The 114127-nt window shown below is 72.5% G+C and carries 100 protein-coding genes and 1 tRNA gene; 46 read left to right on the top strand and 55 right to left on the bottom strand.

Annotated features, from left to right (window positions below):
* Positions 1–47: 47 nt before the first annotated feature.
* The 4 genes from ABEB06_RS20575 (at position 48) to ABEB06_RS20560 (ending at position 4093) form a co-directional block, all read left to right on the top strand.
* Positions 48–1028, top strand: coding sequence for an NADPH:quinone reductase (locus ABEB06_RS20575; protein WP_345698335.1), 981 nt, complete (start codon positions 48–50; stop codon positions 1026–1028).
* Between the two features lie 38 nt (positions 1029–1066).
* Positions 1067–2539: an MFS transporter gene (locus ABEB06_RS20570; RefSeq protein ID WP_345698334.1), complete on the top strand. Its 1473-nt coding sequence runs from the start codon at positions 1067–1069 to the stop codon at positions 2537–2539.
* 62 nt (positions 2540–2601) lie between these two features.
* Positions 2602–3372 (top strand): alpha/beta fold hydrolase, encoded by a 771-nt coding sequence (locus ABEB06_RS20565; RefSeq protein WP_345698333.1) that lies wholly within the window; start codon positions 2602–2604, stop codon positions 3370–3372.
* Positions 3373–3487: 115 nt separating this feature from the next.
* A complete protein-coding gene (locus ABEB06_RS20560) occupies positions 3488–4093 on the top strand; it encodes a hypothetical protein (RefSeq protein WP_345698332.1) in 606 nt (201 codons plus the stop codon).
* A gap of 38 nt (positions 4094–4131) precedes the next feature.
* Here the strand turns inward: ABEB06_RS20560 and ABEB06_RS20555 are convergent, their stop codons facing one another.
* Both ABEB06_RS20555 and ABEB06_RS20550 read right to left on the bottom strand, forming a co-directional pair.
* Positions 4132–5274 carry an NlpC/P60 family protein gene (locus tag ABEB06_RS20555; protein ID WP_345698331.1) on the bottom strand — a complete coding sequence of 381 codons (1143 nt, stop codon included), beginning with the start codon at positions 5272–5274 and terminating at the stop codon, positions 4132–4134.
* Positions 5275–5305: 31 nt separating this feature from the next.
* Complete coding sequence (locus ABEB06_RS20550; RefSeq protein WP_345698330.1) at positions 5306–5650, bottom strand: WXG100 family type VII secretion target; 345 nt, start codon at positions 5648–5650, stop codon at positions 5306–5308.
* Between the two features lie 137 nt (positions 5651–5787).
* On the opposite strand from ABEB06_RS20550, the gene hrpA reads away from it, so the two are divergent.
* Both hrpA and ABEB06_RS20540 read left to right on the top strand, forming a co-directional pair.
* Positions 5788–9762 carry an ATP-dependent RNA helicase HrpA gene (hrpA, locus tag ABEB06_RS20545; protein ID WP_345698329.1) on the top strand — a complete coding sequence of 1325 codons (3975 nt, stop codon included), beginning with the start codon at positions 5788–5790 and terminating at the stop codon, positions 9760–9762.
* Between the two features lie 118 nt (positions 9763–9880).
* A tRNA-Asp gene (locus ABEB06_RS20540) sits at positions 9881–9954 on the top strand.
* 335 nt (positions 9955–10289) lie between these two features.
* Here ABEB06_RS20540 and bldC read toward each other — a convergent pair.
* Both bldC and ABEB06_RS20530 read right to left on the bottom strand, forming a co-directional pair.
* Positions 10290–10496 (bottom strand): developmental transcriptional regulator BldC, encoded by a 207-nt coding sequence (bldC, locus tag ABEB06_RS20535; RefSeq protein WP_030459248.1) that lies wholly within the window; start codon positions 10494–10496, stop codon positions 10290–10292.
* A 498-nt stretch (positions 10497–10994) separates the two neighbouring features.
* A complete protein-coding gene (locus ABEB06_RS20530) occupies positions 10995–11882 on the bottom strand; it encodes a DUF8083 family protein (protein ID WP_345698328.1) in 888 nt (295 codons plus the stop codon).
* A 164-nt stretch (positions 11883–12046) separates the two neighbouring features.
* Here ABEB06_RS20530 and ABEB06_RS20525 point away from each other — a divergent pair, with 164 nt between their 5' ends.
* Together ABEB06_RS20525 and ABEB06_RS20520 are read left to right on the top strand one after the other, a co-directional pair.
* The gene (locus ABEB06_RS20525) at positions 12047–13207 is read left to right on the top strand and encodes a Glu/Leu/Phe/Val dehydrogenase dimerization domain-containing protein (protein WP_345698327.1); all 1161 of its coding nucleotides are present in this window, start codon (positions 12047–12049) and stop codon (positions 13205–13207) included.
* Between the two features lie 365 nt (positions 13208–13572).
* The gene (locus ABEB06_RS20520) at positions 13573–13818 is read left to right on the top strand and encodes a DUF3073 domain-containing protein (RefSeq protein ID WP_345698326.1); all 246 of its coding nucleotides are present in this window, start codon (positions 13573–13575) and stop codon (positions 13816–13818) included.
* Positions 13819–13963: 145 nt separating this feature from the next.
* On the opposite strand, the gene purM is transcribed toward ABEB06_RS20520, so the two are convergent.
* The 3 genes from purM to ABEB06_RS20505 all read right to left on the bottom strand — a co-directional run bounded on the left by purM (position 13964) and on the right by ABEB06_RS20505 (position 17710).
* Positions 13964–15046: a phosphoribosylformylglycinamidine cyclo-ligase gene (gene purM, locus ABEB06_RS20515; protein WP_345698325.1), complete on the bottom strand. Its 1083-nt coding sequence runs from the start codon at positions 15044–15046 to the stop codon at positions 13964–13966.
* A gap of 108 nt (positions 15047–15154) precedes the next feature.
* Positions 15155–16735 carry an amidophosphoribosyltransferase gene (purF, locus tag ABEB06_RS20510; RefSeq protein ID WP_345698324.1) on the bottom strand — a complete coding sequence of 527 codons (1581 nt, stop codon included), beginning with the start codon at positions 16733–16735 and terminating at the stop codon, positions 15155–15157.
* A 162-nt stretch (positions 16736–16897) separates the two neighbouring features.
* Complete coding sequence (locus ABEB06_RS20505; protein WP_345698323.1) at positions 16898–17710, bottom strand: diacylglycerol kinase; 813 nt, start codon at positions 17708–17710, stop codon at positions 16898–16900.
* 126 nt (positions 17711–17836) lie between these two features.
* Here ABEB06_RS20505 and ABEB06_RS20500 point away from each other — a divergent pair, with 126 nt between their 5' ends.
* Positions 17837–19120 carry an adenylosuccinate synthase gene (locus tag ABEB06_RS20500; RefSeq protein WP_345698322.1) on the top strand — a complete coding sequence of 428 codons (1284 nt, stop codon included), beginning with the start codon at positions 17837–17839 and terminating at the stop codon, positions 19118–19120.
* Between the two features lie 114 nt (positions 19121–19234).
* Positions 19235–19828, top strand: coding sequence for a GNAT family N-acetyltransferase (locus ABEB06_RS20495; protein WP_345698321.1), 594 nt, complete (start codon positions 19235–19237; stop codon positions 19826–19828).
* A 19-nt stretch (positions 19829–19847) separates the two neighbouring features.
* Here the strand turns inward: ABEB06_RS20495 and ABEB06_RS20490 are convergent, their stop codons facing one another.
* Positions 19848–20270 carry a DUF350 domain-containing protein gene (locus tag ABEB06_RS20490; RefSeq protein WP_345698320.1) on the bottom strand — a complete coding sequence of 141 codons (423 nt, stop codon included), beginning with the start codon at positions 20268–20270 and terminating at the stop codon, positions 19848–19850.
* 44 nt (positions 20271–20314) lie between these two features.
* Positions 20315–20806, bottom strand: coding sequence for an LURP-one-related/scramblase family protein (locus ABEB06_RS20485; protein WP_345698319.1), 492 nt, complete (start codon positions 20804–20806; stop codon positions 20315–20317).
* A gap of 65 nt (positions 20807–20871) precedes the next feature.
* Here ABEB06_RS20485 and ABEB06_RS20480 point away from each other — a divergent pair, with 65 nt between their 5' ends.
* Positions 20872–21528, top strand: a complete 657-nt coding sequence (locus tag ABEB06_RS20480) for a phosphotransferase (RefSeq protein ID WP_425559662.1) — start codon at positions 20872–20874, stop codon at positions 21526–21528.
* A 10-nt stretch (positions 21529–21538) separates the two neighbouring features.
* Here ABEB06_RS20480 and ABEB06_RS20475 read toward each other — a convergent pair whose 3' ends face one another.
* Entirely contained in the window at positions 21539–22345 is an 807-nt protein-coding gene (locus ABEB06_RS20475) for an aminoglycoside 3'-phosphotransferase (RefSeq protein WP_345698318.1), read from the bottom strand.
* Between the two features lie 87 nt (positions 22346–22432).
* On the opposite strand from ABEB06_RS20475, the gene ABEB06_RS20470 reads away from it, so the two are divergent.
* The 4 genes from ABEB06_RS20470 (at position 22433) to ABEB06_RS20455 (ending at position 26668) form a co-directional block, all read left to right on the top strand.
* Complete coding sequence (locus ABEB06_RS20470; RefSeq protein ID WP_345702124.1) at positions 22433–22573, top strand: thioredoxin domain-containing protein; 141 nt, start codon at positions 22433–22435, stop codon at positions 22571–22573.
* A 21-nt stretch (positions 22574–22594) separates the two neighbouring features.
* Positions 22595–24130: a recombinase family protein gene (locus ABEB06_RS20465; RefSeq protein ID WP_345698317.1), complete on the top strand. Its 1536-nt coding sequence runs from the start codon at positions 22595–22597 to the stop codon at positions 24128–24130.
* Between the two features lie 515 nt (positions 24131–24645).
* Positions 24646–25218: a recombinase family protein gene (locus ABEB06_RS20460; RefSeq protein WP_345698316.1), complete on the top strand. Its 573-nt coding sequence runs from the start codon at positions 24646–24648 to the stop codon at positions 25216–25218.
* 850 nt (positions 25219–26068) lie between these two features.
* The gene (locus tag ABEB06_RS20455) at positions 26069–26668 is read left to right on the top strand and encodes an XRE family transcriptional regulator (RefSeq protein ID WP_345698315.1); all 600 of its coding nucleotides are present in this window, start codon (positions 26069–26071) and stop codon (positions 26666–26668) included.
* Positions 26669–27772: 1104 nt separating this feature from the next.
* Here ABEB06_RS20455 and ABEB06_RS20450 read toward each other — a convergent pair.
* Positions 27773–28342 carry a hypothetical protein gene (locus ABEB06_RS20450; RefSeq protein WP_345698314.1) on the bottom strand — a complete coding sequence of 190 codons (570 nt, stop codon included), beginning with the start codon at positions 28340–28342 and terminating at the stop codon, positions 27773–27775.
* Between the two features lie 220 nt (positions 28343–28562).
* On the opposite strand from ABEB06_RS20450, the gene ABEB06_RS20445 reads away from it, so the two are divergent.
* Positions 28563–30383 (top strand): NHL domain-containing thioredoxin family protein, encoded by a 1821-nt coding sequence (locus tag ABEB06_RS20445; protein WP_345698313.1) that lies wholly within the window; start codon positions 28563–28565, stop codon positions 30381–30383.
* A gap of 45 nt (positions 30384–30428) precedes the next feature.
* Here the strand turns inward: ABEB06_RS20445 and ABEB06_RS20440 are convergent, their stop codons facing one another.
* Together ABEB06_RS20440 and ABEB06_RS20435 are read right to left on the bottom strand one after the other, a co-directional pair.
* Positions 30429–31724, bottom strand: coding sequence for a M18 family aminopeptidase (locus tag ABEB06_RS20440; RefSeq protein ID WP_345698312.1), 1296 nt, complete (start codon positions 31722–31724; stop codon positions 30429–30431).
* A gap of 191 nt (positions 31725–31915) precedes the next feature.
* On the bottom strand, positions 31916–33745 hold the full coding sequence (locus ABEB06_RS20435; protein ID WP_345698311.1) for an acyl-CoA dehydrogenase: 1830 nt from the start codon (positions 33743–33745) through the stop codon (positions 31916–31918).
* A gap of 216 nt (positions 33746–33961) precedes the next feature.
* Here ABEB06_RS20435 and ABEB06_RS20430 point away from each other — a divergent pair, with 216 nt between their 5' ends.
* Positions 33962–34468, top strand: coding sequence for an SseB family protein (locus tag ABEB06_RS20430; protein WP_425559661.1), 507 nt, complete (start codon positions 33962–33964; stop codon positions 34466–34468).
* A 65-nt stretch (positions 34469–34533) separates the two neighbouring features.
* Here ABEB06_RS20430 and ABEB06_RS20425 read toward each other — a convergent pair whose 3' ends face one another.
* Positions 34534–34959 carry a MarR family transcriptional regulator gene (locus tag ABEB06_RS20425; protein WP_345698310.1) on the bottom strand — a complete coding sequence of 142 codons (426 nt, stop codon included), beginning with the start codon at positions 34957–34959 and terminating at the stop codon, positions 34534–34536.
* Between the two features lie 28 nt (positions 34960–34987).
* Positions 34988–35842, bottom strand: coding sequence for an NAD(P)H-binding protein (locus ABEB06_RS20420; RefSeq protein WP_345698309.1), 855 nt, complete (start codon positions 35840–35842; stop codon positions 34988–34990).
* 106 nt (positions 35843–35948) lie between these two features.
* Here ABEB06_RS20420 and ABEB06_RS20415 point away from each other — a divergent pair, with 106 nt between their 5' ends.
* From ABEB06_RS20415 to ABEB06_RS20400, 4 genes are all read left to right on the top strand, one after another.
* Positions 35949–36446 carry a MarR family winged helix-turn-helix transcriptional regulator gene (locus tag ABEB06_RS20415; protein ID WP_345698308.1) on the top strand — a complete coding sequence of 166 codons (498 nt, stop codon included), beginning with the start codon at positions 35949–35951 and terminating at the stop codon, positions 36444–36446.
* A 119-nt stretch (positions 36447–36565) separates the two neighbouring features.
* The gene (locus tag ABEB06_RS20410) at positions 36566–37525 is read left to right on the top strand and encodes a pirin family protein (RefSeq protein ID WP_345698307.1); all 960 of its coding nucleotides are present in this window, start codon (positions 36566–36568) and stop codon (positions 37523–37525) included.
* A 206-nt stretch (positions 37526–37731) separates the two neighbouring features.
* Positions 37732–38289 (top strand): GNAT family N-acetyltransferase, encoded by a 558-nt coding sequence (locus ABEB06_RS20405; RefSeq protein WP_345698306.1) that lies wholly within the window; start codon positions 37732–37734, stop codon positions 38287–38289.
* Between the two features lie 121 nt (positions 38290–38410).
* The gene (locus ABEB06_RS20400; RefSeq protein ID WP_345696298.1) at positions 38411–39295 is read left to right on the top strand and encodes an IS5 family transposase; all 885 of its coding nucleotides are present in this window, start codon (positions 38411–38413) and stop codon (positions 39293–39295) included.
* Positions 39296–39318: 23 nt separating this feature from the next.
* On the opposite strand, the gene ABEB06_RS20395 is transcribed toward ABEB06_RS20400, so the two are convergent.
* Positions 39319–40140, bottom strand: a complete 822-nt coding sequence (locus ABEB06_RS20395) for a protein phosphatase 2C domain-containing protein (protein WP_345698305.1) — start codon at positions 40138–40140, stop codon at positions 39319–39321.
* Positions 40141–40473: 333 nt separating this feature from the next.
* Between ABEB06_RS20395 and ABEB06_RS20390 the strand changes: the two genes are divergently transcribed.
* Positions 40474–40701, top strand: a complete 228-nt coding sequence (locus ABEB06_RS20390; protein ID WP_345698304.1) for a DUF5302 domain-containing protein — start codon at positions 40474–40476, stop codon at positions 40699–40701.
* 90 nt (positions 40702–40791) lie between these two features.
* Here ABEB06_RS20390 and ABEB06_RS20385 read toward each other — a convergent pair whose 3' ends face one another.
* From ABEB06_RS20385 to ABEB06_RS20365, 5 genes are all read right to left on the bottom strand, one after another.
* Positions 40792–41682 (bottom strand): alpha/beta hydrolase, encoded by an 891-nt coding sequence (locus ABEB06_RS20385; protein WP_345698303.1) that lies wholly within the window; start codon positions 41680–41682, stop codon positions 40792–40794.
* A gap of 112 nt (positions 41683–41794) precedes the next feature.
* A complete protein-coding gene (locus tag ABEB06_RS20380; RefSeq protein ID WP_345698302.1) occupies positions 41795–42403 on the bottom strand; it encodes a TetR/AcrR family transcriptional regulator in 609 nt (202 codons plus the stop codon).
* Between the two features lie 143 nt (positions 42404–42546).
* Entirely contained in the window at positions 42547–43839 is a 1293-nt protein-coding gene (locus tag ABEB06_RS20375) for an amidase (RefSeq protein ID WP_345698301.1), read from the bottom strand.
* 25 nt (positions 43840–43864) lie between these two features.
* Positions 43865–44095: a hypothetical protein gene (locus ABEB06_RS20370; RefSeq protein ID WP_345698300.1), complete on the bottom strand. Its 231-nt coding sequence runs from the start codon at positions 44093–44095 to the stop codon at positions 43865–43867.
* A 114-nt stretch (positions 44096–44209) separates the two neighbouring features.
* Positions 44210–44674, bottom strand: coding sequence for a LysR family transcriptional regulator (locus tag ABEB06_RS20365; RefSeq protein ID WP_425559660.1), 465 nt, complete (start codon positions 44672–44674; stop codon positions 44210–44212).
* Positions 44675–44843: 169 nt separating this feature from the next.
* Between ABEB06_RS20365 and ABEB06_RS20360 the strand changes: the two genes are divergently transcribed.
* The gene (locus ABEB06_RS20360; RefSeq protein WP_345698299.1) at positions 44844–45269 is read left to right on the top strand and encodes an LppU/SCO3897 family protein; all 426 of its coding nucleotides are present in this window, start codon (positions 44844–44846) and stop codon (positions 45267–45269) included.
* On the opposite strand, the gene ABEB06_RS20355 is transcribed toward ABEB06_RS20360, so the two are convergent.
* The 3 genes from ABEB06_RS20355 to ABEB06_RS20345 all read right to left on the bottom strand — a co-directional run bounded on the left by ABEB06_RS20355 (position 45270) and on the right by ABEB06_RS20345 (position 47695).
* Positions 45270–46511, bottom strand: a complete 1242-nt coding sequence (locus ABEB06_RS20355) for an RNA polymerase sigma factor (RefSeq protein ID WP_345698298.1) — start codon at positions 46509–46511, stop codon at positions 45270–45272. It lies immediately after the preceding gene.
* Complete coding sequence (locus ABEB06_RS20350; protein WP_345698297.1) at positions 46508–46912, bottom strand: YciI family protein; 405 nt, start codon at positions 46910–46912, stop codon at positions 46508–46510. Before ABEB06_RS20350 ends, ABEB06_RS20355 begins: the two co-directional genes overlap by 4 nt.
* Before the next feature lie 129 nt (positions 46913–47041).
* Positions 47042–47695 carry an ATP-binding protein gene (locus ABEB06_RS20345; protein WP_345698296.1) on the bottom strand — a complete coding sequence of 218 codons (654 nt, stop codon included), beginning with the start codon at positions 47693–47695 and terminating at the stop codon, positions 47042–47044.
* 287 nt (positions 47696–47982) lie between these two features.
* Between ABEB06_RS20345 and ABEB06_RS20340 the strand changes: the two genes are divergently transcribed.
* The 9 genes from ABEB06_RS20340 to ABEB06_RS20300 all read left to right on the top strand — a co-directional run bounded on the left by ABEB06_RS20340 (position 47983) and on the right by ABEB06_RS20300 (position 57991).
* The gene (locus tag ABEB06_RS20340) at positions 47983–48801 is read left to right on the top strand and encodes a hypothetical protein (RefSeq protein WP_345698295.1); all 819 of its coding nucleotides are present in this window, start codon (positions 47983–47985) and stop codon (positions 48799–48801) included.
* Between the two features lie 137 nt (positions 48802–48938).
* Positions 48939–49661, top strand: coding sequence for a YcnI family copper-binding membrane protein (locus ABEB06_RS20335; protein ID WP_345698294.1), 723 nt, complete (start codon positions 48939–48941; stop codon positions 49659–49661).
* 77 nt (positions 49662–49738) lie between these two features.
* The gene (locus ABEB06_RS20330) at positions 49739–50410 is read left to right on the top strand and encodes an SCO family protein (RefSeq protein ID WP_345698293.1); all 672 of its coding nucleotides are present in this window, start codon (positions 49739–49741) and stop codon (positions 50408–50410) included.
* A complete protein-coding gene (locus tag ABEB06_RS20325) occupies positions 50407–50886 on the top strand; it encodes a copper chaperone PCu(A)C (protein ID WP_345698292.1) in 480 nt (159 codons plus the stop codon). The genes ABEB06_RS20330 and ABEB06_RS20325 overlap by 4 nt, the downstream gene beginning before the upstream one ends.
* Before the next feature lie 29 nt (positions 50887–50915).
* Positions 50916–52928, top strand: a complete 2013-nt coding sequence (locus tag ABEB06_RS20320; protein WP_345698291.1) for a copper resistance CopC/CopD family protein — start codon at positions 50916–50918, stop codon at positions 52926–52928.
* 18 nt (positions 52929–52946) lie between these two features.
* Positions 52947–54167: an iron uptake transporter deferrochelatase/peroxidase subunit gene (gene efeB / locus ABEB06_RS20315; protein ID WP_345698290.1), complete on the top strand. Its 1221-nt coding sequence runs from the start codon at positions 52947–52949 to the stop codon at positions 54165–54167.
* A gap of 94 nt (positions 54168–54261) precedes the next feature.
* Positions 54262–55197 carry a prephenate dehydratase gene (pheA, locus tag ABEB06_RS20310; protein ID WP_345698289.1) on the top strand — a complete coding sequence of 312 codons (936 nt, stop codon included), beginning with the start codon at positions 54262–54264 and terminating at the stop codon, positions 55195–55197.
* A gap of 632 nt (positions 55198–55829) precedes the next feature.
* The gene (gene serS, locus ABEB06_RS20305; protein ID WP_345698288.1) at positions 55830–57107 is read left to right on the top strand and encodes a serine--tRNA ligase; all 1278 of its coding nucleotides are present in this window, start codon (positions 55830–55832) and stop codon (positions 57105–57107) included.
* 44 nt (positions 57108–57151) lie between these two features.
* Positions 57152–57991 carry an HAD family hydrolase gene (locus ABEB06_RS20300; RefSeq protein WP_345698287.1) on the top strand — a complete coding sequence of 280 codons (840 nt, stop codon included), beginning with the start codon at positions 57152–57154 and terminating at the stop codon, positions 57989–57991.
* A gap of 61 nt (positions 57992–58052) precedes the next feature.
* Here the strand turns inward: ABEB06_RS20300 and ABEB06_RS20295 are convergent, their stop codons facing one another.
* Positions 58053–59864, bottom strand: a complete 1812-nt coding sequence (locus ABEB06_RS20295) for an LCP family protein (protein ID WP_345698286.1) — start codon at positions 59862–59864, stop codon at positions 58053–58055.
* A gap of 171 nt (positions 59865–60035) precedes the next feature.
* Positions 60036–60932, bottom strand: coding sequence for a sporulation protein (locus tag ABEB06_RS20290; protein WP_345698285.1), 897 nt, complete (start codon positions 60930–60932; stop codon positions 60036–60038).
* A 167-nt stretch (positions 60933–61099) separates the two neighbouring features.
* Between ABEB06_RS20290 and ABEB06_RS20285 the strand changes: the two genes are divergently transcribed.
* The gene (locus ABEB06_RS20285) at positions 61100–61822 is read left to right on the top strand and encodes a FadR/GntR family transcriptional regulator (RefSeq protein ID WP_345698284.1); all 723 of its coding nucleotides are present in this window, start codon (positions 61100–61102) and stop codon (positions 61820–61822) included.
* Positions 61823–61883: 61 nt separating this feature from the next.
* Positions 61884–63122 carry a CynX/NimT family MFS transporter gene (locus tag ABEB06_RS20280; protein WP_345698283.1) on the top strand — a complete coding sequence of 413 codons (1239 nt, stop codon included), beginning with the start codon at positions 61884–61886 and terminating at the stop codon, positions 63120–63122.
* Positions 63123–63247: 125 nt separating this feature from the next.
* Here ABEB06_RS20280 and ABEB06_RS20275 read toward each other — a convergent pair whose 3' ends face one another.
* From ABEB06_RS20275 to ABEB06_RS20230, 10 genes are all read right to left on the bottom strand, one after another.
* Positions 63248–63964 (bottom strand): ABC transporter permease, encoded by a 717-nt coding sequence (locus ABEB06_RS20275; RefSeq protein ID WP_345698282.1) that lies wholly within the window; start codon positions 63962–63964, stop codon positions 63248–63250.
* 13 nt (positions 63965–63977) lie between these two features.
* On the bottom strand, positions 63978–64895 hold the full coding sequence (locus ABEB06_RS20270; protein ID WP_345698281.1) for an ABC transporter ATP-binding protein: 918 nt from the start codon (positions 64893–64895) through the stop codon (positions 63978–63980).
* A 9-nt stretch (positions 64896–64904) separates the two neighbouring features.
* Positions 64905–65795, bottom strand: coding sequence for an ABC transporter permease (locus ABEB06_RS20265; RefSeq protein WP_345698280.1), 891 nt, complete (start codon positions 65793–65795; stop codon positions 64905–64907).
* The gene (locus ABEB06_RS20260) at positions 65779–66717 is read right to left on the bottom strand and encodes an ABC transporter ATP-binding protein (RefSeq protein ID WP_345698279.1); all 939 of its coding nucleotides are present in this window, start codon (positions 66715–66717) and stop codon (positions 65779–65781) included. Before ABEB06_RS20260 ends, ABEB06_RS20265 begins: the two co-directional genes overlap by 17 nt.
* A 121-nt stretch (positions 66718–66838) precedes the next feature.
* Positions 66839–67933 (bottom strand): hypothetical protein, encoded by a 1095-nt coding sequence (locus tag ABEB06_RS20255; RefSeq protein WP_345698278.1) that lies wholly within the window; start codon positions 67931–67933, stop codon positions 66839–66841.
* The gene (locus ABEB06_RS20250) at positions 67930–68853 is read right to left on the bottom strand and encodes a hypothetical protein (protein ID WP_345698277.1); all 924 of its coding nucleotides are present in this window, start codon (positions 68851–68853) and stop codon (positions 67930–67932) included. Before ABEB06_RS20250 ends, ABEB06_RS20255 begins: the two co-directional genes overlap by 4 nt.
* Positions 68850–69776: a hypothetical protein gene (locus tag ABEB06_RS20245; RefSeq protein WP_345698276.1), complete on the bottom strand. Its 927-nt coding sequence runs from the start codon at positions 69774–69776 to the stop codon at positions 68850–68852. The genes ABEB06_RS20250 and ABEB06_RS20245 overlap by 4 nt, the downstream gene beginning before the upstream one ends.
* 35 nt (positions 69777–69811) lie before the next feature.
* Positions 69812–70771, bottom strand: coding sequence for a hypothetical protein (locus tag ABEB06_RS20240; protein ID WP_345698275.1), 960 nt, complete (start codon positions 70769–70771; stop codon positions 69812–69814).
* A gap of 238 nt (positions 70772–71009) precedes the next feature.
* Positions 71010–72698: a flavin monoamine oxidase family protein gene (locus ABEB06_RS20235; RefSeq protein ID WP_345698274.1), complete on the bottom strand. Its 1689-nt coding sequence runs from the start codon at positions 72696–72698 to the stop codon at positions 71010–71012.
* Between the two features lie 36 nt (positions 72699–72734).
* A complete protein-coding gene (locus ABEB06_RS20230; RefSeq protein WP_345701919.1) occupies positions 72735–74168 on the bottom strand; it encodes an APC family permease in 1434 nt (477 codons plus the stop codon).
* A gap of 373 nt (positions 74169–74541) precedes the next feature.
* Here ABEB06_RS20230 and ABEB06_RS20225 point away from each other — a divergent pair, with 373 nt between their 5' ends.
* On the top strand, positions 74542–75642 hold the full coding sequence (locus tag ABEB06_RS20225; protein ID WP_345698273.1) for a glycoside hydrolase family 18 protein: 1101 nt from the start codon (positions 74542–74544) through the stop codon (positions 75640–75642).
* A gap of 45 nt (positions 75643–75687) precedes the next feature.
* On the opposite strand, the gene ABEB06_RS20220 is transcribed toward ABEB06_RS20225, so the two are convergent.
* The 5 genes from ABEB06_RS20220 to ABEB06_RS20200 form a co-directional block, all read right to left on the bottom strand.
* Positions 75688–76776: a hypothetical protein gene (locus ABEB06_RS20220; protein WP_345698272.1), complete on the bottom strand. Its 1089-nt coding sequence runs from the start codon at positions 76774–76776 to the stop codon at positions 75688–75690.
* Between the two features lie 36 nt (positions 76777–76812).
* Positions 76813–77568: a DUF6585 family protein gene (locus ABEB06_RS20215; protein ID WP_345698271.1), complete on the bottom strand. Its 756-nt coding sequence runs from the start codon at positions 77566–77568 to the stop codon at positions 76813–76815.
* A gap of 162 nt (positions 77569–77730) precedes the next feature.
* A complete protein-coding gene (locus tag ABEB06_RS20210) occupies positions 77731–78789 on the bottom strand; it encodes a ParB-like protein (protein ID WP_345698270.1) in 1059 nt (352 codons plus the stop codon).
* A gap of 130 nt (positions 78790–78919) precedes the next feature.
* Entirely contained in the window at positions 78920–79807 is an 888-nt protein-coding gene (locus ABEB06_RS20205; RefSeq protein WP_345698269.1) for an LLM class flavin-dependent oxidoreductase, read from the bottom strand.
* Between the two features lie 111 nt (positions 79808–79918).
* A complete protein-coding gene (locus tag ABEB06_RS20200) occupies positions 79919–80824 on the bottom strand; it encodes a DUF72 domain-containing protein (protein WP_345698268.1) in 906 nt (301 codons plus the stop codon).
* 130 nt (positions 80825–80954) lie between these two features.
* Between ABEB06_RS20200 and ABEB06_RS20195 the strand changes: the two genes are divergently transcribed.
* Positions 80955–81770: an HAD family hydrolase gene (locus ABEB06_RS20195; protein ID WP_345698267.1), complete on the top strand. Its 816-nt coding sequence runs from the start codon at positions 80955–80957 to the stop codon at positions 81768–81770.
* Positions 81771–81914: 144 nt separating this feature from the next.
* Here the strand turns inward: ABEB06_RS20195 and ABEB06_RS20190 are convergent, their stop codons facing one another.
* The 10 genes from ABEB06_RS20190 to ABEB06_RS20145 form a co-directional block, all read right to left on the bottom strand.
* Positions 81915–83567 carry a sensor histidine kinase gene (locus ABEB06_RS20190; RefSeq protein WP_425559787.1) on the bottom strand — a complete coding sequence of 551 codons (1653 nt, stop codon included), beginning with the start codon at positions 83565–83567 and terminating at the stop codon, positions 81915–81917.
* Positions 83568–83774: 207 nt separating this feature from the next.
* Positions 83775–87308 (bottom strand): thiol reductant ABC exporter subunit CydD, encoded by a 3534-nt coding sequence (gene cydD, locus ABEB06_RS20185; RefSeq protein WP_345701918.1) that lies wholly within the window; start codon positions 87306–87308, stop codon positions 83775–83777.
* A 49-nt stretch (positions 87309–87357) separates the two neighbouring features.
* The gene (cydB, locus tag ABEB06_RS20180) at positions 87358–88359 is read right to left on the bottom strand and encodes a cytochrome d ubiquinol oxidase subunit II (protein WP_345698265.1); all 1002 of its coding nucleotides are present in this window, start codon (positions 88357–88359) and stop codon (positions 87358–87360) included.
* A gap of 9 nt (positions 88360–88368) precedes the next feature.
* Positions 88369–89910: a cytochrome ubiquinol oxidase subunit I gene (locus ABEB06_RS20175; protein ID WP_345698264.1), complete on the bottom strand. Its 1542-nt coding sequence runs from the start codon at positions 89908–89910 to the stop codon at positions 88369–88371.
* Positions 89911–90158: 248 nt separating this feature from the next.
* Positions 90159–91616, bottom strand: coding sequence for an ATP-binding protein (locus ABEB06_RS20170; RefSeq protein WP_345698263.1), 1458 nt, complete (start codon positions 91614–91616; stop codon positions 90159–90161).
* A complete protein-coding gene (locus ABEB06_RS20165) occupies positions 91616–92362 on the bottom strand; it encodes a response regulator transcription factor (protein WP_345698262.1) in 747 nt (248 codons plus the stop codon). The genes ABEB06_RS20170 and ABEB06_RS20165 overlap by 1 nt, the downstream gene beginning before the upstream one ends.
* Before the next feature lie 80 nt (positions 92363–92442).
* Positions 92443–93012, bottom strand: coding sequence for a hypothetical protein (locus tag ABEB06_RS20160; protein WP_345698261.1), 570 nt, complete (start codon positions 93010–93012; stop codon positions 92443–92445).
* Positions 93013–93031: 19 nt separating this feature from the next.
* Positions 93032–94234 (bottom strand): ABC transporter permease, encoded by a 1203-nt coding sequence (locus ABEB06_RS20155; protein ID WP_345698260.1) that lies wholly within the window; start codon positions 94232–94234, stop codon positions 93032–93034.
* On the bottom strand, positions 94231–95004 hold the full coding sequence (locus tag ABEB06_RS20150) for an ABC transporter ATP-binding protein (protein WP_345698259.1): 774 nt from the start codon (positions 95002–95004) through the stop codon (positions 94231–94233). Before ABEB06_RS20150 ends, ABEB06_RS20155 begins: the two co-directional genes overlap by 4 nt.
* A complete protein-coding gene (locus ABEB06_RS20145) occupies positions 95004–96344 on the bottom strand; it encodes an efflux RND transporter periplasmic adaptor subunit (protein ID WP_345698258.1) in 1341 nt (446 codons plus the stop codon). Before ABEB06_RS20145 ends, ABEB06_RS20150 begins: the two co-directional genes overlap by 1 nt.
* A gap of 553 nt (positions 96345–96897) precedes the next feature.
* Here ABEB06_RS20145 and ABEB06_RS20140 point away from each other — a divergent pair.
* The 4 genes from ABEB06_RS20140 to ABEB06_RS20125 all read left to right on the top strand — a co-directional run bounded on the left by ABEB06_RS20140 (position 96898) and on the right by ABEB06_RS20125 (position 102604).
* Positions 96898–98115 carry an MFS transporter gene (locus tag ABEB06_RS20140; protein WP_345698257.1) on the top strand — a complete coding sequence of 406 codons (1218 nt, stop codon included), beginning with the start codon at positions 96898–96900 and terminating at the stop codon, positions 98113–98115.
* Positions 98116–98210: 95 nt separating this feature from the next.
* Positions 98211–100043, top strand: coding sequence for a non-ribosomal peptide synthetase (locus ABEB06_RS20135; RefSeq protein WP_345698256.1), 1833 nt, complete (start codon positions 98211–98213; stop codon positions 100041–100043).
* A complete protein-coding gene (locus tag ABEB06_RS20130) occupies positions 100040–101188 on the top strand; it encodes an acyl-CoA dehydrogenase family protein (protein ID WP_345698255.1) in 1149 nt (382 codons plus the stop codon). The genes ABEB06_RS20135 and ABEB06_RS20130 overlap by 4 nt, the downstream gene beginning before the upstream one ends.
* 30 nt (positions 101189–101218) lie before the next feature.
* Positions 101219–102604, top strand: a complete 1386-nt coding sequence (locus tag ABEB06_RS20125; protein WP_345698254.1) for a condensation domain-containing protein — start codon at positions 101219–101221, stop codon at positions 102602–102604.
* 32 nt (positions 102605–102636) lie between these two features.
* Here the strand turns inward: ABEB06_RS20125 and hisC are convergent, their stop codons facing one another.
* Positions 102637–103707: a histidinol-phosphate transaminase gene (gene hisC / locus ABEB06_RS20120; protein WP_345698253.1), complete on the bottom strand. Its 1071-nt coding sequence runs from the start codon at positions 103705–103707 to the stop codon at positions 102637–102639.
* 284 nt (positions 103708–103991) lie between these two features.
* On the opposite strand from hisC, the gene ABEB06_RS20115 reads away from it, so the two are divergent.
* From ABEB06_RS20115 to ABEB06_RS20105, 3 genes are all read left to right on the top strand, one after another.
* Positions 103992–105179 (top strand): LacI family DNA-binding transcriptional regulator, encoded by a 1188-nt coding sequence (locus tag ABEB06_RS20115; RefSeq protein ID WP_345698252.1) that lies wholly within the window; start codon positions 103992–103994, stop codon positions 105177–105179.
* 170 nt (positions 105180–105349) lie between these two features.
* Entirely contained in the window at positions 105350–106534 is a 1185-nt protein-coding gene (locus ABEB06_RS20110; protein ID WP_345698251.1) for a metallophosphoesterase, read from the top strand.
* Between the two features lie 148 nt (positions 106535–106682).
* Positions 106683–107513, top strand: coding sequence for a hypothetical protein (locus ABEB06_RS20105; RefSeq protein ID WP_345698250.1), 831 nt, complete (start codon positions 106683–106685; stop codon positions 107511–107513).
* Positions 107514–107746: 233 nt separating this feature from the next.
* Here the strand turns inward: ABEB06_RS20105 and ABEB06_RS20100 are convergent, their stop codons facing one another.
* Positions 107747–108166 (bottom strand): hypothetical protein, encoded by a 420-nt coding sequence (locus tag ABEB06_RS20100; RefSeq protein ID WP_345698249.1) that lies wholly within the window; start codon positions 108164–108166, stop codon positions 107747–107749.
* 154 nt (positions 108167–108320) lie between these two features.
* Here ABEB06_RS20100 and ABEB06_RS20095 point away from each other — a divergent pair, with 154 nt between their 5' ends.
* Positions 108321–108878 (top strand): MarR family winged helix-turn-helix transcriptional regulator, encoded by a 558-nt coding sequence (locus tag ABEB06_RS20095; protein ID WP_345698248.1) that lies wholly within the window; start codon positions 108321–108323, stop codon positions 108876–108878.
* Between the two features lie 131 nt (positions 108879–109009).
* Here ABEB06_RS20095 and ABEB06_RS20090 read toward each other — a convergent pair whose 3' ends face one another.
* Together ABEB06_RS20090 and thiC are read right to left on the bottom strand one after the other, a co-directional pair.
* The gene (locus ABEB06_RS20090; RefSeq protein WP_345698247.1) at positions 109010–110302 is read right to left on the bottom strand and encodes a hypothetical protein; all 1293 of its coding nucleotides are present in this window, start codon (positions 110300–110302) and stop codon (positions 109010–109012) included.
* A gap of 446 nt (positions 110303–110748) precedes the next feature.
* A complete protein-coding gene (thiC, locus tag ABEB06_RS20085) occupies positions 110749–112554 on the bottom strand; it encodes a phosphomethylpyrimidine synthase ThiC (RefSeq protein WP_345698246.1) in 1806 nt (601 codons plus the stop codon).
* Between the two features lie 291 nt (positions 112555–112845).
* Here thiC and ABEB06_RS20080 point away from each other — a divergent pair, with 291 nt between their 5' ends.
* Positions 112846–113775, top strand: a complete 930-nt coding sequence (locus ABEB06_RS20080; RefSeq protein ID WP_345698245.1) for a hypothetical protein — start codon at positions 112846–112848, stop codon at positions 113773–113775.
* 87 nt (positions 113776–113862) lie between these two features.
* On the top strand, positions 113863–114063 hold the full coding sequence (locus ABEB06_RS20075; protein WP_345698244.1) for a hypothetical protein: 201 nt from the start codon (positions 113863–113865) through the stop codon (positions 114061–114063).
* Positions 114064–114127: the final 64 nt, after the last annotated feature.

Below are 114127 nucleotides of genomic sequence, written 5' to 3'. Positions count from 1 at the left end.
GCGGCGTTTTCGGCGCGCCCGCCCGGCGGTACCGCAGGATCGGGAGCATGCGCGCAGCCTTCATCGAGCAGCTCGGCCCTCCGCAGAACATCCGCTTCGGCGAGGTGCCCTCCCCCGTCCCCGGACCGACCGACGTCCTGGTGGACGTCACCGCGGTGTCGGCCAACCCGGTGGACACCTTCGTCCGCTCCGGTGTGTTCCGGACACCGGTGGAGTTCCCCTTCGTGGTGGGCCGGGACCTGGTCGGTACCGTCGCCGCCGCGGGCCCCGGCGCACCGGGCTTCGCGGTCGGCGACCGGGTCTGGTGCAACAGCCTGGGCCACGGCGGCCGGCAGGGCGCCGCCGCCGAGCAGGCCGTGGTCGCCGCCGACCGGCTCTACCACCTGCCCGAGGGCGTGGACGCGGACGAGGCGGTGGCCACCGTGCACCCGGCGGCCACCGCGTACCTGGGCCTGTTCACCCACGGCGCCCTGCGCGCCGGGGAGACCGTGCTGGTGGCCGGCGCCGCCGGGAACGTCGGCTCGGCGCTGGTGGTGCTGGCCGCCGCGGCGGGCGCCCGGGTGGTCGCCACCGCCCGCGCCGAGGACGCCGGGTACTGCCGGGCCCTGGGCGCGGCCGAGGTGCTCGACTACCGCGACCCCGAGCTGCCCGCGCGGCTCGCCGCCGCCTGCCCGGGCGGGGTCGACCTCCACCTGGACACCTCCGGCTCCAACGACCTGGCCGCCGCGGTCGAGCTGCTCGCCCCGCGCGGGCGGATCGTGCTGCTGGCCGGTGCCCGCTCCGCCCCGGTGCTGCCGGCCGGCCGGCTGTACATGAAGGACGGCTCGGTCCGCGGCTTCGTCATCTCGCACGCCACCACCGCCGAGCTCGCCGAGGCCGCCGCCGCGATCAACCGCGCGCTGCCCACCGGGAAGCTCCGCCCGCGCGCGCTGACCCGCCTCCCGCTCTCCGCCACCGCCGACGTCCACCGGGCGCTGGAGAACGGCGAGCTGAACGGCAGGCGGGTCGTCCTGCGCCCCGATCTGTAGGAACACCCCCGACCCTCACCACGGAAAGGCATCCTCCGATGACCACGACCGCCGACGCCGACCAGGCGTCCGGACGGCGCCGCGCGGGCCTCACCCTGGCCCTGCTGGCGTTCGCCCAGCTGATCGTCTCGATCGACTACAACATCGTCTACGTCGCTCTGCCCGAGATCGGCAGCGGCCTCGGCTTCTCCGCGCAGAACCTGCAGTGGGTGGTCAGCGCCTACGCGGTCGCCTTCGGCGGCTTCCTGCTGTTCGGCGGCCGCGCCTCGGACCTGTTCGGCCGCCGCCGGATGTTCGTCCTGGGCCTGTCCCTGTACGCCGTCTCCTCGCTGGTCGGCGGCCTGGCCACCGGCCCCGGCCTGCTGATCGCCGCCCGCGCGGTGCAGGGCCTGGGCGGCGCCTTCCTCTTCCCGGCCACCCTCGCCCTGGTGGTGACCGGCTTCGCCGAGGGCCGCGAGCGCAACCGCGCGCTGTCGGTCTGGGCCGCCGCCGGCGCGTCCGGCATGATCATCGGCTCGCTGCTCGGCGGCGTGCTCACCGAGGCCTTCGGCTGGCAGGCGGTGTTCTACGTCAACGTGCCGCTGGCCGGCGGCGCCGCGCTGCTCGCCTTCACCCTGATCACCGCGGACGGCCCGCGCGAGCAGGGCCGCGCCTTCGACCTGCCGGGCGCGCTGACCGCCACCGCCGGCGCCACCCTGGTGGTCTTCACCCTGGTGCAGGCCCCGACCTCCGGCTGGACCTCCCCGCTGATCCTCACCACCGCGGCCGTCGGCCTCGCCCTGGTCGCCGCCTTCCTGGCGATCGAGGCCCGCACCGCCGACCCGCTGATGCCGCTGCGGCTGTTCCGCAACCGCAACCTCTCCACCGGCGTGGTGGTCACCTTCCTCTTCATGGCCACCTTCGGCACCCTGCTGTACTTCCTCACCGTCTACTTCCAGAACGTGCACGGGTACTCCGCGATGGAGACCGGCACCGCGTTCCTGATCCCGATGGTCTGCGGCTTCCTCGGCTCGATGCTGGGCGGCCGGATCGCCACCCGCTTCGGCGTCCGCACCACCCTGATCGGCTCCTTCGTGCTCGGCGGCGCCGGCACCGCCGCGATGGCGCTCACCATGACCACCGACGGCAGCTACGCCGCGCTGCTGCCCGGCCTGGTGGTGCTGAGCCTGTGCCAGGGCGTCATCTTCACCACGATGTTCGCCGCCGCCTCCACCGGCGTCCACCCGTACGAGCAGGGCATCGCCTCGGGCATCGTCTCCACCGGCCAGCAGGTCGGCAGCGCGGTGGGCCTGGCGGTGCTGGTCGCCGTCGCCAACGCCGGCACCGCCGGGCTGAGCGGCGAGGAGCTGCGCTCGGCCACCACCGACGGGCTGCGCACCGCCGTCCTGGTCGCGACCGCCGGGATCGCCGTCCTGGTGCTGGTCGCGCTGAACTTCGAGCGCACCCCGAAGCAGCGGCCCGCCGAGGCGTCCGCCGACTCCGCGGCCGACCTGACACTCTCCGCGTCCTGAGCCTGCGTCCGGACGGCGCCGCCGTTTTGATGGAACCGACACCACAGAAGGAGCGAAACCCCATGCCTACCGTTTCCGCAGGCACCGCCACCGTGTCCTACCAGGTGGCCGGATCGGGCCCGGGCCTGGTCTTCGTCCACGGCACCGGCTTCGGTGCCCAGGGCACCTTCGGCCACCTGGTCGAGCAGTTCACGGCCGACCGCACCGTCGTGCTGCCCGACTTCGCCGGCTGCGGCGAGACCGTCGACGACGGCGGCGAGCTGACCGTCGAGATCCTCGCCGAGCAGATCATCGCGGTGATCGAGGCCCAGGGCGGCCCGGTCGACCTGGTCGGCTTCTCGCTCGGCGCGGTGGTCTCCGCGACCGTCGCGGCGCTGCGCCCGGACCTGGTCCGCCGCCTGGTCCTGACCGCCGGCTGGGCCCGCCCGGACGACGCGTACCTCTCCACCCACATGACCACCTGGGCCGCGCTCAAGGACGACCCGGAGAGCTTCGGCCGCTTCGGCACGCTCACCGCGTTCAGCCGCGACTTCATGAACGCCATCGGCCCCGAGGTGCTGGCCGGCATCATGGCCGGCAACCAGCCGACCGAGGGCGCGCTGCGTCACATCGCGGTCAACCTGCGCACCGACATCCGCGAGCTGCTGCCGAAGATCACCGCCGAGACCCTGGTGATCGGCTGCACCAAGGACGGCACCGTGCCGTTCGGCCTCACCCGCGAGCTCGCCGACGGCATCGCCGGCGCCCGCTTCGAGGAGCTCGAGAGCGGCCACGTGGTCGTCTTCGAGAAGACCGACGAGTTCGTCGCGCTGGTCCGGAAGTTCACCGCCTGACCTGCCAGGACGCCCCGGGCCGTCCGCGGCCCGGGGCTCCGGTCGTCCCGGTCACGCAGCGGGTTGGTAGGTTCTCCAACCGTCACTGCTGTCTCGATCGGGGGGATCCCTCAGCATGAACATCCGTCACGTCGCCGTCGCCGCGACCCTGCTGACGGTGGCACTGGCCACCACGGGCTGCGGACCGGACGACACCCCGGGCACCGGCGCCACCACCACCCAGGCCGCCCCGCCGCCCGCCGCCGCCTCCTCCGCGGCCCCGGCCGCCCCCGCCGCCGGGCAGGCGGTCAGCGCCTCCGAGGAGGCCGCCTTCGAGAAGGCGTTCCACGACTCCAAGAACTGCGCGACCTTCTTCAAGGCGCACAAGGTACTGCTGGCCAACTCCGCGGGCCCCGGCCAGCTCAAGGCGGTCAAGGTCAGGACCGACTGCACCCAGTACGGCCTGACGCTGGACACCTCCGCCGACGGCTCGGTGCTCAAGGTCGCCGCCAACGCCACGGTCGTCGTCCTCACCAAGCCGACCAGCGGCAAGGACTTCCCGAAGTACGAGGCGAAGAAGGTCTCCTTCGAGGAGTTCACCCGGGCGAACAAGCCGTGCTTCGACATCCCGGACCCGGACCGCCGGCCGGCCGGCCTGATCTGCGAGCCGTTCTTCGAGTACACCGTCGACGCCGGCGGCGCCGTCACCTCGATGCACCAGACCTGGGAGGACCAGGGCTGACCGGCCGGCGGGGCCCCGGGCGGGCCCCGCCGCACCGGCTACATCCCGTTCTTGCGGATCGCCGTGTACTCGGAGAACGCCGACAGGGACACCTCGCGGGACACGCAGCCCCGGCTGCCGCTGTCCTCCAGGATGATCATCTTGGTGTGGTCCTTGTCGGCCCAGCCGCCGAACAGCACCACGTGCTGGTTGTGGTCGCCGCTGGTGTGGTGCACCACCAGCGCGTCGCCCGGCTCCATCGAGCCCTTCGAGATGTGGTGCGCGATGCCCGCCGACTCGCTGATCAGCGGGCCGGTCGAGGTGCCGCCGCCCGCCGGGTTCAGCCCCCACGCGGCGGAGACGAACCCGGAGCAGTCCACCCGGTACCCGTTGGTGATCGCGCCCTGGCTGTAGCCGAGCTTCCGCTCGACCCGCTCCATCGCCCGGTCGACCATCGCCCGGCGCTCGTCGGAGACGCCGTCCAGGTTCGGCTTGGCGAGGACGCCGGCGCCGTGGCCGTTGGTCGGGTGCGGGTGGCTGTGCGAGTTGGCGGGCCAGTCCTCCCAGTTCCGCCCGTTGATGTGGGTGTTCCACTCGCCGGTGGAGCGGTCCTTGATCTTCGGGCCGTCGTGCCGGCCGCCGGGCCGGAGGGTGACGCCCGAGCCGTCGTTGCCGCTGGTGTCGTGGCCGCCGTGGTTGGGCGACTGCGGGGTCTGGTGCTGGCCCCCGCCTCCGTGGTTGCCGCCGCCTCCGCCGTCCCCGCCGCCGTGGCTGCCGCCGCCGTGGTTGCCGCCGGCGGAGTCGATGCCGGTCTGCGGGGGCTTGGGCTTCTCCTGCCCCTGGTGCTGACCGCCCACCTCCTCGGCGATCCTCTTCTCGGCGGCCTGGTACTCGGCGATCACCCGCTGGATCTTCTCCAGGTCCTGGGCGAGGCCCTTGGTCAGCTCCTCCTTGGTGGCCTGGAGGTGGTCCGCCTTGGACTCGACCGCCTTGACGCTCTGCACCACGTCGGTGACGACCGAGGCGAAGCCCAGGATGCCGGAGAACTGGCTGGACCAGACGTCCGCCGCCGCCGCGGTGGCCACCACCTGCTTGATGTGGCCGACCTGCTCGGTCATCTTCGCCATCCGCTCGGCGAGCGTCCGGAAGTCCCGCTGGATCTTCTGCAACTCGGCTGTCTGGTAGCCGAACTGATCTGCCATCTGATGTTCCCTCCCCCGTGGACCGGCCGGCTCAGAGCACGTCGGCCAGGCGCTTGACCGCCTGGCTCAGCTCCGACAGCTCGTCGGCCACCCCGTTCAGCTGCTTGATCCGGCCCTGGGCGTGCGCGGTGAACGCGTCCGACGCCGGACCGTGCCAGGTCAGCGAGGAGAGCGTCTGGCCGACCTCCTTGCCCAGCCCCTCGACCTGCTTGCCCAGCTCGGCCAGCTCCCCGGCGATCTTGTTCAGCTCCGCGTCCGGATCGCCGAACATCTTGCCCAGCGCCCAGTGCGCGATCTCCGACGGCGCCATGACGATGTCCTCGCCGAGCTGCACCACATCCCCGGCCAGGTTCTTGAGGTCGCCCAGGATCCCCATGATCACTCCCCCGACTGATCCGAACAGACAATCAAACAGGCTATCCCACCGCCGTGGGTAGGACTCCTGTTCTGTGACACTGGAAGGGCTCGAAAACCGAGGTGCGCCCGGGGCACACCTCCTTGCAACCTAGAGGGATGCCCGCAGTGAGTTCTCCCGTCGACCAGCAGCCCGTGCCCACCCTCGCGGAGCTGGCCGCCCGGCTGCCCGAACTGATGCTGCGCGACCAGCAGCGGATCGGCCGCCGGCTGGACGGCAGCCGCCGGGTCCGCAACCCCGAGGCCCGTACGAAGATCGCCACCGAGCTGGCCGCCGAGGTCGCCCGGGCCGAGCTCCGGGTCGAGCAGCGCCGCGCCGCCGTCCCGGAGATCCGCTACCCGGCCGAGCTCCCGGTCAGCCAGAAGAAGGACGAGATCCTCGCTGCGATCCGCGACCACCAGGTGGTGATCGTGGCCGGTGAGACCGGCTCCGGCAAGACCACCCAGATCCCGAAGATCTGCCTGGAGCTGGGCCGCGGCGTCCGCGGCCTGGTCGGGCACACCCAGCCCCGCCGGATCGCGGCCCGCACGGTCGCCGACCGGGTCGCCGAGGAGCTGGACACCCCGCTCGGCGAGGCGGTCGGCTGGAAGGTCCGCTTCACCGACCAGGTCGGCCCGGACACCCTGGTCAAGCTGATGACCGACGGCATCCTGCTCGCCGAGATCCAGACCGACCGCGAGCTGCGCCAGTACGACACCCTGATCATCGACGAGGCGCACGAGCGCAGCCTCAACATCGACTTCCTGCTCGGCTACCTCAAGCAGCTGCTGCCCCGGCGGCCCGACCTCAAGGTCGTGATCACCTCCGCGACCATCGACCCGGAGCGCTTCGCCGAGCACTTCGGCGACGCCCCGATCGTCGAGGTCTCGGGCCGCACCTATCCGGTCGAGGTCCGCTACCGGCCGCTGCTGGACGACAGTGCCGACGAGGCCCCCGAGGACGCGGAGGCGGACCGCGACCGCGACCAGATCCAGGGCATCTGCGACGCGGTCGAGGAGCTCCAGGCCGAGGGCCCCGGCGACATCCTGGTCTTCCTCTCCGGCGAGCGCGAGATCCGCGACACCGCCGACGCGCTGAACAAGATGAAACTGAAGTTCACCGAGGTGCTGCCGCTCTACGCCCGGCTCTCCTCGGCCGAGCAGCACCGGGTCTTCCAGCGCTCCAACTCCCGCCGGATCGTCCTGGCGACCAACGTCGCCGAGACCTCGCTGACCGTGCCGGGCATCAAGTACGTGATCGATCCGGGCACCGCCCGGATCTCGCGCTACAGCCACCGCACCAAGGTCCAGCGCCTGCCGATCGAGGCGGTCAGCCAGGCCAGCGCCAACCAGCGCAAGGGCCGCTGCGGCCGGACCAGCGACGGCATCTGCATCCGGCTGTACTCGGAGGAGGACTTCCTCTCCCGTCCCGAGTTCACCGACGCGGAGATCCTGCGCACCAACCTGGCGTCCGTCATCCTCCAGATGACCGCCGCCGGCCTCGGCGACATCGCGGCCTTCCCGTTCCTGGACCCGCCGGACGCGCGGAACATCCGCGACGGCGTGCACCTGCTGCACGAGCTCGGCGCCCTCGACCCGGAGGAGAAGGACCACCGCAAGCGGCTCACCCCGCTCGGCCGCCGGCTCGCCCAGCTCCCGGTCGACCCCCGGATGGCCCGGATGGTGCTGGAGGCGGACCGGCTCGGCTGCGTCCGGGACGTGATGGTGATCGCCGCCGCGCTCTCCATCCAGGACCCGCGCGAGCGCCCGGCGGAGAAGCGCCAGGCCGCCGACGACCGGCACCGCCGGTTCAACAGCGAGACCTCGGACTTCCTCTCCTACCTCGCGATGTGGCGGTACGTCCGCGAGCAGCAGAAGGAGCTCTCCTCCTCGGCCTTCCGCCGGATGTGCAAGTCGGAGTTCCTGAACTACCTGCGGATACGGGAGTGGCAGGACGTCTACACCCAGCTGCGCACGGTCGCCAAGCAGCTCGGCGTGACCATCGACGAGCCGCGCGACGACGCCGAGCCGGACGCCGACCGGATCCACCAGGCGCTGCTCTCCGGCCTGCTCTCCCACCTCGGCCTGTTCGACGTGGAGAAGCGGGAGTACGCCGGCGCCCGCGGCGCCCGGTTCGCGATCTTCCCGGGTTCGGGCCTGTTCAAGAAGCCGCCGCGCTGGGTGATGTCCGCCGAGCTGGTGGAGACCTCCCGGCTGTGGGCCCGGATCAACGCCAAGATCGAACCGGAGTGGGTGGAGCCGCTGGCCGGCCACCTGATCAAGCGCACCTACAGCGAGCCGCACTGGGAGAAGAAGGCCGGCGCCGTGATGGCGTTCGAGAAGGTCACCCTGTACGGGATGCCGGTGGTGGCCCAGCGCAAGGTGAACTACGGCCGGATCGACCCGGAGCTGTGCCGGGAGCTGTTCATCCGCAACGCCCTGGTGGAGGGCGACTGGGAGACCCACCACAAGTTCTTCGGCGAGAACCGCCGACTGCTCTCCGAGGTCGAGGAGCTGGAGAACCGGGCCCGGCGCCGGGACATCCTGGTGGACGACCAGACCCTGTTCGACTTCTACGACTCCCGCCTGCCGGAGACGGTCGTCTCCACCCGGCACTTCGACTCCTGGTGGAAGAAGGCCCGGCACGACCAGCCGGACCTGCTGAACTTCGAGAAGTCGATGCTGATCAACGAGTCGGCCGACGGGGTCACCGAGGCGGACTACCCGGACCACTGGCAGCAGGGCAAGCTGCGCTTCCGGCTGACGTACCAGTTCGAGCCGGGCAGCGACGCGGACGGCGTGACCGTCCACATCCCGCTGCCGGTGCTCAACCAGGTCACCTCGGAGGGCTTCGACTGGCAGATCCCGGGCCTGCGCGAGGAGCTGGTGACCGCCTACATCCGGGCGCTGCCCAAGGCGGTCCGCCGCAACTTCGTCCCGGCCCCGGACCACGCCCGGGCCGCGCTGCGCGAGATGAAGGACCGCCAGGAGCCGCTGCTGCCGACCCTGGAGCGGGTGCTGCACCGGATGTCGGGCATCCCGATCCCGCCGGAGGCGTGGGACGACGAGCGCGTCCCGGAGCACCTCAAGGTGACCTTCCGGGTGGTGGACGGCAAGAAGAGGCTGGCCGAGTCCAAGGACCTGGAGGAGCTGCGCCGCAGGCTCCAGCCCCAGCTCTCCGAGACGCTCTCCTCGGCCGCTTCCGGCCGGGGCATCGAGCGGACCGGGCTGAGCGCCTGGCCTGCCGACCTGCCGCTGCTGCAGCGCACCTTCGAACAGCGCTCCCGGGGCCACTCGCTGCGCGCCTACCCGGCGCTGGTGGACCAGCGGGACGCGGTGGCGATCAAGCTGTTCGACACCCCGGAGGCCCAGCAGGAGGCGATGTGGGCGGGCACCCGCCGACTGCTGATGCTCCAGGTCAACTCGCCCGCCAAGTCGATCCAGGGCCGCCTGGGCAACCAGGCGAAGCTGGCCCTCTCGTACAACCCGCACGGCTCGATCCCGGCCCTCTTCGAGGACATCGTGTCGGCGGCCACCGACCGGCTGATGACGCTGCACGGCGGCCCGGCCTGGGACCAGGACGGCTTCACCAAGCTGTACGACCTGGTCCGCGCCGACCTGTACGAGCTGTCGGCGGACACCACGCTGAAGACCGCGACCGCGCTGATCGCCTTCCACAAGGCGTCCACCCGGTTGAAGTCGGTCTCCAGCCCGGTGCTGCTGACCGCGGTGAACGACGTCAAGCTGCACCTCACCTCGCTGGTGCACGCCGGCTTCGTCACCGGGACGGGCTGGCAGCGGCTGCCCGACCTCAAGCGCTACCTGCTGGCGGTGGACCGGCGCCTGGAGGCGCTGCCCAACCACCCGCAGCGCGACCTGCAGCACCTGCAGAAGGTCCAGGCGGTGCAGCAGGCGTACGGCGAGCTGCTCGCCCGGGTGCCGGCCGGCCGGGAGCCCTCCCCGGAGGTCCGGGCGATCCGCTGGATGATCGAGGAGCTGCGGGTGAGCTTCTTCGCCCAGGGGCTGGGCACGCCGAGCCCGGTCTCGGAGAAGCGGATCCTCAAGGCGATGGACGCGGCCGCGGCCACCCTCTGACCGCCCGCCCGACCCTCCGGGCCGGACCCCCGGCACCCGGTTTTACCTGGGGGGTCGGGATGCAGTACGATCTGTCTTGTTCGCGAGCGAGAGCAAAGCGGACAAGGATCAGATCACTGGTCCCGTGGAGCAGTTGGTTAGCTCGCCACCCTGTCAAGGTGGAGGTCGCGGGTTCAAGTCCCGTCGGGATCGCAGTACAGGGGAAGGCCCGGAGCCGAAAGGTTCCGGGCCTTCTTCGTTGTCGCTTTCGCTGTCGCTGACGGCCGGTCAGCTCCTACCCGTGCGCGCACCGGATCACAAGATCACGAATGTGTGACGGTCGTCACTTTTCTTTCCCCGGGACGGGTCATCACAAGGCATCCCCGGAAGACCCACAATTTAATATATAAAATTGTACCGCTATTCACTGTAATTCCCCCCACCCCCACGCGCCCTCCTGGAATCCCGGATTCCGGCACGCCGAAGGGGCCGCATCCCCGACCCGGCGGAGTCGGGGATGCGGCCCCTTCGAAGAAAAGCCTTGAGCGTCAGACCTCGGTGCGCTGGGCCGGAATCCCGGCCAGCAGGGCGCGCACCTCCGCCTCGCGGTAGCGGCGGTGGCCGCCGAGGGTCCGGATGGACGTGAGCTTGCCTGCCTTGGCCCAGCGGGTCACCGTCTTGGGGTCCACGCGGAACATGGTGGCGACCTCTGCCGGCGTCAGCAGGGGCTCAGCGTCAGGGGTACGAGCGGTCATGAGCGGCCTCCTCGGGAGAACCGAACCAGGGCGGTTCTATCCTTCAAATTCTGCACCTTGACCCGTGATGCCCGAAATGGCACAGACGGGCCGAGTCGGTTATAGGACGAACGGCTTGTCCTGGTGTCTACAACTACACCATCCGTCCAGAGCCAACGACCAAACCGTCAAAATTGACCCCTCACGGGCTCAAGAGCGACGGATGGACATGGACCATCCCATAACGGACAGTCACGCGGTGATGACATCCGGTTACGGATCCCGAACTCGCTCCACCTGAGTGAACTTGGGCTGGTTGTCCCATTTTGGCACATAGGGGTGACTTCGCGTCAACGGTGAGTAGTGTCACGTTCGGGAGCTATTGACCCGAACCGGGACCATGGTCCCGAACATCGCGGGGAAGGTACAGACCATCCTCACCCCTCGCACTGACATTCGGCCAGCACATCTTTCTGACCCCGCATCAGGCCAGCTCAGGGGCACCGCCCGGCGGGTCGCTCAGCTCGCCTGGCGCAGTGCCAGCAGCTTCCGCCACCGCCCGGTCAGCGACTCGTACGCCCGCAGCGCCGCCGCGCCGTCACCGGCCCGCAGCGCGCCCAGGCCGTCCGCCAGCTCGGCCACCGACCGCTCGCCCGCCAGCCGGTCGCCCAGCAGGTGCACCAGGCCGCCGTAGTCCAGCTCGACCAGCGAGCGGGGGTGGAACTCCTCCAGCCAGCGCCCGACCCGCTCGGCACCCCGCACCAGCGGGCCGCGCGGCACCTGCTCCTTGAGCACCCGGTAGCCGCGCGCCACCCGGCGGCGCGCCTGCACCATGGGCGTCAGGTAGAACAGCGCCGGCGCGGTGGGCGGCTCCCCCTCCCCCTGCGGCACGTACTGGCGGTCCTCCTCGCCGAAGGGCAGGAACCAGCCCACCGGGACCTCCCAGCGGCTGGAGAGGATCCAAGGCCGGGCGTCCGGGTGGTCGGCCCACCACGCCTGCCGGTCGGCCTCCGCGGCGGCCCGCACGGCCGGCGGCAGCACGGTGTCCAGCAGGTGCGCGGGAAGCTCCCGGTGCAGCTCCTCCAGCGCCTGCCAGCTGCGCAGCCGGGTGGTCCGCGGGCAGACGTACAGGGTGCCCTCCAGCAGCCGCACGAAGGCCTGCCCGCTCTCCTGCTCGGGCAGGGCCCGCGGGGTGCGGGCCAGCAGCTCGGCGAGGGCCTCCCGCTGCTCGGCCAGCGCGGCCCCGGCGACCGGCTCCCGGTCCTCGGCGTCCGGGCCCCGCTCGGCGGCGTAGGCCCGCCAGTGCGAGCGCTCCGGCTCCGGCCAGGCGCTCAGCGGCTCGTAGACGCGCAGGTGGGCGGAGTAGGGCGGCTGCACCGACGTACGCACAACGGTCACGTTCGGCATCGTCGCACGCACGGCGGGCGAGCGGGGAGGGGTACCGCCGCGGCGATCCGGTCGTTATGTCTCAGGGACCGTCAGGGGGCAGCGAGGCTCGAGGTCCCCGGACTAGGCTTCGAGGCAGACGCCCGCACCACAGCCGCGGGCCATTCATTACTGGAGTCACCACCGTGACCGACGTACACACCGCTTCTGCCACCGTGCCCGCACCCGGGGTGCTCGGCAGGATCTTCGGTACCGACCCGCAGGGCACGCCCGGCGACGGCCACGAGCAGGTCGTCCTCTGCCACGACCGTGCCAGCGGCCTGAAGGCGATCATCGCCATCCACTCGACCGCCCTCGGCCCGGCCCTCGGCGGCACCCGCTTCTTCCCGTACGCGACCGAGGAGGAGGCGCTCCAGGACGCGCTGAACCTCTCGCGCGGCATGAGCTACAAGAACGCCCTCGCCGGCCTGGACCTCGGCGGCGGCAAGGCCGTGATCATCGGCGCCCCCGACAAGGACAAGAACGAGGCGATGCTCCGCGCGTACGGCCGCTTCGTCGAGTCGCTGCGCGGCCGCTACATCACCGCCTGCGACGTGGGCACCTACGTGCAGGACATGGACGTGGTGGCCCGCGAGACCCAGTTCGTGACCGGTCGCTCGCCGGAGCACGGCGGCGCCGGCGACTCCTCGATCCTGACCGCCTTCGGCGTCTTCCAGGGCATGCGCGCCTCCGCGCAGGCCCGTTGGGGCCAGCCCACCCTGCGCGGCAGGCGGGTCGGCGTGGCGGGCGTCGGCAAGGTCGGCCACTACCTGGTCGGCCACCTGGTCGCCGACGGCGCCACCGTGGTGATCACCGACGTCTCCGAGGCGGCGATCAACCGGGTCAAGGCCGCCCACCCCGAGGTCGAGGTCGCGGCCGACACCGCCGCCCTGCTGCACGCCTCGCTGGACGTCTACGCCCCCTGCGCCCTCGGCGGCGCGCTGGACGACCACACCGTCGGGGCGCTAGGCGCGGCCGGCACCTCGATCGTCTGCGGCGCGGCCAACAACCAGCTGGCGCACACCGGCGTGGAGAAGGACCTGGCGGACCGCGGCATCCTCTACGCGCCCGACTACCTGGTGAACTCCGGCGGCGTCATCCAGGTCGCCGACGAGATCGAGGGCTTCAACTTCGAGCGCGCCAAGAACAAGGCGACGAAGATCTTCGACACCACGCTGGAGATCTTCACCCGGGCCGCCGCCGACGGCGTGCCGCCGGCGGTGGCCGCCGACCGGCTCGCCGAGAAGCGGATGCGCGAGATCAGCGCGCTCCGTTCGGTGCTGCTGCCGACCGCCCGCCGGGCCTGACCCTCCGCGAGGGGGCGGACACCCTCCGCCCCCTCGCATCACGATGTGGAACCGGATTCTCAGTTCGTCGCCCGATCGGGCGATCCGACGCCCTCCTTCGGGGGATAATCTCTGCAGGAACGACGGGCCCGGCGAAGCTCCGGGCAGCCTGCGAAAGCCCCATATTCCCCTTGTGACCAGGGCAGACCTGGCTCGGGGGGGCGACTGTGCGCGCCACGTCACACGCGCGACGTACCGTCCGGCGGCGGAAACAGGTACCGTTAATGCTCCAAGGGACGGTTCTCCCACTTCGGGCAGGGCCGGACCTGATCATCACCACGTGTCAGACTCGGGGCCGTGAGCCCCATCGTTGAGGGGGTCGACCCATGGGGCGCGGCCGGGCCAAGGCCAAGCAGACGAAGGTCGCCCGCGAGCTGAAGTACAACAGCGGCGGGTTCGACGCCAATCGTCTGTCGCATGAGCTGGGCGTATCTCCGTCCACCGCGATCGAGCCGGAGCCGATCGAGGACGAGGACGAGGACGACCCCTACGCGGCGTACGCGGATCTCTACAACGACGACGAGGACGACGACGAGGACGCGGGCAGCAGCTCCTCTCGCCGCCGCGCCTGACAGCTCGGTCGAAGACCGGTCCTGCACCCCCGGGTGCCGGACCGGTCTTCGACGTGTCCGCCGGCGGGCCGGCCCCCGTCGTCCCCGGCGGCACCGGTCCGGACAGCCGACGGGCCCCGCCGCAGCGGGGCCCGTCGGGCCGGGATCAGAGCGCGAAGCCCTCGTACGCGTTGTAGAGCGCCGAGCCGCCGTCGTGCTCGTCCGTGCGGTCCACGACGTCGCCGAGCAGCCACGCCTCGACGCCGCGGTCCTCCAGGACCGACAGCACCACGTCGACCGACTCCGGCGGAACCACGGCGACCATGCCGACGCCCATGTTCAGCGTCTTCTCGATCTCCAGGGTCTGCATCGCGCCGACCTTGGCCACGGTCTGGAAGACCGGCAGCGGGGTCCAGGTGCCGCGGTCCAGGCGGGCGTGCAGGCCGGCCGGGATCACCCGGGCCAGGTTGGCCGCCAGGCCGCCGCCGGTGACGTGCGAGAAGGCGTGGATCTCGGTGGCCCGGGTGAGGGCCAGGCAGTCCAGCGAGTAGATCCGGGTCGGCTCGAGCAGCTCCTCGCCGAGGGTGCGGCCGAACTCCTCCACCTCGCGGTCCAGCGACCAGCCGGCCTGGTTCAGCAGCACGTGCCGGACCAGCGAGTAGCCGTTGGAGTGCAGGCCGCTGGCGGCCATCGCGATCACCACGTCGCCGGCCCGGACGCGGTCGGCGCCCAGCAGCGCGTCCGCCTCCACCACACCGGTGCCCGCGCCCGCGACGTCGTACTCGTCCGGGCCCAGCAGGCCCGGGTGCTCCGCCGTCTCGCCGCCGACCAGCGCGCAGCCGGCCAGCGTGCAGCCCTCGGCGATGCCCTTGACGATCGCCGCGACCCGCTCCGGCACGACCTTGCCGACGCAGATGTAGTCGGTCATGAACAGCGGCTCGGCGCCGCACACCACCAGGTCGTCGACGACCATGCCGACCAGGTCGTGGCCGATGGTGTCGTGCTTGTCCATCGCCTGGGCGATGGCCACCTTGGTGCCCACGCCGTCGGTGGCGGTGGCCAGCAGCGGACGCTCGTAGCGCTTGAACGCCGAGGCGTCGAAGAGCCCGGCGAACCCGCCGAGACCGCCGACCACCTCGGGGCGGTCCGCCTTCTTCACCCACTGCTTCATGAGCTCGACGGCCCGGTCGCCCGCCTCGATGTCGACACCCGCGGCGGCGTAGGTCGCCCCGCTCTCGTTGCTGGTCACTTCCGTGAGCCCTTTCAGAAATGGGTTAGAGCAGGCGGGGGGCGCGAGGCTCTGTCCATCGGCGGCTCCGCCGGTGTCATCGCCTCGCGCCCCCCACGAGTTGCATGGTTACGGTCGTCGCAGCGCGTCCGCCGCGCCCGCGCCGCCCAGCAGGGACTGGACGCCGTCCAGGTCGCTGGTGGGCTTGCCGCCGCGGACGGAGGGCTTGGCCTGGCCGCCGGCGATCTCGGCCTCCAGCAGCAGCTTGCCGAGCAGGGCCGGGTCGGGCAGCTCCATCGGGTACTCCCCGTCGAAGCAGGCCCGGCACAGCTTGTCCTTGGGCTGCGCGGTGGCCTCGATCATGCCGTCGATCGAGATGTACGCCAGCGAGTCGGCGCCGAGCGTGCGGCCGATCTCCTCGATGGTCATGCCGTTGGCGATCAGCTCCGCGCGGGTGGCGAAGTCGATGCCGAAGAAGCAGGGCCACTTCACCGGCGGCGAGGAGATCCGGATGTGGACCTCGGCGGCACCGGCCTCGCGGAGCATCTTGACCAGCGCGCGCTGGGTGTTGCCGCGGACGATCGAGTCGTCCACGACGACCAGCCGCTTGCCCGCGATGACTTCCTTGAGCGGGTTGAGCTTGAGCCGGATGCCGAGCTGCCGGATGGTCTGGCTGGGCTGGATGAAGGTGCGGCCGACGTAGGCGTTCTTCACCAGGCCGGAGCCGTACGGGATGCCGCTGGCCTCGGCGTAGCCGATCGCGGCGGGGGTGCCGGACTCCGGGGTCGCTATCACCAGGTCGGCCTCGACGGGCGCCTCCTTGGCGAGGCGGCGGCCCATCTCGACGCGCGAGAGGTGCACGTTGCGGCCGGCGATGCTGGTGTCCGGGCGGGCGAGGTAGACGTACTCGAAGACGCAGCCCTTGGGCTTGGCCTCGGCGAAGCGCGAGGTGCGCAGGCCGTTCTCGTCGATGGCGATGAGCTCGCCGGGTTCGACCTCGCGGATGAAGGAGGCGCCGCAGATGTCGAGCGCCGCCGTCTCGGAGGCGACCACCCAGCCGCGCTCCAGGCGGCCCAGGACCAGCGGGCGGATGCCCTGCGGGTCGCGGGCGGCGTACAGGGTGTGCTCGTCCATGAAGACGAGCGAGAAGGCGCCGCGGACCCTGGGCAGGATCTGTCGGGCGGTCTCCTCGATGGACAGGTCCGGGTGGCCGGCGAGCAGCGCGGTCACCAGGTCGGTGTCGTTGGTCGCCGCGGTCCGGCCGGAGCGGGAGATGTGCTCCTCACCGGGCAGCTCGGCGACCATCGCCGCCAGTTCGGCGGTGTTGACCAGGTTTCCGTTGTGGCCGAGGGCCAGCGAACCGTGTGCGGTCGCCCGGAAGGTCGGCTGGGCGTTCTCCCAGACCGAGGAACCTGTTGTCGAGTAGCGGGCATGTCCGACGGCGATATGCCCGTGCAGCGACCCCAGGGAGGTCTCGTCGAAGACCTGGGAGACGAGTCCCATGTCCTTGAAGACGAGAATCTGGGAGCCGTTGCTCACTGCGATACCCGCGGATTCCTGTCCGCGGTGCTGCAGGGCATAGAGGCCGAAGTACGTGAGCTTCGCGACCTCCTCGCCGGGGGCCCAGACCCCGAAGACGCCGCAAGCGTCCTGGGGGCCCTTCTCGCCGGGAAGAAGATCGTGATTGAGTCGTCCGTCACCACGTGGCACGTCTTCGAGTCTAGGGCAGGTCGCTCCGCCACCCCGAAAGCGCGGTCGACGGACGCGCGTAGACTCGGCCCCTTACCGCACTTTCCGCCAACTGGCCACCGACTTCGCACCCTTGTCGCAAGCGGTTCGCACAGTTGACGGGCGGCAGAAACGTGAGCCTGCTCACCCGACCGGCAGCACCAGCGCCCAGGCGTCGGCGTGCACCGTCCAGGTGCGCTGCCGGACCGGGCCGACCGGCACGCCGTCCGCTTCGTACCCGAAGCCCCGGCCCACCACGGTCAGCGCGGTCGCCCGGTGCAGCTGCTGGCGGCCGTCGAGGCGCAGCGAGAGCTCCATCAGCCCGCCGGCCAGGCCCAGGCGCAGCCGGGCGACCTCCTGGTGGACGTCGGCCAGCAGCCGTCCGTCCGCCTCGATCCGCAGCTCCTCGACCGGGGAACCCTTCGCCTGCTCGGGCGCAGCCAATTTCGCCCATAGCGAACGCCAACCACCCGCACGGCCCAGCCGCGGGCCGGTGAAGCGGACCTCGACGAGCACCACCCCGCCGCCGTCGTCCACCAGCAGGTCGAGCTTGCGCGGGCTGCCGCCGAGCGCCGCGCGGGCCGCCGCGACCGGTTCGGCGGGCACCCCGAGCCCCCGCGCGGCGGCGGTGGCGGCGGGCCGTCCGACCGGGACCACACCGATCGGGTCGGCGCCCAACTCGCGCTGCCGGTGCAACGCCTGGAGCACCCGCTGGAGCGCCTGGTCGGATCCGATCACCACCGGGCGCCGCCGGCCGCGGTGCTCCAGCACCCGGTCGAGTTCGGACGGCGACTCGGGCAGCGCCACCTTGCAGTCCGCGCCGCCGCAGAGCACGTCCTTGGCGATCCGCACGGACTCGCCGTCGGCCTGCTTGGCCGCCGGGTCGAGGAGGACCAGCAGCGGGCCGGGCGCGTCGAGGTCCGGGGGCTGGGATGCGGGCGTGGACAGGGACGACACGACCGGTCCTTCCTCAGGTAATCTCTCGGTGCAAGAGCCCCTTGCGCTATTGCGCCAGGGGCTTCGTCTATCTCGGGTCAGACTGCGGCCTACGCAGGATGCCCCAACCGGAAGGGGTGTACGCCTGTGCCGGCACTCGTGCTCGTTGGTGCCCAGTGGGGAGACGAGGGCAAGGGGAAGGCCACCGACCTGCTCGGCGGCTCCGTCGACTACGTCGTCCGCTACCAGGGCGGCAACAACGCCGGTCACACGGTGGTCATCGGCGACCAGAAGTATGCCCTGCACCTGCTGCCCTCCGGCATCCTGAGCCCGAACGTCGTGCCGGTGATCGGCAACGGCGTCGTGATCGACCCGGGCGTGCTGCTCTCCGAGCTGAACGGCCTGAACGAGCGCGGCATCGACACCTCGAAGCTGCTGATCTCGGGCAACGCCCACCTGATCACCCCGTACCACCGGACGCTGGACAAGGTCACCGAGCGCTTCCTCGGCAAGCGCCGGATCGGCACCACCGGCCGCGGCATCGGCCCGACCTACGCGGACAAGATCAACCGCGTGGGCATCCGGGTCCAGGACCTGTTCGACGAGTCGATCCTGCGCCAGAAGATCGAGGCGGCGCTGCACGACAAGAACCAGATCCTGGTCAAGCTCTACAACCGCCGCGCCATCCCGGCCGACCTGGTGCTCGAGGAGTACCTGGGCTACGCGGACAAGATCAAGCCGTTCCTGGCCGACACCACCCTGGTGCTGGACGAGGCGCTGAAGGCGAACAAGGTCGTCCTGCTGGAGGGCGGCCAGGGCACCCTGCTGGACGTCGACCACGGCACGTACCCGTTCGTCACCTCGTCGAACCCGACCTCCGGCGGCGCCTGCACCGGCTCCGGCATCGGCCCGACCAAGATCGACCGGGTCATCGGCATCCTGAAGGCGTACACCACCCGCGTCGGCTCGGGCCCGTTCCCGACCGAGCTGCTGGACGCCGACGGCGACGCGCTGCGCCGGATCGGCGGCGAGCGCGGTGTCACCACCGGCCGCGACCGCCGCTGCGGCTGGTTCGACGCGGTGATCGCCCGCTACGCGACCCGGGTCAACGGCCTGACCGACTTCTTCCTCACCAAGCTGGACGTGCTGACCGGCTGGGAGCAGATCCCGGTCTGCGTGGCGTACGAGGTCGACGGCCGCCGGGTCGAGGAGCTCCCGTACAACCAGTCGGACTTCCACCACGCGAAGCCGATCTACGAGACCCTCCCCGGCTGGAGCGAGGACATCTCGAAGGCGCAGACCTTCGCCGACCTGCCGAAGAACGCGCAGGCCTACGTGAAGGCGCTGGAGGAGATGTCGGGCGCGCCGATCTCGGCCATCGGCGTCGGTCCGGGCCGGACCGAGACGATCCAGATCAACTCCTTCATCTAGCCGTCGGCGGCGGCCCCGCCCGGCGGCCCGCGCCGCAGCACGCACCGTGGCCCCACTTTGCACTAGTGCAGATATTGATTGCACCTAATGCAAAGTGGGGCTACGTTGGCATGCATGACCGCGAAGCTCCCCGCACCCGTGTACCTGACCGGCCGGCACGTCCGGCTGGAACCGCTCACCCGCGCCCACGTCCCCGACCTGCACCTGGCCGGCGGCGGGGACGAGGAGATCTGGCGCTGGGTGCCGGTGCCGCTGCCGCGCACCCCGGAGCAGATGGCGGAGTACGCCGACGCCCGGCTCGCCGACCCGGCCTGCCTGCCGTTCGCGGTGGTCGACCTCGCCACCGAGCGGGCGATCGGCGTCACCTGCTACTTCGACGCCAGCGCGGCCGAGGAGCAGGTGGAGATCGGCGGCACCTGGTACGCCCGCTCCGCGTGGCGGACGGCGGTCAACACCGAGTCCAAGCTGCTGCTGCTCACCCACGCCTTCGAGGACCTCGGCATGGGCCGGATCTCCTGGAGGACCGACCACCTCAACGAGCGCTCGCAGAACGCGATCCAGCGGCTCGGGGCAAGCTACGAGGGCACCTTCCGGCGCGCCAAGCGGCGCCCCGACGGCAGCTGGCGGGACACCGTGTACTTCTCGATGCTCGCGGACGAGTGGCCCGCCGCGAAGGCCCGGCTGACCGAGCGCCTCGCGGCGGGCTGAGCCCCACGGTGGGCGACCGTCAGTAGATCGCGGCCGAGACGATCGCCGCGACGGCCAGGTTGGTGCTGGCGGTCACCCACACCGCCGGGTGCGGCTCCGGGTCCACCAGGACCGCACCCAGCTTGCCCGGGGTGAACAGGTCGATCGCCCAGAACGACACCGCCAGCAGCACCAGGCCGAGCAGGCCGAACACGCCCGCCGCCGCCAGGCCCTTGCCGAACTCCTGGTAGGTGGAAATGATCGCGGTGAAGACGATCCCGCCGATCGCCAGCAGTGCCGAGCTCAGCACCACGGCCGCGTTGCGGTTGCGCTCCACCCAGATCTGCCGGCCCAGCTTGCCGGGGGTCAGCACGTCGACCAGGCCGACGCCGAGCAGCAGCAGCACCAGGCCGACACCGCCGTAGGCGGCCGCCTCACCGAGCTGGTGGATGATGTCGTTCACTGCGGGCCCCTCCGTCACTCGCCAGGATCGGCACAAGATACCGGTCAGTCGTTGTGCTCGACCATCCGGTCCAGGCAGACCGCGATCGCCAGCATCAGCGGAGCGTCGGCGCCCTCCTCCACCTCCACCCCGTAGGTGTCGCGGATCCGGAACCACTTCCGGGAGACCTCGGCGACCCGGTCGCCGTCCGACTCGATCCGGTACTCCTTGTCGAGCAGGTCGCCGTGCACCTCCAGCTCGCCGCCCGCCTCCAGCTCCACGTGGTACTTGTCGCGGAACGGCGTGAACAGCTTCTTGCGGACGGTCGCGACCACGTCCCCCCCGGCGTTCTCGATCTTCATCGCGTCACGGACCGTCAGCACCTTCTCCTTGATGACGGCCACCACCTCGTCGTTGACGTCCTTCAGCTCGAAGGTGTCGCGCAGCCGCAGCACCTTGCCGTCGACCAGGTAGGCCTTCTCGCCGTCGCCGTCCTCGATCCAGTAGTCGTCACCGATCGAGAGCAGCTTCTCCTTGACCACGTACTTCACTGCCACTGCCGCCTCCTGGGGTCCGCGCCTGATAGCTGCGCCCATCGTGCCGGACCGCTAGGTTGTCCGGCGTGATGATCGGCGAGTTGTTGGGGATCGGCCGGACGGCCGACGTGTACGCACTGGACGACGGGCGGGTGCTGCGGCGCTACCGGGACGGCTCCGACACCGCCGGCGAACTCGCCGTGATGACCCACCTCGCCCGCCACGACTACCCGGTGGCCGCCGCGTGGCCCGGCACCGCGCCGGGCGAGCTGGTCATGGAGCGGCTGGCCGGCCCCACCCTGCGCGAGGCGCTCGCCTCCGGCACGACCGGCCCGGAGGAGGCCGGCGAGCTCCTCGCCGACCTGCTGCGGCGGCTGCACGCGGTACCCGCGCGGCACTCCGCCGACCCGGCGCACCGGATCCTGCACCTGGACTTCCACCCCGAGAACGTGATGCTCGCCCCGCGCGGCCCGGTGGTGATCGACTGGGCCACCGCCGACGAGGGCGAACCGGGCCTGGACGTGGCGATGTCCGCACTGATCCTCGCCCAGGCCGCCGTCACCATGCCGGCCGTCGCCGAGCTCGCCCGCGCCCTGCTCGTCCCGTTCCTGCGCCGGCTGGAGCCGCCGACCGCCGGGCAACTGGAACGGGTCCGTGCGATCCGGGCGGCCAACCCGACCCTGACGGAGGCGGAGACCGCCGGCCTCGGGCAGGCCCTGGAGCTGATCCGGGCCGCGCTCTGAGCCCCTGGCGCTACGTCAGCTCCCAGAGCAGGCGGTAGTAGCGGATCCGCTCCGGGTCCGGGTCGACGCCGTACCCGTCGAGCAGCGCCCGCTCCCAGCCCGGACCGTAGTTCCACCGCGTGTTCCAGGTCGCCACCGCCAGGTCCGCCCAGCGGTCGGCGACCCCCAGCGAGCCGAGGTCCACGTGGCCCGCGAGGGAGCCGTCGTCGGCCAGCAGCGTGTTCGGCGCACAGGCGTCGCCGTGGCAGACCACCGGGTGCTCGACCGGCGGCACCGCGGCGAGCAGCTCCAGCGCGCGCTCCACGCCGCCGACCTCGCCGACGGCCTCCTCGACCCGGGACGCGGGGTCGTCCACCCCGGCGGACACCCGCGCGTGCGCCCGCGCGACCCGCGCCTCGGCCGACCAGTCGAACGGGCAGTCCGCGACCGGCAGCGCGTCGTGCAGCACCCGCAGGCCCTCACCGATCACCCGGACCGCGGTCGCCGGATCGGCCAGCCAGCGCCCGTCCACCGCCGACCGGCCCGGCAGCCCGTCGGTGGCGATCCACGAGCCGGAGGCGTCCGCCCCCTCGGCCACCACCGCCGGCACCACCGCGTACCGGGCAGCCCAGCGCAGCCGCGCGAGCTCCGCCGACAGCTCCACCCCGCTGCCGGCCGGCGCCCACTTCACGAACTGCCGGCCCGCCCCCGCGCCGACCTCGAAGGTCAACCCGCCGGTCCCGTTCAGCCACACCGGCCGCACCGGCCGGCCCCCCGCGAACCCGACGACGCACGCCGGCACCTCGACCCGTCCCTGCGGCACCCCGGAGTAGATCACCCCGGCATCCCACCCCGCCCCGGCCGCCCGGTCAACCGGGTTACCGGCGGTGGAATGGCGACGCCGCATGTGGGGTTTGATTGGGGCATGGCTTCTCGTGCACGTGTACGCGCCCCCGAGCTGGTGGGCAAGGGCGGATGGTTGAACACCGGCGGCAAGGACCTGTCGCTGGCCGACTTCCGCGGCAAGATCACGATCCTCGACTTCTGGATGTCCTACACAATGTAGGGATCTCCAGAGGGGGCGTACGTGCACCATCACACGCTGTGTGACCTGTACCTTCGGCTGTCCTTGGACCGGGACGGCAAAACGGCGATCGAACGGCAGGAAGTCGACTGCCGCGCATGGGCCGAGCGCAACGGCCTGACGGTCCGCAAGGTCCACATCGACCGGGGGCGCTCCGGCTTCAAGGACGTCGAGCGCAAGGGGTTCGACTCCGCCCTTGCCGCCGTCACGGCGGGCGTCGTCGGGACGCTGATCGTGTGGAAGCTGGACCGGCTGTCCCGCAAGGGCATCGGCCAGGTCGGCAAGGTCCTGGACAACATCGAGAAGGCGGGCGGCCGTCTGGTGTCCGTCGTGGACGGCCTCGACACCTCGAACGACTCGGCCCGCATGGTCGTCGGCATGCTCGCCGAACTCGCCCGGTCCGAGTCGAAGAACCTCGGTACCCGGGTGGCCCACGCGAAGCGGCATCTGCGCCGACAGGGCCAGTGGATTGGCGGACAGCCCCCGTACGGGCTGCTGGTGGATCCCACCACGAAGAAGCTGGTGCACGACCCCGAGACGGCCGTCTACGCCCGGCTGATCGCGGATGACGCGCTGGCGGGCAAGTCCCTCGTGCAGATCGCGCGGCTGCTCAACGAGTACGACATCCCCTCAGCTCGGGGTGGCCAGTGGAACGCCGCGAGCATCATGAATCTGCTCAAGTCCCCGGCCTTCGCCGGTCTGATGCCGGAGACCGAATCCGTCGAAGCCGAGGACGGCAGCCGCAAGTTCACGAGCCGGGTGTTCCCCTATCGAGATCCCGAGACGCTGGACACCGTCAGCATCGGCGAAGGGATCATCACGGTCGGCGAGCGGGAGCGGATCATCCGGCAGCTCGAAGCCCGGACCCGCATGCAGGCGGGCAAGCGGATGCCGAAGCCGAACGGCACGGCGCTGCTCACTGGAATGGTGTTCTGCGATGTGCCGGGCTGCGGGCGCCGGATGCACAAGGTCGGCGGCAGCTATCAGTGCATGGCTCGCCGGGCAGGCAATCAGTGCCCCGGCGCGAACGCGGTAGCCGACCGCGTGGATCAGTACGTCTCGGAGTGGTTCCTCTCGCTGCTCCCGACGCTCGAACCGGACGATCCGCTCCTGGTTGCCATCGCCGACCGCTGGGTGAAGAAGGCAGACCCCGAGACATTCGCCAAGCGCGACGCCATCACCGACGAAATCGCCGACCAGGAAGCCCGGCTGGCGGACCTGGAAGACGCTCGATACCTGCGCGGGGAGTTCGACCGTCCGGGAGCGCTTGAGCGCTACCAGCGGCTTGCGGACCGCCTCCAGAGCCGCATCGACGGCCTTCGCGCCGACCTTGCCTCGCTGCCGCTCCCTGCGGTCGACATCTCGCCGCTGCTGGACGGCGAACTACTGCGCCCTGCCTGGGAAGCATCGACGCATGATCAGAAGCGAGACCGCCTGTCCCTTGCCATTGACGGCGTGTTCATCAGCAAGGGTGAGCGAGGGAAGCGATTCGTGCCCGAGCAGCGAGTCCGGGTCAAATGGGCGGAGATCAAGGAGTAGCCACCGACCCGCGCCAGACAGCTCCGTACAGCCCCGTTCGGCCCCGAGCCGGGCGGGGCTTCTTCGCGCCCGTAGGCGGCCGTGCAGGACTCCTACGGCGAACTGCCGGAACCTCCTTGGCGCGGGCGCGCTGACCTGCGGGCATGGCGATATGGCGCTTTGGTGCTCACTCTCAATACCCCTCGGAAAGTCACGAGAGAACCTGGGCGAGCCGTCAAACCGCCAAACTGTCATCGATGCCGAACCGGCGCCGGTGCCCGCTGGCCGGCTCGCTGGGCGGGCACCCCTTCTCGCTGTGGCTCAGTGCGGCAGGGAGGGGAAGCTATCGCACCGCTGATCGGAGCGTTTGCGCGGCCCGATGACACAGGGTTACGCCTGCAGGGCGTCTCAGAAACGATGGTTTGCGAGACGACTGTCGAACGGCCCCGCGAAGAGGTGGCTAGGCGTTCAAAACCCGTCTCAAAACCTGTCGAAAACCCTTGCAGTTGTGAGACGAGTTATGAGACGGTTGGGTCATGACGAAGAACACCGGCCACCTGATCGGCTATGCCCGAGTCTCGACCGACGACCAGGAAGCGCAGCTCCAGCACGACGCACTCACCGAGGCGGGCTGCTCCAGGATCTTCACGGACAAGGCCAGCGGGAAGAACATGGACCGTCCAGAGCTTGCCGCCGTGCTGGACTACCTCCGCCCCGGCGACACCCTGTGCGTGTGGAAGCTGGACCGCTTCGCCCGCTCGCTGATCGACCTGGTGACCATAGTGGACGCGCTGTCGACGCAAGGCATCGGTTTCAAGGTGCTGACGGGGGCGCTGGCGAGCATCGACCCGAACACGCCGGACGGCCGTCTCATGCTTCAGGTGGTTGGTGCCATGGCGGAGTTTGAGCGGAGTCTGATCAAGGACCGCACCCGCGCCGGCCTGGAGGCTGCCAGGGCACAGGGACGGACGGGCGGTCGGCCGAACGTGCTGGATGCTGACAAGCTCGCTGCGGCCCGGGCTCGCCGGGCGAACGGTGAGAGCGTGACGGCGATTGCCAAGGCGCTCGGGGTGAGCCGCGCGACGCTGTACCGGAATCTCGGGGAGTAGTCGCGGAGGCTAACTAGCAAGAGCTGTCTACCTGTTACGGATAGGCGGCTCTTTGCTCTGTCTCGGCTGGAGGCGGTATGCGCTGCGAAAGTTCGACGCTCGGCCCACCAGCGACCCCGGCCCAAGCTCGGCGCACGCACGCTAGGTGTGACCGCGTTTTTAGCCCCTGCTCGCCGACCAGTCGTTAAATCCTCCGGGAGCGTCGTCCGGCGGGATCAGGTCGCGTAGTTTCGTGATGCTCTCCCGCCCGCCCTTGAGCGGTCGGACGAACACGCCGAAGGTGTGTACGGCCATGATCCGCACAAGCCTGCCGGAGCGCCGGTCATGCACCGTCTGTCCAACCTGCGGTTCCGACTGCTCACTCATGATCGGCCGCCCATCGTGCGGCATCGGCGAAGCTGTAGAAAATCACCGGCTTACCGTCCGGCTGCTGCACGGGGTGGCTGCCGTTGTGTCGGTCGGCTACGCCCCATAGGTCGAGCAAGGGGGTCCCGTGCTGGGGTGGCATCGGGACGACTCCGTAGCGACGTTCAGTTCGTGCGGCTGCTGGCATGTCGGCTCCACTCGGGAAGGTGCTGGTCCGTACTGATGTAGCGGCCCGTTCGGGCGAGATCAGCGGCCAAAGCGGGGACAGACTGACCGGCTCGGCGGTAGCGTCATAGAACGCCCAAATGTCCCGGGGGACCTCTTGAACACTGCTCTTCGCCGCGCTATGGGCGATGCTCGGTTGAGCGCCCGTCAGCTGGCGACCCGCGTCGGGGTGGCACCTAAGACGGTGGAACGATGGCTGACAGATGAGGCCCTGGTCCCTCACCCACGGAACCGGGCGGACGTGAGCGAAGTGCTAGGGGTGAGTGAAGCGATGCTGTGGCCGAACGTGGTTCGGTCGGCGATCAAGACCGGCCCCGATCGAGAGATCGTCTCTGTCTATCCCTACCGCTCTGCCTGCCCGTCGTCCGCGTGGGGCCAGCTGATCGGTGATGCCAAGGGTGACCTGTTCTTCGCCGGCTACACCAACTACTTCCTGTGGCTGGAGCAGCCGAACTTTCTCGGCACGCTGCGCGCCAAGGCCGAAGCCGGGTGCCGGGTGCGCTTCCTGCTGGGTGACCCCGACGGTGAGACCACGGCGCAGCGTGAGCGGATCGAGGACGTCGCGCTCACCGTCTCCACGCGCATCCGGATCACCCTGGAGAACCTGGCCAAGCTGCGCGGCGTAGAGGGCGTCGAGGCCCGTTACAGCGCCGCTGACGACGCCACCAACCATGTGAGCCTGTCGGTGTTCCGCTTCGACTCTCAGGCCCTCGTGACGCCTCACCTGGCCAGGTTGGTCGGACACGACTCCCCAATGATGCATCTCCGCCGACAGCAACAAGGTGGGATGTTCGACCGGTTCGCAGCACACGCCGAAGAGCTGTGGGAGCGCGCTACGCCCGCGCCTACGGCCTGGTGAATCAGTGCGGCGCGTATCCGCAGGCACTCACCGCCGTCGCGAGCCCCCATGTCGCGCAGCGCCGCCGCTCCAGGTCATTCCCGCCGCAGACTAACGAATGGCCGAACATGTTCAAGGATTGCTCGGCAAACTCAATCGAAGCTTTGCTTGAAGTCATAGGCTATCGCCTGCATGCAAACTCCAAAGAGCCTATCACTTTTCGGCTACTTGGAGAAGATATTAACAGTCCAGACGAAGATCATAGCGCCAAGATTAACACAGACTCCAAACTTCGAGACGAACGAATAGCCACCGCTTGCCTCTCCGCCATATTGCATCGGCCCTTTCTTAAGAGTCTTTGCTTCAGCGAAGATTCCGAGACTTGTGAGGATTAGGACAGGAGCGGCCGCCGACGTGGACCAGCCATCCGGCAGCGAGAGGACAACTCCTACGCCCGCGAGAAACATTATCGGTATTATCTGGGCCACATCGGCCGCAAATCGCAGGTAACTCCGAATAAAGTCATCGCTATAGTGTGGCGAAATCAGTGGCGGCGATTTCAACGATGCATTGCTTCGAGAAATCGATGCAATCACACGGTCAGCCGCTCGTTCGACTAGAATTGGACTCATCAGGCTAGCTATTATCGCGGCCACGAATGGCAGGTAGCGATCCATTTCGATCGCAGCTCATTCGTCACTTGATGCGTCGACAACCAGCGTCACCGGGCCCGCACTCTCGTATAGCCCAATCAGGGATTCGTACCCAGATGCCTGCGCCCGAACTATATCAACGACAACTCGCTGCTGTGGCTCCTTGACTCTCGCCTTGAGCGCGCGAGTACACCAACCCTGGTGGCTCCCAGGAATCCAACCACTTGTGCACCACTTTATGCGAATTGACCGCCCCTGAATGTACCGCACTCCCTTACCATCACAATGACACTCGATGGACATCTCGAAAGGCAGCGGTGATGAATTATCGATTAATACTACGTGCTCCCCGGACGGTTCGATTGAGCAGCCATTCGATGACACATAAGTTTCGGCAGTCTGGAAGCAGTCAGGGAGACCGGGAATTTCTCCAATGCATTTGCCACTTCGCTTCGGCCTCGGCGGTGGATCATTACTCGATAGCTGGGGCTTGCTCATATTGACCAACCGTCCGTGAAACTGGAGGCAGGTGGTCACCCCAGTCCATGCTGTCCTGCGGAATCTCGTTCTCAATGATGTGGTGCATCATGTCGACCGTATGTTTTCCACCTGTAGCCGTTACGGCCTCAATGAGGCAGTTGTAGCCAATCCTGCGCCCAAAAGCAGTTATCAGCTGTATCGAGTCAGTGGAACCTGCAGACGGGAGCACATGGAAAGCGAGCCCAATCTTTGCGAGATCAAATCGCGCAAAGCGGCATTCCCTATCGAGCCGCTCCACCGGAATGGCGTCCAGCGCTTTGATGATTTCCTTCGAGTCGCCGCCCAGCATTTTCCCATTCAGCGAGATCGTGACGCGTCTCTTCCCGCGCCGAGGCGGCAGACGCTGACACAAGCTGATGAAGTCGCTCGCGTGGCACGCGCCGGTCCAGCTGAACAGTAGGTCGGGCCCACGAAGATCGATGATGACAGACTCGTCCTCAGGCAGCTCCAAGTGCCGAAGTTCGCCGTGTGGTGTGGCGACATCTCGAACCGAATAACCCATCGGGGGTCCTCCTGAGGCGGGACTCTCCTCCAACGTAGCTCGATCAGAGCCGCTGTACATTCGGACGCCCCGGAGGGAGCGTGTGCGGTCCCGCCGAGCGAGCCTACGGCTACTGCCCCGAGGTTGCCCAGACTCCGACGGGGCACACCTCGACGTCTTGACCATCTCCCTGTGCCAGCGCCTCGGAATCGGCCAGGGACTGATGGGGTTGGATGAGGACATGGCTTCTCGTGCACGTGTCCGCGCCCCCGAGCTGGTCGGCGCCGGTGGATGGCTCAACACAGGCGGCAAGGAACTCAAGCTTGCCGACCTGCGAGGTAAGTGTGTCGTACTAGACTTCTGGACGTTCTGCTGCATCAACTGCCTCCACGTCCTGGACGAACTCCGGGAGCTGGAGGAGAAGCACCGCGACACCGTGGTGATCGTCGGCGTGCACTCGCCGAAGTTCGTGCACGAGGCCGACCACCGGGCCGTGGTCGACGCGGTGGACCGCTACGAGGTGCACCACCCGGTGCTGGACGACCCGGAGCTGGCCACCTGGAAGCAGTACGCGGTGCGCGCCTGGCCGACCCTGGTGGTGATCGACCCCGAGGGCTACGTGGTGGCGCAGCACGCCGGTGAGGGCCACGCGCACGCGATCGCCCGGCTGGTGGAGGAGTTGGAGGCGGAGCACGCCGCGAAGGGCACGCTGCGCCGCGGCGAGGGCCCGTACGTGCCGCCGGAGCCGACCGCCGGGGACCTGAAGTTCCCGGGGAAGGCGGTGCGCCTGCCGGACGGGCACTTCCTGGTCGCGGACTCCGGCCACCACGCGCTGGTGGAGCTGGCGGAGGACGGCGAGAGCGTGGTGCGGCGGATCGGCGACGGCGAGCGGGGGCTGCGGGACGGCGCCGAGCCCCGGTTCAGCGAGCCGCAGGGGCTGGCGCTGGTCCCGGCCGGGCTGGAGCTGGGCTACGACGTGGTGGTGGCGGACACCGTGAACCACGCGCTGCGCGGTGTGCGGCTGGCGGACGGCTCGGTGACCACGCTGGCCGGGACCGGTCGGCAGTGGTGGCAGGGTTCGCCGACCGGGGGGCCGGCCCTGGAGGTGGACCTGTCCTCGCCGTGGGACGTGGCGTTCTTCGACGGCCGGGTGTGGATCGCGATGGCGGGCGTGCACCAGCTGTGGGCGTTCGACCCGGTGGCGGGCACGGTCGAAGTGGCGGCCGGCACCACCAACGAGGGCCTGGTGGACGGCCCGGCCGCGGAGGCGTGGTTCGCGCAGCCGTCGGGCCTGGCGGTCTCGGCGGACGGTGAGCGGCTGTGGGTCGCGGACTCGGAGACCTCGGCGGTGCGCTGGGTTTCACGTGAAACGAAGGAGGTGCACACGGCGGTCGGCACCGGCCTGTTCGACTTCGGGCACCGGGACGGCGCGGCCGGTCAGGCCCTGCTCCAGCACCCGCTGGGGGTGACCGTCCTGCCGGACGGCTCGGTGGCGGTCTCCGACACCTACAACCACGCGCTGCGCCGTTTCGACCCGGTGTCGGGCGAGGTGACGACGCTGGCGACGGACCTGCGGGAGCCGTCGGGCGCGGTGCTGGTGGACGGGGACATCGTGGTGGTGGAGTCGGCCCGGCACCGGCTGACCCGGCTGCGGCTGCCCGAGGAGGCCGTGCGGGTGGAGGCGGTGGCGCACCGGACCCAGCGGGCGGCGACCGAGGTGGCGCCGGGCGCGCTGCGTCTGGACGTGGTGTTCCGGGCGCCGTCCGGGCAGAAGCTGGACGAGCGCTACGGTCCGTCGACCCGGCTGCTGGTCTCCTCGACGCCTCCGGAGCTGCTGCTGGCGGGGTCGGGTGCGGACACCGACCTGTCGCGGGAGCTGGTGCTGAACGGGGAGGTCGCCGAGGGCGTGCTGCACGTGTCGGCGATGGCGGCGTCCTGCGACGACGACCCGGAGATCGAGTACCCGGCGTGCCACGTGCACCAGCAGGACTGGGGCGTGCCGGTGCGGCTGGCCGGGGGCGGGGCGACCCGCCTGCCGCTGGTGCTGGCCGGCCTGGAGTAGTCCGCTGCGGCAGGGAGCCCCGCCCCGGGGCTCCCCGAGCCGTTCTCAGCCCTCCAGGAAGGCCTTGATCGCGGCGGCCAGCAGGAACGGGTCGTCGGCGCCGCACAGCTCGCGGGCGGAGTGCATGGACAGCGCCGCGATGCCGCAGTCGACGGTGGTGATGCCGAGGCGGGCGGCGGTGATCGGGCCGATCGTGGTGCCGCAGGGCATGGCGTTGTTGGAGACGAAGGTCTGCCAGGGCACGCCGGCCTTCTCGCAGGCGGCGGCGAACACGGCCCGGCCGAGCGCGTCGGTGGCGTACCGGTTGTTGACGTTGACCTTGAGGATCGGGCCGCCGTTGGGCATCGGGTGGTGGCCGGGCTCGTGGCGCTCGCTGTAGTTCGGGTGGACGGCGTGGCCCATGTCGGAGGAGAGGCAGACGGTGCCGGCCAGGGCGCGGGCGCGGTCCTCGGCGTTGCCGCCGCGGGAGTGGACGCTGCGCTCCAGGACGTTGCCGAGCAGCGGGCTCTGCGCGCCGGTGTCGGACTCGCTGCCGGTCTCCTCGTGGTCGAAGGCGGCGAGCACCGGGATGTGGGGCAGGTCGGCGCCGGCGACGGCGGCGACCGCCGCGGTGGCGGCGTGCACGGACAGCAGGTTGTCCAGGCGCGGGCCGGCCAGCAGCTCGCGGTCGCGGCCCAGGTAGCAGGGCGGCTGGACGTCGTGGGTCATCAGGTCCCAGCCGGCGATGTCGGCGGCCGCCACGCCCGCCCGCTCCGCGACGTACTCGACCAGCGCGCCCTCGGTGACCTTGCCGATTCCCCAGATCGGCGTGAGGTGGCGCTGCTTGTCGAGCTTGAGGCCCTCGTTGACCTGGCGGTCGAGGTGGATGGCGAGCTGCGGGACGCGCAGCAGCGGCTCGTCGATCTTGACCAGCCGGGTGGTGCCGTCGCGCAGCGCGAGCCGGCCGGAGAGGCCGAGGTCGCGGTCGAGCCAGGTGTTGAGCGGGACGCCGCCGTAGATCTCGACCGCGATCTGCCGCCAGCCGGCCGACCCGGTGTCGGGGACGGGCTTGACCCTCAGGTTGGGCGAGTCGGTGTGGGTGCCCACCACCCGGAACGGCGTCGCCGGGGTCGCGCCCTCGGGCACGTACCAGGCGATCAGCGCGCCGCCGCGGATGAGGTACCGGCCGCCCGTGGCCCCGTCCCAGGCGTCGGTCTCCTGCACGCGGCGGAAGCCGGCCTTCTCCAGCCGCTCGGCGGCGCTCGCCACGGCGTGGTACGGCGACGGAGAGTCGCGCAGGAACGCGATCAGGTCGTCGGTGTGCGTCCGGTCGAAGGAGGCCGTTCGGGCGGCGGTCGACATGTTGCTCCTGAGTTGAGGGAGATCGGCAACCGGATGGGGGACCGGCTCCGCCCCGAGCATATGCCCGTACACGGACAGGACAGCGCTATCCCGCCAAGAGTGACAGAACAGTGAAGGACCGTCACACACAGCAGGGCCCGGCGGGTGCCGGGCCCTGCGTGTTGAGGGTGTGTCAGGTGGTTCGGGCGGGCCTAGAAGGCCTCCTCCGCGAGGTCCATGATCTCGTTGTCCACGCCCTCGGCGATCTTCCGCTGCGAGGTGGTGGTCGGGAGGACGTTGCGGGCGAAGAAGCGGGCCGCGGCGACCTTGCCCCGGTAGAAGGGGACGTCCTTCTCCGAGGCGCCGGCCTCCAGCTTGGCCAGCGCGACGGCGGCCTGGCGGAGCAGCAGCCAGCCGATCACGACGTCGCCGGAGACCATCAGCAGGCGGGTGGTGTTCTGGCCCACCTTGTACATGTTCTTGACGTCCTGCTCGACCGAGGACAGGTCGGCGAGCAGCTTGCCGACGATGGCCTCCAGGTCGCCGGCGGCCTTGGCGAGCGCGGCGCGCTCGTCGGCCAGGGCGTCGCCGCCCTCGCCGGCGCCGAGGAACTTCTGGATCTGCTCGGAGACCGCGGTCAGCGCCTGGCCGCCGTCCTTCACGATCTTGCGGAAGAAGAAGTCCAGGCCCTGGATCGCCGTGGTGCCCTCGTACAGGGTGTCGATCTTGGCGTCGCGGATGTACTGCTCGATCGGGTACTCCTGCAGGTAGCCGGAGCCACCGAAGATCTGCAGGGACTGGGCGAGCTGCTCGTAGGACTTCTCCGAGCCGTAGCCCTTGACGATCGGCAGCAGCAGGTCGTTCAGGCGCTCGGCGGCCTCGTCGTTCTCGCCGCGCAGGCGGGCGGCCAGCAGGTCGTCCTGGACCGAGGCGGTGTAGAGGACCAGGGCGCGCATGCCCTCGGCGTACGCCTTCTGCTGCAGCAGCGAGCGGCGGACGTCCGGGTGGTTGGTGATGGTGACGCGCGGCGCGGTCTTGTCCATGAACTGCGAGATGTCGGCGCCCTGCACGCGCTCCTTGGCGTACTCCAGCGCGTTCAGGTAGCCGGTGGACAGGGTGGCGATCGCCTTCGTGCCGACCATCATGCGGGCGAACTCGATGATCTTGAACATCTGGCGGATGCCGTCGATCTTCTCGCCGAGCAGCCAGCCCTTGGCCGGGTGCTTGGCACCGAAGGTCATCTCGCAGGTGTTGGAGGCCTTGAGGCCCATCTTGTGCTCGACGTTGGTGGCGTAGACGCCGTTGCGCTCGCCGAGCTCGCCGGTCTCCCAGTCGAAGTCGTACTTCGGCACGATGTAGAGGCCGAGGCCCTTGGTGCCGGGGGCGCCGCCCTCGGGGCGGGCCAGCACCAGGTGGATGATGTTGTCGGACATGTCGTGCTCACCGGAGGTGATGAAGCGCTTCACGCCCTCGATGTGCCAGGAGCCGTCCTCCTGCTTGACCGCCTTGGTGCGGCCGGCGCCCACGTCCGAGCCGGCGTCCGGCTCGGTCAGCACCATGGTGGCGCCCCAGAGGCCGTCGACCATGCGCTGGGCGACCTTCTGCTGCTCCTCGGTGCCCTCGTCGAAGACGACGCCGGCGAAGGCCGGGCCGGAGGAGTACATCCAGATGGCCGGGTTGGAGCCCAGGACCTGCTCGGCGTACGCCCAGACCAGCGAGGACGGGGTGACCTGGCCGCCGATGCCCTCCGGGATGCCCAGGCGCCACCACTCGGCGTCCATGAACGCCTGGTAGCTGCGCTTGAAGGTCTCCGGGATCGGAGCGGTGTTGGTCTCCGGGTCGAAGACCGGCGGGGTGCGGTCGGCGTCGACGAAGGACGCGGCCAGCTCGTTCTCGGCCAGGCGCGAGATCTCGCTCAGGATGTTCTTCGCGGTCTCGACGTCCATGTCGGCGAACGGACCGGTGCCGTACACCTGGTCGCGGCCGAACACCTCGAAGAGGTTGAACTCCACGTCCCGCAGGTTGGACTTGTAGTGACCCATGACCGTTTCTCCGGTTCGTCTGCTTCCGCGGGCCCGCCGGCTCGGCGCGTCCCACTTACCCACCAGTAGGGACCATGATGCTACCCGTTGGTAACTTGTTCAAGCCCTTCGGGACGAAAGGCCTATGAACGTGGTCACGTCCCACAATGCCGCCCCGGGCCGCATTGTGCGGATCACCGCCCCACGAAAGACCGTCCGCCCGATAGCCTTGTTCCCGTGTACGGCTACGAGCAGACCGCCTACCAGGGCGACCCCTACCAGCAGCAGCAGATGCAGCAGGGGATGAACGGCATGCCCGGCGCCGGCCCGTACGGGGACCCGCACCAGCAGGGCGCCCAGCAGCAGTCCCTGTACCCGGAGCCGTCTCCGCCGTCCCTCGCCGACGCGGTGCGCGCCTTCACCACCGGCTCGATGGCGGTCGAGGACTTCCAGGCCATCTTCATCACCTCCAAGGTCTACTGCCCGCGCGGCGACCGCCCCGGCTTCCTCGCGCTGCACAACACCCCGACCCCGGTGATCCCGATGTTCAGCTCGCTCAAGGAGCTGAAGCGCTACGCCGGCAAGGAGTCCAAGCACTTCAGCGTCACCGGCGCCGAGATCCTCGACCTGCTCCCCACCGGCTACGGCTTCGCCCTCGACATGGAGGGCGAGCACCGGATGGTCTTCGACGCCAAGGCCGTCGAGCAGATGGTCGACTTCACCATGCGCCGGATGTACGGCTAGTCCGTACCGCCGTCGGGGCCACCCCGCCGGCCGCGGCGGCGTGCCGTCCGAAGGTCCACCCGGGCCTACCGGCGGTCCGCGCCCTCCCCCATGGCCTCGACGTTGCGGGCGATGCGTTCGAGGACGGCGATCGCGGTGCGGTAGTCCTCGTCGGGGACGCCTTCGGCGGCCAGCCGGCGGAAGGCCCGGACCTTGGCGCCCACCTCGGTGAGGCAGTCGCGGCCGGCGGCGGTCAGGGCGAGCGCGCCCGGGGCGGGGCGGGTGAGCCGGCCGTCGGCGAGCAGCGCCTCGACGGCGCCGGCCAGGGCGGCGGGTGTCGCGTTGGCGGCGAGCAGGCCGGCCACGGCGGCGTCGCCGGCCCGCGGGTCGTCGTGGACCGCGTTCAGCACCTGCCAGCCGAGCCGGGTGAGGCCGTCCTCGGCGAGCATCGCGTCCATCCGGGTGGTGAGGGCGCGGTCGGTGCGGTTGAGCCAGTACCCGATCGGGCGCATGGCGGGCTCCTCTCGAAGGTGTCGCCGGTCAGACGGCGGTCCGCCCGGGGGCGAAGGCGTCGGCGTGCTCGGCCGCCCACTGGCGGAAGCTGCGGGCGGGGCGTCCGAGCAGGGTGGCGGTGGTGTCGGCCACCGCGACCGGCTCCGCGTCGGCCCGCTGCCAGAAGTCGAGCAGCGAGCCGACCAGCGGCGCGGGCATGAAGGCGGAGAGCTGCCGCTCGGCCTCGTCGCGGGTGATCCGTTCGACCGGGATCTCGCGGCCGAGCACGTCGGCGAGGACGGCGAGCTGCTCGCGGAAGGTGAGCGGCTCGGCCCCGGTGAGGGTCAGCGCGCGGCCGGCGAGGCGGCCGCCGGTGAGCGCCTCGACGGCGATGTCGGCGATGTCCTCGGGGTGGACGGGCACCACGCCGGCGTCCGGGTAGGGCAGCTGGACCGGCTGGGCCCGGGAGACCGGGTGCGCCCAGCCGAGCGCGTTGCTGGCGAAGGCGTCCGGCCGCAGGAAGGTGGCGGTCAGGGCGGAGCCGGCGAGGGCCCGCTCGACCCGCAGGTGGTGGTCGGCGAGCGGGTCCTCCTCGGGGTCGGGGCCGAGGACCGCGGAGGAGGAGAGCAGGACGACGTGCTCGACGCCGGCCGCCCCGGCCTCCTCGATCAGTGCCCCGATGCCGGCCGGCTCGGGGTAGAGGAAGACCTGCCGGACGCCGCGGAGGGCGGTGGCGAAGGTCTCCGGCCGACCGAGGGCCAGTTCGACGGTCTCGACTCCGGTCGGGGCGGCCAGCTCGGCGGGCCTGCTGCCGGCCACGCGGACCGGGAGGCCGGCGGCGTGCAGACGGGTGGTGACGGCTCGGGCGATCCGGCCGCGGCCGCCGGTGACGAGGATGGTCACGGTGGACTCCGATCAATTCATTGCTGATGACATATGCATGATGTCCTGCACACGTTTTCATGTCAACACATGCCTTCACCCCGTCACGCACCCGTAGACTGACGGCATGACGAACCGCGAGCCCGCCACTGACGAGGACCTGCTGAACGCCGTCGGTCCGGCGTTCGGGCGACTGCGCCGCTCCTCGCTGCTGGACGTCGAGGACCCGATCAGCCAGAAGGACCTCAGCCGCACCCTGGTGCTGCGGATCGTCCAGGAGGCGGACCGCCCGGAGGAGGGCCGGGGGCCCGGCGGCGCCCGCGAGGTGACGGTCGGCGCGGTCGCCGACCACCTGGGCGTGGACCCCTCGGTGGCCAGCCGGATGGTGTCCGACTGCATCGCCTCGGGCTACCTGGTGCGCGCCGCCTCGCAGCAGGACGGCCGGCGCACCGTGCTGCACCTGGCCCCGGGCGGCGAGGAGCTGATGGACCGCTTCCTGCGCCACCAGCGCGCGGCCTTCGACCAGATCACCGCGGACTGGAGCGATCGCGAGCGGCTGGACTTCGCCCGCCTGATGCTGAAGTACGTCGAGGCCCAGGACGCGCTGCGCGGCAAGGGGCGGTAGGGCGGGCGGCGGCGCGGGCACGGCCGGGAATGGCCAGAGGTAGTTCAATGTTCAACCTTGCGAGTGGTTGAGAGTTGAACTACTCTGGACCCAGGCCAGTAACCCCGAAGGAGGCCGACATGCCCGCCGTGACCGTCGAGAACCCGCTGACCCTCCCGCGCGTCGCCACCCCCGACCCGGTCGGTGCGGTCGCCCGCCCGGCGATGACGGTGGTCACCGCCCCGGAGGGCTTCGAGGGCGAGGGATTCCCGGTGCGCCGGGCCTTCGCGAAGGTCAACACCAAGTACCTCGACCCGTTCATCATGATGGACCAGATGGGCGAGGTGGACTACGCGGCCGGTGAGCCCAAGGGCACCCCCTGGCACCCGCACCGCGGCTTCGAGACCGTCACCTACATCATCGACGGCACCTTCGTGCACCAGGACTCGCACGGCGGCGGCGGCGTGATCACCGACGGCGACACCCAGTGGATGACGGCCGGCTCCGGCCTGCTGCACATCGAGACCCCGCCGGAGTCGCTGGTGATGTCGGGCGGCCTGTTCCACGGCCTCCAGCTGTGGGTCAACCTGCCCGCCTCGGACAAGATGATCACCCCGAAGTACCAGGACATCCGCGGCGGCAGCGTCAAGCTGCTGACCACCGAGGACGGCGGCGCGCTGATCCGCCTGATCGCCGGCGACATCGCCGGCCACCAGGGCCCCGGCGCCACCCACACCCCGATCACCATGATCCACGTCTCGGTGAACCCGGGCGCCGAGGTCACCCTCCCCTGGCGGTCCGACTTCAACGCCCTCGCGTACGGCCTGGCCGGAAGCGGCACGGCCGGCACCGAGCGCCGCCCGTTCCGGATGGGCCAGGCGGTCGTCTTCGGCGACGGCGACTCGCTGACCGTCCGGGCCGACGAGAAGCAGGACTCGCGCAGCTCCACCTTCGAGGTGGTCCTGCTCGGCGGCCTGCCGATCCGCGAGCCGGTCGCCTGGTACGGGCCGTTCGTGATGAACAGCCACCGCGAGCTCCAGCAGGCCATGGAGGACTTCCAGGCCGGCCGTCTCGGCACCGTCCCGGCCGACCGGAACTGACCGGCCCGGCCGTCCGCAGGCCCCGGCCGCCCGTGACGGGCGGCCGGGGCCTGCGGCTTTCCCGACGGCACCGAGGACCTGGGTCCGCATCGGGCGTCGGGAAGGACACAACCTGACATCACCGGCCGCCGGACACCGGCCCGGGTCCTACGGTGAGGCCGAACCGAGCGAACCTCCGCACCACCGAACCCCCGAGGGGCACCACCATGGCGATCAACGGCGATCCGCTGACCGGCAAGCTCGTCCGACTGCGCGAGCTGCGCGAGAGCGACCTCCCCCGGCTCGCCGACTGGTGGCGGGATCCCGCCCTCGCCGTCCAGCAGGTGACCGGGCCGGTCCACCCCCAGCCGGACGGCGCGCTCGCCGAGATGTTCCGCGCCTGGAGCCGCAACACCGGCGGCGACCTGGGGCTGAGCGTCGAGACCGTGGAGACCCGCGAACTCGCCGGCCACATCACCCTCTACGGCGCCAACCCGAAGGACCGCGCCGCGACCCTGGCCATCGTCATGGGCCCGCCCTTCCAGGACCGGGGACTCGGAACCGACGCCCTGCGCACCACCATCGGCTACGCGTTCGACGAACTCGGACTCAACCGGGTGGAGCTGACCGTCAACAGCTACAACGCCCGGGCGATCGCCGCCTACGCGCGGGCCGGGTTCGTGGAGGAGGGCCGCCGCCGGGAGGCCGTGTACCGCTCCGGCGGCTGGCACGACCAGGTGCTGATGTCGGTGCTGCGCCGCGAGTGGCCGCCGGCCGGCGCCTAGCACCTCCGCGACGACGCCTCCGCCGGGTGCGCCTCAGAAAGTGTTGGGTAATTGATCAACTGCTTGGTGTGATGCCCTGGCGGTGATCTTTGCGGCCACGGTGTCCGTGAAGATCACCGCCATGTGTGTCTGTGCGTGCAAGCCTTCCTATTCCTCGTCGTTGACGGATGCCCAGTGGGCGGTGATCGAGCCGCTGCTGCCGGTGCGGGATCCGCGCAGGGCGGGTCGGCCGCTGAAGTTCCCGCGCCGGCTGGTCGTGGACACGGTGCTGTATGTGCTGGTCAGCGGTTGCGCCTGGCGGTTGGTGCCGCACGATCTGGCCCCGTGGGACGCGGCCTACCGGTGGTTCCGGGCCTGGACTGCGGACGGCACCTGGAACCGGGTCCACGACACGCTGCGCGAGCGGGTGCGGGTGGCGGACGGGCGGGATCCGCAGCCCTCGGCGGCGGTGCTGGACTCGCAGTCCGCCCGCAGCCACCAGGGCGGGCAGGCGGTCGGCTACGACGCCGGCAAACGGGTGCGGGGCCGCAAGCGGCACCTGCTGGTGGACACCTGCGGACTGGTGCTGCGGGCGGTGGTGCACTCGGCCTCGGTGCAGGACCGGGCGGGCGCGAAGTTGGTTCTCGCCGGGATCCGGAGCTCGTTTCCGCAGGTCGGGCTGGTCTGGGTGGACGGCGGATACGTGAACGTGGTCGACGCGGGACTGGTCGGCTGGGCGGCCGAGCACGAAGGGCTGGAGATCGTTGCGGTGCCGCGCAACGCCGATGTGAAAGGGTTCCAGGTACTGCCCCGCAGGTGGGTGGTCGAGCGGACATTCTCCTGGCTGGGACGGTGCAGACGGTTGGCACGGGACTACGAGCGCAAGACCGCGCACGCCGAAGCGATGATCAAGGTCGCGATGATCCGGCTCATGGCCGCCCGCCTCGCCGGCGAGGAGATCGAACCGCACGGTCCCATCGAGACCGAAGCGGCCCGCCGCCTCGCCGACGACCTCAAGAACGAGTAATCATCCGATTACCCAACACTTTCTCAGACGCGGGCGTAGAGGGCGGAGGCGTCGTCGTGCGCCTTGCCGCGCGGCCAGCGCAGGCAGTCGGCGTCGGAGCGCTCCGCCGCGCGGACCCGGGAGATCAGCTCGGCGGGCCCGGATTCGGCCAGCAGACGGACCGCGTCCGCCCAACTGCCCAGGTCGAAGCGGTCGGTGAAGCGGGCGGCACCGTCACTGAGGGCGGCGACGCCGTGCAGGTCGCCCAGCTCCACGAAGCCGGTCTCGGCGTGCTCGGCGGCCCTCGGCGAGGCGGCGGCGATCCACGGCCCGTGGCCGGTGTTGCGGACCGCCCGCACCGCGAGCGCGTACCGCATGTGCAGCGCGGCCCGCTCGGCGGAGCCGGGCACGGTGGTCCAGATCTGCCGGCGCAGCGTCTCCCCGGCGGGGAAGCGCTGGTTGTCGCCGAGCACCCGCGGCGGACCGTCCTTGAGGTGCAGGACCAGCAGCGAGTCGCCGAGCACCAGGTACTCCAGCGAGCCGCCGTGCAGCCGGGCCGCGACCACCATGGCGGCCGGGGTGTTGGGGTGCGCCAGGTCGCAGCGGCCGCCGTGCAGGGCGGCCGTCTCCGCGATGGCGTCGGAGAGGCACTCGGCGATCGACCGGTCCGAGCGGTCGGTCATCCGGGCCAGCAGGTGCACGCCGAGCCGGCGGACGTACCAGGCGATGCCGTGCCGGCAGCCCGACTCCAGGCCGGCCGGCGAACTGGAGCCGTCCAGCAGCACCAGGGCCTCGGAGGAGGCGGCGGCGAAGTCCTCGTTGACGCGGTCCGGGCGGCGGGGCTCTCCTGCGAGGTCTACCTGCATGCCACTCAGTCTGCGCACCGGGGCGCGCCCGGGGCCAGGGGTCGGACCGTGATCCCTCGAAAGATGAGCCTCCGATGGCGGAAAGGGATGATACGGACATATCGTCCAGAAGACGACTGCAGTGTCCTGGGAGGAGTTTTCCGATGGTGTGGCAGTTCTTCGTCCTGGTGATCGCCTCGATCGGCTTCCCGACCCTGGCGCTGCTCTACATGATCGGCGGCCTGGAGTACCACGACCGGCGGCAGCCCTGAGAAACGATGGTCCGTCAGCGCGGCGGACGTGGCAGGGTGTGCAGTGCACATCAGCACCGGCTCGCGTCCAGGAGGTCCCCGAATGAGCAGTGAAGCAGCCGAACCGGCGGAGGCGACGACCGAGGCCGACACCGCCGCTGCGGCCGAGACCGCCGAGCCGGACGACGTGAAGGCGAAGTTCCTCGCCGCGCTGGAGCGCAAGGGCGGCGGACACGGCGGCGCGGCCGGCACGGGCGGCGGGTCGAAGATCCACGGCGCCCACGCGGCGGCCGGCGGCAAGCGCACCTTCCGCCGCAAGAGCGGCGGCTGACCGACCACCTCCCGAGCGCCGGCCGAGCGGCCGGCGCTCCGTGCCGTCCGCACCGGCGGGGCGGGTCCTTCGGGGCCCGCCCCGTCGGCGTCAGCGGGCGGGGGCGGGGGCAGGGGCGGGGACCCCGGCCGGAGCCGGCTCGGCCAGGAAACCGACCGCGTTGTCGACCACGGTCGGCTCCGCGACGATCCGGCGGTGGCCCAGGCCCCGGGTGGTGAGCAGCCGCAGGCGCTCCCCGTACGCGGCCTGCAGCCGACGGGCCTGGCCGTGCGGGACGACGTCGTCCTGCTCGTCGTGGACCACCAGGATCGGCAGCGGGACCTCCCCCGGCGCCCGGCCGGCGTCGAACACCCGCAGCGGGTCGGGGGTGCCGGGGAACAGCTCGCGCTCGATGCGGCGTACCAGTTCGCGCCGGATCCGGTCGTTGACGCCGAGGCCCGCGCAGAAGCCGTCCACGACGAAGGTGAAGTCCGAGACCCCGGAGAGGGCGACCAGGCGCTCGGCGGTGACGCCCGTGCGCAGCGCGTGAAAGGCGCACAGGACGCCGAAGGAGTGCGCGACCACCCCCTCGAAGTGCCCGTACCGGTCCTGGAGCCGGCCGATCAGTTCGCGGTACTCCAGGATCGTGGTGCCGCGGCCCTCCGAGTCGCCGTGGCCCGGCGCGTCGAAGCCGACCGGGCTGTAGCCGAGGTCCAGCAGGCGGGGGATCCAGTCGGCGAAGCGCGAGGCCCGCGACCGCCAGCCGTGCAGCAGCAGGACCGGGCGGGTGCCGTCGCCCCAGCGGTACGCGACCACCCGCTTGCCGTTGACGGCGAGCTCCTCGGTGGCGGCGCGGGCGTGCACGTCGAGTTCGGCGCTGCGGACGCGGCTGCGGCGCAGCGGGCGGCAGAAGAGCGCGAACGCCGCGCGGCCCGCGAGCGAGGGGGACAGCAGGGAGGTGGCGTTCAGGGCGGTGCGGACGGCGGCGTCGATCGGGGCCATGGTCTCTCCACGGAGCTGCGGCGAAGGGCGGACCTTGCTGCGACGAGATATTAGCACGACCGTTCGTGCAGTTTTTAGGGTGCGGCAGCAGGCCCGGGAGCCGGCGGCGGGGTCAGGCGGCGAGCAGACGGCGGACGGTGCGGGCGGCCCGGTCGTAGCGGGACGGGTCGTCGTGCAGCAGGCTCTGCGCGTTGGCCGTCTCCAGCGCCGCGATCAGCAGGAACGCGGTGTCCACCGGGTCGGTGCCGGCCGGCAGCTCGCCCGCCGCGGCGGCGGCGCGCAGCAGGTCCTCCAGGTTGCGCTCCCAGGCGAGCGCGGCCGCGGCCAGCGCGTCCCGCACCGGGCCCGGCCGGGCGTCGAACTCCGCGCCCACCGCGTAGAAGAAGCACCCGCCGTCGAAGACCCGGTCCCGCGAGTAGGCCAGCCATTGCTCGCAGAGCGCCAGCGCCTTGGCCCGTCCGTCCGGGAGGGCCTCGACCGGGGCGACCACGGCGTCGTAGAACATCCGGCCGGCGGCCCGGACGGTGGCCAGCTGGAGCTCCTCCTTGGAGCCGAAGCCGGCGAACACACCGCTCTTGCTCAGCTTCAGGTCCGAGGCGAGCCGGCCGATGGAGAGGGCGCCGAGGCCCTCGACCGAGGCGATCTGCACCGACCGCGCCAGCACCGCGCGACGGGTCTCGTTGCCCCGCTGCACCCGGCCGTCCGTCGAGGCGTCGACCACCGCGCTCCACCTCCGCCCACCACCCAGCCGCCCGGCCCACCCGTCGGCAGACGCCCAGCCTACGCCGCCGCCGTCCGCCCCGACCCGGCCCCGCACGGCGCACCGCGGGCCGGGTCCACGCCGCGTGTGAAGGACGCGGGGCGTCAGGGGGTGAGGCGGGGGGCGAGGGTGGCGGCGGCGGTGAGGAGGTGTTCGTCGGTGTGGGGGCGGGCGGCGAGCTGGAGGCCGAGGGGGAGGCCGTCCAGGTGGCCGGCGGGGAGGGTGAGGGCGGGGAGGCCCGCGTAGCTCCAGGGGGCGGACATGGCGGGGTCGCCGGTGGAGTCGAGGCCGTGCGGGGCGGGCCCGGTCGCGGCGGGGCTCGCCCAGAGGTCGATCGAGTCGGCGGCGGCGCGGTCGGCGAGGCGGCGGCGGAAGCGGGCCCGGGCGGCGAGTGCGGCCTGGTAGTCGGCCCGGTCGATCTCCTGTCCGCGGCGGATCGCGGCGGCGGTCTCGGCCCGGTACAGCCCCGCGAAGCGGGCGAACAACTCCTGGTGGACGCGCGCGAGTTCGTAGCGGCTGATGACCATCAGGTGTCGGCGCAGGTCGTCCAGGTCGGGCAGCGCGTCGACCCGCCGGACGGGTACGCCGAGCCGGTCCAGGGCCTGCTCGAACGCCTTCCGGGCGGCGGGTGCGACCTGGTCGAGGTAGCCGCCGGTGGGGACGCCGAGGACCGGCTCGCAAGTGGCGGGCCCGCCGGGCGTCCAGCCGTCGCACAGGACGGACGCGGCGAGCTCGGCGCCGGCGAGGTCGGCGGTGAACAGGCCGACGGTGTCCAGGCCGGGCGCGTGCGCGATCACGCCGTCGAGCGGGATCCGCCCGGCGGTGGGGCGGAAGCCGACCACGCCGCAGTACGCGGCGGGCCGGATCACCGAGCCGAGGGTCTGGGTGCCGAGGGCGAGCGGGACGAGGCCGGTGGCGACGGCGGCCGCGGAGCCGCTGCTGGAGCCGCCGGGGGTGTGGGCGGGCCGGTGCGGGTTGCGGGTGGGGCCGGGGGCGGTGACCGCGAACTCGGCGGTCGCCGTCTTGCCCGCGATCAGCGCCCCGGCGGCGCGCAGCCGGGTGACGGCGACGGCCTCGGGCCCGGCGAGGACGCCGGGGGGCAGCACGGATCCGGCGTGCGTGGGCAGCCCGTCGACGTGCAGGACGTCCTTGACCCCGACGGCGACCGCGAAGAGCGGTGGTCGGCCGTCGGGGTCGGGGTGGCGGGCGGCGAGCTGCCGGGCCTGCCCGGCGAGCCGGTCGTAGCGTCCGGGTTCGGGGACGAAGGCCCGGACGGCGGGGTCGATCCGGTCGATCCGGGTGCACAGCTCCTCGACGTGCGCGGCCGGGTCCGGGTGGCCGGCGCGCAGGTCGGCGGCCTCGCGGAGCAGCGGGACGGGCCGGATCAGCGGTTCCATGGCGGCGGGCCGGAGTGCGTCCGGCTCAGCCGTGCTCGTCGGGGAGGTATGGGCTCTCGCGGAGGTAGAGCGCCCCGCAGGTGTGGCAGTTGCGGTCGGGGTCGGCGGTCCAGTGGGCGGCGTCCTGGAGGGGGGCGGCGGCGTCGAGTTCGCGTCCGCACATGGCGACCAGGTCGTCGTTGCGGACGATGTGCCAGTTGGCGACGGGGCCGGAGCTGCCGGCCGGGCCGTACTCGGCCCGCATCTGATGCATCATGATCACCATGGTCCGCCGGGCCCGCGGGGGCGGCAATTCGTACGGGCGGGACGGGCGATGCCCGAGGGGGTCGGGAACGCCGTCCGCGGGGATCCGCGCAGCTCGGGGATCAGGTCAGGGTGCCGTGCAGGCGCAGGCGGGCGATCCCGCCGTCGGGTACTGGCGGATCCGCAGGTGGGTGGCGCGGCGGGGGTCGGTGACGGTGATCCGCAGGGCCGGGGCGTCGAGGGCCAGTCGGCGGACGGCGGGGACGACCAGGGCCCCGATCGCGGTGGCGAAGGCGCCGATCCGGACCTCTCCGGCGGCGCCGTGCAGGTATCCGGCGAGGTCGGCCTCGGCCTGCTCCAGCTGGCCGAAGACCCGTTCGGCGTGGCCGAGCAGCAGTCGGGCGGCGCTGGTCAGGCGGACCCGGCGGCCGTCCGGCTCGACCATGGGCGCCCCCAACTGCTTTCCGAGGGCGGCCAGTTGCTGGGAGACCGCAGAGGGGGTGAGGTGCAGCCGCCCGGCGGCGGCGGTGACCGTACCGCACTCGTCGAGTGCCTGGAGCACTCGTAGCCTGCGCAGATCCCAGTCCGTCATCGGGCCAGCGTACGGTGCGGGGATTCGGTGTCGTCGGTCGCCCGCTTTGCCCCGCTAGGCAGCGATTTCAAGCCAACTTCAGGCAAAATTCACTCACATAAGCTTTCTGTAAGGTAAAAGGCCCCTCTAGTCTTCGGCAGCCGATCCGAGCAGCTGACCGAGGAAACACGTGACCACTCCCCCGAGCCAGTCCCCCGCCCCCGCCGAGGGCCAGGCCGCTTCCCCCTACCCGGAGATCCCCGTCGAGGCGACCGCCCCGGCGAAGACGAAGGGCAAGGTCGGCAAGCTCCTCCTGCGCTTCGTGGGCATCGTCGCGGTCGCCGTGGTCGCCGTGCTCGGCACCGCCGTGTACAACTGGCTGACCGACGACCCGGCGATCGCCGAGGCCGGCAACTGCGTGCACAACTCGGGCACCGATGCCAAGCCGAGCGTCAAGGTCGTGGACTGCGGCGCGGCCGACGCCGAGTTCAAGGTGCTGAAGCGGATCTCCTACGACGACAAGAACGGGTGCGACAACGTCGAGGACGTGGTCGCCTCGTACGTCGTGACGGGGCGCGAGTCCTACACCCTCTGCCTGGGCGACAACAAGAAGTGATCACCCGCCGCCGGTGAGCCGCGCCGCCCGCAGGGCGAGGTAGTGGCGCTCCGGCAGGCTGGCGGTGCGGGCCGCCGCCGTCCGGTACTGGACGGCGGCGGCCTCGCACTGTCCGGCCCGTTCCAGCAGGTGGGCGCGGACGGCGGCGAGCCGGTGCCCGCCGGCCAGCCGCGGATCCCCGGCCAGCGCGTCCAGCGCGGCCAGGCCGGCGTCCGGGCCGTGCACCATGGCGAGCGCCACCGCGCGGTTGAGCGCGACCAGCGGGCCGGCCGAGAGCCGACCCAGCACGCCGTACAGGGCGAGGATCTGCGGCCAGTCGGTCTCCTCGGCGCTCGGCGCCTCGTCGTGGACCGCCGCGATCGCGGCCTGCACCTGGTACGGGCCGACCGGTCCGCGCGGCAGCGCCGCGGTGACCAGCGCGATGCCCTCGGCGATCCGTGCGGCGTCCCAGCGGCCGCGGTCCTGCTCGGCGAGCGGCACCAGTTCGCCGTCCGGGCCGGTCCGGGCGGCGCTGCGGGCGTCGGTCAGCAGCATCAGCGCCAGCAGCCCGGCCACCTCGCTGTCCTCCGGCAGCAGCCGGTGCAGCTCCCGGGCCAGCCGGATCGCCTCCCGGGCGAGCTCGACCCGCTGCAGCTCGGTGCCCGCCCCGGTGGCGTACCCCTCGTTGAAGACCAGGTAGAGCACGTCCAGCACCTCGGTCAGCCGGGCCGCGCGCTCCCCGGGCTCGGGCAGCGCGAACGGCAGGCCCGAGGAGGTGATCCGCTGCTTGGCGCGGCTGATCCGCTGGCCCATGGTGGTCTCCGGCACCAGGAAGGCCCGGGCGATCTCACCGGTGGTCAGACCGCCGACCGAACGCAGCGTCAGCGCGACCGCCGAGGCCCGGGTCAGCGCGGGGTGGCAGCACAGGAACAGCAGGGTGAGGGTGTCGTCCCGGGCGGCCGGGTCCTCGGCGTCGGCGGGCGGCGCGGTGCGGCGGTCGTCCTCCCGGGCCACCCGGTCCTCCCGGCGGCGCCGGGCCTGCTCGCCCCTGACCTGCTCGGTCATCCGGCGGCTCGCCACCTGGATCAGCCAGCCGCGCGGGTTGTCCGGCACGCCTTGCTCGGGCCACTGCGCGAAGGCGGCGATCAGCGCCTCCTGCACCGCGTCCTCCGCCGCGTCGAAGTCCCCCCAGCGGCGGGTGAGCAGGCCGACGACCTGCGGCGCCAGGGTGCGCAGCAGGCCGTCGTGGGCGGTGGGGCTCACGCCTCCTCGGTGGGCGGCGCGGACATCACTTCGCGGACCTCGATCGGCATGTTCAGCGGCGCCCCGCCCGGGCCGGGGGCGGCCGAGCAGCCGGCGGCGATGGCCACCGCGCGCTCCGCGCTCTCCACGTCGACGATCCACCAGCCGGCCAGGAACTCCTTGGTCTCGGCGAACGGCCCCTCGGTGACCAGCGGCTCCCCCGCCGGGCCGGAGCGGACGATCCGCGCGGTGTCCGGCATCGCCAGGCCCTGTGCGTCGACCAGCTCACCGGCGGCGGCCAGCTTGGCGTTGGTCTCGCGCATGAACCCGATGTGCGCCCGGATCTCCTCCGGCGTCCAGTCGGTGATCGACGGGAAGTCGGCGCCGGCCTGGCTGAACTGCATCAGCAGCATGTACTTCATGGTCCCGCTCCTTCTGGTGACGGCGCCCCCGAAGGACGCTCTCACGGACAGGTAGAAGCCGGGGCGGCGTTCTCGACATGTCGTGGCGGGAATCTCCGAAGTTTTTTCCGGCGCGGTCGCAGGGGCCGGTCAGGAGGCCCGGAGCAGGGCGTCGTCCTGCCACTTGAGGATCTTGTCGAAGCTGACGATCGCCCCGCGCAGCGGGTGGTTGCGCAGCTGGACGTGGTCGGTCAGCGCGTGGATCAGGAACAGGCCGCGGCCGGACTCGGCGGCCAGGTCGGGCACCGCTCCGGCATCGGGGGCGCGCACGGCGGCGGGCAGCGGCCGGCCGGCCGGGACGACGTGGGTGTCGTACGGGGCGGGCCGGTCGGCCGGGCGCGGCCGGTGCGGGGAGAGCACCCGGGCCGGCAGCGAGGCCCGGCCCCGGCGGGTGCGACACCGGGCGGCGGTGGGGCGGCCCGGCGGGGCCGGGACGGTGCGGCGCGGCGCGGGCTCGGCGGACGGCACCGGCGCGGCGATCGGCGGCAGGCCGGGGCCGGAGTCCACCACCTCGATCCGCAGCCGGTCGCCGGCCAGCGAGGCGGTCACCTGGAAGCCCTCGTCGGGGCGGTCGGTGACGGCGTGCTCGACGGCGTTGGCACACGCCTCGGTCAGCGCGACCCCGAGGTCGAAGGCGATCTGCCGGTCCACCCCGGCCGTCTCCATGGCGCCGAGCAGGATGCGGCGGGCGAGCGGCACGCTGGCCGGGTCGCGCTTGAGGTGCAGAGTCCACCAGATGTCCACGGGAGGTCCCTCCTGGCTGCGGCTCCACATACAACTAGGTATCTCCGAGTGATTTCGCGGTGAACCGTCCGTAGGGCCGAACGCCGCCCGTTCGGCGGATGGACTGGTGCGGATGAGTGTGCCGAGCGGCGCGCGCAGCGCCGCGCGCGCCGGGCCCGTTCGGGTCAACGCGCGGACCGGCGCACCACCGGCCGGGGAGCGGTTTCCGGCCGTGCCGCACCCCGGCCGCGGCGCATTCCGGCCCCTGGCCCGGACGGCGGTGTAGGCGGTGAGATGATGGCCCGGCCATGACTGACCTCACCGCCGCAGCCCGCCGGGGCGCCGCCGCACCCGCCGGGGTGACGGCCGCCGCCTGGGATCTGCGGGTGCTGCGCGCGGTGCCGTTCGCCCTGGTGTGCACCTTGATCGCGGCGGTCGGCCACGCGCTGGTCGGCGGCGGCGAGGTGGCGCCGCGGGCGCTGGTCACGGGCTTCCTGGCGGTCGGTGTGCTCGCCGCCCTGCTCGGCGGCCGCGAGCGCGGCCTGCCGGTGATCGCCGCGGCGCTCGGCCTCGGCCAGCTCGGCCTGCACTACCTCTTCCACAGCGTGTCCGGCGGCGTGCCGGGCGGCCCGGCGATGGCCGGAATGCACCACCCGGACGCACTGGCCCAGGCCGCCGGCCGGCTGCTCTGCGACGACCGGGTCGGCAACGGCCCGACCCCCGTGCCGCCCGGCACCACCGCCGAGCAGGTGGTCAGCGCCGCGGGCCTCGACCCGCAGGCGTTCACCGCGACGGCCGCCGGGACGCACGCCTCCGGGCTGCTCGGGACGACCCCCGGCATGCTGCTCGGCCACCTCGCCGCCGCCCTGGTGGCCGGCTGGTGGCTGCGCCGCGGCGAGGCCGCGCTGTGGCGGCTGGTCCGGCTCACCGCGCACACCGCCCGGCAGTGGGCCGGTCCGCTGCGCACCGTGCTGGCGCTGGCCGCCGCCCTGCTGCTCGGGCCGCTCGCCGAGGGCCGTACACCCGCCCGGCGGCGCACCCGGGCCGAGGATCGGCGGCTGCCGGCGGCTGCCGCGCTGCTGTGCAGCCCGATCCGGCGAGGGCCCCCGGCGGCGTTCGCGCGCTGACCCGGGCCCGGTACGACGGGGTTCGGGCGCGCCCACGCGATGCCGTCGCCCGCCCACGCGCGGGACGGCCACCCACACCCCGTTCCCGCGGGCCCGCCGTGCGTGCGGCCCCGCCGTCCTCCTCCGGAGAACCCCTGATGCGTGCCCTTCCTGCCGTCCGCCTGGCCTCCGCCGGCCTGCTCGCCACCGTCGCCGTGCTCGCCGCCGCCCTGCCGGCCGCCGCGCACGTCACCGTCCAGCCCGGCAACGCCACCCAGGGCGGCTACACCGCCGTCGCCTTCCGGGTGCCGAACGAGAGCGACACCGCCTCGACCGTGAAGCTCGAGGTCAACCTGCCGATGGACCACCCGATGGCCTCGGTGCGCACCCAGCCGCTGCCCGGCTGGACCGCCACCCTGGAGAAGTCCAAGCTCGACAAGCCGCTGAACGCGCACGGCAAGGAGATCACCGAGGCCGTCTCGAAGATCACCTGGACCGCCGACGCCGGGACGAAGATCGGGCCCGGCCAGTTCCAGGAGTTCCGGGTCTCGCTCGGCGCGCTGCCGACCGACACCGACAAGCTGACCTTCAAGGCCCTCCAGACGTACGACAACGGCGACGTCGCCCGCTGGATCGAGGAGGCCAAGGACGGCCAGCCCGAGCCGGCCAAGCCCGCGCCGGTCCTCACCCTCGACAAGGCCGCCGCGGCCGGCGACCACCACTCCGGCGACGCCGCCGCGGCCAAGCCCCAGGCCTCCCCCGGGCAGGCCGCCGCCGCGTCCGACGACGCCACCGCCCGCACCCTCGGTGTGGTCGGCATCGTGGTCGGCGTGATCGGCGCCGCGCTCGGCGTCGCCGGCCTGCGCCGCAAGAACGCCTGACCCCAGCGGCCGGGCCGCGTCCCCCGCGGACGCGGCCCGGCGGCCCGCCCTCGCCCCGCACGAAGGATCACGTCCCCATGGCTTCCACCCACCGCCGGCTGCTCGGCACCGCCGCCCTCGCGCTGTCCGCCGCCCTCGCCCTCACCGCCTGCTCCTCCTCCGGCGGCTCCGGCAGCGGCGACTCGCCCGCCAAGGTCAGCAAGGAGAGCAGCGGCTCCCCCTACCAGGCCTCCGTGCTGAAGAAGCACTTCGACAAGCCCGGCCTGGTGCTCACCGACACCTCCGGCCGGCCGTACGACCTGCGCGAGCAGACCGCCGGCAAGGCCACCCTGCTGTTCTTCGGCTACACCAGCTGCCCCGACGTCTGCCCGACCACCATGGGCGACATCGGCGTCGCGATGTCCAGGCTCCCCGCCGAGGACCGCAAGAAGATCGACGTCGTCTTCGTCTCCACCGACCCCGAGCGCGACACCCCGAAGGTGCTGCGCACCTGGCTCGACTCGATGGGCACCGGCTTCATCGGCCTCACCGGCGACCTCGCCAAGGTCAAGGAGGCCGCCAAGCCGCTCGGCATCCTGGTCGAGGACCCGATCGTCAACGCCGACGGCACCGTCACCTCCACCCACGGCGCCCAGGTGCTCGGCTTCCTGCCGTCCGACGACAAGGCGCACCTGCTGTACATGAGCGGGACCACCATGGAGACCTTCGCCCACGACGTGGCGCTGCTCGCCAAGGGGGTGCCGGCGTGAGGCGGGCCGCGCTGATCGGCGCGGGCACCGCGGTCGCGCTGACCGCCGCGGTGATACTGGTCGGCTGCGGGTCGGAGTCCGGACCGGCGCCCTCCTCGGACGCGGCGGCGAAGCTGACCGTCGCCGACCCCTACATCCCGCTGCCGGCGACGCCCGGCGGGATGGGCGCCGGCTACCTGACCGTCCGCAACGAGGGCGAGGGCGAGGACCGGCTGCTCAAGGTCACCAGCCCCGCCGCCGGATCGGTCACCATGCACCGCTCCACCACCGGCTCGATGGAGGAGGTGCAGAGCCTCCCCGTGCCCGCGCACGGCACCCTGGACCTCGCCCGCGGCGGCACCCACCTGATGATCATGGGGTGGACCAGGCAGCCCGCCCTCGGCGACGAACTGGAACTCGACCTGACCTTCGCCAAGAGCGGCACCATCGCGGTCAAGGTCCCGGTCAAGCCGCTGACGTACCGTCCAGGAAGCTGACGGCCGAGATGGAGGAGAGGGTGACCGCAATGACGGTACGCGGGAGGGCGGCCGCGCTGCTCGCGGTGCTCGGCACCGTACTGGCGCTGCTGCTCGGCGGGGCCGGGACGGCCGCCGCGCACGCCAACCTGGTGTCCACCGACCCCGCGCGCGACTCCGTGGTGCCCAGCGCCCCGGCCGCCGTCACGCTGGTCTTCAGCGAGGGCGTCTCGCTCGCCGCCGACTCCGTCCGGGTCCTCGACCCGGCCGGGAAGCCCGTCGACAACGGCGACCCCAAGCACGCCGACGGCAAGGCCGACACCGCCCGGGTCACCCTCAGGAGCGGCCTCGCCAACGGCACCTACACGGTCGCCTGGCGGGCCGTCTCCGAGGACTCCCACCCCATCGGCGGCGCCTTCACCTTCTCCATCGGCGCCCCCTCGGACACCTCCGTCTCCGCCACCGCCGTCCAGGGCGGCAAGGCCGACACCACGGTCGCCTTCGCCTACGGCCTCGGCCGGACCGTCGCCTACGCCGCCTTCGCGCTGCTGGTCGGCGTCGCCGCGTTCGTGCTGGTCGTGTGGCCGCGCGGGATCGCCGTCCAGGCGGTGCAGCGGCTGCTCATGGGCGGCTGGATCGCCCTGCTCGTCTCCACCGTCGGCGTGCTGCTGCTGCGCGGACCGTACGAGCGGGGCAGCGGCATCGCGCAGGCCCTCGACCTGTCGCTGGTGCGCACCACGCTCGACGAGCGGATCGGCACCGCGCTCGCCGCCCGGCTGCTGCTGCTCGCCGCTGCGGGCGTCTTCCTGTCGCTGCTGGTCGGGCAGTTGGCCGACACCCGGAAAACCGCAGCGGCCGACGGCCCGGAGACCGAGGGCACGGAGGACGAGGGCACGGCGGCCGGCGGCCCCGTGGACGAGGACACCGCCGAGGAGGCGGAGCTGCGGCGGCTGGAGCGGCGCGCCGCCGACCGGCCGCAGTGGGACGCCCGGCTCGGCCTCGGCATCACCGGACTCGCCCTCGCCGTGGCGCTGAGCGCGACCTGGGTCGGCGCGGACCACTCCTCCGTCGGCATCCAGGTCCCGCTCGCCCTGCCGATGGCCGCCGTCCACCTGCTCGCGATGGCGCTCTGGCTCGGCGGGCTGGTGGCGGTCCTGGTCGGGCTGCGCAACGGCCTGCCGGCGAGCGGGGTCGAGCGGTTCTCCCGGCTCGCGCTCGGCGCGGTCACCGCGCTCGTGGTGACCGGCGTCTACCAGTCCTGGCGCGGCCTCGGCTCGTGGAGCGCGCTGGTCGACACCGAGTACGGGCGCCTGCTGCTCGTGAAGGTCGGCTGCGTCGCGGCGATGGTCGGCGTGGCGTGGATCTCCCGCTCCTGGACCGCGAAGCTCCGCGCGGCGGCGCCGGAGGCCGTCGACGCCGCGGCGCCCGTCACCGAGCCGGCCGCGCCCGCGGGACCGGCCGGCCCCGCGGCGGCTGTCGACCCGGACCGCGCCGCGCAGCTCGCCCGCCAGCAGGCGGCCCGCGCGAGCGCCGGCACCCGACCGGACGGCGCCCGGGCGGGCCTGCGGCGGACCGTCGTGGTCGAGGCGGCGGTCGCCGTCGCCGTCCTGGTGGTCACCACGATGCTCACCAACTCCCCGCCCGGGCGGGTCGCGCAGGCCGCGTCCGCCGTCACCGCGCAGACGCCCGCCCCCGGGGTGTCCACCGTGCCGGGGAGGACCGTCGAGCTGAAGATCCCGTACGACACCGGCGGACGGACCCCGGGCGCCAAGGGCACCGCGACCGTGTCGATCAACCCGGCCGCGGTCGGGCCGAACGCGGTCGGGCTGGAGCTGGACGACTCCACCGGCCGCCCCACCGAGGTGCCGGAGATCGAGCTGGCGTTCACCCTGCCCGACCGGGACCTCGGCCCGCTGCCGGTCGCCCTCACGTCCGGGGGCACGGGCCGCTGGTCGGGCACCGCGCAGCTGCCGCTGGCGGGCAACTGGGTGGTGTCGGTGACCGTCCGGTCCTCCGACATCGACCAGGTGACGGCCGTTCAGCAGCTCAAGCTCGGCGGCTGAGGCGGAGAGGTGACGCAGATGGGTGCGCAGGGGTTCTCGCGGCGGGCCCTGCTGGGCGGCGCCGGGGCCGGGCTGGCGGTCGGCGCGATCGGCGGCGCGGTCGGCGGACGGGCGGCGGCCTCGCCGGGCCCGGCCGCCGCACCGGGCACGGGCGCCGCCGCGGTGCCGTTCCACGGGCCGCGGCAGGCCGGGATCGTCGAGCCGGCCCAGGCGCGGGTGCACCTCGCCGCCTTCGACCTGGCACCGGCCGCCGGACGGGAGCAGCTGCGGACACTGCTGCGGATCTGGTCCGCGACCGCCGCCCGGCTGACCCGCGGCGAGCCGGCCGACGGGCACGAGAACCAGATCGCGCTGGACGCCGGCCCCTGCTCGCTGACCGTCACCTTCGGCTTCGGCGCCACGCTGTTCGACAAGGCTGGCCTCGCCGACCGGCGGCCCGAGGCGCTGGCGCCGCTGCCCGCCTTCCCCGGAGACGCACTGGACCCGGCCCGCGGCGACGGCGACCTGTGGCTGCAGATCGGCGCGGACGACGCGCTGGTGGCCTTCCACGCGCTGCGGGTGCTGCAGCGGCAGGCCGCCGGCCTGGCGGTGCCGCGCTGGCAGATGGCCGGCTTCGGCCGGACCCCGGGCGCCACCGCCCGGCCGACGACCGGCCGCAACCTGATGGGGCAGGTCGACGGCACCAACAACCCGAAGCCGGACGACCCGGACTTCGCCGCGAAGGTGTTCGCCACCGGACCGGCGTGGCTGGCCGGCGGCAGCTACGCGGTGGTGCGGCGGATCCGGATGCTGCTGGACGACTGGGAGAACCAGCCGACCGACCGTCAGGAACGGGTGATCGGACGCCGCAAGTCGGACGGCGCACCGCTGTCCGGCGGCCCCGGCGCCGGCGAGACCACCCCGGTCGACCTGGCGGCGACCGGACCGGACGGCACCCTCGCGATCGCCCCCGACGCGCACGTCCGGGTCGCCGCGCCCGCCTCCAACGGCGGCGCCGCGATGCTGCGCCGCGGCTTCTCCTACCAGGACGGGCTGCTCGCCGACGGCTCCCCCGACGCCGGCCTGCTGTTCGTCGCGTTCCAGGCGGACCCGGCGCGCGGATTCGTCCCCGTGCAGCGGCGGCTGGCCCGCGGCGACGGCCTGTCCCGGTTCCTCCGGCACGAGGCGAGCGGCCTGTACGCGGTGCCCCCGGGCGCCCCCGAGGGCGGGTACGTCGGACAGCAGCTGCTGGAGGGCTGAGGACCCCGGGCCCAGTGGGTGGAACGGGGGAACCCGGGCGGACGCGCGAGACTAGAGTGGCGGTTTCGGTACCACCAGCGTTACGGAGGCGGTCATGTCGGCGACCCGGTACACCTATCTCGGGCCCGCGGGCACCTTCACCGAGGTGGCGCTGCGCACCCTGCCGGAGGCGGGGACGCGGGAGCTGGTGCCGGTGGCGTCGGTGCCGGTGGCACTGGACGCGGTCCGCAACGGCGAGGCCGCCGGCGCGTTCGTCGCGGTGGAGAACTCCGTGGAGGGCGCGGTCACCGCGACCAGCGACGAGCTGGTCAACGGCACACCGCTGATGATCTACCGCGAGGTGCTGCTGCCGATCACCTTCGCGCTGCTGGTCCGCCCGGGCACCGGGCTCGCCGACATCAAGACGGTCACCAGCCACCCGGTCGCCCAGGCCCAGCTGCGCCGCTGGCTGGCCGCCAACCTGCCGGACGCGCAGTGGGAGGCGGCCTCGTCCAACGCGGAGGGCGCCCGGCTGGTCCAGGACGGCCGCTACGACGCGGCGCTGGCGGGCGCGTTCGCCGCTCCGCTGTACGGGCTGGAGGTGCTGGCGGACGACATCCGCGATGCCGCCGCCCCGACCACCCGCTTCATCCTGGTCGGCCGGCCCGGACGGGTCTCCTCGGCGACCGGCGCGGACAAGACCTCGATGGTGGTCTGGCTGCCGGACGACCACCCGGGCGCGCTGCTGGAGCTGCTGCAGGAGTTCGCGGTGCGCGGGATCAACCTGATGCGGATCGAGTCCCGGCCGACCGGCGAGGGCATGGGCAGCTACTGCTTCCTGATCGACTGCGAGGGCCACCTGAGCGAGCGCCGGGTGAGCGAGGCGCTGATGGGGCTGAAGCGGATCTGCCCGCAGGTGCGCTTCCTCGGTTCCTATCCCCGGGCGGACAAGGGCGTCTCGACCCCGGTGCGGCCGGGGACCTCGGACGAGGCCTTCGCCCGGGCGTCGGACTGGCTGTCCCGCTGCCTGGACGGCCGCGGCGAGCTCTGACCTGGCACTTCGGCCGGGCCCCGAGCGGTTCCTTTCGGAATGGCGACGGGCAGATCATTCCATGTTCATATTCGACACACCGGAAGATCACCTTCCCGGTGGAACGCCCGTGGGCGCGGCCGGAGCGGCTCCGGCCGCGTCATCCACAAGCGATCCACTCCGTCCACAGGCAGTCCGGACGGCTGGTTATCCACAGGGTCAAGGGAAAGTCGACAAAACGGTATAGCCATTGGCGAGTCCGGTCGGATCATCAGCTAGCGTCACACGACTGACTAATCGGACCAGAGTCACCCCTCAGCCGACAAATCACCCAGCCGAGTGAGCTAATTACCTCACTCGGGAAGGCTTATCAAGGTTTGAAACCTCAATTCCTTGGTGGATCGCCACCGGAGCCGACCGCTTCCCACGATCCACAGGCCAGGGCCCGAACCTGTGGAAAACACCACCCACGCCGGGTTTTTCACCAGGGTTATCCACAGGCTGAGGGCGGTTATCCCCAGGGCCGGAGAGGTGTCGGCCGACCTCCAGGGCGCATCATGCCACATTTCGGACAGAACGTGGCGAAAGGACCGCGCCGCCGCCGCGACAAACGGGTTCCTTCGGCGGGCCCCTCCCCCGGTAGGCTTGGGACCGTGATTGACCTTCGCCTGCTCCGTGAGGACCCCGACCGAGTGCGCGCCTCGCAGCGTGCCCGTGGCGAGGACGTCGACCTGGTCGACGCCCTCCTCTCCGCCGACGAGCGCCGCCGGTCCTCGGGCAGTCGCTTCGACGAACTGCGCAACGAGCAGAAGGTGCTCGGGAAGCAGGTCGCCCAGGCCAAGGGCGAGGAGAAGTCCGCCCTGCTGGAGCGCACCAAGGAGCTGGCCGCCGCCGTCAAGGCCGCCGACGCCGAGCAGGGCGAGGCCAAGGACGAGGCGGAGCGCCTGCTCCGTTCGCTGGCCAACCTGATCGACCCGGCCGCCCCGGTCGGCGGCGAGGAGGACTTCGTCACCCTCGAGGAGATCGGCACCCCGCGCGACTTCGCCGCCGAGGGCTTCGAGCCCCGCGACCACGTCGAGCTCGGCCAGATCCTCGGCGCGATCGACACCGAGCGCGGGGCCAAGGTGGCCGGCGCCCGCTCGTACTACCTGACCGGTCCCGGCGCGCTGCTGGAGCTCGCCCTGGTCAACATGGCGATCTCGCAGGCCACCGCTGCCGGCTTCATCCCGATGATCACCCCGGCGCTGGTCCGCCCGGCCGCCATGGACGGCACCGGCTTCCTCGGCCAGGCCGCGGAGAACGTCTACTTCCTCGAGGACGACGACCGGTACCTGGTCGGCACCAGCGAGGTGCCGCTCGCCGCGTACCACATGGACGAGATCATCGACGCGGACAAGCTGCCGCTGCGCTACGCCGGATACTCCTCCTGCTTCCGCCGCGAGGCCGGCACCTACGGCAAGGACACCCGCGGCATCATCCGGGTCCACCAGTTCGAGAAGGTGGAGATGTTCGTCTTCACCACGCCGGAGGAGGCCGAGGCCGAGCACCGCCGCCTGCTCCAGTGGGAGAAGGACTTCCTGAACGCCCTGGAGCTGCCGTACCGGGTGATCGACGTCGCCTCCGGCGACCTCGGCGCCTCGGCCGCCCGGAAGTTCGACATCGAGGCGTGGATCCCGACCCAGGGCAAGTACCGCGAGGTCACCTCCACCTCGAACACCACCGAGTACCAGTCGCGCCGGCTCTCCATCCGGATGCGCGAGGACGGCAAGGTCCGTCCGCTCGCCACCCTGAACGGCACCCTGGTCGCCGTGCCGCGCGTGATCGTCGCCCTGCTGGAGAACCACCAGCAGGCCGACGGCTCGGTGGTCGTGCCCGAGGCCCTGCGGCCGTACCTCGGCGGGCGCACGGTCCTCGAACCGGCCGCCAAGTAAGGCACCACGCACCACCCCAGCAACACCCGGGAGACGCACGGCCCATGAGCACCAACGCCCACCCGACCGACGTCCCCCCCGGTGGCCACCTGCCCTTCCGGCTGGTCGCCACCGACCTCGACGGCACGCTGCTGAACCCGGCGGAAACCGTCTCCGAGCGGACCCGCGCCGCGCTCGCCCTGGTGGCCGGGCGCGGCGCGCAGCACATCATCGTCACCGGCCGCTCCGCCCGGTGGACCCGGCCGGTCCTCGACGAGATCGGCTACACCGGCATCGCCGTCTGCGGCCAGGGCGCCCAGGTGTACGACGCCGGGGCGCACCGGCTGCTCACCTCCGTGACCCTGGACCGGCAGCTCGCCGCGGTGGCCCTGGCCAAGATCGAGGCGGAGGTCGGCCCGCTGGCCGTCGCCGCCAGCCAGGACGGGCTGGAGGGCGAGGTGCTCGCCGGGCCCGGCTACGCGCTGCAGATCGGCACCGATCTGCCGGTCGTGCCGGTGGAGGGTTCCGAACTGCTCGCCGCGCCGATCGCGAAGCTGTTCCTCCAGCACCCCCGGTACTCGGACGACGAGCTGGCCGAGGCGGCGCGGGCGGTCGCCGGGCAGCTGGTGGGGATCACCGTGGCGGGCGCGGGCGTGGTGGAGGTGCTGCCGCTCGGGCTGACCAAGGCGACCGGCCTGTCGCTGGCCGCGCGGCGGCTCGGTGCGACGGCGGCGGGGACGATCGCGTTCGGGGACATGCCGAACGACGTGCCGATGTTCGGCTGGGCCGGGTACGGCGTGGCGATGGGCAACGCGCACGAGGAACTCAAGGCCGTCGCCGACGAGCTGACGGTGGGCAACGACGAGGACGGCGTGGCCGTCGTGCTGGAGCGCCTGTACGGCTGACCTCCGGGTCCTCGGGGGCGCGGGTCCTCGAGGGCGCGCGGGGCGCGCCCCCGAGGGGTGCTCAGCCGAAGGAGACGTTGGAGCAGGGGTCGTCGTCCGCGGATCGGGTCTCCTTGGCGACGGAGCTGGGCAGCGGGCCCGCCGGGGTGGAGGGTGCCGCGGCGCCGTTGCCGGCCGCGTAGTCCTTGCCGAGGACCAGGGACACGCCCGCCTTGGTGCTGCTCTCCAGGGTCGCGCCGGGGAACATCGCGGCGACGGCCTGCGCGTTCGCCTTCTCGCCGGGGCCGTACTGGACGACGGTGGTGGCGTGGTTCTGCGAGCTGGCGTTGGCGGTGGTGGTGACGGTGAAGCCGGCGCCCTTGAGGGTGGCTGCGGCCTTGGTGGTCAGCCCGGGCGTGGTGGTGCCGTTGTAGACGCCGACCCGGACGTTGGCGGCCTTCACGGTGGTGGCGGGCGGCGCCGGGGTGGTGGGGGCGGCGGGGCTCTCCGGGGCGGCCGGGGAGGGGCTGGCGCTGCCGCCGCTGGCGTCCTGGCCGTCGAGGGTGCGGTCGGCCTTGAGGGCGGCCCACAGCTGGTCGACGTCGGGGTGGACGAGCGCGATGCGCTCCTTCTCGAAGCGCCACGGCGGGGTGAGGAACTTGACGTCGTGCAGGTCGAGGTTCTTCAGGCTCATCGCGAAGCCGATCAGCTTGTCGGCGGAGTTGAGCCCGGAGTCGACGGTCAGTGACTTGGTGGCGGCGTCGGCGAGCGGGAGCAGGGTGGTGGGGTCCATGCCCTTGCTCTTGACCTCCTTGATGAGGGAGGACATGAAGGCCTGCTGACGGCGCATCCGGCCGACGTCGGAGCCGTCGCCGATGCCGTGGCGCAGGCGGACGTAGTCGAGCGCGGCCTGGCCCTGGACCTTCTGCAGGCCCTTGGGGTAGAGCAGCTTGCCCTTCTTGCCGAGGTTGGGGTTGAGGTCGCCCTCGTGGATGTCGTTCGGCAGGCAGACCGGGACGCCGCCGACCGCGCTGGTCATCGAGGCGAAGCCCTCGAAGTTGACCACCATGGTGTGGTCGATGCGGATGCCGGTGAGCTTCTCGACGGTGTTCTGGGTGCAGGCGGGGTTGCCCTTGTCGGTGTTGCCGACGGAGAAGGCGCTGTTGAACATGACGCCGGTCTGGGCCTTGGTCCACTTGCCGGTGGGCAGCAGGCAGGGCGGGACGTCGACCAGGGCGTCGCGGGGGAAGGAGACGCCGACGGCGTGTTTGTGGTCGGCGTAGACGTGCAGCAGGATCGTGGTGTCGGAGCGGGCTCCGCCGTCCTCGCCGCCGCCGAGGTCCTTGTTGGCGCCGGCGCGGCTGTCGGAGCCGATCAGCAGGATGTTGACGGGGATCCGGCCCTGGGCGTCGGCGGCCGCGGCGGCGGGGCGGTCCTTGGAGACGCCCTCGTCGCCGAAGGAGTCGATGTTGCCGTTGAGCTTCAGGTAGAGGGCGCCGCCGGCGGCGACCACCAGGCCCACCGAGCCGACCGCGACCCAGGTGACGATCTTCTTGCGGCTGCGGCTGCGGTTGCGGCGGCCGGCGGCCCGGGTGGCGGCGCGGCCGGCCGGCTGGTCGGCCGCCCGGGCTCCGCGGCCGCCCTGGCCGCCGGGGCCGCCGTTCCCGCCGCGGCCCTGCTGGGCGCGGCGGGCCTCGGCGCGGCCGCCGGTGCGCGGCAGGTCGTCGTGCTGCTGGGAGCGCCGGCGCGGGACGGCGGGCTCGGTGCCGCGGTAGGCGTCGTCACGGCGCGGGGCGTCGTCGGGGTACCCGCCGTGCCCGTCCCCCTGCTGAGGGGAGTCGTCCCGCCACCAGCCCGCGTCCGAGTCGGACGCCCCCGCCCTCTGGCCTGCCATACGAACACCCTTCACTGCGGCCGCACCACACAGCCTCGACAGCGCACCGTGTGCGGCGCGGACGCTTCAACTTCAGCGGAGCATATAAAGGCATCACTTCGGCGTCACCGGGCGGGTTGGCGATCGTACCTCCCCCCGGTGGTGCCGGGGGCCTTTCTGCCGCCCCGCCCGTCAGTCCTCGAAGAACTCTTCGACGGCCTCGTCGACGATCTCGTCGAGGACGAAGCCGCCGACCACGCCGACGGCCGCGCCGGCGGCGACCGCGCCCCAACCGGCGCCGTGCCCGCCGCCGTGCCCGCCGTGGCCGTGGTGGCCGCCGGCGGCGGCCTGCTGGAGCCAGCCGTCGACAGTGCCGGTGAGGTCCTGCTCGGCGGCGGAGTGGTCCAGGTGGTATCGGTTGATCACGTCGCTGCCGCGGCGGCGGTCGAACTCCAGGACCACCTCGACCTGGTGCGGGGTGGTGAGGAAGGTCAGTTCGACGGCCTGGCACAGGTGCGCGTACTGCGGCGCCGCGGCGAACTCGATCTCCTGGTAGAAGGGGAGGCTCTGCGCGCTGTCCCGGATGTGCCCGGCCTCCAGGTCGGCCGAGCGCAGCCGGAAGCCGAGCGCGCCGAACGCCTCGATCACCCGCTGCTGCACCGGCAGCGGTGCGATGCCGAGCGGGTCGGCGTCGCCCTTGTCCAGGGCGCCGGCGATCTCCACCTCGGTCCGTACGCCGATCGCCATGCCGGGGAGCTGCCAGCCGCCGACCGTGGTGACCGGCGTCTCGTACGGCAGTTGCACGGCGAACGGGATCGACCGGTTCTCCCCCGCGGTGAGCTTCAGCGGCGCGCTCACCCCGAACTTGGCGAAGGCGGTGTTGCTGACCGACTCGCCCTCGGAGTGCTCGTGCTCGACCCGGGCGACCAGGGTCAGCGTGATGCCGGTGATCTGGACGTCCTGCGTCCCGCCGACCAGGTTGACCTGGCCCTGGAGGGTGCCGCCCGGCTGGGCGACGGGGTTCGCGAGGACCGTGTCGACGGACGGTCCGCCGACACCGAGCGCACCGAGCAGCTTCTTGAACACCATGGGGTCTGGCTCCGGGGGAGGTGGGATGTGGCGAGTGGTCGAGCTGAGGAGAAGAACGCGGGTGGCGGCGGACCGGTTCCGGGCGAGCCAGTTGTAGGATGACCGGGCAAGCGGTTGTAGGATGACTGCTGTCGATCGTCGTTCCGGGTTCGAGAGGGGTGTCCGCCGTGGGTGAGGGGCTGCAGGCCGCGGGGCGGCGCTCGCTGGTGGACGTGGCGATCGAGCAGCTGCGGGAGCAGCTGCTGGCCGGGGCGTGGCCGGTGGGGTCGCGGATCCCGACCGAGCACGAGCTGGCCGAGCGGCTGCAGGTGGGGCGCAACACGGTGCGGGAGGCGATCCGGGTGCTGGTGCACGCGGGGATGCTGGTCTCGCGCCAGGGCGAGGGGACGTTCGTCCGGTCGACCAGCGACCCGGCGGCGGTGCTGCGCGGTGTGCAGCGCTCGGACGTCCGGGACGTGCTGGAGGTCCGGGCGGCGCTGGAGGCGGAGGCCGCGCGGCTGGCCGCGGTCCGGCACACCGCCGAGGACATCGCCCGGATGCGGGGTGCGCTGGCCCGCGAGGTCGAGGTGATGGCGGCCAGCCCGGAGCGGGCGGGTCGCGAGGCGACGGTCGAGCACGACCTGGAGTTCCACACGGCGCTGGTCGAGGCGGCGCACAATCCGGCGCTGACCGAGGTGTACCGGTACTTCGGAGCCTCGGTGCGGGAGTCGATGCGGGCCGCGTTCGGCGACCACGAGATGCCCGAGGTCGACCTCCGGACGCACACCGCACTGGTGGACGCGGTGGAGAGCGGCGATCCGGAGCGGGCCGAGGCTGCCTGCCGGGAGCTGCTGGCGGAGCCGACGGCGGCGGTGGAGCAGTTGCTGGCCGCGATCGCGGCGCGGAAGTGACGGCGGGCACCGCCCCGCCCTTCCCCCTTTTCGTTCTCAGGTAGAGAGAGTTCTTCGCGTCATGTCGGTCGTCCGTGCTGTCCAGCCCGTCCACGAGCTGAAGGTCAGTGCCCGAACGAGGTTGGCCCATCCGGCCCTGCTGCTGGCCGGCATCGTGCTGGTCGCCCTGAACATGCGGGCCTGTCTGGCGGCGGTGTCGCCGATGGTCGGCGAGATCCAGCGGACCTTCGGCCTGTCGGCGACGGCCAGCGGGCTGATCACCACGGTGCCCGTGCTGTTCCAGGGCGTCGGCGCGCCGCTGACGCCCCGCCTCGCCCGGCGGTTCGGGACCGAGCGGGTGGTGCTGGGTGCGGTGCTGGTGCTCGGCGCGGGCGTGCTGCTGCGGGTGCTGCCCTCGGTGGCGGCGCTGTACGCCGGGTGCGTGGTGATCGGGGTGGCCATCGCGGTGCTGAACGTGTCGATGCCGGGTCTGGTGAAGCGGGAGTTCCCGGCCCGGGCGGCGGCGATGACCGGGGTGTACTCGACCACGATGCTGGTCGGGGCGACCCTGGCGGCGGGCCTGTCGGTGCCGCTGGAGCACGTGCTGGGCGGCGGCTGGCAGGCCTCGCTGGGCTCGTGGTCGGTGCTGGCGGTGGTCGCCGCGGTGGCCTGGCTGCCGCAGGTGCTGAGGTCCCGTCAGGAGCGTGCGGCGGTGGCGGCGGCGCCGGCCGGCCGGGCGGTCGAGGGGATCTGGCGCAACGGCCTGGCCTGGCGGATCAGCCTGTTCATGGGCATCTCCTCGCTGCTGGTGTACACGCTGGTGGCGTGGATGCCGACGATCCTCGCGGACCACGGGATGGACCGGGGCCGGGCCGGGCTGGTGTTCGCGTTCAGCAACCTGGTGCAGGTGGCGGGTGCGTTCCTGGTGCCGCTGGCGGCCGGGCGGATGACCCGGCAGCGGGGGCTCGCGGTCGCGATGGCGCTGCTGAACGCGGCGGGGATCGCGGTGCTGCTGCTCGCGCCGGTGGGCGGCGCCTGGGTCGCGGCCGGGGTGCTGGGGCTGGCCCAGGGCGGGTCGCTGGGGCTGGCGCTGGCGTTCATCGTGCTGCGGACCGGCAGTGCGGCGGGGGCCGCGCAGCTGGGCGGGATGAGCCAGGCGGTGGGCTACCTGGTGGCGGCGGCCGGGCCGGTCGGGGCCGGTGCGCTGCACCAGGCCTCCGGCGGGTGGGGCCTGGTGCTGGTGGTGATGCTCGGGCTGACCGGGATCGCGGCGGCGGCGGGTTGGGGCGCGGGACGGGACACGGTGCTCGGCGCGCGCTGAGCGGCTGCGGGTCCGCGGGTCTGGGCCCGCCCCGCGGCGGGACCGACGATCGACGGAGCCCCGAGCCCCTGTCGGGGCTCGGGGCTCGGGATCCGGGCTCGGGGCTCGGGGCTCGGGGACGGTGGTTACTCCTCGCTCGCCAGGGTGAGGCCGGCCAGCCTGGTCGCCGCCAGGATGGTGGCGATCGAGGTGACGGCGGTCAGCAGGGCGAGGGCGACGCCGAGGGCGACCGGGGCGGTGAGCACGCCCTCGGTGGCGGTGGCCTCGGCGATCGACAGGCCCCACTGCTGGATGGAGAGGGTCTTGGCGCCCTTCACGTAGTTCCCGACGAGGCTCTCCCACACCAGCGCGTAGGCGAGGCCGGCCACCACGGCGTGCCGGGTGACGACGCCGAGCAGCAGGAAGAAGGCGCTGTAGGCGGCACCGGAGGCGAGCGCGCCGAGGGTGTAGCCGACGGCCAGGTCGTCCTGGTTGCCGTAGATGATCAGGCCGGCGACGAGGACGGGGACGGCGGCGAAGAGCCAGGTGGTGCCGATCGCCACGGCGAGCTTGCTGGTGACGATCTTCCAGCGGGGCAGCGGCTTGGCGAGCAGGTAGACGATGGAGCCGTCGTCGATCTCGTTGGCGATCACGCCGGTGCCGACGATCAGGCCGAGGATGGGCACCAGGGTGCCGAGGCCGAGCTGGCCGACGACGCTCTGGATCAGGTCGTGCTTGTCGCTGTCGGAGTTGCGGGCGACGACGGCGATGACCAGGAGCAGGGCGGGGACGAGCAGCAGGAGCAGCGCGCGGCGGCGTCCGAACAGGCCCCGGACGGTGAGCCGGGCGACGGTGGTGTTCACGGTTTCCAGCCCTTCAGGACGAGACGAGGTAGGAGAAGACGCTCTCCAGGGACTCGTCCGCCGGGGAGACGGTGTAGAGGCGGATGCCGGCGTCGCGGGCGACCTTGGGCAGCAGCGTGGTGAAGCCGTTGAAGTTGATCGCCTGGATGCGCAGGGCCCGCTCGTGCCAGTCGAGTTCGATGCCGGCGGTGGACGGGTCGGCGATCAGCGCGGCGGCCAGCCGGCGGTCGTCGCTGGAGCGGACCAGGTAGCGGTGCGGCCGGTCGGTCATCAGGCGGCGGATCTCGCGGAAGTCGCCGGAGGCGGCGTGCCGGCCGGCGACGACGACCTCGATGTGCCGGGCGAGCTGTTCGACCTCTTCGAGGATGTGGGAGGAGAACAGCACGGTGCGGCCGTCGGCGCCGAACCGGCGGAGCAGTTCCATGAGTTGGAGCCGCTGGCGGGGGTCCATGCCGTTGAAGGGCTCGTCGAGGAGGAGCACGGCGGGGTCGTGGACCAGCGCGGAGGCCATCTTGACGCGCTGCTTCATGCCCTTGGAGTAGGTGCCGGTCTGCCGGTCCTGGGCGTACTCCATCTCGACCAGGCCGATGGCGCGCTTCGCGGCGGCGGCGGGGTCGGTGAGGCCGTGGAGTTCGGCGTTGGCGAGGACGAACTCCCAGCCGGTGAGGTAGTCGTACATGGACTCGCGCTCGGGGACGAGTCCGATCTGCCGGTAGACCTCCTGGTTGCGCCAGATCGGGGCGCCGTCGAGGGTGACGGCGCCGGCCGAGGGCGCGAGGAAGCCGCTCATCATGTGGATGAGGGTGGACTTGCCGGCGCCGTTGGGGCCGAGCAGGCCGGTGATGCCGGGACCGATCCGCATGGAGACGTCGTTGACGGCGACCACGTTGCCGAACCAGCGGGAGACCTTGTCGATGGTGATGACGGCCATGGCTGCCTCTCAGACGTTCCGGTAGCGGCGCAGCAGCAGCGCGTACGAGCCGGCCGCGAGGGCGACGATCTCGGCCGCGAAGACCGCGACGCCGAGGCCGCCGGGGGCGTGGACCATGCCGTCGCCGGTGAGGCCGAAGAGCTGGTTGACCAGGGCGGAGACCAGGGTCGCCGGGGAGAGCGCGGCGCCCCACATCGCGGACTCGACGGGCTCGGGGCGGTAGGCGCCGTTCAGGCCGAGGACGATGTTGGCGATCACGCTGGAGATGACCAGCATGCCCATGATGGCGGCGACGCCGAAACCGCGGCGCGGGGTGGCGGCGGCGATCAGCAGGGCGAGCGCCGAGTAGAGCACGGAGTAGAGCACGGCGGCGGTCAGGCCGTAGAGCAGGTGCGTGGTGTTGTCGCCGAACGGCAGGCCGGCCAGCAGGGCGCCGAGCCACATCACCAGCAGCGGCAGCACCATCATCAGCAGCACCGCGCAGGTCATCGCGGCGGTCTTGGCGCGGACGTAGTCGCCGCGGGTGATCGGCCGGGAGAAGTACAGCGGCACGATGTGGTGGCGCAGGTCGCGGGACATCAGGACGGGTGCCTGCGAGGCGATGAAGATCTGCGGGAACAGCCCGAAGCTGGTCAGGTAGACGGGGTAGTCCACCGGGTACTTGGTGAGGCCGGTCATCACGGCGACGGCGATCATCACCGCGGCGGGCAGCACCATGGCGCCCAGCAGCAGCATCGGCAGCACCTTGGACTTGCCGGAGCGGCCGAGGCCGTACGCGGCGCGCAGGCTCTGGGTGAAGAGCGAGCGGGTGGCGTAGGAGCGGCCGAGCCGGGGGCCGGCGTAGGAGCGGTAGCCGATGTCGTGGATGACACCGGTCTGGGGCTCAGGCGGCGTCGCCATCCGGGCCACCTCCGTTCTGGGCGGCGTCGGCGAAGATCTCGGCGACCCTGTGGCGGCGCTGTTCCAGGCGGACCAGGCCGAGTCCGAGGTCGGCGACGGTGTCGCGGACGGTGTCGTAGGTGTCGTCTCCGGCGATCTCGACCAGCAGCAGTCGCGGGCCGTCGGCGCGGACGCTCACGCCGAGGTCGGTCAGCGAGGCGAGGACGGTGTCCGCCGCGTCGGTGACCTCGACGGCGAGCAGCTGGGTGGCCTCGGTGAAGGAGGCGGTGGAGGAGGAGCGCAGCAGCTTGCCGCCGTCGATGACGACGAGGTGGTCGCAGGTGCGCTCGAGTTCGCCCAGCAGGTGGGTGGTGACCAGGACGGAGATCCCGAAGTCGCTGTGGACGCGGCGGATCAGCGCCAGCATCTCGTCGCGGCCGACCGGGTCGAGGCCGTTGGTGGGCTCGTCGAGCAGCACCAACTGCGGGTCGTGGACCAGCGCCTGGGCGAGCTTGACGCGCTGCTTCATGCCGGTGGAGTAGCCGCCCATCGGGCGGTAGCGCTCCTCGTAGAGGCCGACGTGGCGCAGCGTGTCGGCGGTCCGCTCGCGGGCCGCGGCGGCCGGCAGGCCGGACATCCGGGCCATGTGGACGACGAACTCGGTGGCGGACACGTCGGGCGGCAGGCAGTCGTGCTCGGGCATGTACCCGACCCGCTCGCGGATGGCAGGGCCCTCGGTGGCGATGTCGAGGCCGAGCACCTGACCGGTGCCCTCGGTGGCCGGGGAGAGGCCCAGGAGGATCTTGATGAGTGTGGACTTGCCCGCGCCGTTCGCCCCCACCAGGCCGACCACGCCGGGCTGCACCTCCACGGTGAGCCGGTCGAGTGCGGTGACCCTGGGGAACCTCTTGGTGAGGCCGTCCGTCTTGATGACTGTGGACACGTGCCCAACGTAGCGTCGTGGCCTGCGGCGCGGTATGCACTGGGATGCCGATCCGTTGATCAGCCCTCAGGATGACGTGCCGGGCCCGTCCCCTAGGGGTCGGGCCCGGCCCTGGCCGTTCTCAGCCGAGCATGCTGCTCTGCAGGGCGATCAGCTGGCGGAACGCCTGTCCGGGCACGCCCTTCGGGTTGGTCAGCTCGATGACCGCGACCACGTCGCCGCACTGCAGGTACGCGACCCGGCCGGTGGGGATGTCTCCGGTCGCCCGGGCGTCCGAGTTCCGGGCCAGCACGGTGCCGGCGCCGACGGGGTACTCGGTGAGGGCGTCGCGCTTGGAGGACTCGATGTGCTTCGTCCCGGACATGCTGGAGAGCAGGCCGAGCAGGTCGGTCGCCTCCTCCTGCGAGCCGAAGCGCAGGAGGCGGATCTCGGTGCGGGTGCCGTCCTTGGCGGTCCAGCCCTGGGCGGCGGCGGCCCGGCAGGCGTTCTCGGTCAGCCGGGCGTTGACCTCCTCGGCGTTGCGGCCGAGCGTGCCCTCCGTGTCGCACGTCACCCAGTGGCCGACGACGGGCGGCAGGCTCGCCGCGGGCGAGGCCGAGGAGGCCGTGGCGCTCGGCGAGGCCGGAGCCGCCGACGCCGAGGCGCCGGGGGACGCGGAGACCGTGGCGCTCGGGCTCGCGGCGGTCGCGGGCTCCGGGAGCGCCTCCTTCGGGGCGGGCAGCAGCAGGCCGCGCAGGTCGGCCTGGTGACGGCCCTTCACGTCCATCGGCAGCTTGCCGTCGACGGGCAGCGGCGGCAGGGCGAGGTCCGGGAAGGTGTAGCGGCCGTCGTTCGGGGTCGCCAGGCCGGGGACGTCGGTGCGGTCCGGCAGGGTCACGGCCACGGCGGTCGCCGTTGCGGTCACCAGCAGGACTGCGGCGGCCGCGACCAGGCGGCGCACCGCGGTCCGGTCCCGGCGCGGGCGCGGCTGCAGCTCGGCGGGCACGGCCCAGACGTCGCCCGGCTGCCCGGTGAGCAGGTCGGCGGTGGGTGCGGAGGGCAGCGCCCAGACGTCCGTGTCCGGCGCGGTGCCCGCGGCGGCGGTCGGCCCGGCGGGGGTCGGGTCCGCGGGGGTCGGGTCGGTCGGAGCGGGGTCGCCTGGCGATCCGGCCGCGGGCTTCTCGAACACCGGCTTCGCGGGCTCGGGCTGGGCGGGGGTGGTGTCGTTGTTGCTCATGCGGAGGCTCCCGGGCGGGCCAGACGGTCCAGCTGCTGACGGAACAGGTCGACGACCTTGTTCTGGTCCAAGGGGGCGACGCCGGACGCGTCCAGCGTGACCATCAGGTCGCCCTCGGCGGAGACGCAGTGCATGTAGTCGAGCTGGTCGCCGGCGCGCAGCGGCGGCAGCGCGCAGCGCGCCGCCGGGTGCCCGGCGACGCCCGGGCCCTGCCGGAACAGGCCGGTGTCGTCGATCATCGAGCCGTACAGCTCCGCCTCCTTCGAGATCGCCTGCTGGTTGAACTGGTCCAGCAGGATGTCGATCTCGAGGTCGGTCTTGTGCGACTGGTACGTGCGCACGCCGCTGGCCTTGTAGTGCAGCGACTCCCAGGCGCCCTTCGCCCCGTCCCGATACTTGTCCGGCACGGTGTCGAGGAACTCCTGGAAGCGCTTGTCCAGCTGCTCCGGGCCGTACTCGTTGTCGTTGCCGAACACACCGGCGTCCGGGCCCGGGTCGAAGCCCGACGGCATCGGCAGCAGCAGGTCGCGCAGGCTGCCGAAGTGGTTGCCGTTCTCCTTGGCGCCGAACGGCGCGGACGGCGAGGCGGACGGCGCCGCGGGCGCGGCGGCGGCCCGGACCGGCTGGTCGTCGTACGCGACGTGGAGGATCACCTCGCCGATGCCGACACCGAGCAGGACGGCTGCGAGCACGGCGCCGGAGGCACGCAGCAGCAGCCGCTTCGGCCGGGCGGGCCGCTCGGCGGCAGGCTGCTCGGTCGGCTGCTCGGCGGCCGACTGCTCGGGCGCGGGCTGCTCGACGGCCGGCGCGTCGGCGACCGGCTCGCCGACCGGCGACTCGACGGCCGGCGACTCGGCTGCCGGCTGCGGGGTGCCGGGGGTCCCGGCGGGGGTCAGGTCGTTCGGTTCGATGGCGGTCATGCGATCCGCTCCCACTGGCGCTTGGCGATGTCCTCGAGCTGGGCGCGGTCGACCTTGCTCGGTGCGAAGACCTCGATCTCCATGATCAGGTCTCCCTTACGGGCGATGGCCTCGCCGTAGTAGAACTGCTCGGTGCTGTCCGCGTAGTGGTCCGGCTTGGTGTCGATGACCAGCGTGCTCTGCGGGTTGCCCGGGATCTTGCCGACCTCGTTCTCGCCGGACGCGCCCGAGTAGTCCCAACTGATCGCTGCGGACGCGGAGTCGGAGCGGTACTGGATGAGCCGGATCCGGTACTTGGTCTCGCCGGACTTCCAGCCGATCACCGCCGAGCGACGGAAGCCCTTGTCCAGCAGGCGGGAGAACGTGGCCCGGCTGTCGCCGAACGACTCGGCGTACTCGGCGGCGTCCTGCCAGCTGCCGCGGGCCCCGGTGTCGTCCCAGTCCTGGGTGCCGTCCGGGCGCTTGAGCAGCAGGTCGCGCAGGTCGCCGTCGATGTTCAGCGGCTGGGGCGCGGCCGCGGCGAGCGCCTTGGGATCGACCCGCTCGGCGGGGTAGGCGAGCTTGACCGCGGCCAGGGCGGGCAGCGGGGTGGCGGGCCGGGACGCCTGGACGGCGTAGCCGACACCGGCGCCGACCACCGGGCCGAGCAGCGCGGCGGCCAGCAGCAGCCGTCCGGTGCTCAGCCGGCGGGCGGGCCGGGGCCCGCCCTCGGCGGACGCGGGCTCCGGCTCGGGCCCGGCGGTGAGGAGCTCCTCGGCGGGTACGGGCTGCTCGTCCGCGGTCGCGGCCTGCTCGGCGGCGGCCTCGGCGGGCAGGGTCTCGGCGGCGGGCTCGGCGGCCTGCGCCGGTACGGCGGCGGTGGTGTCCGGCTGGGGCGGAACGACCGGCTCGGGGACGTCCGGTCCCACGGTCTCGGTGCTCAAGGAAGGCTCCTGGGAAGGGTGGTCGTGGGAGGGCGTCAGCCGTTGGCGAGGCGTTCGTACTGGCGGCGCATGGCGTCGTTGAGCAGTGCCTTGTCCGGGTCGCCCTTCACCTCGACGGTGACCTCGAAGCAGATGTCGCCCTGGTAGCCGATGCCGACCAACTCTCCGGTGTAGGCCTGCTGTTCGGGCTTGAAGACGTAGCCCTTGGCACCGGAGACGCCGTCCACGTCGAAGGAGTCGCCCTTGAAGGAGGAGTTCTCGGCGAAGCCGCGGGCCCGGTCGGCGCGGCCGAACTTCTTCAGTTCGACGGTCACCTCGACCTTGCCGTCACGGGTGCGGTAGGTGCGGGTGGCGGCCGAGTCGAAGCCCCAGGAGTCCAGGATCCCCTTGATGTCGGTGTCCTTGGAGTAGTGCTTCGCGATGTCCTCCATCGTCATGTCGGTGCCGTCCGGCGAGCCGTACGGGTCGGCCTGGTCGGGCACCGGGAGGAGGAAGTACCGCAGGTCGCCGCTGTGCCTGCCGCCGGAGACGGTGCCCTTGAGGGTGCTGCTCGGGCGGGGCGCGACGGTCGGAGAAGGGGTGGGCGTCGGCGAGGGGCTGGCGCTCGCCGAGGCCGAGGCCGAGGCGGACGCGGAGGCGCTCGCGGCGGGCGCGGCGGCGGTGGTCCGGGGGGAGCGGTCCGGCTTGCCGACGGCCACGGTGACGGTGGCGCTGGCGGCGGTCACCGCGAGCAGGCCGGCCACGCCGAGCGCCACGGTGGCGGTCCGGGACAGCTTTCGCCGCGTCGCGGCCACCGGCTCGGCGCCGGACGCGACGACCGGCTCACCGGCGGACTCGGCAAACTCGGAGGACTCGGCGGTGGCGGACTCCCCGGCCTCCCTGGGCAGCGCGGCCACGGGCTCGGCAAGGGGCTCGGCGGCCGGGGCGGCGGCGGGCTCGACGGCCGCGGTCTCCGGCTCGGGCACGGCCGGTGTTGCGGGGTCGGGTACGGACAAGGGTCTTCCCCCCAGAGTGACGGTCGACGGGCCGCACGCGAGTGCCCGACCGCCGTTCCCCCCGGCAGCGCGACGGGTCTCGATCACCGTGCGGTCTGCGCATTATGAGAGTTCGTCCGCATGCCCAACAACACGATTCCGGCCGCCAATCAGCGCAATTCGCGCCAATCCGACACGTCGTGACCGAACCGCAACGGGGCGGCCCGCCATGCGGACCGCCCCGGCGTCCTGCGGGCCGTCAGGCCCCGAGCGCGGCGAGCACCTCCCCGGCCGCGCGGGCGCCCTCGACGGCGCCGCCGTTCATGTACCCCTGGAAGTCGTACGAGGTGTGTTCGCCCGCGAAGTGCAGGTTCCCCTGGGCGGTTCCCTCGTAGCCCGCGTACGTGGTCAGGTATCCGGTCGGCCAGTACGAGTAGGCGCCGTACGAGTACGGGTTGAGGTGCCAGGCGGAGAGGGTGGCCCGGCCGTTCCAGGCGGCCTTGGTGCCGGGCCAGACGCTGTCGATCTGGCTGAGGTAGTCGTCCACCAGGTTGCGGGTGTACGGGGTCGAGGCGGTGGTGAAGGCCGACGGCGGGGTGAGGCCGCGGGCGAGGCTGCCGCCGCCGTACTGCACGGCGATGCCGTTGCTGCCGGCCTGGCCGCGGGTGACGTCCCAGGCCTGCTGGAACGGCAGGTCGGCGAAGCACTCGCCGTTGGACTGGCCGGTCCACGGGCTGGTGCCGTACCAGGGGCGGCTGTTGAACTGCATGTTGAGCTTGGTGCAGGCGCCCATCCGCATGTTGGCCAGCACGCCGCGCATCATCGGGTCCAGGCCGGCCCGGGTCAGGTCGATCCGCTGCTGGAGGACGGGCAGCGGCACGGTGAGGATCGTGTGGTCGGCCACCACGGTCTTGGTGCCGCCGCCGTCCAGCGCGAAGGTGAGGGTCTGGCTGCCGTCCGCGTTGCGGACCACCGCCTGGAGGGTGTGGCCGAGCTGGACGGTGCCGGCCGGCAGGGCCCCGGCGATGGCCCGCGGGACCTGGTCGTTGCCTCCGACGATGTGGTACCGCTCGTCGGAGCCGCCCCAGATGGAGAAGTTGCCGGGGCTGGACTGCCAGGACACCATCAGCAGCATCGCGTACGAGGACTGCTCCGTGGTGTCGGCGCCGTACTCCACGGCGTACGCGACGTCGAGGAGGCGGCCGAGGTCGCTGCCGTAGCCGCCCGGGACGCGGGAGTTGATCCAGTCCCGGATGGTCATGGTGTCGAGCGCGACCGACGCGGCGTTGTGGTTGTTCCAGGTGGGGGCGGAACCGCCGGCCTGGATGTCGCTCTTGACCGACTGCCAGACCTGCTTGAAGTCGATGTCGACCTGGGTCTTCGGGTAGTAGTGCCCGTTGACGTGGAAGATGCCCTCGGCGCCGGCCGGCAGGGTGGAGCTGACGTCCACCAGACCGAGGCCGAAGCGCTGGCAGAGCTGCTTGATCTCGTGGTGGCCGGTGTCGACCAGCTCGCCGCCCCACTCGGAGACCTGGCCCTGGTTCCACAGGCCGGGGCTGCTGACGCCGCCGCCGGAGTACATCCGGCCGCCGATCCGGGTGGGGTTGGCCTCGTAGACGGTGGCGGCGACGCCCTTGTCGGCGAGGGTGAGGGCGGCGTTCAGGCCGGAGATGCCGGCGCCGATGATCGCGATCCGGGCGCCGCCGGTGATCGGCCGGTCGGTGGTCGCGGCGCGGGCCCGCGGGGCGACCGAGGCGGTGCCGGCGGTCACGGCGAGGCCGAGGGCGGCGGCCCGGCCGAGCAGCGCCCGGCGGGAGACGCCGTCCGGCTCGGCGCGGGCCTCGTCGCGCAGGCCCCGGTACTCGTCGACGGGCATCCGCAGGCGTTCGGCGGCGGACCGGTCGGCGAGCAGCTGCGCGATCCGGCCGGCGTGGGGGGTGCGTGCCATGGGGGGTCAACCTCTCTGGGTGTGGGGGAGAAAGGGTCAGACCTGGGCGGGGACGACCTGCTCCTCGTCCGAGCGCTCCTGGGTGTTCTCGACCACCAGGCGGCCCATCACCTCGTACTTCTGCGGGTGCCGGGCGCGCATGTACAGGGCCAGCGCGATGCCGCCGAGGAAGACCGCCGCGACGATCCACGGGATCAGCTTGAAGAAGAGGATCTTGGAGGCGGCGCCGGCCGCGGTGTCGAGGTTGACCACCAGCAGGACGATCGCGGCGAGCATGCCCAGGCCGCCGAGCAGCGGCGCGGTCAGGGTGCGGAACCAGTGCCGGGACTCGGGGTGGTTCTTGCGGAAGTAGGCGACCACCGCGAAGGAGCAGAGCGTCTGGACCACCAGCAGGGCGAGCGTGCCGAGGATCGCGGTCAGCGTGTAGAGGCTGACGTACGGGTCCTGGCCGGCCGCCCAGAAGCCGCCGATGATCGCGAGCGCGATGCCGGTCTGCGCGAAGGAGGCGACGTACGGGGAGCCGTGCCGGGCGTGGGTGCGGCCGAGCGCGGGGAGCAGGATGCCCTCGCGTCCGATCGCGTACAGGTAGCGGGCGGCGCACTGGTGGAAGGCCATGCCGCAGGCGAAGGCGCTGGTGACCATGAGCCACTGGAAGGCGGTCACCGCCCAGTGCCCCAGGTACTGCTGGGCGGGGGCGAGGAACAGGTCGAGCGGGCTGGAACCGCCCACGATCTCCACGGACCCGGCGCCGCCGTTGCCGGCCAGCGCCATCCAGGAGACGAAGGTGTAGAGCACGCCGAGGCCGACCACGGCGAGCAGGGTGGCCCGGGGGATGATCCGCTTGGGGTTGCGGGACTCCTCGCCGTACATCGCGGTGGACTCGAAGCCGATCCAGGACCAGAAGCAGAAGAACAGGCCGACACCGGCGTTCACCCCGGCGAAGGCTCCGGTCGGGTTGAGCGAGGACAGCTGCAGGCCGTCGGGGCCGCCGCCGTGCAGCAGGATCGAGCCGCCGAGCAGGACCAGCATCAGCACCTCGCCCACCAGGAAGACGCCGAGCACCTTCGAGGCGACCTCCAGGTCGAAGTAGGAGAGCACCGCGGTGATCGCCAGCATCGCCAGGGCGAAGACCTGCCAGGGCAGGTCCACGCCGAACTGCGACTCCACGGCCTGCTGCCCGAAGTAGGCGAAGATGCCGACGATCGAGGCCTCGAAGACCACGTAGGCGAGGACCGCGAGCAGGCCGGAGGCCATGCCGGCGATCCGGCCGAGGCCGTGCGAGACGAAGCCGTAGAAGGCGCCCGCGGTGGTGATGTGCCGGGCCATCGCGACGTAGCCGACGGTGAAGACGGTCAGGACCAGGGTCACGAACAGGAAGCCGGCCGGCGCGTGCACGCCGTTGCCCGCGCCGACGATGACCGGAAGGTTGCCGGTCATCGCGGTGATCGGCGCGGCGGTCGCCAGCGCCATGAAGATCACCCCGACCAGGCCGACCGAGCCGGCCTTGAGGCGCTGGACGGGTGGCGGGTCCTGGACCGCTGGGGACTGCTCGACGGCGGACACGGGCGACTCCTCTGGGCGAAACGGGCGGTACCGGGCGGTACTCGGGCGCGAGGGAAGGCACCGACGGCTGTGGGGCGCCGGGTCGGCCCAGTGTGCTGTGCATCACTCCCCGGCGGGGATGTGCAGGGTGTAGCGGGGGCTGTTTCGGGATTGACGACATGTCAACCCCTTCTGACCGCAGGACGGAAAGGCCGGTGCCGGCACCGTTGACCGCAGCTGGTCCAGACCTCATGCTGTGATCCGCCCGGGGGCCCGTCCGTCCGACTGGAGGCGTTCGCTGATGCGCGTTCCGTTCCACCGGCTCCGCCCGATCATGGCCACCGCCGCCCTGCTGGGTGCGGCACTGGCGCCCACCGTCCCGCCGGCCGCGGCCGCCGCCGGCTCCCCGATCCAGGTCTACGGCGCCTGGCACTGCGGTGACGACGCCTGCATCTGGGGCACCGTCCGCGACATGGCCGAGTTCGACGCCAAGAACCACTGGCTGATCGACCGCGGCGACGGCCGCCCGTCCGTGAACCTGGCGATCCTCAGCTTCGTCCACCCGCTGAAGCTGCTGGTCGGCACCAACGACGCCACCACCGTGGACGGCGTCCCCCGCGGCATCAACCAGGCCGTCGTCGACTGGTTCAAGAGCCGCGGCGTGCGGGTGATGCTCTCCATCGGCGGCATCACCTACACCGACGCCTGGGACCAGGCCCTCGCCCAGAACCCCGCGCTGCTCGGGCAGAAGGCCGCCGCGCTGGCCACCCGGCTGGGTGTGGGCATCGAGATCGACTACGAGCAGAACACCAACCCGAACCTGGCCGGCCTGCAGGCCTTCGTCGACGCCTACCGCGCCGTCCACCCGTACGACGCCACCGGCGCCGACCCGGCGGCCCGGCTGACCATCGACACCGCGGCCGGCGACCGCTGGCTGATCGACATCAACCGGTACGCCACCGCCAACTGGCTGCGCACCGACACCCCGGTCCTCGACTACGCCAACGCGATGGTGCCGGCCCGGCAGCCGTCGGCCGCGGGAGCCACCGACAACTGGCAGGAGCACCTGGACGGCAAGCCGACGTACAGCCCGCCGGTCCTGCCGCTCGCCCCGGCGAAGTTCACCGGCGGCCTGTACATCGCCGAGGGCTCCAAGGTGCGACCGGAGTGCACCGACTTCGCCAACTCCCTGCAGAAGGCCACCGGCGGCTGGCTGCAGAACGCCGCGCCCAACGGCGCGGGCACCACCAGCGGCCTGCTCGGCTACATGTTCTGGGCCGCCGAACGGCCCTCCACCCGCGGCGTCACCACCCAGCCCCCGAACGGCTGCGCGGGCGGCGTCGGGGCCGGGGCCACCGCGTACGCGATCCCCGTCCCGATGCCGGCGCTGCGCCAGGGCTGACCCGGGCCCGGCACGGAGCTGCGGCCCCGCCCGACCCGGGGCCCGCTACTCCGCCGCGCCCGTGCTCCCGCCCTCCGCGGAGGGCTCCGCGGGCTGCGCGGGCGGCGCCGGCGGCTGCGTGGTCCACAGGCCCGCCGCCTCGCCGAGCGCGATGTCCAGCCGCTCCCGGCGGATCCGCCGGTCCACGTACAGCAGCGCGTGGCAGACCGGCAGCAGCGGCAGCGTCACCGCGGTGCTCAGCAGCACGCCGACCAGGAACAGCAGCGCGGCCGCGACCAGCGCCCCGGGCGACGGCGGCTGCGGGTCCGCCCCGAACGGCAGCACGATCACCATGCCGGCCACCACGAACGGCGTGGCCACCAGCTGCCCGCCCATCGAGGCGATCAGGTTCACCACGTACGGGATGCCGAAGCTGCGCAGCCAGGCGCCCTCGTTGAGCCGCCAGGCGCGCGGGACGGCGGCCAGCGGGCGGCTCTCCTCCATCACCAGGACCGGCACCAGCAGGGTCAGCCGCACCTGCGCGTAGAACAGCCCCACCCAGCAGGCCACGGCGAGCAGCCCGAAGAGGACGCTGACCACCGCGCTGCCCAGCACGGCCGACACGGCCACCCACAGCACCATCAGCACGGCCGTCCCGAGGAGGGCAGCGCCGCCCAGCAGCAGGTACTCGGCGGTGATCCGTCCCAGGTGGTTGCGCGACTCGGCCCACACCTCCCGGGTGGTCACCGGCCTGCCGATCACCGCGTGCCGGGTGACCACCGTGCCGGCCGCGGCGGCCACCACACCGAGCGCGGTGAGGCAGAGCACCAGCAGCAGCCAGCCGCAGGCGGCGACGGCGATCAGGGTGGCCAGCTGGTTGTCGGTCGGCTCGTACCACTTGTCGTCGACGACCTGCCGGTAGAGGTCGATCAGCAGCACGTACGCCACCACCGCGTAGGCCCCGAGGACCAGCAGCACGCCCGCCGTCGCGGCGAGCACCGGCACGTAGAGCTGCGCGAAGTAGCGGCGCACGGTGTTCATCACGCCGCTGAGCACGTCGCCGAAGCCGAGCGGCCGCAGCGGGACGACACCCGGCTGCGGGGCGGGCGGCGGCCCGGGATGGAAGTACTGGTACTGGTACTGGTGCTCGCTCATGGTGCGTCCCCCCTGGTGTTTCCGGGTGTTCGGTGGTCAGGCCGCGGACTGCTGCCGGCGCAGCCGCTCGACGGTCGCGAGGAAGAGGAAGAAGTTCGGGATCTTGGCGACCGGGGTGCTCGACCAGGGCAGGAGCTTGCCCGCCTTGGAGAGGAACACCATGCCGTTCTTCACCTCGAAGCGCTGGACCTCGGCCCACCCGGTCGCGCCGCGCTTGGGCGTCGCCACGCCGCCGGTGGTCACCGCGATGTCGCCGAAGCGGACGGTCTCGCCGCGTCCCAGTGCCTCCAGGACGCCCGGCAGCTGGGCGTTGGTGATGGCGTGCTGGATGATCACGCCCCAGCGCTCGGGGTTGGCGAACAGGTCGGTGACCTTGATGGTGGCGCCGTCCCGCTTGTACAGCGTGTAGACGTAGCCGGTGCCGACGTGGATGCCGTTGGCGTAGCGCTCGGTGATCTGCTGGAGCGCGGCCATCGAGTCCCAGCGCAGGGCCCCGACCGGGCCGGTGTGGTCGACCACGACGAGGCCGTGGTCGAAGAGGTGGAGGCGCCGGGCCGCCTGCTTGCGGTTGAAGTTCGGCGTCTGCCACAGCACCCAGAGGAAGAACAGCCCGGGCAGGACGAAGCAGGCGAGGCCGAGCACGGTGAAGAACAGCATCGCGGTGACCCGGCCGGCGCCGTGGCGCTTGGGCAGGAAGGTCTCGCGCAGCGCGCCGAGCCGCTCGGCGGCGGCCAGCGCCTGCACGGCCTCCGGCAGTGGTTCCTGGGTGACCGGGACGGTGGGTGCGGCCATGGTTCTTCCTCGTGGTGCGGGATCCCGCGTTCGCCCGGCGGGATCGATCGGGGGCGAGCGGATCATACGGCAGTAGCACCGGCCTGCCGAGGGGTCGGGTACGCCGGAGGGGACCGGCACCCCGTGCCGGTCCCCTCCGTCCCCCCTGCTCCCCCCGTGCGGTCAGCCCAGGCCGTGCACCCGCTTGTACTCCAGCGCGTACGCCAGCTTCCCCGGCTTCGCGTCGGAGTACGGCTTGCTCAGCTTGTCGAACTCGCCCTTGTTGGCGGCCTTGCCCGCGTTCCACTGGCTCAGCGCGCCGAGCCGGCCGGCGGTGAACCCGCTGTCCACCACGGCGTCCTTGGGCAGCGCGGTCATCGCCTCGGTCACGGTCCGCACCGCCGCCAGGTAGCCGGCCTGGTCGGTGGTGTCCCAGCCGGCCACCGGCGCGGTGTCGCGCACCCAGCTGCCCCAGTAGAACTCCTGGAACGGCAGGCCGTTCTGCGCGTAGCCGATGTCGCGGCCGAAGTAGAGCAGGCCGCGGTACTTGTCGTTCTCGAAGTTGGCCAGGCCGACACCGGTCGGCAGCTTGTTGATCTTGACGGGGTTGCCCTCGGGGTCGCTCAGGTACACCCACTTGTGGGCCTGCATCTCGGCCCAGAACGCCTGCCGGGTCAGGTTGCTGAAGTTGGCCTGCACCCGCAGCCGGACGTGCAGGTCGGCGCCGCCGTCCGGGGTCTCGAAGAACGAGGTCAGGGTGTGGTGGCCGTCCGTCAGGAACGGCTCCCCGCCGGGGCCGATCACGACCGTCTTCATCGGCTCGGTGCTCGCCGCGGTCTCCCCGCCCACCGGCAGCGCGCAGGTGAACGAGGACGGGTCGTCCAGGCGCGCACCGGGTGCCGCCGCCACGGCCTCGATCCGGCCGTCCGCCTCGCACCAGTCACTGAACTTCTTGTTGATCGCGTCCTTGCCGAGGGTGTACCGGCCGAGCTTGTAGTACACCTCGTCGTAGCCCAGCGCCGGCTGGGTCGGGTGCACGTCGCCGATCCGGACGTCCAGCAGGTCGCCCTCCTGGGCGCACAGGTACTGCGCGAACGGCGCGTGCCGGCTGTCGTGACCGCAGAACGACGGCCGGGTGCCCGGCGCACCCGGCGCCGCGAACGCGGCCGGCGCCGATCCGGCGGCGACGGCCAGCGCGGCTCCGACCGCCGCGATCCGGGCGGACGGAAGTCTGAAACGCATGACGCTCCTCGCGGGAAGTGCGGAATTGTGCCCGCGACACTCCCAGCGACCGGCCAACACCCGCCGTCCCGCGCGTGAACCCCCGGCGAACGCGCGAAATCGCTTCCGCTCCCTTTTTGCAGGGTCCCCCTCAACCCAGCTGGGCCAGGCCCTCGGTGGCGATGCGCTCGAAGACCGCGAGGTCGTTCTCGAAGATCGAGTCCGGCACCGGCCAGTGGATCACCAGCTCGGTGATGCCGATCTCCCGGTACCGCCCGGCCCAGTCCACGAAGGCGTCCAGCGACTGCAGCGGCCGCTCCGCCGTCGACCCCTGCAGCAGCACCTTCGCCAGCTCGCCGGCGTCCCGGCCGCGCGCCTCGCAGGCCTCCGTCAGCTTCGCCAGCTGCTTCGCGATCACGGCGGGCGCCTGCTCCACCGGGACGTCGGCCGGGCCGCGCGGGTCGCCGTACGTCACCCAGCCCTGCCCGTGCTCCGCCGCCAGCCGCAGCCCGCGCGGACCGGTCGCCGCCACGTAGAACGGCACCCGGGGCGTCTGCACGCAGCCGGGGATGTTCCGCGCCTCCACCGCCGAGTAGTACGTGCCCTCGCGCGTCGTCGCGTCGGTGGTCAGCAGCTCGTCCAGCAGCGGCAGGAACTCCGCGAAGCGGTCCGCCCGCTCCTTCGGCGACCAGGCCTCCTGCCCCATCGCCGTCGCGTCGAACCCGACCCCGCCGGCCCCGATCCCCAGCGTCAGCCGACCGCCGGACACGTCGTCCAGCGTGATCAGCTCCTTGGCCAGCGTCACCGGGTGCCGGAAGTTCGGCGACGTCACCAGCGTCCCGAGCCGGATCCGCTCGGTCGCCGTGGCCGCCGCGGTCAGCGTCGGGACCGAGCCGAACCACGGCTCGTCCCGGAAGCTCCGCCAGCTCAGGTGGTCGTACGTGTAGGCGGCATGGAACCCGAGGTCCTCGGCCCGCCGCCAGATCTTCTGCCCCTCGCTCCACCGGTGGATGGGGAGGATCACCGTGCTCAGTCGCATGGCCCCGACACTATGCCGTCGGAAGCCCGACGGAGGTGTGCATACCGGCCCGCTCGCTCCATGGCGGCCACCACCCGCATCACGGCCGCCCTGCCCACGGAGCGGCGTACTTCAGCCGTCCCGGGCGTCGTCCCCGCCGAGGGGGTCCTGTCGGCCGAGCAGGAGGCTCATCGTCTCCGCCGCACGGACTGCCGCGTCGCCGCAGCAGTTGTTGAACAGGACGTGGACCTCGTGGGCGCGGTCGGCCATGGCGTGGACGGCCGGGATCCAGGACGACAGTTCCCCGGGCGTGTAGCCGTGGCGGAACCGCTCTTCCTTCGAACCCGTGCCCCAGGCGGGGTTGCGTCCGTGGAAGCGCACGACCGCGAGGCGGGTGGAGGTGACCGGGGTGACGGGCGGTACGGATGTGGGGAGTCCCTGGGCCGTGTCCACGGCCACGGCAGCCATCTCCAGCTCCGCCAGCAGACCGGAGGTGGTGGCGTAGTGCTCGTCCCGCCACCAGTCCGGATGCCGGAACTCCACGGCCACGGGCCACCCCGCGGTGCGCTCCCGGCATCGGCGCAGCAGTGATACCGCCGACTTGTCCGGGGCGAGCTGCGGAGGGAACTGGAAGAGGAGGGTGCCCAGGCGTTCCGCCTGCCGCAGCGGTTCGAGGGCGCCGCTGAACCGGTTCCACACCTCGTCCAGCAGCCCTTGGTCCGCCTCGGGCCGGCCGCGCCGCCGGGCGAGGGCCGACCGCAGGTCGTGGGGCAGTGCGCCCGGTCGCGTCGGATGGCCGGTGAGCAGTGAGAACGCCTTCACGTCGAAGCGGAAACCGTCCGGTGAACGTTCGGACCAGAGGACACTGTTGCGGGTGCTGGGCAGCGAGTAGTAGGTGGCGTCCACCTCCACCACCGGGAACCTGGTGGTGTAGTACCGGAGCCTGGCCTCGGAGCTGGAGCCGCCCTGTGGGTACCAGCCGCTGGACAGCAGCTCCTTGTCCGTCCACGAGCACACGCCGACCCGGATCTCTCCCATGTCCGGCGTCTTCCCCGCTCCGGAGCGCCCACTCGGTCCCGGCGGCCGCGATCCGGTCGCCCACGCCGTGGCCGCCGCCGTCAGGGTCGGGGAGCTACGCCGTTCGGGCGGGGTGCGCGAAGATGGTCGGGTGACCACCTCCCCGCGCCCCCGCCTGATCGCCACCGACCTCGACGGCACCCTGCTCTGCTCGGGCGGAACCGTCTCCGAGCGGACCGCCGCCGCGCTGGCGGCGGCGGAGGCGGCGGGTGTCCAGGTGGTGTTCGTGACGGGCCGGCCGCCGCGCTGGATGAAGCAGGTGACCGGGCACATCGGCGGCCACGGGGTGGCGATCTGCTCGAACGGCGGCGCGGTGGTGGACGTGCGGCGCGGGGAGCTGCTGGAGAGCTTCCCGCTGCGGACGGCGGACGCGCTGGCGGTGGTGGCCGCGCTGAAGGCCGAACTGCCGGGCACCGCTTTCGCGTTCGAGTACCCGGACGGGTTCGCCCGGGAGCCGGAGTACACCCTGGTGATGTGGGAGTCCGACAAGGAGCACCCGGTGGCGCCGGCCGAGCGGTTGCTGGCGGACGGCACCGTGGAGGGCATGTTCAAGCTGCTGGCGAAGCACCCGGAGCTGGAGCCGGACGAGTTCCTGGCCCGGGCGCGGGCGGTGGCCGGGCAGCACGCCGAGATCACCCGGTCCAGCCCGGTGGCGCTGCTGGAGATCAGCGCGCCGGGAGTGACCAAGGCGAGCACGCTGGCCCGGTGGTGCCGCGAGCAGGGCATCGACCGGTCCGAGGTGGTGGCGTTCGGGGACATGCCGAACGACCTGGAGATGCTGGCCTGGGCGGGCGACTCGTACGCGGTCGCCAACGCGCACCCGCAGGTGCTGGCGGCGGTGGCCCGGCACACGGTGAGCAACGAGCACGACGGCGTGGCCGCGGTGATCGAGACCCTGCTCGCCTGAGGTCCGCGGCGCGGACGGTCGGAGCCTGGCAGAGCCGGCCGGCCGGAGCAGCCGGCCGGCCGGAGCAGCCGGCCGGTCGGAGGGGCGGGCCGGCCGGAGCAGCCGGCCGGTCGGAGGGGCGGGCCGGTCGGAGGGGCGGGCCGGTCAGAGCCGGGCGGTCCAGCGGACCCGGGTGCCCTTGCCGTTCGGGCCGGTCTCGTGCCAGGCGTCGCCGCCGAGCGTCTCGGCACGGCGGGTGAGGTTGCGCAGTCCGCTGCGCCGGCCGCCGTCCGGGATGCCCACGCCGTCGTCGGTGACGGTGAGCAGGACGCCGGGCCGGCCGGCCCGGACCGGGGCCTCGGGGTCGCCGGAGAGCGGCCGCCCGCGGTCGCCGAGGTGGACGGTGGCGTCGACGTCGACGGCGACCCGGGAGGCCCGCGCGTGCCTGGCCGTGTTGGAGAGCATCTCGCGCAGCGCGGCGAGGAGTTGGCGCGAGGTCTGCTCGCCGACCAGGCTCTCCACCGGGCCGGTGAAGGTGATCGCGGGCTTGAAGCCGAGCGCGGCGGCGGCCTGGCTGCCCTCGCGCAGGACGCGGGTCCGGAGGGTGTCCGGTTCGTCGTCGCTGTCGCCGTGCTGGAGGGCGTAGATGGTGGTGCGGACCTCCTGGATGGTGGCGTCCAGCTCGTCCACCGCCTTGCCGATGCCGGTCCGCACCTCGGGGACGACGGCGCGGCGGGCGGCGCTCTCCAGCATCATCCCGGTGGCGAAGAGCCGCTGGATGACCAGGTCGTGCAGGTCGCGGGCGATCCGGTCGCGGTCCTGGAAGACGGCCAGGCGCTGCTTGTCGCGCTGGTACTCGGCGAGCCGCAGGGCGAGGGCGGCCTGGGAGGCGAAGGTCTGGGCGAGCTGCTTCTCCGCGGCGGTGAACGGGGCGGTGCCGCGCGGCCGCCACACGCACAGGCCGCCGAGGACGCGTCCGGCGGACACCATCGGCACCGCCATCGACGGGCCGAACTCGCGGGCGATCCGGATCACCACGGTCGGGTCGGTGGACATGTCCTCCAGGTAGATCGGTTCGCCGGCCAGCAGCCGGGCGGTGAAGCTGTCCTCGGGCAGCAGTTCGCCGTTGAGGTACTCGGCGGCCTCTCCGGAGGCGTGCGCGACCCGCATCTGGCTGTCGCCGGCCGGCAGCAGGATCATGCCGACCGCGCCGTCCGCGAGTTCGCGGACCTGTTCGGCGGCCACCGTCAGCGCGACCTGCGCCTCGTCGGTGGAGAGCAGCGCGGTGGTGACCGCGGCCGCGCCGGCGATCCACCGCTCGCGGCGGCGGCCCTCCTCGTACAGCCGGGAGTTCTCGATCGCCACGCCGGCGGCGGCCGCCAGCGCGAGCACCACCTGCTTGTCCTCGGGCGTGAACCCGCCGGCGCCCTGCTTCTCGGTCAGGTAGAGGTTGCCGAACACCTCGCCGCGGACCCGGATCGGCACGCCGAGGAAGGACCGCATCGGCGGGTGGTGGGCGGGGAACCCGGTGGAGCGCGGGTCCTCGGAGAGGTCGGCCAGGCGCAGCGGCTCGGGGTTGTCGATCAGTGCGCCGAGGATGCCGCGGCCGGCCGGCAGCTCGCCGATCGCGGCGGCGGTCGCGTCGTCGATGCCGATGTGGATGAAGTCGGACAGGCCGGTGCCGTGCGGGGAGATCACGCCGAGCGCCGCGTACTTGGCGTCGACCAGCTCGGCGGCGCCGCTGGCGATCCGTTGCAGGGTGGCGTGCAGGTCGAGCCCGGCGCCGACCGAGACCACCGCCTCCAGGAGCCGCTGCATCCGGTCGGTGACGGCGGCGGCCGACTGCAGGCGCTCGGAGACCTCGGTGACCAGGGTGTCCAGGCCGAGTGAGGAGATCTCGGGGACGCGCGGCGCGGCCGGTCCGGGGTCCGCGGCGGACGCGTCGGGCCCGGCGGAGGACGCGTCGGGGGAGGTGGCCGGGAGCGGGGTCTCCATGGGGCTAGTTTGCCTCGCTTTGTCCGAAAGTCAGACCGCGACGGTCAGCGTGTCCGCGCCCGCCGCGCCCGCCGCGCTCGTCGCCGCGTCGGCCTCCCGCTCGCGGCGCAGCATCGCGGCCAGCCGGCTCCGGTCGTCGCCCGCCAGCGCGGACCAGGGGCCGCGCTCGGCCACCCGGCCGGCGTCCAGCACCAGCACCTCGTCGATGGTGGTGTCGTCCAACCCGGCCAGCCGGTGGGTGATCAGCAGGGTGGTGCGGCCCGCGGTGGCGGCGAGCAGGTCGGCGGTGAGCGCGTCGGCGGTCGGCAGGTCGAGGTGCTCGGCCGGCTCGTCGAGGACCAGCACCGGGAAGTCCGCGAGCAGGGCCCGGGCCAGGGCGAGGCGCTGCCGCTGGCCGCCGGAGATCCGGGCGCCGTGCTCGCCGACCATGGTGTCCAGCCCGGCGGGCAGGGTTTCCACCCAGTCGAGCAGCCGGGCGGCGGCGAGTGCGCCGCGCAGGTCGGCGTCGGTGGCGTCGGGGCGGGCGAGGCGCAGGTTCTCGCGGAGGGAGCTGTCGAAGACGTGCGCGTCCTGGGCGCACAGGCCGACGGTGCGGCGGACCTCGTCGGCCGCGGTCGAACGGGTGTCCACAGCCTGTGGACGGCCGGCGGCGAGGGTCACCGTGCCGGACGCCTGGTCGAGGAAGCGCAGCAGCACCTGGGCGAGGGTGGTCTTCCCGGAGCCGGACGGGCCGACCACGGCGATCCGGCGGCCGGCGGTCAGGTCGAGGTCGACACCGGTCAGCGCGTCGCGGTCGGCGCCCGGCCAGCGGGCGGTCACCCCGCGCAGGGCGATCGGCAGCGGGTCGGCCGGGACGGGCGCCGGGTCGGCGGGTTCGGCGACCGGGACGGGGCGGGCCAGCACCTCGTCCAGCCGGGCCCGGGCAGCCCGCGCCCGCTCGCGGAACTGCACCGCCGTCGGCATCCCGGCGACCGCCTCGAACGCGGCCAGCGGGGTGAGGACGACCACGGCCAGGCAGGTGCCCGGCAGTGAGCCCGCCGCCACCGCCTGCACCCCGATCGCGGCGGAGAGGGTCACGGTCGCGCCGGTGACCAGCGCGGTCAGGCCGGCTCCCAGGCCGGCGGTGGCCGCCGAGCGGGCGGCCAACCCGGTCAGCCGGGCGTCGGCGGCCCGGACGGCGGCGAGCCGGGCCGGGAGGGCGCCGGCCACGGTCAGCTCGGCGGTGCCGGTGAAGGTGTCGACCACGGACACCGCCAGCTCGCCCCGGGCCGAGGCCCGGCGGCGCTCGGCCCGGCCGGAGAGGCGCACCGCGAGGGCGGGGACGACGGCCCCGGCGAGCAGCAGGCCCGCTGCCAGGACCACCCCGGCGGCCGGGAGGAACGCGGCCGTGGCGGCCGACGCGGCGAGCGAGACGAGCGCCGCGACGGCGGCGGGCAGGCGCCAGCGCAGGTAGTGGTCCTGCACGGCGTCGACGTCGGAGACCAGCCGGGCCAGCAGGTCGCCGCGGCGGAACGCGGGGAGGCCGGCGGGGGCGAGCTGTTCGAGCCGGGTGTAGACGGCGGTCCTGACCCCGGCCAGCGCCTTGAGCACGGCGTCGTGCGAGACCAGCCGCTCGGCGTAGCGGAAGACGCTGCGGCCGATGCCGAAGGCCCGGACGGAGGTCACCGCCATCATCAGGTACAGCACGGGCGGCATCTGCGAGGCGTACGAGATCAGCCAGCCGGACGTGGCCATCAGGGCCACCGCGCACCCGAGGGCCAGCGCGCCGAGCACGACGGCCGGGGCGAGCCGCACGCGCGTGGCCGCGACCGGCTCCGCGGGCGCGGCGGCGACCGGCTCCGCGGGCGTCGGCCCGGGATCCGCACCGCCCGCAGCCGCACCGCCCGCAGCCGCGGCGGTGCCGACCGGCGGGACCGCGGCCCCCGGGCCGGCGGGCCGATCGGCGGGCGGCCCGTCCAGGTGCACCCGGTGGTGCGGGAGGGCGAGGAGGGCCGGGCGGTGGGCGATCAGCAGGACGGTACGGCCGACGGCGAGCTCGCGGACGGTGGCGACCAGGGCGGCTTCGCTCGCGCCGTCGAGGTTGGCGGTGGGCTCGTCGAGGAGCAGGACGGGCCGGTCGGCGAGGATCGCGCGGGCCAGGGCGATCCGCTGCCGCTGCCCGGCGGACAGCCCGGCGCCGCCCTCGCCGAGGACGGTCTGCGGCTCGGCGAACTCCAGGGCGTGGGCGGCGGCCAGGGCCTCCCGCACCTCGTGGTCGTCGGCCGAGGGCCGGGCGAGCCGGACGTTGTCCGCGACCGTCCCGGCGAACAGGTGCGGGTGCTGCGGCACCCAGGCGATCTGGCTCCGCCAGCCGTCCGGGTCGTACTCGGCGAGGTCGTGCCCGTCGACCAGGACCCGGCCGCGCTCGGGCCGGACGAAGCCGAGCAGCACGGCCAGCAGGGTGGACTTGCCCGCGCCGCTCGGGCCGGTGACGACCGTGGTCGCGCCGGCCGGCAGTGCGAAGGAGACCTCGCGCAGCGCGGGCAGCTCCCGCCCGGGGTGGGTGACGCCCACGCCGTCCAGGGTGATCGTCGCGCTGCCGAGCGGCGGTACGGTCCGGGTGCCGCCGGCCGGGACCGGAGTCTCCAGGACCTCGAAGACCTCGCCCGCCGCGGTCAGTCCTTCGACGCTGGAGTGGTAGAGCGCGCCGACCTGCCGGATCGGCAGGTAGACCTCGGGGGCGAGGACCAGGACCAGCAGGCCGGTCTCCAGGTCGAGGGTGCCGTTGACCAGCCGGAAGCCGATCGACACCGCGACCAGGGCCACCGACAGGGTGGACAGCAGCTCCAGGGCGAAGGAGGAGACGAAGGCGATCCGCAGGGTCCGCAGGGTGGAGCGGCGGTACTCGTCGGTGATCCGGGCGATGGTCCGGGCCTGGGCCTTCGCCCGTCCGAACACCTTGAGCGTGGGCAGCCCTTCGACCACGTCGAGGAAGTGGTGGGAGAGCCGGGCGAGGCCGGTCCACTGACGGTCCATCCGGGCCTGGGTGGCGAGCCCGATGAGCACCATGAACAGCGGGATCAGCGGCAGCGTGACGGCGATGACCGCCGCCGACTCCCAGTCCGCGCCGAGGATCCGGGCGAGCACCACCGCGGGGACGACGACGGCGAGGGCCAGCTGCGGCAGGTACCGCGCGAAGTAGTCGTCGAGGGCGTCGACGCCGCGGGTGGCGAGGGCGGTCAGCTCCCCGGTCCGCCGCCCCTGCAGGTAGGCCGGCCCGAGGGCGGTGGCGTGCTCCAGCAGCCGGCGCCGGAGCGTGGACTTCACCCGCGCCACCGAGCGGTGGGCGGTCAGTTCGGTCAGCCAGGCGACGGCCGCCCGGCCGGCCGCGACGGCGAGGAGGGCGAGCAGCAGCCCGCCGACGTCCCGCGAGCCCTGCTGGAAGGACCGGACGACCAGTTCGGCGATCAGTCCGGCCTGGAGCACGACCAGGACCGCGCCGGCCCCGCCGAGCAGGACCGATCCGGCGAGGAAGGCCCGGGTGGTGCGGGCGTGCGCCAGCAGCCGCGGGTCGACGGGGCGCATCCGCTGCTGCCGGCGTTCCATCACTGCACCGCTCCAGTTCCAGTGGGCTTCAGTGGGCCGAGGGGATGTGCTGGACACCGATCCGCTTGCGGAACACCCAGTACGTCCAGCCCTGGTAGAGCAGCACGATCGGGGTGAAGACCGCCGCGACGATCGACATCACCTTGAGGGTGTAGGCGGACGAGGCGGCGTTGGTGACGGTCAGCGACCAGTCCGGGTTCAGCGTGGAGGGCATGACGTCCGGGAAGAGCGCGAGGAAGAGCATCGCGACCGCCGCCACGACCGTCAGGCCGGAGAGCACGAACGCCCAGCCCTCCCGGGCCAGTTGGTTGGCCGCCAGCGCGCCGAGCAGGGCCAGCACCGCGACCACCGTGGCGGCGAGCGACCAGCCGTTGCCGCCGTGGGCCTGGGTCCAGATCAGGAAGACCAGGGCCAGGACGGCGGTGACGGCGCCGAGCACCAGTGCCTGGGCGCGGGCCCGTTCCCGGATGTCGCCGACGGTCTTCAGCGCGGCGAACAGGGCGCCGTGGAAGGTGAACAGCGCCAGGGTGGTGAGGCCGCCGAGGATGGCGTACGGGTTGAGCAGGTCCCAGAAGGTGCCGACGTAGTTCTTGTCCTGGTCGATGTCGACGCCGTGGACGATGTTGGCGAAGGCGACGCCCCACAGGAAGGCGGGCAGCAGGGAGGTCCAGAAGATGGCCGTCTCCCAGTTGCGCTGCCAGCGCTCGTCGTCGCGCTTGGCCCGGTACTCGAAGGCCACGCCGCGCACGATCAGGCAGACCAGGATGGCCAGCAGCGGGATGTAGAAGCCGCTGAACAGGGTGGCGTACCAGTCGGGGAAGGCCGCGAAGGTGGCGCCACCGGCGGTCAGCAGCCACACCTCGTTGCCGTCCCAGACCGGGCCGATGGTGTTGATCAGGACGCGTCGCTCGGTGGTGTTCCGGGCCAGCGTCCGGGTCAGGACGCCGATGCCGAAGTCGAAGCCCTCGAGGAAGAAGTAGCCGATCCACAGGACGGCGATCAGGATGAACCAGAGGTCGTGGAGGTGCATCGTCCGTCCTCAGTAGGCGAAGGCGAGGGGCTTGTCGGCGTCCTCGTCGGAGGACGGCCCGCGCAGCGTCGGGTCCTTCGCGGGCGGCTGCTCGGAGGTGACCGGGCCCGGCTTGGCGTACTTGACCAGCAGGCGGACCTCGATGACCGCGAGGATCGCGTACAGCACGGTGAAGGTGGTCAGCGCGCCGATCTGCAGGCCGACGCTGACGTTGGGGGAGACGGCGTCGGCGGTGCGCATCAGGCCGAAGACGACCCAGGGCTGACGGCCCATCTCGGTGAAGATCCAGCCGAAGCTGTTGGCGATCAGCGGGAAGCCCATGGTGAGGATGCCGATCCGCCAGCTCCACCTGGTGAAGAAGGTGTTCATCTCGCGGTGCTTGGTGAGCATCAGCCTGGGCGGGACGTCCTCGCCGGTGCGGTGCTCGGGGGCGAGCCAGAACTTCCGCCGGGTGGTCCACAGGCCGATCACGGCGGCCACGAAGGAGGTCATCCCGAAGCCGATCATGAGGCGGAAGCCCCAGTAGGTGACGAAGATGCTCGGGATGTAGTCGCCGGGCTGCCCGCCGTACGCGGCGGCCTCGGCGGCGGCGGTGTCGTTGATGCCCGGCACCGAGGAGGAGAAGTCGCCGTTGGCGAGGAAGGAGAGTATCCCGGGGACCTCCAGCTCGACCGAGTTGTGGCCCTCGTTGACGTTGCCGACCGCGAAGATCGAGAACGGGGCGGGCGACTGGGTCTCCCAGAGCGCCTCGGCGGCCGCCATCTTCATCGGCTGCTGCTCGAACATCACCTTGGCCAGGGTGTCGCCGCTGAGCGCGGTGCCGAGGCCGGCGATCGCGGCGATGGCCAGGCCCACCCGCAGCGAGGTGACCATCGCGGCGACCTTCTTGCGGTCCTCCTCCTTTCCGCGCTTGGCCCGCCACAGGTGGTACGAGGCGATGCCGACCACGAAGGCGGCGCCGGTGAGGAAGGCGGCGGTCAGGGTGTGGAAGACCTGGACCAGCGTGGTGTTCTGGAACAGCACCCGGCCGATGTCGGTGAGCTGCGCCTTGCCGGTGGCCTCGTCGATCCGGTAGCCGACCGGGTGCTGCATCCAGGAGTTGGCGGCCAGGATGAAGTAGCCGGAGAGGACCGTGCCGACGGCGACCAGCCAGATGCAGGCGCAGTGCAGCTTCTTCGGGAGCCGGTCCCAGCCGAAGATCCACAGGCCGATGAAGGTCGACTCGAAGAAGAAGGCGATCAGCGCCTCCATCGCCAGCGGTGCGCCGAACACGTCGCCGACGAAGCGCGAGTAGTCGGACCAGTTCATGCCGAACTGGAACTCCTGGACGATGCCGGTGACCACGCCCATCGCGATGTTGATCAGGAAGAGCTTGCCCCAGAACCTGGTGGCGTGGAAGTACTTCTCCTTGCCCGTCCGGACCCAGGCGGTCTCCAGGCCGGCCACGATCGAGGCCAGGCTGATCGTCAGCGGGACGAAGAGGAAGTGGTAGACGGTGGTGATGCCGAACTGCCATCGCGCGATGGTCTCGTGAGCGACTGCTAGCTCCACTGCGCCCTCTCTCGGCCGTGAATTTCCATATAACGGACAAAGCGTACTTCTAGCATCCAACCGCGCCGAACCACGCCAAGCTTGCCCGCTTGTGAAAGTGAACACTTTCACAAGGAGAGTATCCACGATGCTTACACGGGCTCGGCGGGCGGGGTACGACTTTCGGACAGGGCGATGATCCGACGCGGGATCGGCCGGTCACAAGGAACATCCGGGCAGGTCGGCTGTACCGATCGGCGCTTGACAGCTCAGCGCTGGCGGGGCAGCTCGACCCGGAAGGCGGCGCCCCGGCCGGGCGCGGTGTCCAGCGAGATGGTCCCGCCGTGCGCCCGGACCAGCGCCGACGCGATGGCCAGGCCCAGGCCCGCTCCCCCGCCGCCGGTGCGGCTGCGCGAGGAGTCGACCCGGTAGAAGCGCTCGAAGACCAGCGCGGCCTGGTCCTCGTCCAGCCCCGGCCCCTGGTCGGCCACCTCCAGCAGGCAGCCGGCGGAGCCGGAGCCGACCCCGATCCGGACCGCGGTGCCGGCCGGGGTGTGCTTGACCGCGTTGCCGACCAGGTTGGTGACCACCTGGCGCAGCCGGGCCTCGTCGCCGAGGACCGGAGCGGGCTGGGGTGCGCCGGTGCCGTCCGGCCCGGTGAGCGAGACCGGGCGGCCGGGGTCGAGCGCGGTGAGGTCGTGCAGGGCGTCGGCCGCCAGGGTGCGCAGGTCCATCGGGGCCAGGTCGAGCGGGCGCTCCTCGTCCAGCCGGGCCAGCATCAGCAGGTCCTCGACCAGGCCCGCCATCCGGACCGCCTCCGACTCGATCCGGTCCATCGCCCGGTCGACGTCCTCCAGGGCGCCCATCCGGTGCAGTTCGGCGAAGCCGCGGATGCCGGCCAGCGGGGTGCGCAGCTCGTGCGAGGCGTCGGCGACGAAGCGCCGCATCCGGGCCTCGGAGGCGGCCCGGGCGGCGAACGCCGACTCGATCTGGCTGAGCATCGCGTTGAGCGCGGCCGAGAGCCGGCCGACCTCGGTGCTGCCGCCCAGTTCGGGCATCCGGTGCGAGAGCTCGCCGGAGGCGATCCGCTCGGCGCCCTCCTCCAGCTGGCGCAGCGGGCGCAGCCCGGCCCGTACGGCGAAGGCTCCGAGCACGGCGATCCCGGCCAGCACGGCGCCGCCGATGGTGAGGAAGGTGGTGCGCAGCCTGCCGATGGTCTCGTCGACGTCGTCCGTGGGGATGGCGACCAGGACGTAGGCGGGGGTGGAGAAGTCGGTCCGGTTGGCCCGCTGCACCGGCATGACCAGGGTCCGCCAGTGGCCGCCGCGCCCGGCGGGGGCGGTGAACGGGTGGCCCTGGCGCTCGTCGAGGGCGGCCGCGTTCATCCCGGGCAGCTGCGGGGCCGGATCGGTGTCGGCCATGGGCTGGCGGATCGTGGACTGCGGGCTGCCGTCGGCGCCGAGGTACTGGACCACGAACTGGCTGGGCAGGGCGACCCGGCGGCCCGGCTGCTGCTGCTGGTTGACCAGGTTGGGCTGCTGCTGGGCCCGGGCGGGCACCCGCCGGGCGAGCTGGTCGGCGGTGCGGCGCAGCTGCTGGTCGGCCCGCTCGACCAGCTGGCCGCGGACCGTGCCGAGCACCAGGGTGTCGCTGACCACGAGCCCGGTGGTGACCAGCAGCAGCGCCAGGACCAGCAGCCGGGCGCGCAGCGAGAGCCGGGCGGCCATCAGCCCTGCGGCGGGCGGCGCAGGGCGTAGCCGATGCCGCGCACGGTGTGGATCAGCTTGGGGCCGTGGGCGGGGCCGGAGTCGAGCTTGCGGCGCAGGTAGGAGATGTACGACTCGACGATGGAGAGGTCGCCGCCGAAGTCGTACGCCCAGACGTGGTCGAGGATCTGCGCCTTGGAGACCACCCGGCCGACGTTGGCCATCAGGTAGTGCAGCAGCTTGAACTCGGTGGGGGAGAGCGCGACCGGGACGCCGGCCCGGGTGACCTCGTGGGCGAGCGGGTCGAGGACGAGGTCGGCGACGGTGAGCCGGCCGTCCTCGGCGGGGCCGCCGGAGCGGCGGAGGATCGCCCGGATCCGGGCGATCAGCTCCTCCAGGCTGAACGGCTTGGTCACGTAGTCGTCGGCGCCGGCGGCGAGGCCCTGGACCTTGTCGCCGGTGCCGTCCTTCGCGGTGAGGAAGAGCACCGGGACGTGCTCGGGGCTGTGCGGCCACTGGGCGGGGTCGCGCAGCCGCTCGACCACGGTGAAGCCGTCCAGGTCGGGCAGCATCACGTCGAGCACGACCAGGTCGGGACGCTCGGCGGCGACGGCCGCGAGCGCCTCCTCGCCGGTGGCGGCGGAGGCCACCCGGAATCCGGAGAAGCGCAGGCTGGCGGAGAGCAGCTCGCGGATGTTCGGCTCGTCGTCCACCACCAGCAGGAACGCCTCGCCGGACGCGCTGGTCGCCTGTGCTGTCCCTGACACCTGTGATCCGCCTCCTGGTCGACTGTCTCCATGGACGATAGCTCGGGGAGGCTACGCGGGGTCGATGAAGGTTGTATTAATCACCCACCGTTGCCGGAACGTGCTCCGCCGAAGCCCCCGGCCGCGCCCTCGGTGAGCTGTGTGGCGCTGTAGCCGCCGTCGGCGCCCTTGGTGCCGACCACGGTGACGGTCTGGCCGGGCTGGAGGTCGGCGACCTTGCCCTGCTTGTTCAGGGTGACCTTGGTGGAGTCCCCGGTGGTGACCTTGACGGTGTTGCCGTTGGCGTCGGTGAGGTAGACGGTGGTGCCGTCCACCGCGCTCACGGTGCCGCGGGTGAAGCCGGCGCCGTTCTGGCCGGGCACCTGACCGGTGCCGTTCTGGCCGCGGGTGCCGTTCTGGCCGCCGCCGTACCCGCCGTAGCCGCCGGGGAAGCCCTGCCGCTGGCCCTGGCCGCCCGCCCGGGTCGCGCCCGCCGTGGTGCCGCTGTCCTTCTGGTACCAGACGCCGCCCGCGAAGGAGAGCGTGGCGATCACGCAGCCGGCCAGCGCCATGGTCACCCAGGGCAGCTTGCGGCGGGGCGGGGCGGCCAGCTCGGCGGTGACGTCGCGGGCGTCCGGCGCGGTGGCGAGCAGCTGCTGCTCCTCGGACATGGGTCTCTCCTACTCGTGTCTACTCGTGTCGCAGGGCGTCGATCGGGCGCAGCGCGGCGGCCCGGTTGGCCGGGTAGCTGCCGAAGAACAGGCCGATGGCCACGGCGATGGCGAAGGCGCCGAGCACCGACTCGGGAATGACCACCGGCTGGATGCCGACGATCCTGAAGTGCGAGCCGACCAGGCCGGCGAGGACGCCGAGCCCGGCGCCGACCACCGACAGCAGGGTGGACTCGGCGAGGAACTGGCCGAGGATCACGGAGCGCGGGGCGCCGAGCGCCTTGCGGATGCCGATCTCCTTGGTCCGCTCGGTGACGGTGACCAGCATGATGTTGGTGATGCCGATGCCGCCGACCAGCAGCGAGATCGCCGCCACCGCGCCGAGCAGCACGGTGAAGGTCTTGGTGGTGGACTCGCGGGCGGTGAGCAGCGAGGCCTGGTTGGAGATCCGGAAGTCGAGCTTGCTCGCGTCCTTGAGGGCGTGGGTGCCCATCAGGATCCGGGTGATGTCGGCCTGGGCCTCGGTGGTGGTCTCCGCCGAGGCGGCCTGGACCAGGATCTGGTTGACCGAGCCGAAGCCGGTGAAGGCGTTCTGCACGGTCGGCAGCGGGGCGATCACCACGTCGTCCGGGTCGTTGAAGCCGGTGGAGCCCTTGGCCTGGAGGACGCCGGTGACGGTGAACGGGGTGCCGCCGATGGTGATCCGCCTGCCGACCGGGTCCTCGGTGTCGAAGAGCTGCTTGGCGGTGGTGGAGCCGATCACCGCGACCTTGCGGGAGTTGAGGACGTCGTCGGCGGTGAAGTACTCGCCGTGCGCGACCTTCTGGTTGGCGGTCTCGAAGTACGCCGGGTAGGTGCCGACGATCGAGCCGACCTGGTACGAGACGTCTCCGTACAGCGCGGTGCCGCTGGTGGTGACCACCGGGGCGACCGACTTGATCGCGGGCGTGTCGGTGGCGCTCGCGAGCGCGCGGGCGTCGTCCACGGTGAGCTTCTTCGCCGCGGTCGCGGCGCCGCGGGCCGAGGTCGAGGAGACGGTCAGCGAGTTGGTGCCGAGCGAGGTGATGGAGTTCTTCACCGCGACGGACGAGCCGTTGCCGACCGCCAGCAGCAGGATCACCGAGGCGACGCCGATCAGCACGCCGAGCATGGTGAGGGCGGAGCGGACCTTGTTGGCGACCAGGCCGCCGACCGCGAAGCGGAGCATCTGCCAGGCGGTCACGCGACCACCCCCGCGGCGAGCGCGGGCGGCGGCCCGTCGACCTCCGCCTGCCGGACGTCGCTGGTGATCGCGCCGTCGACCAGCCGGACCACCCGCTTGGCGTGCGCGGCGACCTCGTCCTCGTGGGTGATCACCACGACGGTGCGGCCGGCCGCGTTGAGCCCGTCGATGATGGCGAGCACCTCCTCGGTGGAGCGGCTGTCCAGGTTGCCGGTGGGTTCGTCGGCGAGCAGCATCGCCGGGGCGGTGACCAGCGCCCGGGCCACCGCGACGCGCTGCTGCTGGCCGCCGGAGAGCTCGTTGGGCTTGTGTCCGGCCCGGTCGGCGAGGCCCACCAGGGAGAGCGCGGCCAGCGCCCGGCGGCGCCGTTCGGCGGCCCGCACGCCGGCGTAGGCGAGCGGGAGTTCGACCTGGGCGAGCGCGGTGGTGCGCGGCACCAGGTTGAAGGACTGGAAGACGAAACCGATCTTGCGGTTGCGGACCAGCGAGAGCTGGCCCTCGTCCAGGTGGCCGACGTCGATGCCGTCGAGCAGGTAGCGGCCGGCGGTGGGGACGTCCAGACAGCCCAGGATGTTCATCAGGGTGGACTTGCCGGAGCCCGAACTGCCCATCACCGCCACGTAGTCGCCCTCCTCGACGTCCAGGGCGACGCCGAGCGGGCTGCCGTCGGGGGCGGACGGGCCGCGCAGCGCGTGGACCGTGGCGTCGCCGTGGCCGTAGGACTTGGTGACCCGGCGGAGCTGGATCACCGGGGGCTTGCCGGTCGCCATCAGCGGGTGCCTCCGCCGGCACCCGCGCCGCCGCCGCTGCGCGCCCCGCCGCCGCCCGCGCCTCCGCCGGTGCCGCCGACCGCGCCGCCGAGGCCGCCGCCGTTCAGGCCGGGGAAGTTGCCGGACGGGAAGCCGTTGCCGTTGCCGGCCGTGGTGGCGGCCAGTTCGACCCGGTCGCCCTCCTTGAGGCCCTCGGTGACCTGCACGGTGGCGTCGCCCTCGATGCCGACGGTGACCTGGACCCGCTCGGTGGTGCCGTCCTCGTGCAGCAGGGTCGCGGTCCGGGTGGTGCCGGTGCCGGACAGGGCGGCGGCCGGCAGCGACAGGGCGTTGTCCGCCTCGCCGGTGACCACCGAGACGGTCGCCGACAGGCCGGTGCGCAGGGTGGAGGTGTCGCCGGTGATCTGCAGCGTCGCGCCGTACTGCACCGCGCCGTTGCTGCTGCTGGAGGGCAGCGAGCTGACCGACAGGACGGTGGCGGCGAGCTTGGTGTCGGACTGCGCGTTGAGCGTGACGGTGGCCGTCTGCCCCTTCTTCAGCTTCAGCGAGTCCAGTTCGGAGAAGTTCGCGGTGACCTGCATCCCGGCCGGGTTGGTCAGCACGACGAAGCCGGACGGCGCCGACGAGGAACCGCTGCTGCCGGTGGTCGACTTGGTGGTCGAGCCGGTGCCCGAGCCGCCGCTCGCGGAGACCGTGTCGCCGACCTTGCCGGCGATCGAGGCGACCGTGCCGTCGGCGGTGGCGGTCAGGGTGGTGCCGGCCAGCGAGGCCTTGGCGTTGGCGAGGTTGGTCTCGGCGGTGTCCACCTGCTGCTGCGCCTGGGCGACCTGGGCGGAGTCCACCTTGGTGGTGGTCGTGGTGGTGGGCTGCGGGGTGGCCGCGGTGCCGGTGCCGGTCCGCCCTCCGGAGGACTGGCCGCCGGTGCCGCTCACCTGGGTGGTGACGGTCTCACCGGCCTCCGCCTTGTCCAGGTTGGCCTCGGCCGTGGTCAGCGCCGCCTGGGCGGCGTTGACCTGCTGCTGGGCCGTGGTGGGGTCGACGGTCGCGAGCACCTGGCCCTTCTTCACCGCGTCGCCGACCGCCACCTTGACCGAGGTGACCTTGCCGCCGGTGGTGAAGTCCTGCGCGGTGTCGGACGGCGAGGCGAGCGTGCCGGATCCGGACACGGTGGCCAGGACCGTGCCCTTGGCCACGGTCGCGGACCGCGTCCTGGTCGCACCGGCGGCCGCGCTGGTACCGCTGTCCAGGGTGGTGTACGCCAGCGCGGCGCCGCCCAGCAGGGCCACACCGAGCGCGGAGTTGACGAGGACGGCACCACGCCGTCGCGGGAGCACCTTCATGGCGGACAGCTTCGCCGGGGGCTCTTTCGGGCCCCTGGGCGGAAGCTGGGAGCACGCTGGGTCCGGCGATCCGGACAGACGCCGCTTTTCGGCCCGGCCGGGTGGGGATCGGGACCGGATCCCTACCCGGCCTTGGCGCAACGGTCAGGAACCTCCCAGGGTTTGCCGCCGAGATCTCAGCCGGTCAGCCGCTCTCCCGGCACGCGAGCGCCTCGACCGCCTCCGAGATGGCCGGGCTGCCGGCGGCCTGCGGGGTCCCGCTCCAGCACCGCCCGGCCGACCGCGGTCAACCCGCTCGGGCCGGCCGTCACCGAGGCGCCGAAGGTCTGCATCGGCGCCCGCCGGCAGGGCTTCGGGTCGTGGCCGACCCGGGCCAAGAAGACATCGCACCCCGGCCGGCCACCGGGGTCGGACTTTGACAACGGAAACGTGTCAATGGGGTCAGAACTGGTGTTGGACCGCGCCGGACGGGCGGCTCGATACTCGACGTCGCGGCCCGTCCGGCATCCCGGGGCCTCCCCCCTCCCACCCCCGTTTCCGTTCCAGGAGAACCGTGTTCCGCGGCTACCGAGCCCTCTTCGCCCCTCCGGGCGCGCTGCCCCTGACCCTGATCGCCCTGTTCGCCCGCTTCCCCGCGGGCATGTTCTCCCTCGCGGCGACCATGCTGGTCACCTCGCTGCACGGCTCGTACAGCCTCGCCGGGCTCGGCGGCGCGGTCGTCCTGGTCACCATCGCGGCCACCGGCCCGCGCCAGGCCCGGCTGGTGGACCGCTACGGGCAGAGCCGGGTCTCCGTGCCCGCCGCGGTGCTGTCCGCACTCGGCAGCTGCGCCGTCCTGGCCGCCCTCACCACGCACGCGCCGACCTGGGCCTACCTGCTCGGCTGCGCGCTCAGCGGGGTCGGCCCCAACACCGGGTCGCTGGCCCGCGCCCGCTGGGCCCACCTGCACAAGGGCGACGAGCACACCCTGCACGCCGCCTACGCCTACGAGGGCGTCGCCGACGAGATCTGCTTCATCCTGGGGCCGGTCGCCGTCATGGGTCTGGTCACCGCCTTCTCCCCGCTGACCGCCTACGCGGCGGCGAACGCGATCGCGCTGCTCGGCAGCCTCGCCCTCGCCACCCAGCGCCGCACCGAGCCGCCGCCCGCGCCCCCGGCGGCGGCCGCCGACAGGGCGTCCGCGCTGCGCAGCGGCGGGGTGGCGGCCCTGGTGCTGGTGCTGGTCGCGACCGGCGGCGTCTTCGGGACGATGGAGATCACCACCGTCGGCTTCGCCCAGGCCCACGGCCAGAAGACGGCGGCGAGCCTGGTGCTGTCCTGCTACGCGCTCGGCTCGTGCCTGTCCGGCATCGCCTTCGGCCTGTGGCGGCCGCGCGGCCGCGCGCTGACCCGGTTGCGCTGGGCGCTGGCCGCGATGGCCCTGTCGCTGACGCCGCTGGTGTTCGTGCGGACACTGCCGCAGGTCGCCGTGGTGCTGTTCCTCGCGGGCTTCACCACAGCCCCGACGATGTCCACCGCGATGGGCATGGTCGGCGAACTGGTGCCGGAGGGGAAGCTCACCGAGGGCTTCACCTGGACGACGACCGGCCTGCTGGTCGGGATCTCGGCGGGGGTGGCGGCCGGCGGCTGGCTGGTCGACCACCTGGCCCCCGGCAGCGGCTACCGGGTGCCCGCGCTCGCCGCCCTGCTGGCCCTGGCGCTCTCGCTGCGCCTGGTCCCGGCCCGCCCGCAGGTCGCCGCACCCCCGCTGGCCAGCAAAGTTTTGCAGTAACTTGCAGAAATGCATTGCTGGCGAAGGGCCGCCGCCGCTACGCTTCCCGCGTTCCGTGACTCCGGCACGAGGGGGATCCAGTGTCAACGGCACCCATGACGACGTCCTCGCCCGCTCCCGCCCTGGCGGGAGCCGAGCGCGCCCTGCCGGACGGCGGGGTGCTCGACCTCTTCGAGGCCCGCGCGCAGGCGGCCCCCGACGCGATCGCCCTGGTCTGCCGGGGGGAGCGGCACACCTACGGCCGACTCGACCGGGCCGCCGACGCCGCCGCCCGCCGGCTCGCCGCCGCAGGGGTCGGCCGGGGTACGACGGTCGCGGTCGCCACCACCCGCTCCGCGGCCTCCGTCGTCGCCATGGTCGCGGTGTGGAAGCTCGACGCCGTCGTCCTGCCCGTCGACCCGCGGCACCCGGACGACCGGATCGCCTTCCTGCTGGACGACGCGGGGGCCGGGGCCGTACTGGCCGACGTGGCCTCGGCGCCGCGCTTCGGATCCTTCGGCCCGCCGGTGGTCCCCGTCACCGACGGGCTCCACGAGGAGGCGGCCGATGCCAACGGACCGCTCGCCCCCCGGGGCCCGGTGACGGACCGCAGCCCGGCCTACCTCCTCTACACCTCCGGCTCGACCGGGCAGCCCAAGGGCGTCCGGGGCAGCCACCGCGCCCTGCTCAACGTCGTGCTCGAACTCGCCGACGTCCTGCGGACGACCCCGGAGAGCCGCTGGGCCACCCTCGCCCCCTGGACGTTCGACATCTCCCTCGGCGAGCTCTGGGTCCCGCTCGCCACCGGCGCCCGGCTGGTCGTCCCCACCGAGGAGGAGCTCCGGGACGCCGCGGCCCTGGTCCGCCTGCTCGCCGCCGAGGGCGTCGACCGGATGCAGGCGGTGCCCGCGCAGTGGACGGCCCTGCTGGACGCCGGCTTCGACGGCCCGTCGACGCGGGCGATGACCGGCGGGGAGGCCCTCACGCCCGCCCTCGCCCAGCGGCTCCGGCCGCGCCTCGCCGACCTGGTCAACGGCTACGGCCCGACCGAGACGACGGTGCTCTCCACCCTGTGGCAGGTCCCCGCGGACCTCGCGGACGGCGCGGTGACGGCGATCGGCCGCCCGATCGCCAACACCCGGGCCTACCTCCTCGACGACCTGCGCCGGCCGGTGGCCCCCGGCGAGCCGGGCGAGCTGTACCTGGCCGGCGCGGGCGTGACGCTGGGCTACCTGAACCGGCCCGCCCTGGACGCCGAGCGCTTCTCGGACGAGCCGGGCGTCCCCGGCTCCCGCTGCTACCGCACCGGCGACCGGTGCCGGATCGGCTCCGACGGCGTGCTGGAGTACCTGGGCCGCGAGGACGGGCAGGTGAAGCTCCGCGGCCAGCGGATCGAACTCGGCGAGGTGGAGAGCCGGTTGGCCCAGCACCCGGGCCTCGGCGCGGCCGCGGCGACCGTGCACGAGGACACGCTGATCGCCTTCGTCGTCCCGGCCGCGCACGGGGAGTCCGTGCCGACCGGCGCCCAGGTCCGCGCCCACATGGCGGCGCTGGTCCCCGAGGCCCTGGTGCCCGGCGTCGTGGTGACGCTGGACCGGCTCCCCCTGACCGCCCACGACAAGGTGGACCGGGCCGCGCTGAGCGCGCTCGCGGCCGACCGCACCGCACCCGCCGGGGCGGCGGAGCCGGGGGAGCCGCGGTCGACCGCGGGCGGCTCGCTGGTCGACGAGGTCTGCGGCCTGTGCCAGGAGGTCCTGGGCGTCCCGCTGATCACCCCCGCGGACGACCTCTTCGCGCTCGGCGCGCACTCGCTGGCCATGATGCAGCTGGCCGCCAGGCTGGGCACCCTGACGGGGGTCGAGGTGCCGACCACCCTCATCTACGACGCCGAGACGGTCGCCGACCTGGTCGAGGAGCTCCGCGCGCTGCTCCCCGGGGCAGCTCGGTGAGACCCGACCACCTCCGACCGCACCACCTCGCCTTCCAGGCCGAGGCCCGGGCCTTCGTCGCCGCGGAGATCACCCCGCACTACGCCCGCTGGGAGGAGCAGGGGGCGGTGGACCCCGCCCTGTGGACCGCGGCCGGCGCCGCCGGGCTGCTCGGCCTGGACGTCCCCCCGGCCTGGGGCGGCCGCGGGCTGACCGACCTGCGCCACCACTTCCTGCTCGACACCGAACTGGTCCGGGCCGGCGCGGCCGGGGTCGGCTTCGCGCTGCACAACGACGTCGTGGCCCCCTACCTGACCGACCTGACCGACGCCGCGCAGCGCGCCCGGTGGCTGCCCGGGTTCTGCGCCGGCCGGCTCCGGGTGGCCATCGCCATGAGCGAGCCGGACTGCGGCAGCGACCTGCGGGCGATGCGCACCACCGCGGTCCGGGACGGCTCCCACTACGTGCTGAACGGCACCAAGACCTTCGTCAGCAACGGCAGCCACGCCGAGCTGATCGTGGTCGCGGCGGTCACCGACCGGGCCCGGGTCCGGCGCGGGGGCGGCATCAGCCTCTTCGTCCTGGAGGGCGACCCGGCCGGCCTCGACCGGGGCAGGCCGATGCGCACGCTCGGGTCGCCGCTGACCGATGTCGTCGACCTCCACCTGGCCGACGTCCGGGTGCCGGCCGACCGGCTGCTCGGCCAGGAGGGCCGGGGACTGGGCCAGTTGACCGGCAACCTGGCCCGGGAGCGGCTGAGCATCGCGGTGGCCGCGGTCGCGGGCGCCGAGGCGGTGTTCGCCGACACGCTGGAGCGGCGGGCCGCGGCGCCCCCGGGCCCGGACTCCCAGGCCGCCAGGTTCGTGCTCGCCGAGGTGGCCGCCGACCTGGAGGCGGCCCGCGCCTACCTCGACCGCTGCGTGCTCGACCTGGTCGAGGGCCTGCTGCCGCCCGCGGCGGCCGCCGTGGCCGCCGCGCAGGCGAAGTGGTGGACCACGGCCCTGCAGCAGCGGGTGGTCGACCGCTGCCTGCAACTGGTCTGCGAGGACGGACTTCCGCACGACAGCCGCGCCGCCCGCGCCTACCGGGAGACGCGGATGATGCCCATCTACGGCGGCGCCAACGAGGTCATGAAGGAACTCGTCGGCCGTTCGCTGGGCCTCTGAGAACCTCTTGCACGGGAACAGGTCGAAACGGTGACGAAAATCCACGACGTACACGTCCTCGGCGACCGGACCGGGGACGCCGGGCTGACCTGGGGTCAGCAGTGCATCTGGGACGAGGCGGAGTCGTTCGCCCCCGACCACGCGCACTTCAACATGGGCCTCGTCCTCGACGTCCCGCCGGACGCGGAGCCGGCCGACGTCCTGCGGGCCCTGAAGGTCCTCCTGGAGGACCGCGAGTCCCTGCGGACGGTCTATCCGCGCTCCGCGGCGGGCCGGCCGTACCAGCACGTGCCCCCGGCCGCCCTGCTCCGGGTGGTCGAACGGGACGCGGCCGGCGAGCGGGCCCGGGACGCCGCCGAGGCGCTGGCGGCCGAGCTGCGGGGCGTTCCGTTCTCGCTGGACGAGTTCCCCGTCCGGGCGGGGATCGTCACCGGTGGCGGCCGGCCGCTCCACCTGGTGCTCGTCGTCTTCCACCTGGCCGCGGACGCCTGGGACATGGGCGGCCTCGCCGCCGAGGCCGAGCAGTTGCTGGGCTCGCGCGGGGCTCCGGGGGCCGCGGGGGCCGAGCGGCGGCCGCACCCCCTGGACCAGGCCGGGTGGGAGGCGGGCCCCGAGGGGCGGGAGGTGTCCCGGCGGTCCGTCCGGTACTGGCGCAAGCAGCTCGCCGACTGGCCGGCCGACGTCTTCCGCGGGCGGGCGGCCGTGCCCGAGCCGCTGCGCTTCCACGAGGTGTACGTCGAGTCCGAGGCGATGGCGGTCGCGCTGTACGGCCTGGCACGCGCCCTGCGGACGAGTCCGACCGCCGTGTTCATCGGCCTCGCCTCGACCGCGCTGGGCCGGCTCACCGGCGGGAGCCGGGCGCACTTCCTGCTGGGCTTCCACAACCGGGTCACCCCGGCCGAGACCAGGGCCACCGGGACGGTCGCGCAGGACGCGCCGATCACGGTCGACCTGGCCGGCGCGGACTTCGCGGCGGTGGTGCACCGGGCCGCCCGGGCCGCGATGTCCTCCTACGCGGCGGCCAAGTGGGACCCGGCCGAGGTGGCGGCGGCCGTCGCCGAGGTCGAGCGCGAGCGCGGCGAGCCCGTGGACCTCTCCTGCAACGTCAACCTCAGGCTCGCCATGAACGGGATCGACCACGGCCTGGCCGAGCGCGCCGGGCGGGCGACCCCCGACGAGCTCGCCGGGCTGCGCGCCCGGACCCGGATCAGCCAGGAGATCGGCACCGCCCGGGACCGCGCCGGCCGGAAGTTCTTCCTGCGGGTGGTGCACCACTCGCCCGACGCGGTCGAGGTGTCCCTGCGCGCCGACACGGCCGTGCTCTCCAGGAACGAGATCGTCGGGCACCTGATGGAGCTGGAGGAGGCCGCCGTACGGTGCTGGGCCGACGTCCGGGACGGCGCCCTCCCCCGCTGAGGGGACGCGCCGCCCGGAGCGCCGGGCGCCGGTCAGAACTCCTTGCGGAAGGCCTCGGCGGTGGCGAGGAACAGGTCGTTGCCCTCCACCTCGCCGATCGAGACCCGGACGCCCTCGCCGGGGAACGGGCGGACCACCACGCCGGCCTCGCCGCAGGCCGCGGCGAAGTCCAGGGTCCGCTCGCCGAGCCGCAGCCAGACGAAGTTGGCCTGCGAGTCGACCACGGTCCAGCCCTGGGCCGCGAGCGCGGCCGAGACCCGGGTGCGCTCGCCGACCAGCGCCTCGACCCGCTCGAACAGCGCGTCCTCGGCGCGCAGCGAGGCGACCGCCGCGTCCTGGGCGAGCTGGCTGACGCCGAACGGCACGGCGGTCTTGCGCAGCGCGGTGGCCACGTCCTCGTGCGCGACGGCGAAGCCGACCCGCAGGCCGGCCAGGCCGTACGCCTTGGAGAAGGTGCGCAGCACGCAGACGTTGGGGCGGTCGCGGTAGAGCTCGATGCCGTCCGGGACCTGCTCGTCGCGGATGAACTCGCGGTAGGCCTCGTCCAGCACGACCAGGACGTGGCCGGGGACGGCGTCGAGGAAGCGGACCAGCTCCTCGCGGTGGATGGCCGCGCCGGTCGGGTTGTTCGGGTTGCAGACGAAGATCAGCCGGGTCCGGTCGGTGATCGCGGCGAGCATCGCGTCGAGGTCGTGGGCCTCGTCGGCGGTGAGCGGGACCGGGACCGGGGTCGCGCCGGCGACCTGGGTGATGATCGGGTAGGCCTCGAAGGAGCGCCAGGCGAAGATCACCTCGTCGCCCTCGCCGGCGGTGGAGAGCACCAGGGACTGGGCGACGCCGACCGAGCCGGGGCCGGTGGCGATGTGCTCGGCGGGGACGCCGAGGCGCTGGGCGAGCTCGGCGGTCAGACCGGAGACCGCCATGTCCGGGTAGCGGTTGAAGCTGCCGGCCGCGGCGACGGCCGCCTCCAGCACGCCGGGCAGCGGCGGGTACGGGTTCTCGTTGGAGGACAGCTTGAAGGAGTCGGCGCCGGCGGGCTTTCCGGGCTTGTAGGTGGGGATGGCGTCCAGCGTCGGGCGCAGCCGGGGACCAAGCTCGCTCACGGGTCTCTCCGTTTCTCTTCCGTGCGAACGGTTCGTACCACCCCGGTCGGGTGCCTTGAACGATACCGATCGCCCTCACCCGTAGGGGTGAGATGCTCATCCGGGTTACGGGTGCAGATCAGCCATTCTGCCGGGTTCCGATGGCACATGTCAGAGGGAACTTGGCGGGAAAACCGCAGCTATCGAAGGGTGTCGGTCGGACCCGCTCACGGAGAAACGTATCTTCAGCGTTCTGTAGCGAACCGGTCACGGACCGCCGTCATGCGCCATACGATCGGTCCGCCATGACAGCAGCAGCCAACCAGAACGGTCGGCGACCCACCACCTCGCGGCGTCTGGAGCGGGCCGGCATCCGGGACGTGGCGGCGGCCGCCGGAGTGTCCATCACCACGGTCTCGGACGCTCTGAACGGCAAGGGACGCCTGCCCGACGAGACCAGAAGCAGGGTGCGGGAGGTCGCCGAGCGCCTCGGCTACCGCCCGTCCGCGGCCGCCCGCACCCTGCGTACCGGCCGGTCCGGCCTGATCGGACTGACCGTCACCACCTACGGCGAGGAGCCCTTCACCTTCACCGAGTTCGCCTACTTCGCCGAGATGGCCCGGGCCGCCACCAGCGCCGCGCTCAGCCGCGGCTACGCCCTGGTGGTGCTTCCCGCGTCCTCCCGGCACGACGTCTGGAGCAACATCGCCCTCGACGGCACCGTGGTGATCGACCCGCCCGACCAGGACCCGCTGGTCAGCGAGCTCTACCGGTCCGGCGTGCCGGTGGTCAGCGACGGCAAACCGGGAAACTGCCCGGTCACCGCCTGGGTCGACAACGACCACGAGGCCGCGGTGCTCGGCATCCTGGAGCACCTGAGCGAGGCCGGTGCCCGCAGGATCGGCCTGCTCACCGGCACCTCCACCGACACCTACACCCGGCTGTCCACCGAGGCGTACCTCGGCTGGTGCGCCCGGGTCGGCCAGGAGCCGGTGTACGAGGCCTACCCCGCGCACGACCCGGCCGCCGGGGCGGTGGCCGCCGACCGGCTGCTGGCCCGGCCGGACCGGCCGGACGCGGTGTACGGCCTGTTCGACCCGAACGGCACCGACCTGCTGGCCGCCGCCCGGCGGTACGGCATGCGGGTGCCGGACGACCTGCTGCTGGTGTGCTGCAGCGAGAGCGACGTGTACGCCGGCACCGAGCCGCCGATCACCACCCTGTCGCTCAAGCCGCGCCGGATCGGCACCACGGTGGTCAACCTGCTGATCGACGCCATCGAGGGCGTCGACTCCGGCGCGACGGCGGGCACCGGCGCGGCACCCGCCGAGCCGGCCGCCGGCGGGCGGCTCTTCCCGCCCCGCTTCCGGACCGCCGGCAGCGGGCCGCCGCCCGGCACGCTGATGCCCACCGAGCTGATCGTCCGGGCCTCCTCGCAACGCCGGCACCCGCGCACCACGGTCAGCCCGCCGCGCCCGCCGGGCGAGAGCTGACCCCCGCCCCCGCCCCGGCAACGCCCGGTCACCCCCGTGGTCTGGACCATCTCAGACCGGGGCAGACCGGGCGAGCCGGGGCACCGCCCGACCGCCCGACTGACGGCCCGAAGGATTTGGATACCGACCAGGTGAGGACGGCGGGGAAGTGCTCTTCCTATGATGGTCGAATGACACCCGAGGACCTCTTCCGCGAACCTGAGCCGCCGCACTCAGGCACCCGCCCCCAGCAGGACCTCGACGTGCTCCCCTACGGCTCCTGGTTCGGCCCCGCCGAGCCGGCCGAGGCCGCGGCCGGGTACTCGTACGAGGAGACCCACTCCACCTACGGCGGCGCCAGCTACCTCGAACAGCACTGGCCGCACCCGGCCTCGCAGTTCGACGAGCCCGCCGTCCAGGTGCCCGGCCACTGGGCGCCCACCGGCAGCGACGGCACCGCCGGCCCGCCGGCCGAGGAGCCGCAGCCCGAGGACCCGCCCACCCTGGAACTCGGCCCGCCCGTCCTCGACGTGCACTTCCCCTACCCGCAGCCCGAGCCCGGCGAGGGCCCCGGCCCGCTCTACGTCATCGGCGATGTCCACGGCTACCTGGACGACCTGCTCGCCGCCCTCCACCAGCAGGGCCTGATCGACGCCGAGGGCCACTGGTCGGCCGGCCGCTCCCGGGTCTGGTTCCTCGGCGACTTCACCGACCGCGGCCCGGACGGCATCGGCGTGATCGACCTGGTGATGCAGCTGGCCGCCGAGGCCGCCGCCGCCGGCGGGTACTGCCGCGCCCTGATGGGCAACCACGAGCTGCTCTTCCTCGGCGCCGCCAAGTACGGCGACGAGCCGGTGCAGTCCACCGCCGGCACCGCCTCCTTCCTCGCCGCCTGGCGGCTCAACGGCGGCCAGCAGCACGACCTGGAACGCCTGGAGCCGCACCACATCAGCTGGCTCTCCCGGCTCCCCGCGATGGGCGTCGAGGACGGCCACCTGCTGCTGCACTCCGACACCACCGCGTACCTCGAGTACGGCGAGACCATCGCCGACGTCAACGACGCCGTGCACACCGTGCTCGCCGACGAGGGCATCGACGAGCTGTGGGACTGCTTCCGCAAGTTCACCAAGCGCTTCGCCTTCCGCGGCCAGGCCGGCACCATGGCCGCGCAGGAGCTGCTCTCCACCTACGGCGGCTACCGGGTGGTGCACGGACACAGCCCGATCCCGTACCTGACCGGCGCCGACCACCCCGACGACGGCGCCAAGCCGCACGTGCCCGGCCCGTACATCTACGCCGACGAACTGGCCATCGCGATGGACGGCGGCGTCACCATGAACGGCCGCCTGCTGGTCGCCCGGCTGCCGTTGAACTGAACAACTGTCGACTGCTGCAAGGGCGCTGACGGGACTGAAGTTCTGGAAACAGTCTGTCAGCGCCCTCCGGGGCACCCCTACCATCGAGGCACCGAGTCCACCTCCGCGCGACCTCGCGGAGGTGACCTTGCCGAACGGGGTACCCCACATGAGCAACGGCACGCACCTGCTCGCCGAGGACCGCCCGGACTTCACGCGGGTCCTCGACGACGCGCTGCGCGACACCACCGTCCAGCAGGCGCTGCGCGCCGACGGCCGCCACCTGACCGCCGAACAGCTGCACACCAAGGCGATGCTGCACGCCGAACCGATCGCCGCCGGCGCGGCCGAGGAGTACCGGCACTACCTGGCGCTGCGCACCGCACTGGCCGACGCCCCGGCCTCCCACCCGGGCGGCGGGCTGACCGCCCGGCTGCGCTCGGAGGAGGGCGCCGGCTTCTTCCCGGTACTGACCGTGCTGGCGCCGATTCTCGCCTGGTCCGCGGCGCTCCTGCTGCTGCTGATCGGGTACGCGCTGCGCGGCGCCGCACCCGACCTGGTCCTCGGCCGGACCGTGCTCACCGCCGGCTGGGTCGCGCTCGCCGCCGGTGTCGCCGCCCTCACCGCCGGCGGCGTCGGCCTGGTCCTCACCGCCCTGCGGGACGGCTCCGCCACCCCGCGCGGCCAGGACCCGCAGTTGTACGCCGACCTCGCCGACGCCCGCCGCGCCTGGCACACCGCCCTGCGCGACCGGGCGATCCTGCCCTGGCTGCTGGCCAACCTCGACTCCGAACCCGCGCTCTCCCCGCAGCCCGGGCAGCGGCCCGCGCCGCCCGACCTGCTCAGCCCCGGCTACAGCCGCGGCACCTACGCCAGCCCCGGCTTCACCAGCCCGGGCGTCGAAGGGCTGACCGACCCGCAGGGCCGCAGCCCCCGGCACGCCGAGTTCACCGGCCCCGGCTACACCCCGCCGGACTTCACCGGCCCCGACGAGGTCTGAGCCGCCCGCTCCAGCGCGAGGGCGGCGAGCAGGGTGGCGGCGTCCGGGAGCACCGCGCCGTCGAACCGGGCGTCCGGCGCGTGGTTGACCGGCGCGGTCGCCGGGTCGCGGCCCGCCCATAACCCCGTCGTCCGCTCCTCGCCACCTGCCACCCGCCCGGCCCGCACCCGGAACGCGGAAACGCCGCCCCACCCTGCTCGGGTGGGGCGGCGTCGGGTCCGCTGCGGGGCGGCTCAGCCGGCCTGGTGCGCACCGTTGGCATCGGCCGGCTGCGCCGGAGCCTGCGGCTGTGCCTGGGCCGGCACCGGAGCCTGAGGGGCATCCGGCTGCGGGAACGGCTGCTGGAACTGCACCGGCGGCTGCTGCGCGGCGGCCTGGTTGCGGTTGGCCAGCGACCGCACGAAGTTGATGATCATCACGACCGGCAGAATGAACGCCTTGAAGAAGATGATGTACGTGCCGCCCTCGAAAATGAACCCGAGGTAAATGCCGTAGCCGACGAATCCGACACCGGCCACGCCGTTGAAGATGCGCCATCCGTTGCTGAGGCCGGAGTTGCCCATCGCGCCGATACCGGTCATCGCGATACCGCTGACGATCAGGAGGACGACGTACCAGGAGAAAAGGGGCTCGAGGCTGAAGTCGATGTTCACGAGGATTCCCAAACTGGACATAAGGTATGCATAAAGTTTGAAGTGCTCGCGTACAGTACCGGACCCCCGCCCCCGGCGTCTCGCACGAATTCACGAACGCCCGCCCCGCCACCCCTTGACCCGGCGTCAGCCCGAGGTCCAGAATCGCTTCATCATGAAGCAGGTACATACTTCGTCCGACTCCCCCTCCGACCCCGCCGGCCTGCGCTACGACCCCCGCGTCCGCGAGGTGATGACCGCCTTCACGCAGGGCGGCGACACGCTCGCCCTCGAAGCCGCCGCCGCCACCCGCGCCGCCCACCACGCCGTCGAACGCCTCCGCAGCCACGGCAGCGAAGGCCGCGGCCTCAGCTCCGGCGCCCTGGACGTCCTGATCCGCCTCTCCGCCACCCCCGACGGCATGAGCATCGGCGAGCTCGCCCGCGCCGGCGACGTCACCTCCCGCAACATCACCGGCCTGGTCGACACCCTCGAACGCGACTCACTCGCCCGCCGCGCCCCCGACCCGCAGGACCGCCGGGCCGTCCGGGTCCACATCACCGACGCCGGCCGGGCCTGGCTCGACTCCTTCCGCCACCCCACCCAGCACGCCATGTCCGCCGTCTTCCACGGCTTCACCCCGGACGAGCTGGCCCAACTCCGCCACCTCTGCCTCCGCCTGGTCGACAACCAGCGCCGCATCGAGCAGTACCTCGCCCCCGGCGGCCAGTGACCTCTGCGCCACTGCGAGCCGTGCTGTCCGTCCGTGAGCGGCGAACTCCTCCGACCCGGCCCGCGTGCCGGCGACGGCGCTGGAGCCGTCGCCGTGCTCGTCGCGGATCCCCACCGGACCGGCCGAGGCGGTCAGGGGCGAGCGCGTGTGTTCGTACCGTTCAGGCAGAGGGCGATATTGCGTACCGCAGCGGTGAGTTCCTCGATCACCCGGGCGGCCTGCTCCGCGTTGTGGAAAGCCGGACGGTCGGCCATGGCGAGATCGAGGGCTCCCGTGAGCCGAAGCACCGCATCGAGGTCCTCGGAGGAAGCCGAGGGCTGCACGGGGCCGGCGGAAGGCTCCGGAAGCGACATGTAGCCGGGGGCCGGCGGCTGGTGGGCGGAAGGCTCCGGAAGCGACATGTAACCGGAGAGCGGCTGGTGGGCGGAAGGCTCCGGAAGCGACATGTAGCCGGGGGCCGGCGGCTGGTGGGCGGAAGGCTCCGGATGCGACATGTAGCCGGAGGGCGGCGGCTGATGGGTGGAAGGGGCCTGGAACTCCGGCGGTGCGGGGGGAACGGCAGGCAGGAAATTCACCGGGGGCGCCGAGAACATCGCATTCGCCGTAGAGGCAAAACCGCTCTCCGCCGAAGTGTCCTTGGCCGACTTCGCGTAATCCGACGCGAGCCTCGTCCGTGGCAGCGTGAAGCCCTCTCCGTCCGGGAACAGCAGGTCGGGAGCCGACTGGGGTTGGCGGACGGTGTATTCGGCCCTCCACTGCTTGCGGTAGCAGTCGACCTGGTCGGCGCAGGCGCTGCGGGCGTGGAAGACCGCGCTGTCGTGACCCAGTTCGGGGTACCAGAGGTTCGGGCCGGGAAAGCGCACCGTCCGCACCCGGGGCTTGATGAGCTCCGCACAGCCCATGCAGCAGTCGGGCGGAACGATGAGAGGGACGCCCCGGTTGTGCTCGGCCGACCGGGGGCCGCCGTCCCAGCGGTACTCCCCGTTGTGGCAGGGCGGCAGTTCACCGCAGGTGCGGCAGACCGCGTAGTGCTCCGGGAGGACCTGCCAGTCGTGGCTGGCCGGGGCGCACCAGTGCTTCGGCGTCGACCTGGGAAGGTTCTCGTTGCGCAGGACCAGGATCACGGGGCGCTTGTAGAAGCTGGTCCGCTCGGGGGGCAGCGTGGTCGCCCCTCCACTCGCACCGTGGAGGTTCTCGGCGTGCCTCCACAACTCGACGTGCTCGCGCCAGGCTTTCCGGTAGGACTCGGGCCACTCGCGGTCGGGGTACTCGTGGATCTCCAGGAGGTGCCAGGGCTGCCGGTCCAGGACGACGGTCTGCCCCACCCGCAGGCGAAGGTACGGTCCGTCGTCGCTGCTGTGCTCGGGCCAGTCGGTACGGCCGATGCGGACAGGCTGATCGGGGAGCCATTCAGGAACACGCATGATCTACGCTCCTCGACATCGGGACGACCAGGCCACCACGTGGATAGTTCCTGACATTCTGAAGCATTTCGGACGCGTGATGACTCTGACACGCACGTGAACCGACCATGGACGCCATACAGCTCAACACCCACCGAACTCCCACCGATGGTGGCTGCTCTCGGGGGACGCACTCGGGCAAACAAGGCCATGTTCACCCGAGTGGTTGGTTTCAGCCGGACATTCCAACTGCGAACCGAGCCCGATGAGTCCGTCGCACTGGCCGCTCCAGGAACTGGGGCCCGGAGGTCACCGGATTTCTCGCGCGAGAGCTGATCCCGCGACATCCTTCCAGCGGATAAGCCCGGTTCGGCCGCTCTCCCCCGCCTGCACCGATCGACCGGCGAAGCGCCGAGCCGGGAAGCCCCCTCCTGCCTCCCGGTTCGGCGCCACGGTCCGGTGGTCCGTCAGTCTGCGAGCGGAAGGTAGACGCGGTTTCCCTTGGCCGCGAACTCGGCGGACTTCGCCTTCATACCGGCCACGGCTTCATCGTCGCCGGTCACGGCCATGTCGTCGCCGTAAGTGTCCATGATGCTTTTACTGATCTTCATGGAGCAGAACTTGGGCCCGCACATGGAACAGAAGTGCGCGGTCTTGGCCGGTTCGGCGGGAAGGGTCTCGTCGTGGAAGTCGCGGGCGGTCTCCGGGTCGAGGGCCAGATTGAACTGGTCCTCCCAGCGGAATTCGAAGCGGGCGTCGGAGAGGGCGTCGTCCCACTCCTGGGCGCCGGGGTGGCCCTTGGCGAGGTCGGCGGCGTGCGCGGCGATCTTGTAGGTGATCACACCGGTCTTGACGTCGTCGCGGTTGGGCAGGCCGAGGTGCTCCTTGGGCGTGACGTAGCAGAGCATCGCGGTGCCCCACCAGGCGATCATCGCCGCGCCGATGCCGGAGGTGATGTGGTCGTAGCCGGGGGCGACGTCGGTGGTGAGCGGGCCGAGCGTGTAGAACGGGGCCTCGTCGCAGATCTCCTTCTGGAGATCCATGTTCTCCTTGATCTTGTTCATCGGGACGTGGCCCGGGCCCTCGATCATCACCTGGACGTCGCGCTCGCGGGCGATCCGCCCGAGCTCCCCGAGGGTCTGCAGTTCGGCGAACTGCGCCTCGTCGTTGGCGTCCGCGATGGAGCCGGGCCGCAGGCCGTCACCGAGCGAGAAGGTGACGTCGTACGCCGCGAGGATGTCGCAGAGCTCCTCGAAGTTGGTGTAGAGGAAGTTCTCCTGGTGGTGCGCGAGGCACCAGGCCGCCATGATCGAGCCGCCGCGGGAGACGATTCCGGTCTTGCGACGGGCCGTCAGCGGGACGTACCGCAGCAGCACGCCGGCGTGCACGGTCATGTAGTCGACGCCCTGCTCGCACTGCTCGATGACCGTGTCCCGGTAGACCTCCCAGGACAGCTCCTCGGCCCGGCCGTCGACCTTCTCCAGGGCCTGGTAGAGCGGCACGGTGCCGATCGGCACGGGGGAGTTGCGCAGGATCCACTCGCGGGTGGTGTGGATGTTGCGGCCGGTGGAGAGGTCCATGACCGTGTCGGCGCCCCAGCGGGTGGCCCAGGTCATCTTCTCGACCTCCTCCTCGATGGAGGAGGTGACGGCCGAGTTGCCGATGTTGGCGTTGATCTTCACCAGGAAGTTGGTGCCGATGATGGCCGGCTCGACCTCGGGGTGGTTGACGTTGACCGGGATGACGGCCCGGCCGCGGGCCACCTCGTCGCGGACGTACTCCGGGGCCAGTCCCTCGCGGAGGGCCACGAACTCCATCTCGGGAGTGACGATCCCCCGCTTCGCGTAGGCGAGTTGGCTGACGGCGACACCCTCGCGGCCGCGCAGCGGTCGGCGCGGGCGGCCGGGGAAGACGGCGTCCAGGTTGCGCAGGTTGCCGCCGCGCGGGGCGGTGTGCTTGATGCCGTCGTCCTCGGGACGGGGCTCGCGGCCCTCGTACTCCTCGACGTCGCCGCGCTGGCGGATCCACGGGTCGCGCAGCGCGGGCAGTCCGCGCCGCACGTCGGGCTCGTAGGCGGGGTCGGTGTACGGGCCGGAGGTGTCGTACAGCGGCACCGAACGGCCGTTGGTCAGCAGCACTTCACGGTAGGGGACCCGCAGGTCCGGGCGGCTGCCCTCGCGGTACGCCTTGCGCCACGCGGGGGTCGGGTAGCCGGTCGCGGCGCTGCTGACAGCGGACTGGGCAGACTGCGGCTGTGCATCGAACGTGGTCATCTGACCTCTACTCCCTACGCCGGCATTACCCGGTCAGGTTCCTGCGGTCGACGCAGCGGCCGACACGTCCGTCGACGTGCCGTTCAGCGTCCTCTCAGCCCGGTGCTCCGAGCTCCCGTGTCCTGCGAGCGCAGGACGGCCAACACCGTAGCGGCTGAGGGTCGTCCGGTCCAGGGCTGGAACGTCCGGGCGGACGGTGTCCGGATTCAGTAGGCTGCCCACCGCACGACTGTTCGGGTGCGATGTGCGCCCCAACTCGTCATCATTCGTGAAACTTTGGGGGATTGACTCGTGGGAACCTCTCGCGTCCTGGCCGCCTCCGCGGTCCTCACCGCGTCCCTGGCGCTGGGCGCCGGCACCGCCTCCGCCGCACCCTCCGTTCCCCCGCCCCCGGTCGTCCACTGCAAGAACGGCACCAGCTGGAACCTGCTGCCGACCACCTGGACCGGGATCGACCGGGCAACCCTGGTCAAGGGCGGCGACCCGGTGGTGAGCACCCTCACGCTCACCAACAACTCGGGCCGCCTGCTGCACCAGGTGACCAGCGAGTTCCTGGTGAACAACGAGAACTACGACTACGACACCGACGACCTGACCGTGGAGACGAAGCTCCCCGGGGAGAACGCGTGGTCCCCGGCCTCCTTCGTCGGCCGGCGCCTCGCCATCTGGGCCGAGCTCGGCACCCGGGACATGGCCGCAGGCGCGGTCTTCACGGTGCAGATCCGGGTCACCGCGAAGCCGACCGCCACGGCCGAGCGGTACGACTTCGTGTTCGGCGGCGGATCGAGCGACACCGTCGACAATGACACGGGCGTCCTGCTCACGCCCGAGGACCTCCAGTACAGCGGCCCGGCAGCTCACCCCGGCGGGCCGGGCACCTGCACCAGCTGGACGTCTTCCGGCCCGGCGGTCCACTTCACGGTTGTGGACGCCCCGTCGCCCTCGCCGTCGCCGTCGTCCTCGCCCTCCCCGTCGGCGTCGCCCTCCCCGTCGGCGTCGCCCTCCCCGTCGGCGTCGCCGTCCCGGCCGAGCTCGACCACCACAGCCACCGCCACGGTGACGCGTCCGGGGACGGCCACCACCCAGGCGGCGGTCATTCCCGAGCTGGCCGAAACCGGTGCCGGCAGCGCACTGCCGATGGCCGCGGCCGGTACCGCCCTGGTGGTGCTCGGCGGCGGGATCGTGGTGGCGCTGCGCCGCCGCCAGGGCTCGCACGGCTGACCCGGCACCGCGCGGCGACGCCCGTCCGGCCGATCCGGACGGGCGTCTGCCGTTCCGGGCCGGGAGCCGTGGGGCAGACTTCCCGGCATGGTGGGTGCGACGGGGCGGGTGACCGGGCGGGTCGGGGCGGGGCTGGTGGGGGAGGTGATGGTGCACGTGCCGCAGCGGCAGGGGACGGAGGCGTTCCTGGCGTACCCGGCGGTGCCGGGAGAGACCCTGGAGCCGGGGTCGCAGGTGGTGGTGGTCGAGTACCAGCCGCCGCGGACCGTGTACGTGGCTCCGCTCTGACACTCCGACGTCCTGACGCTTTGACGGAACCTTGACGCTTCCGGGACGGATTCCGTACGCACCA

Source organism: Kitasatospora terrestris, from assembly GCF_039542905.1.
Lineage (GTDB): Bacteria > Actinomycetota > Actinomycetes > Streptomycetales > Streptomycetaceae > Kitasatospora > Kitasatospora terrestris.
Note: the sequence above shows the minus strand (reverse complement) of the source record. Positions and strands in the feature narration are given on the sequence as shown.

What these genes read in the sequence shown, in the direction of transcription:
- ABEB06_RS20560 (WP_345698332.1), top strand. Translation starts at nt 3,488, where the DNA reads ATGAACATCCGTCACGTCGCCGTCGCCGCGACCCTGCTGACGGTGGCA.
- ABEB06_RS20280 (WP_345698283.1), top strand. Translation starts at nt 61,884, where the DNA reads ATGTCGGTCGTCCGTGCTGTCCAGCCCGTCCACGAGCTGAAGGTCAGT.
- ABEB06_RS20150 (WP_345698259.1), bottom strand. Translation starts at nt 95,004, where the DNA reads ATGGCGACCGGCAAGCCCCCGGTGATCCAGCTCCGCCGGGTCACCAAG.
- ABEB06_RS20385 (WP_345698303.1), bottom strand. Translation starts at nt 41,682, where the DNA reads ATGGCCCCGATCGACGCCGCCGTCCGCACCGCCCTGAACGCCACCTCC.
- ABEB06_RS20565 (WP_345698333.1), top strand. Translation starts at nt 2,602, where the DNA reads ATGCCTACCGTTTCCGCAGGCACCGCCACCGTGTCCTACCAGGTGGCC.
- ABEB06_RS20350 (WP_345698297.1), bottom strand. Translation starts at nt 46,912, where the DNA reads ATGAAGTACATGCTGCTGATGCAGTTCAGCCAGGCCGGCGCCGACTTC.
- hrpA (WP_345698329.1), top strand. Translation starts at nt 5,788, where the DNA reads ATGCCCGCAGTGAGTTCTCCCGTCGACCAGCAGCCCGTGCCCACCCTC.
- ABEB06_RS20270 (WP_345698281.1), bottom strand. Translation starts at nt 64,895, where the DNA reads ATGGCCGTCATCACCATCGACAAGGTCTCCCGCTGGTTCGGCAACGTG.
- ABEB06_RS20190 (WP_425559787.1), bottom strand. Translation starts at nt 83,567, where the DNA reads ATGCAGCGGCTCCTGGAGGCGGTGGTCTCGGTCGGCGCCGGGCTCGAC.
- ABEB06_RS20425 (WP_345698310.1), bottom strand. Translation starts at nt 34,959, where the DNA reads ATGCGCCCGATCGGGTACTGGCTCAACCGCACCGACCGCGCCCTCACC.
- ABEB06_RS20390 (WP_345698304.1), top strand. Translation starts at nt 40,474, where the DNA reads ATGAGCAGTGAAGCAGCCGAACCGGCGGAGGCGACGACCGAGGCCGAC.
- thiC (WP_345698246.1), bottom strand. Translation starts at nt 112,554, where the DNA reads ATGACCACGTTCGATGCACAGCCGCAGTCTGCCCAGTCCGCTGTCAGC.
- pheA (WP_345698289.1), top strand. Translation starts at nt 54,262, where the DNA reads ATGTCGGCGACCCGGTACACCTATCTCGGGCCCGCGGGCACCTTCACC.
- ABEB06_RS20090 (WP_345698247.1), bottom strand. Translation starts at nt 110,302, where the DNA reads ATGCGTGTTCCTGAATGGCTCCCCGATCAGCCTGTCCGCATCGGCCGT.
- ABEB06_RS20110 (WP_345698251.1), top strand. Translation starts at nt 105,350, where the DNA reads ATGACACCCGAGGACCTCTTCCGCGAACCTGAGCCGCCGCACTCAGGC.
- ABEB06_RS20230 (WP_345701919.1), bottom strand. Translation starts at nt 74,168, where the DNA reads ATGGCGCTGGCGACCGCCGCGCCGATCACCGCGATGACCGGCAACCTT.
- ABEB06_RS20265 (WP_345698280.1), bottom strand. Translation starts at nt 65,795, where the DNA reads ATGGCGACGCCGCCTGAGCCCCAGACCGGTGTCATCCACGACATCGGC.
- ABEB06_RS20460 (WP_345698316.1), top strand. Translation starts at nt 24,646, where the DNA reads ATGACGAAGAACACCGGCCACCTGATCGGCTATGCCCGAGTCTCGACC.
- ABEB06_RS20160 (WP_345698261.1), bottom strand. Translation starts at nt 93,012, where the DNA reads ATGTCCGAGGAGCAGCAGCTGCTCGCCACCGCGCCGGACGCCCGCGAC.
- ABEB06_RS20370 (WP_345698300.1), bottom strand. Translation starts at nt 44,095, where the DNA reads ATGATGCATCAGATGCGGGCCGAGTACGGCCCGGCCGGCAGCTCCGGC.
- ABEB06_RS20530 (WP_345698328.1), bottom strand. Translation starts at nt 11,882, where the DNA reads ATGCCGAACGTGACCGTTGTGCGTACGTCGGTGCAGCCGCCCTACTCC.
- ABEB06_RS20105 (WP_345698250.1), top strand. Translation starts at nt 106,683, where the DNA reads ATGAGCAACGGCACGCACCTGCTCGCCGAGGACCGCCCGGACTTCACG.
- bldC (WP_030459248.1), bottom strand. Translation starts at nt 10,496, where the DNA reads ATGACCGCTCGTACCCCTGACGCTGAGCCCCTGCTGACGCCGGCAGAG.
- ABEB06_RS20135 (WP_345698256.1), top strand. Translation starts at nt 98,211, where the DNA reads ATGACGACGTCCTCGCCCGCTCCCGCCCTGGCGGGAGCCGAGCGCGCC.
- ABEB06_RS20440 (WP_345698312.1), bottom strand. Translation starts at nt 31,724, where the DNA reads ATGTCGACCGCCGCCCGAACGGCCTCCTTCGACCGGACGCACACCGAC.
- efeB (WP_345698290.1), top strand. Translation starts at nt 52,947, where the DNA reads ATGGGTGCGCAGGGGTTCTCGCGGCGGGCCCTGCTGGGCGGCGCCGGG.
- ABEB06_RS20170 (WP_345698263.1), bottom strand. Translation starts at nt 91,616, where the DNA reads ATGGCCGCCCGGCTCTCGCTGCGCGCCCGGCTGCTGGTCCTGGCGCTG.
- ABEB06_RS20220 (WP_345698272.1), bottom strand. Translation starts at nt 76,776, where the DNA reads ATGAGCGAGCACCAGTACCAGTACCAGTACTTCCATCCCGGGCCGCCG.
- ABEB06_RS20095 (WP_345698248.1), top strand. Translation starts at nt 108,321, where the DNA reads ATGAAGCAGGTACATACTTCGTCCGACTCCCCCTCCGACCCCGCCGGC.
- ABEB06_RS20410 (WP_345698307.1), top strand. Translation starts at nt 36,566, where the DNA reads ATGCCCGCCGTGACCGTCGAGAACCCGCTGACCCTCCCGCGCGTCGCC.
- ABEB06_RS20300 (WP_345698287.1), top strand. Translation starts at nt 57,152, where the DNA reads ATGAGCACCAACGCCCACCCGACCGACGTCCCCCCCGGTGGCCACCTG.
- ABEB06_RS20290 (WP_345698285.1), bottom strand. Translation starts at nt 60,932, where the DNA reads ATGGTGTTCAAGAAGCTGCTCGGTGCGCTCGGTGTCGGCGGACCGTCC.
- ABEB06_RS20555 (WP_345698331.1), bottom strand. Translation starts at nt 5,274, where the DNA reads ATGGCAGATCAGTTCGGCTACCAGACAGCCGAGTTGCAGAAGATCCAG.
- ABEB06_RS20215 (WP_345698271.1), bottom strand. Translation starts at nt 77,568, where the DNA reads ATGGCCGCACCCACCGTCCCGGTCACCCAGGAACCACTGCCGGAGGCC.
- ABEB06_RS20550 (WP_345698330.1), bottom strand. Translation starts at nt 5,650, where the DNA reads ATGGGGATCCTGGGCGACCTCAAGAACCTGGCCGGGGATGTGGTGCAG.
- ABEB06_RS20075 (WP_345698244.1), top strand. Translation starts at nt 113,863, where the DNA reads ATGGTGGGTGCGACGGGGCGGGTGACCGGGCGGGTCGGGGCGGGGCTG.
- ABEB06_RS20405 (WP_345698306.1), top strand. Translation starts at nt 37,732, where the DNA reads ATGGCGATCAACGGCGATCCGCTGACCGGCAAGCTCGTCCGACTGCGC.
- ABEB06_RS20200 (WP_345698268.1), bottom strand. Translation starts at nt 80,824, where the DNA reads ATGGGAGAGATCCGGGTCGGCGTGTGCTCGTGGACGGACAAGGAGCTG.
- cydB (WP_345698265.1), bottom strand. Translation starts at nt 88,359, where the DNA reads ATGCACCTCCACGACCTCTGGTTCATCCTGATCGCCGTCCTGTGGATC.
- ABEB06_RS20330 (WP_345698293.1), top strand. Translation starts at nt 49,739, where the DNA reads ATGGCTTCCACCCACCGCCGGCTGCTCGGCACCGCCGCCCTCGCGCTG.
- ABEB06_RS20225 (WP_345698273.1), top strand. Translation starts at nt 74,542, where the DNA reads ATGCGCGTTCCGTTCCACCGGCTCCGCCCGATCATGGCCACCGCCGCC.
- ABEB06_RS20235 (WP_345698274.1), bottom strand. Translation starts at nt 72,698, where the DNA reads ATGGCACGCACCCCCCACGCCGGCCGGATCGCGCAGCTGCTCGCCGAC.
- ABEB06_RS20210 (WP_345698270.1), bottom strand. Translation starts at nt 78,789, where the DNA reads ATGCGTTTCAGACTTCCGTCCGCCCGGATCGCGGCGGTCGGAGCCGCG.
- ABEB06_RS20340 (WP_345698295.1), top strand. Translation starts at nt 47,983, where the DNA reads ATGACTGACCTCACCGCCGCAGCCCGCCGGGGCGCCGCCGCACCCGCC.
- ABEB06_RS20365 (WP_425559660.1), bottom strand. Translation starts at nt 44,674, where the DNA reads ATGACGGACTGGGATCTGCGCAGGCTACGAGTGCTCCAGGCACTCGAC.
- ABEB06_RS20375 (WP_345698301.1), bottom strand. Translation starts at nt 43,839, where the DNA reads ATGGAACCGCTGATCCGGCCCGTCCCGCTGCTCCGCGAGGCCGCCGAC.
- cydD (WP_345701918.1), bottom strand. Translation starts at nt 87,308, where the DNA reads ATGCGCCCCGTCGACCCGCGGCTGCTGGCGCACGCCCGCACCACCCGG.
- ABEB06_RS20470 (WP_345702124.1), top strand. Translation starts at nt 22,433, where the DNA reads ATGGCTTCTCGTGCACGTGTACGCGCCCCCGAGCTGGTGGGCAAGGGC.
- ABEB06_RS20520 (WP_345698326.1), top strand. Translation starts at nt 13,573, where the DNA reads ATGGGGCGCGGCCGGGCCAAGGCCAAGCAGACGAAGGTCGCCCGCGAG.
- ABEB06_RS20400 (WP_345696298.1), top strand. Translation starts at nt 38,411, where the DNA reads ATGTGTGTCTGTGCGTGCAAGCCTTCCTATTCCTCGTCGTTGACGGAT.
- ABEB06_RS20335 (WP_345698294.1), top strand. Translation starts at nt 48,939, where the DNA reads ATGCGTGCCCTTCCTGCCGTCCGCCTGGCCTCCGCCGGCCTGCTCGCC.
- ABEB06_RS20320 (WP_345698291.1), top strand. Translation starts at nt 50,916, where the DNA reads ATGACGGTACGCGGGAGGGCGGCCGCGCTGCTCGCGGTGCTCGGCACC.
- ABEB06_RS20435 (WP_345698311.1), bottom strand. Translation starts at nt 33,745, where the DNA reads ATGGGTCACTACAAGTCCAACCTGCGGGACGTGGAGTTCAACCTCTTC.
- ABEB06_RS20495 (WP_345698321.1), top strand. Translation starts at nt 19,235, where the DNA reads ATGACCGCGAAGCTCCCCGCACCCGTGTACCTGACCGGCCGGCACGTC.
- ABEB06_RS20575 (WP_345698335.1), top strand. Translation starts at nt 48, where the DNA reads ATGCGCGCAGCCTTCATCGAGCAGCTCGGCCCTCCGCAGAACATCCGC.
- ABEB06_RS20295 (WP_345698286.1), bottom strand. Translation starts at nt 59,864, where the DNA reads ATGGCAGGCCAGAGGGCGGGGGCGTCCGACTCGGACGCGGGCTGGTGG.
- ABEB06_RS20445 (WP_345698313.1), top strand. Translation starts at nt 28,563, where the DNA reads ATGGCTTCTCGTGCACGTGTCCGCGCCCCCGAGCTGGTCGGCGCCGGT.
- ABEB06_RS20450 (WP_345698314.1), bottom strand. Translation starts at nt 28,342, where the DNA reads ATGGGTTATTCGGTTCGAGATGTCGCCACACCACACGGCGAACTTCGG.
- ABEB06_RS20145 (WP_345698258.1), bottom strand. Translation starts at nt 96,344, where the DNA reads ATGAAGGTGCTCCCGCGACGGCGTGGTGCCGTCCTCGTCAACTCCGCG.
- ABEB06_RS20255 (WP_345698278.1), bottom strand. Translation starts at nt 67,933, where the DNA reads ATGAGCAACAACGACACCACCCCCGCCCAGCCCGAGCCCGCGAAGCCG.
- ABEB06_RS20415 (WP_345698308.1), top strand. Translation starts at nt 35,949, where the DNA reads ATGACGAACCGCGAGCCCGCCACTGACGAGGACCTGCTGAACGCCGTC.
- ABEB06_RS20205 (WP_345698269.1), bottom strand. Translation starts at nt 79,807, where the DNA reads ATGCGACTGAGCACGGTGATCCTCCCCATCCACCGGTGGAGCGAGGGG.
- ABEB06_RS20570 (WP_345698334.1), top strand. Translation starts at nt 1,067, where the DNA reads ATGACCACGACCGCCGACGCCGACCAGGCGTCCGGACGGCGCCGCGCG.
- ABEB06_RS20395 (WP_345698305.1), bottom strand. Translation starts at nt 40,140, where the DNA reads ATGCAGGTAGACCTCGCAGGAGAGCCCCGCCGCCCGGACCGCGTCAAC.
- ABEB06_RS20250 (WP_345698277.1), bottom strand. Translation starts at nt 68,853, where the DNA reads ATGACCGCCATCGAACCGAACGACCTGACCCCCGCCGGGACCCCCGGC.
- ABEB06_RS20115 (WP_345698252.1), top strand. Translation starts at nt 103,992, where the DNA reads ATGACAGCAGCAGCCAACCAGAACGGTCGGCGACCCACCACCTCGCGG.